Origin of the sequence: Acinetobacter sp. AOR12_HL (assembly GCF_027855275.1) — a bacterium.
Classification (GTDB): Bacteria; Pseudomonadota; Gammaproteobacteria; order Pseudomonadales; family Moraxellaceae; genus Acinetobacter; species Acinetobacter baumannii.
The window spans coordinates 115,343-229,475 of the sequence record NZ_JAKTIJ010000016.1; the positions used below are offsets into that span (position 1 = coordinate 115,343).

Sequence of the window (114,133 nt, forward strand, 5' to 3'; positions counted from 1 at the left end):
TGCTTTCATAGATGGAATAACCGCTTGCGACATAATCAGTGTTCCGCGTAGGCTGACATCTAAAATGCGGTCATAGTCATTGCGCTGAATATCGAGTGTTTTAACTGGCTGAGTAATGCCAGCATTGTTAATTAAAATATCAATCTTGCCGTAGTGCTGTAGTGCTTGTTCAACAGCTGCTTTGACCTGTTCTTCATTTGCAACGTTTGCAGCGAGACCTAAATGTCCTTCACCAAGTGCCTTTGCAGTGTTTTGGCTTTGAGCAAGATCTAAATCAACAATAATGACTTTGGCACCTTGTTGTACAAAGATTTCTGCGGTTGCTCGCCCAATTCCACGTTCTGATGCTGCACCCGTAATTAATGCCACTTTTCCTTGTAGTAACATGTTGAATCCTCTTTTACGCTTTATTTCCTGAGTTCTGACTTAGAATCCCTTTTTTCACAAAGCCCAGCAATCATGTCGAATTCAACAAGGCATGAAAAAAATTCATGCCTATGCTATTTTCAAATAAGTTTTAGGGATAAAAACGGATCATTTCATGGACAGTAGTGAAAACAATTTCAACCAGATGCCATCAATTAAAACATTACAGGCTTTTGAGCAAACTGCCCGTTTTGGCAATGTTGCTAAGGCAGCAGAGAATTTAAATCTCACCCCTTCGGCAGTGAGTCACCAAATTGCTAAGCTTGAAGAAATGATTGGGCAGAGTTTATTTATTCGTGGTGCCCGTGGTGTGACACTTACTCCTTCAGGTGAACGCTATTTTCAAGATGTCACCACCATTTTGCATAACCTAATGTTAGCCACAGAAAAAGCTGCCGATAAAAGCCCTAAAGACAGTTTATATATTCATTCATCCCCAAGTTTTGGTTTACTTTGGTTGCTCCCTCGCCTTGAATCATTTAAAGAAAAGTTCCCCATGATTCAGGTTAACCTATCGTGTTCATATGAAAATTTGCACTTTACCCGCGATAAGATCGATATTGATATTCGTCATGGTTTACCCAACTGGACAGGGGTAGAAATCAGAACCATTCGTAATGAAAAGCTTGAAGTGCTTGCGTCCCCTAAGCTACTGGAACGTAGTCCTGTGCATAAACCTCAAGATTTATTAAAGAAAGATCTGATTTTATCGCGCTCAACCTTAGTGACTTGGCCCCAATGGTTTGCCCATCAGGGTTTAAGCATTCCTGAATTTCCCTACACTTTGAGTTTTGACCGCTCTTATATGTCACTTGAGGCAGCCACACACGGGCTAGGTTTTGTTTTAGAAAGTAATTTACTCACTCAAAATTACTTAGAATCTGGAAAGTTGGTTAGAGTTTTTGCAGATGAGCTATCGATTCCAATCTCTGCTCATCACTTGGTATATCCACGAACCCACCAATTTATTCCTAAAATTGAGTTATTTTTAAACTGGATTCATGATGAATTGGCAGGCTGAGAAATCATTTCTTAAAGGATCTGAATTTGCTCAACTCGTAAGTGATGCATCATTTCTCGAATAAATACAAAGTAGGTAAAAATATAAAGCTGATCTGGGGCTACTTGATTCGTGTAGTAACTCAAACGCTCAATAAAATCATTAAATCCATGCTCAAGCTCGATACGGCTGATTTGCTTTTTAGCACTAAAAAATAACTTGCTCAGTTGTGCCATGGCGGTATCAGCCGTAACGGCTATACCATTTATATTGAGATTTCTGAGTGGCTGTGACTCGATGATTTCTTCAATAAAATAAATCATCTTTTCAATCGCAAGCTCATCAATAACACCATTGCTGATACTTTTTGAATTAATAAAACCTAAGCCCTGCTCAAGGTGAATGTGCTGGCTGTCGACATCAAACGAGAGACTACTTAGACCAAGTGAAAATTTTAAAATTGAATTAGGATGATTCATAAAAATAGCTTATTGTTGAAGTTTGCTAATAAAGTTAATTTGTTTATAACCCTAAATGGTATCGACTGTTCACTACTCAGCATTAACTGATCGATTATTATTAACACTATATATAATAAAAACCTCTTTAAAAAGATGAAAAATCAATCTTATATTCATCCAGTCTTACTATTACAAAATAGAGTATAAGCATGAAAAAATTAGCAATTTTAGGTGTTACGGTTTATAGCTTTGCACAACTTACCAATGCAGCAACGTTAAATGTAAAACCATATGGTACGACTCAAGGCGGTCAAAAAGTTGATTTATATACCATGAGCAATAACAAAGGAGTCTCGGTATCTTTTATTAGTTTTGGTGGTGTAATTACACAAATCTTGACTCCCGATGCGCAAGGCAAACAAAATAATATTGTTTTGGGCTTTGATGACTTAAAAGGCTATGAAGTCACTGATACCAAGGAAGGTATTCATTTTGGCGGATTAATTGGTCGTTATGCGAACCGGATTGGCAATGCTAAATTTAGCTTAGATGGGAAAACGTATAACCTCGAAAAAAATAATGGGCCAAACTCATTACATAGCGGCAACCCTGGTTTTGATAAACGTGTTTGGCAAGTTAGGCCCCTCGTTTCTAAAGGTGAAACTGTTAAAGCTTCTCTGAAGTTAACCAGTCCAAATGGAGATCAAGGTTTTCCTGGAAAATTAGATGTAGAAGTGATTTACAGTCTTTCAGATCAAAATGAATTTAAGATTGAATATAAAGCCAAAACTGATCAGCCTACAGTCGTCAACCTTACCAACCACAGTTATTTCAACTTATCAGGCGCTGGGAACAATCCTTATGGCGTGCTAGATCATGTGGTACAACTCAATGCAGACCGTATATTGGTAACCGATCAAAACTCTTTACCAACAGGTGAAATTGCTTCAGTTGCAGGTACACCTTTTGATTTTCGGACGCCTAAAGCAATCGTAAAAGATATTCGAGCAAATAATCAGCAATTGGCCTATGGATATGGCTATGACCAAACTTGGGTAATTAATCAAAAGTCTCAAGGGAAACTCAATCTTGCAGCTATTGTGGTTGACCCAAAATCTAAACGGACCATGCAAGTCTTAACCACTGAACCAAGTGTCCAAATGTATACAGCCAATCATTTATTAGGAAATATTGTTGGCGCAAATGGTGTGCTCTATCGACAAGCAGACGCACTAGCATTAGAAACACAGCATTTTCCAGACAGCCCGAATCAACCGGCTTTCCCGTCTACACGTTTAAACCCAAATCAAACTTATAACAGTGTTACCGTATTTAAGTTTGGTGTTCAAAAATAGTCTTTCTAATGAGGCTATGTTCATATTAAAAACACTCTCAGCTGAATATGGCTGAGAGTCTTTTCATTTATTTAACTTTTGTGTTTGGTAAAAGTGCCGTTGCAAAACCAAGTAATGGCAACAATGAACATAAACCAAATACCCATTCAATGCCGTTAATATCCGCTAAATGCCCTAGCCCCGCTGCGGCAATACCACTTACCCCAAACATAAGGCCAAACATTAAACCTGCAATCATGCCTACACGGCCCGGAACAGCTTCTTGTGCATAAACCACCATCGCTGCAAAAGCAGATGACAACACCAAACCTGCAATAATTGAGAAAACCGTTGTCCAAAATAAGTTTGCATACGGCATCATTAATGCAAACGGCGCCATGCCAACAAATGAAACCCAGATCACAGCTTTACGGCCGATCTTATCGCCAATTGGGCCACCCGCAAATGTACCTACAGCCACAGCTGCCAAAAAAGCAAATAAGTGTAATTGAGCTGTTTGAATACTAATATGGAACTTTTGAATTAAATAAAAAGTAAAATAGTTACTAATGCTGGCAATGTAAGTAAATTTAGCAAACATCAACACACTAATTGTGCCCAAGGCGATAATGAGCTTACGGCCATGCAATTTGGTATGTGCTTGCGTAGCACGTGTAACCACCTGACTTTTAGCATGGTTTACTGTCCAGCGGCTTACACCAAATAAAACCCAAATCGCTAAAAGTGCAAATATCACCAAGCCCGCAACTGCATGCTGCCCAAATGGAACAATTAATAATGCTGCTAATAATGGACCAATGGCAGTACCTGTATTTCCGCCCACTTGGAAAGTCGACTGAGCTGTACCGAAGCGCCCACCCGATGCCATACGCGCCACACGCGAAGCTTCTGGATGAAAGGTGGCAGACCCTACCCCAATCAGTGCAGATGCACATAACAACACGGCAAAACTTGGCGAAAAGGCTAACAAGATAATGCCGCAGAATGTGACGACCATTCCAAGTGGGAGAAGATACGGTTTTGGATTTTTATCGGTATAAAGTCCAATCCAAGGCTGTAGCAGCGAACCTGTAATTTGATATACAAACGAAATCAGGCCAACCTCCGCAAAACTCAGCGAAAAGTTTGCTTTTAGCATTGGATAGATGGCTGGTAGCACTGCCTGAATTAAATCGTTCAGTAAATGCGCAACCGCCACGGCGCCTACAATTTTAATAATCATTCCTTGAGGCTGATCATTTGCAACGGTATTGGCAATACCATCTTTCAATTGTATTGAAGACGTCATACCTGAAAAACTCCAATATTTTTAAATGAGATGCTTATTGTAAATTGTCGCTTATAAAGTTATCTTCCAATAATCATCGTATAAGTGACAATTTTTAGGATAGTTTATGTCCGATTCTCTTATTCAGTCCGATTTGTCTGAACTGGTAATTGGGCTATCTTCTGAGCATTCTTACCGAGAAATCACGCCTACCCACACGCATACACGTGCTCAGTTTTTATATGCGTCCACTGGCAACATTCAGGTGTTTACACCTAATCATGTGTGGATTGTGCCACCCATGTGTGCGTTATGGATTCCGGCAAATGTAGAGCACAGTGTGATTTCACTGAGTCACGTTAAGTTAAATACGGCATTGGTTGAAGTAAATGCAGCCGCACTCATGGGACAACATTGCTTTATTATTCGAGTCAGTAACCTGCTGCATGAACTCTTAATACGTTTAAATGAAATTGAACGAGAGGACACTTCAAATACAGCGACCTCTCAAGAGCTTTCCCGCTCTTTACAAATTTTGATTTTTGAAGAAATCCATCGGGCCAATTTGTTGCCTATTCAGATTCCGTGGCCGAAAGACAAACGATTATTAAAAATTTGCCAAGAGTTATTACATACGCCTGACAGTTCAAAAGATTTAACAGATTGGGCCGATGATATTGGTGCGAGTTCTAGAACTTTAATGCGCATGTTTCAAAAAGAAACGGGGCTGTCTTATCGGGCATGGGTACAGCAAATGCATATTGCACTTGCCTTGAGTAAAATCGCGAATGGCGAATCTATTGCCCAAATTTCAGAGTCACTGGGGTATACCAACCCCAGCGCGTTCAGTGCAATGTTTAAGCGACATCTAGGAAAAACACCTCAACAATTTAGAAGTGCCGCGATGTCGCTATAAGTCTTTTTTTTAGAGCGGATCTCATGCTTTTCTAATAAATCATCGAAATCATGATAAACATGAAGTTCTCGATCTTTAGCGGTTCTCGCATGATCTAGGCGCTGTTCAGGATCAACCAAAACAAGGGTATGACCATCATCAATCAGACGATCTACACCTTCTAAGAACATACGTTTACCCACATCGTGGATAAGTGAAATCTGGGTTAAATCAATCACGATTGTGCTTTGGTCAGTGGTCTCGTCTTGTAAAATACGCAACAACATTTCAGCTTCGGTAAACTTCAATACACCTCGAAGCACATACACACTCAATGATGCATCTTTCCCAGTACGATAATGGCTTTGTACAATCGTTTGTGCAGAAGGCGTACCTTCCATGAGATGTAATCCCATGTCACGAGATAATCGTTCTAAAATATCAATTCCTCGAACACTATGACCGTGCTCATCTAGTCGAGGTGAAAAAGCAGCAATACTAACTTGACCCGGCAGCACACCCAAAATACCGCCTGCTACACCACTTTTAGCAGGAATACCGACAGTTGAAAGCCAGTCACCCGCGGCATCATACATACCACAGCTCATCATGACACTGAGCACTTGTCTCACTACAGATCGGTTTAACAAACGCTTTCCAGTTTTAGGGTCGACCCCGCCGTTGGCAAGTACACTGCCCATACGTACCAAATCTTTAACTGTAACCATGATCGCACATTGACGAATGTAACCATTCACAATATCGACAGGGTCAGTTTCCAAAATCCCCACCGTGCGCAACATATAACCGATCGAAAGATTACGGTAGGCTGTTTTGACTTCCGAATCATAAACAGACTCATCAAAACTTAATTCACGACCAGCAAGCTCGCTCATAAAACGGCGTAGAATTTCTGCGCTATGTAAACCATGCTTGACCTGAATCAAGGAATGTACAGTAATTGCGCCAGAGTTAATCATCGGGTTTTTTGGACGACCATCTTTACCCAAGGAGATTTCATTGAAGGCTTCCCCCGAAGGCTCTACCCCTACTTTCGCAAGAACTGCATCAATGCCAAGTTGTTGTAAAACGTAAGCATACACAAAAGGTTTAGAAATCGATTGTATGGTGAATTCAACATCATCATCGCCGACCGAATAAATTTCACCATCTACCGTAGACATTGCTAAAGCTAATCGATTTGGGTTTGCATTTGCCAACTCAGGAATATAATCGGCGAGATGACCGCTGTTATCGATGTCACAGGCTTCTATAACATTTGCCAAATAATCTGGGAGAGGGGTTTTCATGGTCAGTAACCTTAAATGAGGAGATTTACAACATCGCGCAAAATTTCAGCACAACCTGCTGATAATATTAAAATTATATCTTTTGTAATGAGTTAAAAATCACGATATAAATATTTTAATTCTGTTCTCTTATTTATTTCAAGCTCATTATAGGTTTTTCAAAACTTTAAACTGAAGATTAGCTTATTCTTTCTACAAACAAGATTCCATTTAAATGATCGACCTCGTGTTGAACAATACGAGCAGGAAAACCGTGAAAAATTGTTTCAACTGCTTCACCCTGAAGTGTTAAGTATTTCACCTTAACCATTTCTGCACGTTCAACTTGTCCACGCTCATCCGGTACACTTAAGCAGCCTTCTTCGCCCAAACACGTTTCACTCGAAAATTCTAAAATTTCTGGATTTACCATGACCACAGCATTCATTTCAGGCGCATCCGGATAGCGTGGATTTGGTCGAGAAGCCACAATAATAATGCGTTTAGAGATATAAACTTGCGGTGCAGCAATCCCCACTCCATTGCGCTCAAGCATAGTTGCATGCATAGCATCAGCAAGCTGATAAAGCCAATTACTGTTTAACTCATTTGCCGAAACGGGAGCTACAATTAGTTTTAAAATATCTTCACCACGCTTCGCAACAGGTAAAACCACACTCATCCTTTGAATCTCTTATTAAACTGGCTATGACTAGTTTTATTGTGTCGCTGAACGGCCCAAAAGAAAAGTCATTCCTACATCTGTTTTTGTTTCATCTAAAGCATTTTTTGTTTTAAAGCTTTTTGATCTGCGTAAGTCCAATCGGCGTTGCCCTATAGAACAAATTTCCTCCATTTACTTTTACTTCACTTTTCCATTAATATCCAAACTTCAATTACAACAATTAAGTAAAAAATGGATCAGGAATTAACTTTGCAGGACGCGAACTATCTTAATAAAGAAGATAAACGAACCCTTGCCCTTTCTTCATTGGGTGGAGCTTTAGAGTTTTACGATTTTGTGATTTATGTGTTTTACGCCAAGATCATTTCCGACCTCTTTTTCCCAAGCACGCTTAGTCCGTTTTGGGCCATGCTCAATACTTACGGCATTTTTGCAGCAGGTTATTTTTTTAGGCCCTTAGGCGGGGTTGTCATGGCCCATTTTGGTGATTTGGTGGGGCGTAAAAAACTATTTTCGCTTTCTATTTTGCTGATGGCGCTGCCTACCCTGTTTATCGGGATTTTGCCCACTTTTGAAAATATCGGATATTTGGCACCGCTACTTTTGTTACTTATGCGTGTGGTACAAGGGATTGCGATTGGGGGTGAAATTCCAGCTGCATGGACTTTTGTATCTGAACACGTGCCTGAAAGAAAAATCGGACTGGCCAATGGTTTACTCACCGCTGGGCTGTCTTTAGGAATTTTACTAGGTGCACTGATGTCTTTATGGATTTCACTGAATTTTAGTGAAGGACAAATCCATGACTGGGCATGGCGTATTCCTTTCATTGTGGGTGGTATTTTTGGACTCGTTGCACTTTATTTAAGAACGTATTTGAAAGAAACCCCTGTGTTTAAAGCCATGCAGGCCCGTAAAGAAATTTCTAAAGAAATGCCAGTGAAGCAAGTCTTAAAAACGCATAAAACAGCCGTTGCAATTGGCATGTTATTTACATGGTTTTTAACGGGATGTGTGGTGGTGGTGATTTTAGCCATGCCAAATTTGTTGATTGGTTCATTTGGCTTTGAGCGCGCACAGACTTTTGAAATGCAAAGTGCAGCCATTGTCATGCAAATGGTCGGCTGTATTTTAGCAGGCTATTTTGCTGACCGTTTTGGCTGTGGCAAAGTCATGATGGTCGGTGCGCTTGCTGTGGCACTTACAGCGGCAGTTTTTTATAACAGTTTGGGGCACGCGGCACATTCAACCATTTTTGGTTTATATATGTTGTTGGGTCTATGCTCTGGTACTGTCGGCATGGTGTCGAGCAGTATGGTTAAAATGTTCCCCGCGCCTGTTCGCTTCTCGGGCATTTCATTTTCTTATAATTTATCGTATGCAATTGTTGGTGGTATGACACTGCCTTTAGTTCATTGGCTCAGCCAATATAGTGATATTGGTGCGATGTATTATATTTTCGCGCTAACCATTTTGGCCTTTGTAACTGCCTTTGTGTTTTGGAATAAGTTTGAAAAAAACAGGTATTAAAAATTTTCACTTATTAAATAAAAAACCACGCCGATTGCGTGGTTTTTTAATGCTGCTTATTTTAGAAAGTAAACCCGATATTAAAGTTAATACGGTATAGCCATTTATCACTATTTGGTGAAGTTGCAGAGGTATACCCTGTTGAGTTGGTTGCCCCACCAATAATGTTAGAGTTTTTACCCCAGGTATAATCTGCCCAAACCATAAATGGTGAAGCAATAAACATCATCCCTGTAGTGTTCATTTGCGAGTCTGACCAATCATCACGTTTTTTATCGAGATAACTATAGTCATTATAAAACTTAATGGCTTTTAGCTTGCCCATATTGGTCACAGGCAATGTATAAGCAAGGTTTAAACTGGCAATGGTTCCTTCCGAAGCAATGAAATAAGCAGGTGTAAAACCATTATTACCCATTAAGGTCATGTCACTATTTACACCATCCGGATTTTTAGCATCGTACTGATAGTGAATGACCGAACTTTGTAAGTTAAAGCGTTTGTAGTTGTTTTCGGTATGCAAACCGACTGCATAATATTTACCGTCTTTATCAGTCACTTTGTTATGTAGCTGAGCGATTGCACCCGAGACACCAAACTCTTGCTTACCGAAATCAGTTTCTAACTTGCGCACAATGCGGGTATTAAACTGATGACGTTTTTCATTCTGATAAGCTTTTTGAGATGGAAATGCATTTTCTTGCAAGTCATCATAAGTTGCACTTTCAGGTGAATAACGCAAGTTGGTTTCTAACATTTGCGGGTAATAACCGAGTTTTACATCCCAATCTTTGTCGTGATAATTCCAGTTAAGCCCCGGTGCAATGTTATTGCCATATCCTAAAAAGAATGGAATATGATAGGTCCAGCCATTTTGCGGATAGGGATAAATCGTAAATGGTTTATAAACCAGGCCCGCTTCAATGCTGTTATTGGCATCTAGGTTATAGCCCACATACGCTTTTTCAATGGACGTTTTCTGTTGGTCTTGAAATAGATAGCTGGCATTGATATAGGCATCATCAAACTTACCTTTGAGATCTACCCTGAAAATATCAAAATAGAGCTTACCGAAACCGCGGTTTGGCCCTTCCCAATCCTCATAACGTTGATTTAACCGAACCACCCCACCTAACTTTAATGAATCCGTGCCATCATCACTTTTCCATTCAAGCAATGAGTCTTTTGCAAATGCATTGACGCTTACCCCCAGCGTAAGCGGTGCAATGAATGCCATGATCAATGAAGTCTTTTTCATCTCTACATCCTTGATTGAGTTCCAGCGTCCTGCTGGAACTTTATTTGTTTTACCTGTAAAACTTCGTTTTTATTGTTTTTTAGACAAAAAAATTTATCTAAAAAAAGGATGGCTTAGCAGCTCCCATCGCATATGTACTAAACCATCCAAACTGGTTAATACAGTTTCTTTTGCGGTGGACCCGCGAAGTTTAATGGTCCAATCGAGTTCATATCGAGCTCGATCACGGTTGGCCCTTCAAAAGCGACAGCCTCTTGAATAACCGTTTTAAACTCTTCTGCACTACCGACTTTCCAGCTTTTCACACCCATTGATTCGCCAAGAAGTTTGTAGTCTGGCGTATGTAATTCATTAAAATACTGACGACCACCGAAGTAGTTATTTTGAATGCCACGCATTACACCATAACCACCATCATTCATAATCATTAAGACCATGTTGGTGTTTTCTTGCACCATGGTTGCAATCTCACCAATACCAAGCATTAAGCCGCCATCGCCAACTAAACCAATTACTTTTTTGTCAGGGTTAGCAATCGAAGCACCGATTGCTGTTGCAAGGCCTAAACCAATTGCACCCGCAAGTGAGTGGATGTTTTGGTTTGGCGCTTGTACCGGGAATAAACGACTGCCCCATGTACTACCCGACATGGTGATGTCACGTACAAAAATGCCATCTTGAGGTAGAGCTGCACGTAAGTGATCACAAATTAAAGCGTATTGGTCGATTTGTTTACGCAGTGCATCAATTGCAGCCTGTTTAGCAGCCACTACAGCAGCATCGTAATCGGCGTCAACTTTTGAAGTCCCTTGAAGTTGCTCTAACACACGTGTTAAGACATCTTTGGCATCGCCACAAATGAAGTTACGGATTTTGTAATTACGTTGCTGAGCAACTGGGTTTGCATCTACCTGAATAATATTTTCAGGGAATTCAACCGAATAGGTTTTGGTTTCATTACTACGTAAACGAGAACCCACTACCACCATCAGGTCGGCATCTTTTAATAACTGCTCAACACCTGCCGAGTTATGGAACGCACCTAAGCTACGTGGATGATCATCTGGCAACACCCCACGAGCATGAGTCGATGAAACAACTGGAATACCTAAATCTGCAATTGCTTTAACTTCGGCAACGCTATTTAAAGTTCCACCACCAATCCAGAAAATCGGGCGTTTTGCTTTTTTGATCTCGCTTACAAGAAGATCAATTTCAGCTTGCTCTGCCTGTGGCAATTCAAGTGCTTTCACTGGCCCAAGATTAAGTGGTAAATCAATTTCTGCTGCTTGTACATCAATGGGTAGCTCAACACTAACTGGTCCCATTGGAACTGTAGTTGCGACACGAATTGCCTCACGAATCACACCAACGGCATTGTCTGGACTGGTAATTCGGAACGCCGCTTTGCTTGATGCACGCAAGAATGTAAGTTGGTCTTTGGTTTCATGAATGAAGCTTGCATCACGGTCAAGGTACTCACGCTCAACTTGCCCCGTTAAATGCAATACAGGGCTACCCGCATTCATTGCTTCAATCAGTGAACCCACTGCATTACCAGCGCCAGCACCTGTACTGGTCAACGCTACACCTAAGCCTTTAAAGCGTGAGTGTGCATCTGCCATAGTAACCGCACCCGCTTCACCACGTGCTGCAACAAAGCGCATTTTTTCACGGCGCCCTACCGCATCGGCAATAGGTAAATTGTGGATGGAAATAACACCATAAATACTATCAACTTGGTGCGCTTCTAAAACTCTTGCGATTGCTTCGCCTACATTTACACGTTCAGTCATGTCTGTTCCTCAAAATTTGTTTTCAGTCCTTGAATTTATTAATCGCACCAAGGGTTAGGCTGTTCATTCAGCCCCATATAAATACTCTTTTGTTGCATGTACGATAAAATGCCCAAACGGCCTTTTTCGCGCCCAATCCCACTGTCTTTAAAGCCACCAAACGGCGCACTAATCGAGAATTTTTTGTAGGTATTAATCCATACCGTTCCCACTTCTAATGCACGTGCAATACGCCAAGCTTTGCGATAGCTTTCAGTCCAGATACCTGCGGCAAGACCAAAACAACTGTCATTGGCTTGGGCAATTAAATCTTGCTCATTGTCATATTTCATAACGACTAAAACAGGGCCAAAAATTTCTTCCTGACAGGTTTGAGCACTGTTATTTAAGCCCGTGATAATGGTAGGTAAGTAATAGCTTCCTTTGGCATAGTCACCAGTGGTAAGTGCCTCACCACCAATCAGAACCTGACCACCTTCGCTTTTGGCAAGTTGCACATAGCGATCAACTGACTGCAAATGTTTGTCATTGACCAGTGGTCCTAAATGCACGCCTGCCTGTTCCGGATGGCCCACACGTAAACCTTTGGTAATTTCAACCAAACGCGTTAAAAACTGATCGTAAAGACTGCTATGAATAAACAAGCGAGAACCTGCAATACACGCTTGGCCTGCCGAACTAAAAATACCGTAAGCCACACCTTTCGCAGCCAGTTCGACATCTGCATCAGGCAAAACGATGGTTGGTGACTTACCACCTAACTCAAGCGAAGTAGTAATCAGTTTATCTGCAGCAATGTGTGCCAAATGACGACCCGTGGTTGTGCCACCTGTAAAAGAAATTTTACGAACCAATGGGTGCTGAGCAATTGCATCACCAATGATAGAACCACGCCCCACTAACACACTGAGTAAACCTTTTGGTAAGCCAGCTTCTTCAAAAATTTTGGCAAGCTCTAAAGCAATCAGTGAAGTCGCTTCTGCTGGTTTTAACACCACGGCATTTCCTGCTGCCAAAGCAGGAGCAAGCTTTTGAACCTCACTCGCAATTGGAGAGTTCCAAGGGGTAATAGCTGCTACAACACCTACAGGTTCATGCACACTCATGGTCATAAAGTCTGGAGCACGTTGAGTAGTGAGCTCATCGTTCAGCGTTTCACATGCCGCAGCAACATAACGTGCGGTTGCCGCCGCGCTCATCACCAAACCACAAGTTTCGGTTAAAGGCTTACCATTATCGCGGGTTTGCAGTTTTGATAATTCATCTACACGCGCTTCAATAATGTCTGCAACTTTATAGAGAATACGTGCGCGCTCATGCGGCAAGCTGTTTCTCCAGCTCGGTTGACGCCAAGCCTGATCTGCTTTTTCAATTGCTTCATTTACATCTTCAAGCGTTGCTGTTGAAAGCTCAGCGTTTACCGACTGATCTGCCGGAAACAGGCTTTGAATGACTGCACCACGGCCTAATCGCCATTCACCCGCAATATAAATTTCCTTTGCCATGATCAAATCCTTCTTAAATCTGTATTGCTTCTACACTGTTGCGACAAGCACGAATCACGCTAAGCGCAGCCAAAGTTGATGTTTTCGGGTTACTTGGCAACGGCACACCCACCAGTTCAATGGTCATTTGTCCAAAGCCACCTTCTGCCACAATGGTGTGTTTGTTTTTGTTGATAGTTGGATCAACAGTTAACTCAACCATGGTTTCATCCATTCCAAGCCCTGCAAGTGCAATGGTTGCTGCAACGTTGGCATTGGCCGGAAATTTCATGGCAGCTTCACGGGCAGTTCCTGTAAAAAAGACCGTAGGTTCTGAAACATGGTCTAAATCAACCAATTGCTCTGCATAACTGCCCTTCCAGCTTTTTGGACTTTTACAGCCTTTATAAGTGACCTTTTGCAAGCCACCTTCTTTAGCAGCAGAAATACCATCAATGCCTGCGATAGCCCCTGCCAGTAAATGCAGATGGGCATCATTTTTTTCGGCAGTTTGTTTAAGCTGAATTAAAAACTCGTTATCAGCCAAAGTACCCACCGAAATCAGACCAATGGTCCAGCCTTTCGCTAAAACTTTTTGAGCATGCTCTTTTACTGCTGCTTGACCTGCCACCTCAATGACATAGTCTGGTGTACCATCACATTGCTCAATATCTGAAATCACTTGAATGTCAGAAGAGACTTGTGACTGCACTTTTTCAATGCTGCGAGAAGGCACTACAATCCACTTGAGTTGCAGATCTTGAGGCAAGTGGGCATACACTTCTGCTGCCATTGCGCCAAAACCAATCATCATCAACTTTTTCATGACAGCACCTGATATTTATAAATGTTTGTTAAAACCACCTGAGACATCTATTGCCGAACCTGTGGTGTAAGATGCCAATGGTGATGCCAAGAAAACTAAAGCACGTGCAGGCTCTTCTGGACGGCCTAAACGCTGCATAGGAATGCCACGATTTTTTGCAATATTGCCGGTCCACTCTTCCCATGACAGATTTAAATCTGAACGGGTTTCATAACGGCGTTTCCACTGCGCAGATTCGACCATTCCGAGTAAAATCGAGTTAACGCGGACCCCATATTGAGTAAACTCATGCGCCAATGAATGAGTTAAATTCAACAGTGCAGCGCGTGCAGATGAAGTCGCAATCATGTGTGGTTCCGGTTGCAATGCCAGTAACGAGTTCACATTGGTAATTGAGGCATTTGCCGACTGTTTTAAGTCGTCAAGAAAAGCCCGTACCGGATGTAAAACACTGAAATATTTCAGCTCAATCTCTTTCATCCAGTCTTCATCTTGCGTATTTTCAAAATTTGAAACACGGCCTTGTCCAGCATTGTTAATGAGCATGTCTACATTGCCCAAATTGAGTTTGACCTCTTTGGCAAATTGCTGAACTTCTTCTTTTTTCAAAACATTACATGCTTTAGTAAAAATATTGGCATGTGGAAATTTTTCTAAAATATAGTGCTTAGAAGCATTTAAACGTTCTTCATCGCGACCACACCAAGCAACTTTTGCACCCTCTGCAACTAGTATTTCAACAGCAGCCAGCCCAATCCCAGATGAGCCACCGGTAACAACTGCAACTTTTCCTTCAACTTGGAAGCTCATAATCCTTAATCTCTCTTACGATTGTTCCTGAATCGTCAACATAATTTGGTTAAATGCTTGCGGTTGGTCGACATAACTTAAATGTCCGGCATCTTCTATGACGAAGCGCTGTTCCAACTGCAATTCCTGAGCAAGCTCTTGTATACCTAACGCAGGAGTGATTTGATCTTGCTGCCCTGCAATCACTGTGCATGGGACTTTTAAATCGGTTAAATAATTACGTATTTCGTCATATGCCAGTAAGTACGATGCATGGGTGAAACCTTGTAGGGTCAATTGCTGCATCACCTCTGAAACTAAAGCTAAGGCTTGTGGCTCTTGTTTATAAATCAAATGAGGTCCACGGCTTTGGGCCATTCCTTTAGCGCCGAGTTCTTTCAACATTTTTGGTCTTTTTTCAAAAACCTGAATTTGTGTCTGTTCATCGTGGCGTTGATAGCCTTGCGCCAAGTTAGCGACCACCAAGTGTTTCACTCGCTCGGGGTAAAGTGCAGCAAATGCACTGCCCTGTAAGGCACCTAATGAGTGTCCCACCACTATTGCTTTTTCAATTTTTAAAGCATCGAACAACCCTGCCAAACGCTTTGCGTAGTCGGTTGCATTCGGTTGATCCGTTAAAAGTTCATCTGATTTGCCATAGCCCGGTGCGTCCCAGGCAATGACATGAAAATGATGAGACAGCACTTCAAGTTGGTTTACCCATGAAGCAGAACCGGAGCTAATGCCATGCAACAGCACAAGGTATTCACCCTGACCAGCTTCCCGATAGGCTTGTTGCTGGCCTTGAACATTGACCGTTTTCACCGGAAATTCTGCTAACTTTTCAATGAGTGTCATCATTTTTAATTCTTTCCTTTCATTCACTTCATCAAACAATTAACGTTTGATTTGAGACAATGGATGCTCTGGTGGATAGTTAGGAATGGTTGGTTTACCTGTTCCCAACATCACACACATCAAGGCATCTTCTTGACCTGGGTTAAATAAACCACGGTAGATCCCCGGTGGAATTGAAATCAGGTCACGCTCTTTTAAGCGGGTCTGGAATTTCTCGCCGTTGTGCTCGATAAACAAATCAATTTCGCCGCGGAGCATAAAGAAAACTTCTTCAACGTCGTGGTGAATGTGCAAAGGACCTTCACACTGTGGTGGTAGCACCATAGTCGAAAACGTAAAGTTCTCTGCAGGTACAGTATTGCTGTCATTTGCAACACCAGTTGCACCCGTACCCATATAGCGCATTTGAGCACGACGATATTTCGGGTCGTAATCGGCTTGGAACTTCAAAGCCTCAAAGTCATATTTACGAGTCTCAAAGCGAGCAATACGTGTGTTTAACCAATCTTCTAAAGAAGCGCCTTCCGGCTGTTTCCACGATTCGAATTGTTGTGTAGTCATTTTTTAAACTCCTATACAGTGAATTAATAACGTTTTAAAAGAGGAACCAAGAACAACGACCCAATGACAGCGACTGCAGCCAAGAAGGTAATTCCCAAATTAAAACTATGTGTTTGCATCACGATGTAACCGATCAGTACAGGTGCAATTGCACTTGCAAAATTGCCTAAACCGTTAAATATTCCACCCGCTGTCGCACCTACATTTGAGGTGGTTACTCGGGCAAGCAGAGCGAATACCGCAGCTACTCCAAAGCCCCACGCCATAGCACTTAAAGACATGGCAGCAATAATCAATAATGGCTCAGTCATAATGACCATCACATACATGAAGATGCCCGCGAGTAATAAACCGCTGAATACTTGAATTGCGCGGCGGCCTAATTTGTCAGATAAAAACGCACCAACCACTTCGCCAATTAACATGGCAATGAATGGAAAGCTTGAATACACCCCAAACTCCTTGAGGTTGAATCCTTTGTCTTGCATGAGATAAGAAGGAACCCAACTGTTTAGGCCCCACAAATAAGTCATTAAGGCAATATTGAATAAGCACACCAACCAGAACGCGCTATTGCTCACAAGTACTTTGGTGTTGGCGATATGGCCTTTGAAGTTAGTACGTTTACTTTCACCTTCAAGCTCAACAGTTTTCTTGAGTTGTAAGTTACGCAGACCACAAACAATGCTTAAAATTGCAATGAGTGTGAGCGCAGCCATCACAAAAAAAGTGGTATGCCAGTCGTGGTGTGCCAGAACGGCCGCCGTAATTGGGAACCCAAGGAATGCACCAATCGGTGTACCCAGTAAGAACATGGTTGAGGCACGTGCCTGCTGACGGTCTGTATAAGTCTGCTTAACAATGGTGTACGCCAAAGCAAATAGCGGACCTTCTGCCAAACCGAGTAGAACCCGTAAAATCAACATGCCTGAGTAGCTGGTGGTAAAGCCCATGCAAAGCATGAGTAAGCCCCAAGAGGTCACACTCCAGAACAGCATTTTCTTTGGGTTAAAAATGTCGCCTAAAAAGCTTAGGAAGACTGATGAAAAACCATAAGCAAGTAAAAAACTTGTCATGAGCCATCCGAGCTTGGCTTTATCTTCAGCAATTCCCATCGAGCTTTGAAAATGTGGGTCTGAAAATAAAACCGCAATACTGATCTTGTCGAAAAATGCCAGTACTACACACACCATAAGGACAAAAGCAGGTACCCAATGCTTTAATCCACTTTTTTCTTCATTACTCATGTGTCATTCCTTCGATTTGGTAATGAGAACCAGATTTAATGTTTACGGTTTTAACTTCATGACATTAAATTCAGCATCTGCTAATAATTTTGGATCTAAAACGGTATTGGCTTGCATCCAACGCTTTGCCAGTTTGATTAACTTCGAGTCATTAATGGCAATCATATTCAGCAAGCGATTTTCATGGTCCAGATATAAATAGCTCACCTGATCTTCACCACTTTGGCGAATCACCACTTCTTTGGTTTTTTCAGGTTGATACGTGCCTAAAATCTGGATATTAAAGTGATATTGATCAGACCAAAGCCAAGGAATATCGGTATATTCAGTTTCAATTCCGAGCATTGATTTCGCAGCTGCAATCGCCTGATTTTGTGCATTTGCCCAAGACTGAATGCAATAGCCCAAACCCGGATGAATCGCGACATCGCCTGCGGCATAAATGTCTTGATCCGAGGTTTGTCCAAAACAATTCACCACAATGCCATCTTTCACATCGAGCCCAGCATGCACGCCTAACTCTTTCGCAATTTCGGCACCTGCACCCACTACAACACAATCAAATAACTGGCTATGTTGAGGATGGTTCACCACTTCAACTTTTTGATCTGGTGCTTCCACTAAGTGAAGGCTCTTGCTGTCTAAATGAATTTTTGTGCCTTGAGCCTCATGCATATTTTTTAAAAATGCAGAAACTTCCGGACTCACACTTCTTGCACATAAGCGGTCGCCATATTCAAAAATATGAACATCTTTGCCTTGCTTACGTGCAGTTGCAGCGATTTCCAAACCAATCCAGCCACCACCAATCACAGCAACATTTTTTGCATTCTTTAAAATTTCAGCGAGACGTTCACAGTCACGCACATTTCGTAAAGTCACAACATTAGGAATGAACTGCCATGTATTGACGGGTACACGTGCACGACTTCCAGTTGCAATCAGCAATTTGTCATACGGCAAAATCTGACCACTTTCTAAATGAACCTGCTTTTGCTCGCGATCGACTTTTGTTGCAATTTCCGGTTTGTGCCATTGAATGTTGAACTCTTGAACCTGTTCTGGGGAGAACAGATTCAAACTTTCATAACTTGCTTCTTTTGAAAGTACTTGCTTAGACAGAGGCGGACGCTCATAAAACACCTGATCTTCATTTGAGACCACATGAATTTCACCCATATATCCATTTTGACGTAAGGTACTAACTGCCCAACCTGCAGCCTGCCCCGCCCCTACAATTACAATCTTTTCCATAGCCTTTCTTCCTTGTAAAGCAATGCCTGTTACACAGGCTTTACCTGACGGCGGGTTTTGTCATCAAGACCACCTTCAATCGCCCACTCGGTGAAAAGCTCTAGACGATGTTCTTCTACACGTGGCTGCCATTCTTCGGTCAAATAATCATCGTTGGTGTAATATTCAAATGCACCACCCAATGGTGAGTTGACGTACCAGAAATAAGCAGAAGAAATTGGATGACGTCCCGGTCCAATAAAGGTTGACCACTCTGAACGGTTCATATGTAAGCCGCCTCCAATCACCTCATGAATATCACGAACAACAAATGCAACGTGATTTAGGCCCGCAGGTTTATTTGGAACGCTAAGTAAGAATAAATCGTGGTGATAACCTTCACCGCGGCAACGTAAGAATGCACCGCGATTTTTGTAAGCATCAGATAAATGAAAGCCTACTTTTTCAATATAGAAGTTTTCAGTAGTTGCTAAATCCGGTGTGAAAAACACCACATGTCCAATCGCAACAGGTTGACCTTTTTCATAAACAGGACTTGCTGCATTAACACGCTGAATATTGCCGTATTGGTTAATGCCTTCCGTTTTAAGTTCAGGTACTTCCTTAACAAAACTTTGTTCAAAACGAATGGTCATGCCATTTGGGTCAAGACACTGAAGTGTATTTTCAGTACGTTTAAAACCGTCTACATCGGCCAAACGAGCTGCCAAGTCTTCAAGGTCTTGAAGACTATCAACACCCCAAGTGACTTCACGTAAAGTTGAACCTTGCTCAATAGCAGGCGGCAAACGGTTATCATCACAATTAAATAGATAAATCTTGCTGCCGTTTTGAGTCTGGTATAAATCTGCACCTTCAATATCCGAAGTACTTTGGCTTAAACCAAAATCTGCCAAAAACTTGTTTGAAGCGGCTCTATCTTCAACTCCAAACTTTAAAATCTCGATCCCTGTAATCATTTGACTACTCCTTAGTTAAAGACAAAACCGCCATTGACCGGAATATTTTGACCTGTCACAAAAGAGGACAAATCCGACAGTAGATACAATGCTGTTCCATTTAAATCTTGTGGAAGTTGCTGGCGTTGAATCGCTCTTCCGTTGACATATAAATCATGACGTTCCTGTGGCACATACTCGGTTGCTTCAACCAGAGTAAGACCCGGAGACAATGTGTTGACACAGATATTGAACTGCCCCAACTCTCTTGCCATTGAACGTGTCATGGCAACAATTGCACCTTTACTTGCCACATAAGCCATCAAGTTCGGTGCACCCCAAAGTGCTGTATCGGAAGCAACATTAATAATTTTGCCGGCAGCCGATTGCTTTAGATGTGGAATACAAGCTTTTGTAATTAACCATGTGCCTTTTACATTAATATTCATGACCCGATCCCAAAGTTCAGGATCGTAATCAATCATATTTTTTCCACCGACATTGGTTGCTAGTGCCGCACAGTTCACAAGTCCATCTAGTCCTTGTAATACTTCCACGCTTTTTGCAACCGCATTTTCAATAGAGTCTGCATTGGCAAGGTCAACAGTGACTGCATGGGCCTTGAGTCCTTGTTGCTGTAACGCTTGTGCTTCTTGTTGCACGAGGTCAGATAAAATATCTGCCATTACAACTTCAGCGCCTGCCTCGGCAATGGCTTGAGCGAAATCTCGACCTAAACCACGTGCGGCACCAGTCACTAAAACTTTTTTGCCTTGCAACAACGCTACATTAGCCATGAGCCTCTTCCTGCATCTCGATACGGTTTGATGCATTTAGTGCAGCAATTTTCTTTAATTGCTTCTCAGCTTCTTTTTTCATTAAACGGCGTAAACGTGCAAGCCCTACATCGTGTTGATATAAGAATTCTCGTGCACGCGCATTTGGCGCAAGGTTTTCTAAAATAATTCGGTCTTGTTCCAATACATCCCAATGCAACTGTTCTAAATGATTGCGATATAAGAAGCGCCATACATTACGTTGCCAACCACTCACCTTACGGCAGCGCCAGAAAAATACACGGGTATTGTTAGCATCAATTGGCGTTGCGTAACCCACAATCCAGAATTCACCACCCGGACCAAACTGTTTACGGTAAGGAATGGAAAGACGTAACCAACTTGCACCAGTCGAACCATATTCAACCCAGTCAAAGTTCACACCTGTTTGGCCTTCTTTTTCAAAAACAAAACCATTTTCAGTTGTGCGGTGTTTCATCTCTGCGGTACGTTCACCTTCTGCCATTGAATGTGAAGTACAGTGCAAATATGTACCGTGCATTGGGTCCATGACGTTATCAATGGCATATTGATGGTTTACTTTCCAGTCTGCTTGGCAAAGGAATGAACTCCACTCTTCGCTTGCCAGTTGTTCTGGGAACTCAAGCGGTGCAGGTTGTTCATTTGCATCGATACCAAACCAGATGAAGATTGCACCATGCTGTTCAATGACCGGATAGCTCTTTAAACACTTGGTTCCAGTCATTGGGCATTCATGAACGGCTGGCACATCAGCAACCACACCATCAGCACGAACTTCAACACCGTGATACCAGCAAGCAACTCGATCACCCAAGTTCCAGCCGAGTGAAAGACGAGCACCGCGGTGTGGACAGCGATCTTCAAGCGCATGTACCTGACCTTCGGCATCACGCCAAACCACAATGTTTTCACCTAAACGGGTAATCCCAACCGGATTAGCAGCGACTTCCCAACTTGCTAAAACCGGATGCCATTGGTCACGTAAACCAAGTTCTAAATATTCTTCAGCGCTTTGTGAAGTTGATACGATTGCGTTCATTTTATTCTTCCCTGAATCAATAACCTAAACGTTGCATTTCTTCTGTAAAGCTCTCAGAAGTCCATTCATCACCAGATTCAGAGCGGAAACCCTGTTGATTAAGTGCAGAAACAACCTCATCTAATTCTGTTGCGCCCGCAGAAAATGCCTGAATCAAGTTCTTTACAAAGTCTTGTTCGTAGAGAGTCGGTTCTTTATAACGTGTTTGCCAAACCAACAATTCAGATTGACCTGGAACTTGAATATTGTTGATACCTGCTTCGGTTGCCGGCGTTGCATGAATCCAGCTTGCCAACTTTTCATTAAATGTCTTCATTGTTCTGCTTCCTTGTACATGTGAGGACTAGAGTTGAATTTGAATATCCTGTCCTTCAACACGAACTGGGTACGTACATAGGTTTCTACACCCGGGTCCACTTTTTAGCTCACCTGTCTGAATGTCAAAAATTGCTTCGTGCAATGGACATTCCACAGTTTGATCTTCGATAAATCCTTCCGTTAATAAGGCATACGCATGAGGGCAAACATTTTCGATAGCGAAGTAATTTTCATCGACAAAAAAAACACCAATTTTTTTCCCTTCAACTTCGACGGCTTTCGGCTCATCTTCGCTAACGTCACCCTGCTGACAAACTGAGATCCAACTCATACCTTGCGTCCTCATTTTGTTTTATATACAAAACATAATTTGATTTTCAAAACACAAGCTAAGCATAATCCTCTTGTTTAATTTTTGTCAAAGTAAAAATAAATATTAAAATCAATTGATTAATAAATTTTAAATAATTTGTTACGTTTCAAGTTGAAAACAATGTTTTAAATATAAAAATTGTTTTATGTAATCTTTATAATTACAATAGTTCTAAAATAAAGCATAATGCCCCAATTCGAACCCTGTTTTATTTATAGGAAAACGACACGAATGAGCCTAGAGATTGAAGAAGATTCGCAAGAATCAGAAACAACAAAAAATGATGATCGGTATTTAGTACCAGGGCTTGTGCGTGGTTTAGCCATCTTGCAAGCATTTAATCAACAAGCACAAGAAATGACGATTACAGAAATTGCCGAAATTTTGGAAGTGAACCGTTCTAGTGCATTTCGGCTTATCTATACACTTGAAGCTTGCGGTTACTTAAGAAAGGCTTCACAAAAAACATATGCGCTTGATTCAAAAGTTATGGAGCTGGGTTTTAACAGTTTATCAAAGCTTTCATTACTTGATTTATCTACGCCTTTAATGAAAGAACTACGTGATCAGACCAAACTTGCAGTACACCTGACCGTTTTAGAAGGTACACACATTGTTTTTGTAAATAACGTTCAATCGATGGGTACGTTTACCAGCAATATTAGTTTAGGTACTCGCTGGCCTGCCCATGCTACAGTTATTGGTCAAATGTTATTATCAGATTTACCAGAGGCAGAAGTACGACAACGCTATCGCAATTTTAATGACTGGGATAGTTACTCAGAACTGACCCCAACCAGTTTAAAAGCGTTATTGCAAAAATTGAATTATGTAAAAACTCAAAAGTCGATGGTGAGCTGGGGGCATTACAACCATGACATGGCTGCTTGTGCTGCTCCTATTTTCAAACAATCAAATGGAAAAATGGTGGCTGTCCTTTCAGTCAGTTGTCCAATTACCACCTATGATGAGAAGACCTTTAAAGAAGATATCGCTGCTCTAGTCATCGCAACGGCAGATAAAATTTCAAAATTTATCTATTAAAAAAAGCGACGTTAAGTCGCTTTTTTTAATACTATTATTTCTTCAATTAAAAATTACACTTAAAAGTTTCACCATTCATATCCTGAAAACTCAGGGTTGAATGATTTTCTTTAATATCAAACTTTAAGTACTGCTGTTTAAACTGTACTACTGCATAAAACTCTTCAGCCCCATCATCTAAACCTGTCGCAGAGACTTGGGTCCCTTGTGGAAAGTCCTTGAGCCAAGCAGCGTTATAAAAATCCGATACTGAATTAAAATCTATATATTTTGCAGGCTCAGCTATAATTTTTGCAGCAATTTGATCAAACTGTTGTTGTTTATAAGCATCTAAACTCAACAACATGCTTATTCTCCCAATTAAAGCTGCCCAGCACCTAAGTTCTGCTTTCTTTTAACCTTTTCCCATTGATACCAACCATAAGCTGCCATTAATACAAAGGCTGCGTATAAGGCTGAAGTTAAAAACAGATCTTTATAGATAAACATGCCGACATAAACAATATCGACAAATACCCAAAGGATCCATGTCGCAATATGCTTTCGGCTGGTCCAGTAAGTTGCAAGCAAGCTAAATGCTGCAAGCTGTGAGTCAAGCATTGGCACCGCTGCATCGGTAAAGTTTTTAAGAACCAAACCAAAGACTAAGCCACCTACCGCGGCAATAATCATTTGAATGATAGCTGTTTGAACTGCAATAGGCTCAATTCGAATGTCATGATCTTGCTGCTTTCCTTTGAGCCAATAGTAAAAGCCATAAAAATTTACGACCATAAAAAAGAATTGCAAAATCGTTTCGCCATAAAGCTTAAATTCGTAAAACAAATAGGCATATAGGACAAAAGCAAAGAAATTAAACAGCCAGCACCACATATTACGGATTACCGTTAATCCAACTCCAATGAGGCTAATTAAGACCGCGAAAATTTCTAGAGGTGACATAAGAGAAGCTGCTTATTGAGATCAATTTGACAGCGTATTATGAGAAAAATATAAAGCGAAGCAAACTGCTAATTTAAATAAATCATGGAAAATGACCTTGTCTAAGGATTTATCCTATTCGCATGAAATTGATTTATTTCAATAGATAGACAAAAGAAATACTGATCGAGTCGCTAACAATTTCTATTTGCTAGTTTTTAAATGATTGTTTAAAACATGATTAAATACAAATAAAGAGCGTGACAATATGTCAAATCAAGAAGGAAAAGTCAGCCGTGAAACTCGCGGACATATTTTTTTAATTGGTCTAGATCGGGCAGCAAAACGTAATGCTTTTGATAGTCACATGATCAAAGACTTATCACTAGCGCTCACTGAATATGAAAATAATGATGCCATGCGCTGCGCGATTGTTTTTGCTCACGGTGACCATTTTACAGCTGGCTTAGATTTGGTTGAGTTACAACCTAAGCTTGCTACAGGTGTTTTTGACTTTAGTGAAAACGAAATTAACCCTTGGGGCACTGTAGGCCGAAAGCTTAGTAAACCGTTGATAGTAGCAGTACAAGGTTATTGTTATACCGCTGGTATAGAATTATTTCTCAACGCAGATATTGCGATTGCGAGTGAAAATACCCAATTTGCTCAAATGGAAGTTCAACGTGGCATCTTACCTTTTGGCGGAGCAACTGCACGCTTTACTCAAGCCGCAGGTTGGGCCAAAGCCATGCGCTATTTGCTCACTGGTGACTCTTTTGATGCCAAAGCAGCTTTTGACATGAACCTCATTACAGAAATATGTCCAGAAGGTACGGAGCTTAAACGTGCTATAGAACTTGCTGAACATATCGCGCAAGCTGCACCACTGGCTGTAAAAGCGACCCTCGCCTCTGCTCGTGAGGCAGTCAATGAAGGTTACGAAGTAGCATTTAATCAACTGCAAAACCATCTTCAGCCTTTACTCACAACAGAAGATGTTCAAGAAGGTGTTTTCGCCATGCTGCAAAAAAGACCTCCTGTTTTTAAAGGTAAATAAGTCCTACTCAAGCACTGCGCTCTACAGTTTAAAACTTATGGATATACCGAAATTAGCGAAAAAAAGCCCACATGATGTGGGCTTTCTTTTATAAATGTACTTTATTCAACTCTAATGATTTTACCAAATTCATTATGGTGAACGACCGTAATTTTTTGGCTACGGCCCTGCTCAATTTCTTGCACAGGCAAATCAAAATAGCGCGCATAGTCATCTGTCTGTTTCATGTTAAGTTCACTACCTTCTACACGGCGTTCAGGCAATACATGACTCCAGAGTAGCAACCCGACTGCACAAGCAATCAGCGCTGTAATACCATGTTCAATACCTACACCGAATGCACTGAACAGACGATGTACTAAATGAGTTTTTTGCAGCTCGGCCAATACCCAGATAAACACGAATGGACGCCACAACAACAACCAAGCCGCCCACATCATGGCTGTGCTTGTTGTAGAAGCATAGCGTTTATGCCATGGCAATTGACGGCGTAAATCAATAATCAACGAATTTGTCTTCATTTCTCTTTACCTAACGAAGTGCTGTGGTTTTCCCCAGACATCAATACAGCACGATCTTTAAAATCTCATGACTCTTGCATTTCATCCACGAATGCCCCGATCCGGGCTCACCCAACGCGCACGTTTCTCATCTCCACGTCGTAAGACTTTTGGAAATGCCACAATAGTTGCCGAGATGGTGATTAGCCAAAAGACCAATGGATACCAGATCATCCAGAAATAGTTTTTTCCTAGATGCGGTTCATAACGACTATCCATCCATTTGCTTAAAGCAAACTGAATGAGACAGGTTGCCCCCAATAAAATACCGCTACCATACGGTAAAAATGGAGAGCTCACAACGGCTAATGCAGGGACCGGTAAAATAAAATGTACTAACCACAACAAAGCCATCGCCAGCATTAAATATGACCAGACTAAAGTTAAGCAAAGCTCAAACATTAAAGGCCATAAAAAATTCAATTTTGGTTTGGTGAACACATCAATATTTTTAATTAATACCTGTGCTCCACCCATTGCCCAACGTAAACGTTGTTTCCACAATCCGTTTAAAGTTTCAGGCATTAAAATCCAGACCAAGGCATTCGGTTCAAAACGAATGTCCCAGCCGGCACGTTGCAATTTCCAAGTAATATCGATGTCTTCAGTCAACATATTAGGTGACCAATAGTCCACTTGGTGAACAGCGCTCTTACGAAAAGCCGTAATAACACCAGATACGGTAAATAAACGGCCAAAGGTACGCTGAGCACGTTTAATCATGCCGACAATCGAAGAAAACTCACCAACCTGAATACGACCTAATAAAGTTGAACGGGTACGGATACGTGGGTTACCCGTCACGGCTGCAACAGTCGGATTTTGAAGAAAATGACGAACCATCCACTTTGCTGCATGCGGGTCAAGTAAAGCATCACCATCAATACCAATTAAAAACTCGGCATCGGTCATTAAGCTTCCGGCTTGCAACCCCATGGCTTTACCTTGGTTTTGTGCAAGATGAACAACACGGAGTTTTTCATGTTGTTCAGCTAACCGATCCAGCACTTCACCTGTATTATCCGAACTGCCATCATTAATCGCAATCACTTCAAAATGAGGATAATCCAGTTTTAAAGCATGAGTAATCGTTTCCTCTGCATTATCCCCTTCATTAAAACAAGGAATTAACACAGCGACTTTTGGATAGCTTTCTAATGGAGCTGGCTGATCATAAGGCGGAGCTTTACGTTCCTTCCAATAGAAAATGATCGCGCCAATCATCCATAAATACGACATAAATAATGGATAATAGAAAACGAATTTTAAGGCATGCGACCATATAGCAGCAAAGATTGTCATGTTTCAGCCTCGCCTATGGCACAAGACGAGATGATTTTTCAGCAAATGCTTTATGCATCACGTTCACGTCCGGATGATCTTTGATTGGGTCATCTGGATAGTATGCAACGTGCATTGCACCTTGCTGATAGAGTGAGTGAATTGTTGCTGCCATTTCAGTTGACGGTACCTTTTCGTTGTTACGCCAGTTTGTTGCTTGTAGCTCAAAAACTGTTTTCTTAATGCCGTTTGGATATTTTTTCACGCGATCAATCATGTCTTTATAAAATTGATCGGCGTTATCGACCTGCTCCATATAAGGCATTGCCATAATAGCCGTAAAATCATAACGTCTTAATGACTCTTCAAGCGATTGTGAATACCAGTTTTCCGCATATGGTTTTAAGGCAACTTGCGCGTATAAGTTACGAGCTGTAAGCAAGAACGGTTCATATTGTCGCACGTCTTCAACAAGTTGCATTGCAAAATCATCTAGATATTTTGTCTTATATGCAGTCCATTTTTGCAAATCTTGATCGTTTTCACGGATTTTTGCCAAATCTGTTGGTAAGCCTTGTTTCGCATAAGCTTTTAATGCATCTGGGCTTGCATCTTCATAGTCAGATAATGTGACATCGTCATGGAATAAAATTCCATTGAAAGATGCTGACTTGGCCAAATCTTGATAAATCTCACGAATAGTTTGGCGTGCCTGAGGTGAGAACGGACTTAAACGGATATACCCCATATTTAAGTGTTCACCAGCTTTTGCCTGCTCTGTCACGACTAAATCTTTTGATACCGGATCAGTTTTTGGTAATTCCCAGGCCAATAGAGGCATCCAAGCATAAATACGACTTACAGGCGTACGGGTTTGAATTTGCCATGCTACGCGGTTAAACAAGTCCGCACGCATTGGGATATGACGGTTCGGGAAATATACCATATCGGCAGAGCCATTAGCATCCGGATCTGAAAATGCCTGCAAATAAACTGTATTTACACCCATCGCATTAATTCGATCTAACAAGTGACCTAAATTTCGTTCTTGTTGTTGCGGATCCGGATCATAAATATAGTCGAGATCAATATGCATGATTTTTTGCGGACGGTTGTTATCCGTTAAGTTTAATTCACGGTTCTTAATCTCTTGAGCCAAATCATTAGTACTCATTCCGCCCTCTACCAAAATACGGCTCATATTTTGTAGAGATTGTTTCGCATGATCTGCGCCATCATCAAGCGTGATGGTAATTGGCATACCAAGCTTTTTAGCAATTTGGACCGTTTGCATATTATAGCGACCATATGGCCACACCATAATACGTGGTGAACGTATACCATGCTCTTTAAGTAGCTGATTATTCTTTTTTAAATCATTATAAATACGAGCCTGATATTGGCTGTCATTTTCATAAGTTTTAGTTTTTACATCATAAAAACGTGTCGTTGCCGCCGGTTCAGAGTTCCCTTGCGGGTTGCCTGTAATACCGCGGTGTAAATGATAGCTATGGCTTGCGATTTCAACAAACCCGCTATCTTGCATTTCTTTGAGCTCACCCCAGCTTAAGATTTTATCACGTGGAATTTCTTCACCCGAAAAATCGACTTTCTGCCCTGCTTTTGGCTCTAACCATGAACCCACTACCGCAAGTACCACTGGGATTTTTTTAGCTTTAATAACAGGATATGCATTTTGGTAGAAAGACTGATAACCATCATCTACAGTTAATAAAACTGGCTTGGTTGGAAGTGCCGCCTTGCCCTGATGAGCACGGATCAACTGGTCTACGGTAATAAAATGGAAGCCATTTTTTTGCAACCAATCGACATGCTCAGTAAATTGTTGAGTGGTGACCGCATATTGAGGAATTAAGGCATTTTTAGTATCGGTAATTTCATGATACCCAATGACCGTAAGTGTTGAAGCATCTATTTTAGGTGGATTAGCTAATGCCATACCTGACAAGCCTGCTAGAGCCAAGCCAAGCGTGAGGTTCAACAAAGGAGATGCAAAGCGGGTAATCATGAAATAGCGTCTCAATAGCAATATAGATTATTTGTGTGAAATTTAAACTTAAGAACTAAAATTCACATTTATTTAGTCCTTAAGTTCAAACTGCCCTAACAGAACAGTTTTTCAGTTCACCTTTATAATTAAATAAACTGAAAATAATCTTAAATATTTAAAAAGCTAAAATATAAATATCGAATATATTTATATTTAAAGCTTATAGATAAAGTCGAGCTCTAAACGGTTTGATTTCAATCATCGCGAGTTTTTACATCAAATAATTCAATTTCAAAAATCAAATTTGAGTTTGCCGGAATAATTTTACCCATTTTGCGTTCGCCATAAGCCAAATGAGCAGGAACCATAAGTTTACGTTTTCCGCCAACTTTCATTCCCATAATGCCTTGGTCCCAACCTTTAATCACACGGCCTGTACCAATAACACACTCGAAATAATTTCCGCGGTCAAGGGAAGAGTCGAATTTAGTGCCGTCTTCTAACCAACCTGTATAGTGAGTCGTAATTAAGGCACCTTTAACCGCTTCTTTACCTTCGCCTACTTTTAAATCGATAATTTCTAATTCAGTGATCATAATATTCCCGTTCGTTTAATTTCACAGCTCAGACTTGATCTTTAGTCTAGCAAGTGAATTTGTAAAATTTGTTGCGCTTTTCAGTTTTACTGTAATTGGGTCCACACGACATTCGCTTGGCCCTTGTCACTTAACAAAGTCCATTCGTTGTCCATAACATTTAACTGAAGCTGCATGGTACGCTCACAAAGCTGCTCTAACTCTGCTGTACTTTCAGGTGCTAGCTGCCAAACTTGAACATTACTCAATGTTTTAATTTTACTGTTTCTCTTCCACCAATCTTCAACTTGTGAACCATAAGCGACAATTGCCACAGTTTTACAACGGGCACTGGCTTTTTTCACTTTATCTTCAGACGGTAAACCAACTTCAATCCAGGTTTCTAACTGTCCTGTTAAGTCTTTTTGCCAAAGTGCAGGCTCATCGGTTTCAAAAAGGTCTTTGGTAAACTCAAGGCTATCACTTGCGAAACGTGCAAAAGCCATGACACGAACCATTAATCGTTCTAAAGTTTCAGAAGGATGTAAGGCAAGCGTCAGTTGATAATCGCCATAAATATGGTCATCCATATTGGCAATATTCAGATCTGCTTTATAAATTGTTGCTTTAAGCGCCATAGTTAATATGTCCAAAAATTTGGCGCTAAGAATACTCGATTTTAATTAAAAAATTATAGAAAAAACTCAGTAATGTAAAACTTCTTATCCTCTCCATTTGCATCTTATTTCAAAACATCTAACCACTTTCAAAGTTGGCGGGCTTTTTGCTTGAAAGGGGTTGTATTCCTCTCTTGATTTGATGACTTATGTGGCAAAAACTTAAACGTAGTTTATTCCTACAAGTCCTCTGCGCTCTCTTCCTCGGTATTGCAGTAGGTCTTGCTTTTCATGATTTCTCCCTAGCTTTAAAACCTCTTGGTGATGGTTTTATTTCCCTCATTAAAATGTTGATTGCCCCGATTGTATTCTGTGTAGTGGTACTGGGAATCTATGGTGCAAACGATATTAAAAAAATGGGCAAAGTCGGTGCAAAAACGATTCTTTATTTTGAAGTGGTCACGAGTATTGCTTTAATTTTGGGAATTATTGTTGCTTATGTCTTTAAACCGGGCGTCGGTATGAATATCGATATTACTCATTTAGATGCTAAAGATTTAAGTACCTATACTGAACGTGCTCATGACATGCATACAGGTTCAGAGTTTTTACTTAATATTATTCCGAAAACATTTACTGCCGCTTTTGCTAACGGCGATATTTTACAAGTTTTACTCATCGCTATTTTATTTGGCGTTTCCCTACTGTTAATTCCTAAACATTTAGCAGAGTTGGTCCGTCAAGCGCTTGAAGCTTTTTCGGAAGTCTTCTTTAAAATTATGGGACTCATTATTCGCTTGGCACCGATTGGTGTATTTGGTTCAGTTGCTTATACCACTGCAAAATTTGGATTAGATTCACTCCTGCAACTCGGTTATTTAGTTTTACTCTTTTATGCGACTTGCATTTTATTTGTTGTCATTATTTTGGGTTCAATTTTAAAACTCACCGGACTGAATATCTTTAAATTTGTCGGCTATTTTAAAGATGAACTCGCTATTGTTTTAGGGACAGCCTCTTCTGATTCCGTTTTACCCCAAATCATGAAAAAGCTTAAAAACTTGGGAATTAAAGATTCAACAGTCGGTCTGGTTATTCCTACCGGTTATTCTTTTAATTTAGACGGCTTTTCAATTTATTTAACATTAGGCGTGATCTTTATTGCACAGGCCTGCAATATTAATCTCTCCATGCACGACTTACTGGCTATTTTATTAGTTTCGCTTATTACATCGAAAGGTGCACACGGCATTCCGGGGTCAGCCTTAGTGATTCTTGCTGCAACACTTTCTGTAATTCCAAGTTTACCTGCAATTGGTTTGGTACTTTTACTATCTGTAGACTGGTTTATCGGAATTATCCGTGCCTGCACCAACTTAATTGGTAACTGTGTAGCGACCGTAGTCATTGCCCATTGGGAAAAAGACATCGATCATGCACAAGCGAAACAAGTACTTAATATAAAAAATTAAATCTCTCATAGAGAATATTGAAGTACTTCAATGTTCTCTATTGTTCAATTCTGCAAGCTAATAGTTCAGTTTCAAATGCCAGCCAGTCATGTTCATGTTGGCTAATCATTTCAATGCGGTTATCAATGCCCTCTTCACCAGACTTATAGTTAAACTGCTCAGGATTAAAGTTAAAGGTTTTCCATCCCTGATCTGTATTAAAAATTCCCTTAATACGTAGCCAGTCTTGTTGAGCACACAACACATCGAGCAAAGCATAAAACTCAAATTTCCAACGCTTAGGAAATTTCCAACCCGCGACCATATAACCCTGCGCCGACTCGACATAATGATAAGGCAGTTGGTGAATTTCTTTTGCAACTTCGGCTTCAGTCATTTGCTTTTGCAGCTTGAGTAAAGGCTGTATAGAGCGTGCAGTTAAACGCGCAGGCACATCAATTTGCGCCAGTTCAAGTTGACCATGTTCAGTCTTTAGCCATTGTTGCTGATAAGGTTGGTATTCTTCTTTAAGCTCAACAAGTGCCTGTTCATCTTCAAAAGTCATGGTATCGGCATGAGAAACCACCACAATCTGTGCAGCTTTTAATTGGTCTTCATATAGGTTTTGCTTGACCCAATTGGTGTCATGCAAACAACTACCATCAACCACAGTCACTAGTGCACGCATAGCTAAGCTGTTTTGCCAATGTGGTTCCGTTAACTGATCAAATAATTGCGAAGGGTGTCCAAGCCCTGTAGGTTCAATAAAGAGTCGGTCTGGCTTTTGTTCACTTAACAAGCGAGCCAAAGCAATATGCATAGGAAGTTGGCTACTACAACATAAACAGCCGCCCAATAGTTCTTTGACTGCATAACCTTGATCTTGAGGTAGGAGTTGTTGATCGACTCCGATTTGCCCAAATTCATTCATTAAGACAGCCCACACTTCATCTTTCGGTTTCTGACTTAATAAATGTTGCAATAATGTCGTTTTCCCTGCCCCTAAAAACCCTGAAATAATATGGGTAGGAACAGTTTTTTGGGCAATCAGTTTCACAAGCGGCTCAAATCAACAAGGTTTAAAAACTAAGAAAGGTATATCACTGTTTAAGTAGCATGAAAATAATTTTTCACTTTGAAGATATACTTTTCAATTATCAGGCTAAACCACCAAATATGTGACGTGCATCTCATCAATTATCTAAATTAACTTTAGAAAAATAATAATTAAACGAAATATCCTATTTAAGGACATTCACAATTCATGCCAGAGTGTTTTGTTTACGTAACTAACTTGCTTTTTTTTTACTCAATACGAAATATTCTTTCACATTTTTAGCGCTCAAGTAGCGCTTTAATTTTACAGTAGACGCACATAAACGGACGTTATATTTCATATTGTTAAGATAGGCGTAATAGATTGTTAAGTTAATTGATGTAATCCCAAGCTCGGCTTAGCATGTGTCCTAGCTTAATCATTCAGCCCTATATGTTCTATGTAGGTCAGAACGATTAGGTTTGATTTATTTTTTAATGAATTTAAGGATGCCATAAAATGAAATTAGCTAAAACTTTACTCGCTACTACACTAGCTTTAACTGCTGCTTCAACTTTCGCTGCTTCTAAGCACGACCAAGCACATAACACTGCTGGTGAAGAAAAAGTTGTTGTTTCAACTCAAGAGCAAGCAAACACTGCAAATGCTGCTTCTGACGCTGTAGGTTCTGCTTCTGAAGCTGCTCCTGCAACTCGTTAATTATCTCTGCACTCTCCTCCAAGCTCAGAGATAATTTTACTGAAACGAAACAGGACGTTAAATTTCGGTGAAGAAAAAAGATCGAACCATGCTGCGGTTCGATCTTTTTTTTAAGAAGTTTTCTTATACATGCTGCAAGAAGGGTTATGATTCTCTTGTAGACGCAACACCTTACGATGTTCAGCCGCTTCAAATCGGCAACGTTTCCACTCGGTATCTAAATTTAATTTAGGCACTTCGCGTGGTTTACCATGCTCATCAACCGCAACCATAGTGAAATAACAGCTATTGGTATGACGAACGGTACGCTTTTGAATATTTTGAGCTTCCACACGGATACCCACTTCCATTGAAGTACGTCCCACATGGTTCACACTCGCTAAAAATGTAACGAGTTCACCTACATAAATAGGTTCTTTAAAATTTACTTTGTCTACAGACAACGTTACGACATAGCTGCCTGAATAACGACTTGCACAAGCATAGGCCACTTGGTCTAGCAACTTTAGAATTGTTCCACCATGAACATTACCTGAAAAATTTGCCATGTCCGGTGTCATTAAAACTGACATGGTTAATTCTGACTGATCGTCAGTTACGGTTGTCATTTCATCTAATGTAGGCATGACTCAACTCTGTCTCAAACAAGCTCAGAAAACATTATGGTTGATAATTCACAAAAAAAACATGCTTAAATCCACAACATAGCATCGTATTTTTTAATATTGTTAATTCTTTTTTTGAACGAATATTTTTTAAGCTATTATTTTTGATAATTTTTTAGTTTTTCTTAAATAAACAGTTATTGAGCGGTCAAAAATAATCAAAAGATGCTATGCCATTTTGTTCCATTTTAAATGACATAGCATCGTTTTATATGAGGTTCGCTATACTTTATGGATCAGTCCGGTAACGCCATTAATAATCATATCAACAGCAATCGTACCGATTAATAAAGCAGATAAACGCCCGACAATATCGAAATAGCGATCGATGTATTTTGCATGTTTGTAACGCAAATGATCATGTGAAAATTTCATCAGGATCAAAATACTGCATGTTAAAAACATGGTAAACCCGATCACAAGTGCCGCAGCACCAATCGACATTTCAATACCTGTCACCACAGCTGCACTAATGGTACCCGGCCCAATCATAAAAGGCATAGCGATGGTGCCAGCCAAATGTTCTGGTGCACCGCGCATTTCACCAATGGTATCTGCACCCTGAAACACATAGCGGTAACCAATCACCAAAAAGATAAGACCACCAAAAATCTGGAAAGCCTCAAAGCGTACATTCAGGTATTTACTAAAGATTGCTTCACCGCCCCATGCAAACAGCATAAAGACGATATAAGCAATCAAACTCCCCTGAATTAAAGCTTTGTTAAATACCTTGGTTTCTGAATGGCGGATGAGGCCAATCATATAAATGCTCATTAAAAAAGGATTGAGCAAAGAGAAAAATAAAGCAAAAGAATGCAGATATGGTGAAACCATGCATATTCCCCTTAAGCTTGTGGATCTGGGAATAATGGACGGTTCCCAGGGCTAATACGATTAATATGCAAGAACGTCATATGTCTTTCATATTTATCTAAAATGTCATTAATAACCTGTTCTTTACTGTAACCAACAAGGTCGTTGTCTTGAGAACCTTCATAAAGATAGGTTTCGAGACGGTAATAGAACTGTTTGCCTCGTTTTACACGCTGACTAAAGTTAGGCGCGCTATAACGGACAGGCCAAATCTGATAAACGAAGTTTTGCTCTTCTTCCAAATGAATAGTGATATCGAGGTGATATAGCGCCTCTTCATCTTCAAGTGGTGTTTGTTGCACATCTACGTTCATACCTTGCTTAATGAGTTCATCGGCAACAGCTTGAACGGCAGGTTTGCAAACGGTATCGAGCATTCGTCTGGTTTCAGTCGTTCCCGGATGATGCATAACCCGAGTCAAACGCTGTTTCCAATTGAGAATATCGACGTTACCCACCACAGGTGCCGCGTTCATACTTCGACTGGCATGCCTATAGTCTTCAAGCCTGAGCGACTTATAAAGCCCCGCCATGACAAGGAACATCACGAAACTAAACGGCAGTCCCATAATAATGGTTGCATTCTGCAAAGCGGTAATCCCGTTGGTCATCAGCATAGCGAGTGTTAATAACCCAATGGCAATTGCCCAGAACACGCTTAACCAACGCGGCGCATCATTATCAATATGGGTAAGCTTGGTCGTGAAGTTACCTAAAACCAATGCCCCCGAATCGGCAGAAGTCACATAGAATAAAAGGCCCGTCACTGTTGCGACTGAAGCAATAAAGGTAAAACCCGGGTACTGCGCTAACAGGTCATAAAAACCATGTGCCGGATTAGATAATACCGTTGCAGCTAAAGTCTGGTTGCCTTCAAAAATAACACTGTGCAATGCACTATTACCAAAAATGGATAACCACGTTAAGGTAAATAACAGAGGAATAATTAAAGTCCCGCACACAAACTCACGAATAGTACGGCCTCTAGAAATACGGGCCAAGAACAAACCTACAAATGGCGACCAAGCAATCCACCATGCCCAGAAGAACAAGGTCCAACTGCTCATCCAATCTTTAGGTTGCTCAAAAGCAAAACTTTGTAAGGCTAAGGTTGGGAAGCGAGTTAAATAATCACCAATATTTTGTACTAGCGCATTGAGTAAAAACTCGGTATTGCCCAAGAACAAAATAAACAGTAAAAGACCAATCGATACATAAATATTGATTTCAGACAAAATCCGAAGGCCTTTATTCACCCCAGATGTCACTGAAATAATACTAATACCGACTGCAATAGCAATGAGTGCAAACTGCATCCAGATATTCTCTGGCAGTCCTAATAAAACATGTAAACCATAGTTCAGCTGTACCACGCCAATTCCGCAGGTGGTCGCAATACCAAAAATTGTCCCGATGACGGCAGCAGTATCTACACTATGGCCGATGGCCCCATTAATTCTGTTCCCAAAAATTGGGTAAAGTGCAGAACGAATGGTAAGCGGCAAGTTATAGCGATAACTGAAATAACCAAGGGCCATGCCAATCAAGGCATACATACACCATCCGGTCAAACCATAGTGAAACAGCGTCCACACCATACTTTGGCGTGCCGCTTCATAGGTCTGACCTACGCCGATAGGCGGCTGCATATAATGAGATAATGGCTCGGCCACCGAGAAGAACATTAAATCGATACCAATACCTGCCGAAAACAGCATGGCAGACCAACTCAGTAAACTAAACTCAGGCTTTGAATGTTTAGGGCCAAGTTTAATCTCACCATAGCGTGAACAGGCAATGAAAATTACAAACACCATATACAGCGTTGCAGCCAGTAAATAGTACCAGCCAAAGGTTGAAGTTACCCACGCAAGGACGGTGTTAATGGTTCGATTTGCGAAATCGTTAAATAAAAAAGTAACGAGAGAAAAGATTAAAATGATTAGAGCTGAAATATAAAAAACCACACGGTTAAGCGGGTCTTTTTTAGATTTAGATAATGTTAAATCATCAACTGCTCTTGGATTATCTGTTGCCATACAATCCTCAAGGAATAGAAGAAAAATAAAATATTCAATTTAGTCTTTTCACTATTTAACAATAATGAAAAGACTGCTTTGAACGCAAAAAATATAAATAAATGTGATGAACCAAGGTTATAAAACCTCGGTCACTTTGTTCTGGTCACAATTCGATGGAATAGAAATGTCTTTTGAAATAGCTAACTGCTTTTTCGCAACATTCGGGTCAAAATCATCTTGCTTTAGGGCTTTGGCTAGACCAAACATATAAAGCAAAATAATCACAGAAAATGGTAAACCACATAACACCACTGCACTTTGCATGGAGTTAAAACTACCTGCTAATAATAAGCCGATACTTACAATGGTAATGACCACAGACCAAAAGATGCGTAACCAGATCGGTGAATCACTATCACTGGTGCCCCCTTTCGAGGACAAATTGGCGATCATTAGTGTACCAGACCCAACCGGTGTCAAAAATAAAACGAAACAAATTACAACAACAATCCCGGCAATATACGGATTAAACGGGAGATATTCGAGTAATTTGAATAATGACAACGCAGGGTCACTTAAAACCATATCACCTAAAACTTTCTGTTTTTGATTGAGAATTAAATGAATTGCAGTATTTCCAAAAATCGAGATCCAAGCCAAGGTAAAACCTAATGGAATGAGACATACACCCAAAACCACTTCTCGAATAGTTCGGCCTTTGGAAATGCGGGCAATAAACATTCCTACAAAAGGTGCCCAAGCAATCCACCATGCCCAATAAAACACAGTCCATGAACCCAACCAGCCACTGGCTTTTTGGTTGTATAAATACATATCAAAACTTTTACCCATAAAATTATTAAGGTAATCGCCCGTATTTTGCACAAGACCATTTAACAAATGGTTCGTCGGTCCTGTTAAAAATACAAATAAGAGTAAGGCATAGAGCAAACGTAAATTAATCCGTGATAACCATGCCAAGCCTTTTTCAATCCCGACCACTGTAGTGACTGTCGCCACAAACATCATGATTAAAACTGCAGTAATTAAAGTTGCAGAGTTATCAGGAATTTCAGGAATTAAATAACAAATGCCTGAAACCAATACCAAAGCACCAATACCTAAGTTGGTCACCAAAGAAATTACGGTTGCTAAAATACCAAAGCCATCGACAAAATCACCTACCAGACCATGAACTCGCTCTCCAAAAATTGGATAGAGTGCCGAGCGTAGTGCGAGTGGTAAATCTTGTCTAAAGGCAAAATAACCTAATGTCACACCCAGCAAGGCATAAAGCACCCAGCCATGAATACCCCAGTGCAAAAAGCTATAGGTCATGGCATTGCGGGCGGCCTGAATAGTACCTGCCTCACCTTCTGGCGGTCTTAGAAAATGGTCAACAGGTTCAGCAACACCATAATAAAGTAATGCGATACCAATACCTGCCGAAAACAGCATTGAGGTCCAAGCCAAATAACCAAACTCAGGTTTGTCGTGGTCTTTTCCTAAAGGAATCTGTCCTACTTTTGAGAAGGCAAGCCAAGCCACAAAGCCTAAACACAGCACAATCACCAACATGTAATACCACCCGAAAAAGTGGTTTACCTGCTCTTGCACATAGGTCAGCCAAAACTGACTTTTTTCTGGAAACAGCACAAATAATAGGCCAAAAATGCCGATACTGACTGCCGAACTCCAAAATACAAAACGATTTAACCGAATATGGTCTGAAGAATATCCATCACTTTTCAACACCATCTTATTGCTCCTTGCAATCGGTGTATTTTTTCCAAAATAACGTGATAAGTACCGGACTTATGCGCATCATCCTATCCGTAAGAACTTCTGATTCTATCTCTTCTACCCCGAAGTAAGATTCAAAAATTCATTGATTTTTACACATCATACTTGTTATTGATTGAACGTTCAATCAATAACAAGTATGATAAAAAAAGTGCTATGATGCTCTGCAAGTTAACATGCTGAATTTAAAGCACCCGTAAAAGTGCTGATGTGGACAATCATGACAAAACGCAGAGTAAAACCAGAGCATGTGCGCCGTGAAGAGATTATGAACGCTGCACTCGACGTAATTTATGAAGTGGGGTTATCCAATACCACCATTGCACAAATTGCAAAAAAAGCCGAGTTGTCGACCGGTATTGTCAGCCATTACTTTGGCGACAAACAGGGGTTAATAAATACCTGTATGCAAGAAATGCTCAATGTTTTACGTCGGAAAACCGAACAATACAGAGCAGAAGCAGATTCGCATCCGGAAAGCCAGATTAAGGCAATTATTGACTCTAACTTTGACATTAGTCAGGTAAATGAAAAAGCAATGCGGGTCTGGTTAGACTTTTGGTCTGCAAGCATGCATGTACCGGACCTGAGCCGTTTGCAAAAGATTAATGATCAACGCCTGTATTCCAACTTGAAGTTTTATTTTCTCAAGTTAATGGATGAACAACAGGCCAGTGTTGCCGCAAGAGGTCTGGCAGCATTGATTGATGGATTATGGCTACGTGGCAGTTTAAGCCGTCACAATGAATTTGACAGCGAACTGGCCCGTTCCATTGCTTACGATTATGTAAAAACGCAATTGCAATTTGCGAACAAGCCTTTGCAGGAGAGACAAAATGAGTGATGTACAAGTTCATCAATTGTATATCCATGGACGCTACGTTGAAGCAACCAGTGGTAAAACATTTAATAGTATTAACCCTGCCAACGGCGAAATTATCGCGACTCTTCAACAGGCATCTGAACAAGATATTGAAGCTGCTGTAAAAAGTGCCCAACAAGGACAAAAAATCTGGGCAGCCATGACCGCTATGGAGCGCTCACGTATTTTACGCCGTGCTGTCGATATTCTCCGTGAACGTAATGATGAGCTTGCCCGTCTTGAAACACTCGACACAGGTAAAGCTTACAGCGAAACATCTACCGTCGATATTGTGACTGGTGCAGATGTACTCGAATACTACGCAGGACTTGCAACAGCTATTCAGGGCGAACAAGTTCCGCTTCGCGAATCAAGTTTCTTTTATACACGCCGCGAACCTTTAGGCGTAGTTGCAGGTATTGGTGCCTGGAACTATCCAATTCAAATAGCTTTATGGAAATCTGCCCCTGCCCTTGCTGCCGGCAATGCCATGATTTTCAAGCCAAGCGAAACAACCCCACTTACTGCATTAAAACTTGCAGAAATCTATACAGAAGCTGGTTTACCAGACGGCGTATTTAACGTGGTACAAGGTGCCGGTCGTGAAATTGGTCAATGGCTCACAGAACATCCTGTGATTGAAAAAATCTCATTCACGGGTGGCGTAGAGACTGGCAAAAAAGTGATGGCAAGTGCTGCTGGCTCTACACTAAAAGAAGTGACTATGGAGCTTGGTGGGAAGTCGCCACTGATTATTTGTGAAGATGCTGACCTTAACCGTGCCGCAGACATTGCGGTTATGGCGAACTTCTTTAGTTCAGGTCAAGTATGTACCAACGGTACGCGCGTATTTGTTCCAAAATCACGTTTAGCTGACTTTGAAAAAGCGGTTGTAGAGCGTGTAAAACGTATTCGCATTGGTGACCCAATGGCTGAAGACACAAACTTCGGCCCGCTCACTAGCTTCCCTCATATGGAAAAAGTATTGTCTTTCATTGAGTCAGGCAAACAACAAGGCGCTAAAGTATTAATCGGTGGCGGTCGTGCGACCGAAGGCGAGCTTGCCAAAGGCGCTTATGTACTACCGACTGTATTTAGCGACTGCACTGACCAAATGGCGATTGTTCAAGAAGAAATTTTTGGACCTGTCATGAGCATCTTAAGCTATGAAACCGAAGAAGAAGTGATTCAACGTGCCAACGACACGACCTTTGGTTTAGCTGCCGGTGTGGTCACTCAAGATATTAGCCGCGCTCATCGCATTATTCACCAAATTGAAGCTGGTATTTGCTGGATTAACACTTGGGGTGAATCACCTGCCGAAATGCCAGTCGGTGGCTACAAGCAATCTGGTGTGGGCCGCGAAAATGGCTTAACCACGCTTGGGCACTATACCCGTATCAAATCTATTCAAGTTGAACTTGGCGATTATCAAAGCATTTTTTAATGCCTCAATCGCTCTAAAACCTTCAACCTAAATCACATATGCCGAGCAGTCTTTATAGATTGCTCAGGCAAACTGTTAGTAAAAAAAGGATAGTTATGAATATTAAAGAATATGATTACATTATTATTGGCGCAGGATCTGCCGGAAATGTACTCGCTGCGCGTCTTACTGAAGACAAAGATACCACCGTTTTACTGCTAGAAGCAGGTGGACCAGATTATCGCTTGGATTTCCGTACACAAATGCCGGCAGCTTTGGCCTACCCTCTTCAAGGTCGTCGCTATAACTGGGCTTATTTAACTGACCCAGAGCCACACATGAACAACCGTCGTATGGAATGTGGTCGTGGTAAAGGCTTAGGTGGCTCATCTTTAATTAATGGTATGTGCTATATCCGCGGTAACGCAATGGATTTAGAACAATGGGCGACCCATAAAGGCCTTGAAAACTGGACTTATGCCGACTGTTTGCCTTACTACAAAAAAGCCGAGACTCGTGACATTGGTGGCAACGACTACCATGGTGATAGCGGCCCTGTATCAGTGGCTACACCAAAAAATGGCAACAACGTGCTGTTCCATGCCATGGTTGAAGCAGGTGTACAAGCAGGTTACCCACGTACTGACGATTTAAACGGTTATCAGCAAGAAGGTTTTGGTCCAATGGACCGTACGGTTACGCCTAAAGGCCGCCGTTCAAGTACCGCACGTGGTTATTTGGATATGGCAAAAGGTCGTCCAAACCTCACTATTTTAACTCACGCGACGACCAACAAAATCTTGTTTAATCAAAAGCAAGCAATTGGTGTTGAATATATTATTGGTGCTGATCAAAACAACTTGCAACGTGCCTTGGTTAAACGTGAAGTATTACTTTGTGCAGGCGCAATTGCGTCACCGCAAATTTTACAGCGTTCAGGTGTAGGTCAAAGTACCTTCTTAAAATCAATGGACATTGATGTGGTTCATGATTTGCCAGGCGTGGGTGAAAACTTGCAAGATCACTTGGAAATGTACTTACAGTATAAATGTAAGCAACCCGTTTCTTTATACCCTGCTTTAAAATGGTATAACCAACCTGCCATTGGTGCCGAGTGGTTATTCAATGGTACAGGTATTGGCGCAAGTAACCAGTTTGAAGCGGGTGGATTTATCCGTAGTTCGGATGAGTTTAAGTGGCCAAACATTCAATACCACTTCTTGCCAGTAGCTATTAACTACAACGGTAGTAATGCAGTAAAAGAACATGGCTTCCAAGCACACGTGGGTTCAATGCGTTCGCCTTCACGCGGTCGTATCAAACTTAAATCGAAAGACCCGTTTGCGCATCCAAGTATCTTGTTTAACTACATGTCGACTGAACAAGACTGGCGTGAGTTCCGTGATGCAATCCGTATCACGCGTGAAATCATGCATCAACCTGCTCTTGACCCATATCGTGGTGATGAAATTAGCCCGGGCAAACATTTGCAGACAGATGCAGAGCTTGATGACTTTGTTCGTAACCATGCAGAAACAGCTTACCACCCGTCTTGTAGCTGTAAGATGGGCGAAGACGAAATGGCTGTTGTAGATGGTCAAGGCCGTGTACACGGTATGAATGGTTTGCGTGTAGTTGATGCCTCAATTATGCCGCTGATTATTACCGGCAACTTAAATGCAACCACCATTATGATTGCCGAGAAAATTGCAGACCAAATTCGTGGACGCGAAGCGTTACCACGTTCGACTGCACCATTCTATGTAGCATCATAAAATCTTAAAGGGCATATTTCTTATGCAGGAATATGCCCTTAATCTATTATTTATAGCACTCATATTAATAAGAAGTATGTATGACAGAAAAATAAGGTCATGCAAGGATATTAATTACATCAATAGGTCATAAATTAAAAATTCACCTATTTTTATCGAAGCATATCCTTCAAATGGCTTAAGTTTAACCAAATTTATTTTATTAATTTATTTTCAATTACTTACAATAAAATTAAAACTAAAAATAATCTTATAAAAGTTTAATTTGATCAAATATAAATCATATTTATGATTTTAATAGAACCCATTTATTATAAAAATTGTATTGTCAATGCAAAATTAGTCTAAAATATAGAGTGTTTGCGATAATCCCAAGTAATTTTTCTTTTTTCAAAGTTCTCTGTTTTGGAGAATTTTACTTTCGCATTTATATCCGTTTTGTCTGGATACGCTGTCTAGGTTTCCTCACACCTTAAGTGACTCAAATAACTTATTTTAAGGTCCCCCTTACATGAAAAAGTTTTTGAAATACCTTCTGGTATTAATCATTCTTATTTTAATTGCGGGTATTGTTTTCTTGTTTAGACCGATTGCGTCAAAACAAGTACAAACTGCAAAAGATGAGCCAGTTGTTGATGCTGTTCTTGTTGGCGGCGGTATCATGAGTGCCACTCTCGGTACTTATTTCACTGAGCTTGAACCGAATTGGCAAATTCGTATGTTTGAGCGTCTTGACCAAGTTGCTCAAGAAAGTTCAAACGGCTTTAACAATGCCGGAACAGGCCACTCTGGCTTTATGGAAATGAACTATACCGAAGAGAAAAACGGTAAGATGGAAATTGCCAAAGCTGAAAAAGTTGCTTCTCAGTTCGAAGTTGCTAAACAGTTCTGGTCATATCAGGTAAAACAAGGCGTTTTAGCTGAACCAAAAACATTCATTAACCCAGTTCCACACATTGCTTTCGTTTGGGGCGATAACGTTAAATTCTTAGAAAAACGTTATGCTGCCATGATTCAAAGCCCGCTTTTCAAAGGCATGAAATTTACTGAAGACCCAGCTGTAATTAAACAATGGGCGCCTTTAGTCATGACCGATCGTGATCCAACTCAAAAAGTTGCAGCGACTCGTATGGAAGTTGGTTCTGACGTGAACTATGGTTCAATCACTAAACAATTAGTGAATCACTTAAACCAAAACCCTAACTTCAAATTACAGACTTCAACTGAAGTGACTGGCATCAGCCAAAATGATGACAAAACTTGGACGGTGTCTTTCAAAAATTTGAAAACTGGTAAAATAGACCACGTTAAAACGCGTTTTGTATTTATCGGTGCAGGCGGTGCAGCGGTTAAATTATTGCAACTTACTGGTTTACCAGAAGCGAAACAATATGCTGGCTTCCCTGTAGGTGGTGAGTTCTTAATTACTGACAACCCAGCAATTACTGCTCAGCACACAGCGAAAGTATATGGTCGTGCGGAACTTGGTGCGCCTCCAATGTCTGTACCACATATTGATACACGTTATATCGACGGTAAAAAATATGTATTGTTTGGACCATTTGCAACGTATTCAAACAAGTTCCTGAAAAACGGTTCTCAACTTGACTTACTTGCTTCAACAAACAAAAGCAATGTTTTACCAATGACCACTGTTGGCTTGGAAAACCTTGATCTTGTTAAATATTTGGTGAGCCAAGTGATGATGTCAGATGAAGACCGTCTCAATGAACTTCGTAAATACTACCCAGATGCGAAAGCTGAAGACTGGCGTTTAAGCCAAGGTGGTCAACGTGTTCAGATCATCAAAAAAGAACCGGGTAAACCTGCAACGCTTCAATTCGGTACAGAAATCTTTGCGTCTAAAGATGGTGCTGTAACTGCATTGTTAGGTGCGTCTCCGGGTGCTTCGACTTCTCCATACATCATGCTTAACTTGCTTGAAAAAGCTTTCCCTCAGCAAACTGAAGGTAAGTGGAACCAGAAGCTTCATGAAATTGTGGTTTCTTATAAACAAGACTTAAGCAAAGACCCTGTGTTACTCGACAAAGTTCGTCAGTACACAAGCTCTACACTTGGCTTGAACTATACATCTCCGTTCAAAGCTGCAAACGATGAAACTGCTGCTGCCCCTGTTGCAAAAGCAAACTAAGTTTGACGATGTATAAGTAAAATATCAAAAGGATGAATTTCGATTCGTCCTTTTGTTTTTTAAGACTTCTGTTGAAATATTTAGACTTGCCATGACGCCTTTAAAATCATCACCTCGCCTCTTACCGTTTTGTTTTAAGCTCGTGCTTGTTTTGCTACTGGCTTATCTTTTGTTAAGCGGGTTTTATATGTGGATGATTGGTGGTACAGCCATTTATGTCAGCTCAGCCGTGTTATTTGTCATTACTGCCTATTCTTTTAAGCTCGGTAAATATCAAAAACTGTGTTCTGTTTTAAATGTGCTCATAAGCGCACTCGCGTTATATTTCAGCACGGCTCATCTATTTTTCTCCCCTATCCAGTTCTTTATATTTTTACCTGCGCTATTTTTTGTTGTGTTGGCTTTTACTCAAGTAAGTAAAGTTCGTAGTTTATCTAAAGTACTCATATTAATTAGTTTATTGATTTGGTCAGGCGTACATTTTACGCAGCTTGAACAACTTAAAGCGTATTATCAAACACAGCATACTGGTGAAAGCTGGCAGCAATACGGCGCGCTATAAGACTATTTTTAATTTTTATGCTTCATGAATATCTATTTTCTTTTTCACATGAAGTTCATCAGTAAAACTGAACAGCATTTACAGAATTCCTTTTAAGAAAAAATATTCATAACAATCTAATTTATTTAGAAATATATCGAGCATATTAGCGATTGAATAGCATTCATCTACACGCTAGATTAGCTGAATTATTTTTCTCCCTTTACGTTGTAATTTATGAAAATTTTAGATGGCGGTTTAGGCCGTGAATTGGCTCGCCGTGGCGCTCCGTTTCGTCAACCAGAGTGGTCTGCGCTTGCACTCATTGAAGCACCTGAAACAGTAAAAGAAGTCCATCTCGACTTTATCAACGCTGGTGCAGAAGTCATTACAACCAATAACTATGCGGTTGTGCCATTTCATATTGGTCAAGAACGTTTTGAAACTGATGGCGTGCGTTTAATTAAAGTTGCGATTGAACAAGCAAAAAATGCAGTTAAAGAAAGCGGCAAAAATGTCAAAATCGCAGGCTGTTTACCACCATTATTTGGTTCTTACCGCGCCGACTTGTTCCAACCGGAACAGGCTAAAAACCTTGCTGAGCCAATTATTAACACATTGGCACCAGAAGTAGATTTCTGGCTCGCTGAAACTCAATCATGCTTAAAAGAAGTTGAAACAATCCATGCGTTATTGCCACAAGATGGTAAAGACTATTGGGTGTCATTTACGCTGCAAGATGAAATTAAACAAGAACAAGCACTCCTTCGTTCAGGCGAAAATATGCAGCAAGTGGCTGATTTCATCAAACAATCAAATGCCAAAGCGGTGTTGTTTAACTGCTGCCAACCTGAAGTGATCTTGCAAGCAATTAATGAAATTAAAGGACTCATTCCTGAGTCTGTGCAAATTGGTGCTTATGCCAACGCTTTCCCACCGCAAGATGAAAGCGCTACTGCTAACGATGGCCTTGATGAAATTCGTAAAGACCTAGATGCTCCTGCTTATCTTGCTTTTGCCAAACAATGGCAGCAAGCAGGTGCAAGTTTAGTGGGCGGTTGCTGTGGTATTGGACCAGAACACATTGCTGAACTTTCTCAATTTTTTAAAGAATAAATACCATGTCTGCTGCCAAAATCGGATTATTGTCTCTTACAGCGCTGGTATTTAGTTCTATGGTGGGGTCAGGCGTATTTAGCCTCCCCCAAAATATGGCTCAAGTTGCCAACGGCTCTGCCCTTCTTGTTGCATGGCTCATTACCGGAGTCGGCATTATTTTCTTGGCTCTCTCATTGTTGCATTTAACCCGTCAACGACCAGATCTAGATGGCGGTATTTATAACTATGCACGCGAAGGCTTTGGAGACCTGATCGGGTTTTGCTCGGCGTGGGGTTACTGGTTGTGTACTACCATTGGTATTGTCGGTTATGTAGTGATTGCCTTTTCAGGTGTCGGCATGTTTACCGACAGCAAAGACCACGTTATTTTTGGTGAAGGTAATACGCTCTACTCACTGATTGGATCAAGCATTTTTGTATGGCTGGTGCACTGGTTAGTAAGCCGAGGTATTAAGGAAGCTGCGATTGTGAATTTACTGGCAACCATTGCCAAAATTATTCCAATGGTGGTCTTTATCTTCTTTACTTTTATTGCCTTTAAGTTTGATTTGTTCAAACTCAACTTAAATGACTTCTCTTTAAAAGTTCCCCTTTGGCAGCAAGTAAAAGACCTAATGCTCATTACCCTTTGGGTATTTACCGGTATTGAAGGTGCGGTAGTTTTATCATCACGTGCCAAAAACCGTCATGACATTGGTAAAGCGACTATTTTAGGTGTGTTGCTGGCATTAAGTTTTTACGTCATGGTCACAGTATTAGCTTATGGTGTGGTGAGCCGTGAAGCGCTTGCAGGCATGCACAACCCATCAATGGCGACTATTTTGCAGCAACTCATCGGTCTACCGGGTACCATCATTATTACTATCGGCTTGATTATTTCAGTTTCATCGTCTTATTTAAGCTGGACGTTATTTGCCACTGAAATTCCATATTTAGCTGCAAAAAATGGTGCTTTCCCGAAACTATTTTTAAAGAATAACCAAAATAATGTGCCGATTTCATCACTATGGCTAACTACTATTGTGGTGCAAGGTTCTTTGATTGCCGTGTATTTTTTTAATAAAAACTACACTCAGCTTTTATTGATTTCATCGGTAATGATTTTGCTACCTTATTTTCTGGTATCGGCTTTTTATCTTAAAGAATCTATTCGCCACAAACGCACGCCGCATATTGCCATTGCAAGTGTCGCTTCAATCTATGCACTTTGGTTGCTCTATGCAGCAGGTTTAGACTTACTGTTGTTGTCTGGTGTGTTGTATTTGGTGGGCTTGGTTATTTTTTCAATCAGCTACTTTGAGCATAAAAAATCGCTCAAAAAAAAACCAGCTTAATTAATCACTTCAACCACTGTTGAGCTATTTCAGCAGTGGTTTTCTAAAAACAAAAAATTCTATTTTGAAGGCTGTGACTGCTTTAAATGCAATCGTAAAATACGGCGTAATTCTAAAATTGCCTCAGGGCTAGTTTGAATCGAATGCCCACCTTTAATAATCAGCTCCGACTGCTCCCCACCCAAATGTGAACTTTGATACGGCACAATCCCATCGCTCATTTTTGACTTATCTGTCGTACCATTTATGTTGCCCATAATTGAGTGATAGACCACGTTGGACGATGGCTGAATGGCTTGGGTCAACTGCATAAAGTTAGAAGAGCGACTTAAATTACTCGCTCCATTTTCAATTAAGCCTTTTCTGAGTTTGGTATTTTTCTCATCTCTCATTTCAACGGCAATAAAAAAGTCGGCAGGTAAGCGAATAATACGGCGAGCAATTTGAGTAAACCATCGGTCAGCATAGTCAGTACCATGATGCGGCGCCGAAACAAAAACAACTCGATTAAAATAGGGCAAATCTTTGAACTGAAAACGCTCACGAATAACCGGATTTTCTTTTAAACGCTTTAACTGTGCTTCATTCATTTTTTGCATGGCTAAATCAGAAACATCTGCATCGCTTACTAGCAAGCGGCTAATCACTCCGCCCATACTATGTCCAACCAATACGGCATCATGTGCGGCATAACTGTCTTTAGCAACGTTTTGAAAAGCCTGATTCAGCAAAGAATAAATCTGAAAACGACTTTCAAAAATCGGCATATTGGTTGAATAAAACACCTGCCAAACTTGGTAGTTTTGTCTTAATTCGGCATCACCCATAATGTCATTGGTTAGGCTCACCCATGCCTCTGGGCTGCTTGCCAAACCATGAACAAACACAATAATTTTCTTATTCGGGTTAAAAGGTTCCAGCATATATAAATGCGGCATGATTAAATTGGCTTCTTTATTAATTAAAGACCAATAACCTGCCGCACCTAAATTATATTTCGATAGCCACAGCCCATAAGGAGCCGAATAGTTTGCAGTCAGTGGATAGTCTACACCTTCAATTTTTACACGGTCCTGTCGGTATGGGTCAAACATGGCAATTTCTAACTCTGCCCCATCAATGACCTGATCGGCTGTGGCCTTCTGTTTTGGGTAGGCAATGGCCGTGACTGGAAAGAAACGTGGTAAATGAATATTGGGATTACTCTGGTGAGCGTAAAAAGCGTCGGGGTCTAAAATAAAACCATGATTTACATCATGCTCCTTACGTCCCACAATAAATTCCGCACCTAAACCATCCTTACGGTTGACGGTATTAAACCCTGAAAAGTTCATGTTATAGCTAGAGCGAAAGGTATCGACCTCAATATGTTGTACATCTACCGCATGATCAAAGTTAACGTGGTACTCATGCCCATCTGCTTTCAGTAAAGGTGGGAAATGAAGCGTATTTAAATGATTAAAATACGTGGTCATGAGCTTCGACAAGGCGACGTTATAAAAAATACGTACCTGATTTTGTCGATGGTCAAATACCCGATCAAAAGGTGACTCTTCAGAATCAAACAAATAGACATAGCTATAGCGCAAGCTTTTATCAAACAACGCAAGCTCTTGCTCAACACAACTGTTACTTTTAAGAGTGGCATTGCACTGGCTACTACGCCCGACATCTAAAGCTTTTGCCAAATAAATTTCACTCAGCGCAGCATAGCGTTCTTCTCGACTGCTATTTTCAGACAACCCCTGAATTTTACTTAAACAGACATTAAAGTTTTGCAAACAAGACGTTTCACTTTCTTTGACCAAATACAGCAAGTTTTGGGTTTGATGACTTAGAGTATTGTCGGTCAAAATGCTTTCATTTTTACTTTTTAAAGCGCTGCTTAAGTTACTTTCTTTTAAATGAATGACCTGACAACCGCTCAGCAGTCCCATTATTGTAAGCACTAAATAAGGGCCGGATTTTGTCATTGTGCATTCCTTTATCGAATGTATTTCCCCACCTATCATTATGCCTGTAAAGCTGTGCCTGAACAATTTCGGCTCAGCTTCGATTGGACTTTATTTAGATAATAAAATTGACCGTCTATTTTATTAAGCTTGTTTAAACTTCTGCTGGGAAGCCAAATAAGAAAAATAAAGGATAGGTAAAATAAAGGGCGCTACGCTCCAAAAGTCAAAATAGACATAGAGTACCGCCCCCATCAAAGCACCTATAACAAAGCCAATTACAATACTGGCACTTTTAAGCAAACTTGCCCGATTGGCAGCATTATTATTTTTAAGCAAGTTAGCAATATCAATCCCAAGCTGGGTAGTGTTACCTGTCATCATGGTACTTGGGCTAATATTTTTAATGAGGGTTTTGCTTGATGTATTACGAATCGCCAAAGCAATTAAACCGAGGCCACCAGTGATTGCAACCGTAATCGAATCGGCATTTTTAAATGGCTCAAAGTAAAGCCCAGCAGCCATAAAAGCAAAGAGAAAAATAGCTTCAAATAAAAATAAATAAGACAGCGTTTTGTGTTTGGTCTGACTACGGTCAATTAAAAGTTTGGTAATAACTACCGTCACAATAAACAATGGAATAGCCGCAAGTTTAATCCATAAACCTGCACCACCCTTCACCAACGCAGCCCCGGCCAATACCAAGTTACCCGTTACATGCGCAGTAAAAAAACCAAATAACGCGATAAAGCCAATGGTATCAATTGCCCCGCCCACCATAGTCAATAAAACAGGATCTCGACATATTGCCCACGTACTTTGTGTTTCTTGTTGAATTGAAGTCTCTGGCATTACCTTTCCTATCAAATATTGGTTTTTAATTAGAAAATTTTTGTCAGAAATTTAATATAAATTCCATTCATTAATAACAACAGATCTTAATGTAAAAACCTAGCTGTTCATTTTAAGACAGAGTGTATTTATACAAGATACAATGCAATTGGACTTTTTATTTTTAAAGATAAGGGATTTTAAATGCATCACTAAGATGCATTTAAAAAGTTCTCTGTTAGTTGAGCTTTTTCATAAGCATTAATAAACTGCTTTTGCGGTATTTCTTGTTTAGGGACACTACAAGTTACTTTCTGTTCAGCAGCTTTTTTATCCCACCCTTCACCACTGGCGCTACGACGTGACTCATAAACTTTTCTCTGACGGAAATAACTAAATGGTTCTACATTACTTAAAAAGCCATATTTAGAGTCATGAACATAATTTAAATAGAATTTTTTAATATCATCACTGACATTTGTATTCCAACTCTCAAATTGCCAATCTTCTACACCAATCATATATTCATAGGCAGTTGAAACCGGTGAAAAAACTCTAAAAATATTAAAACCATCTTTTTTCGAAGCGGTTGCTTCTTTTAGTTTCATCAATCTTTGCATTTCAGTTGCCATATCGGATGGACCAACTGGTATAAGTTCACGATATTTATTTTCCTGACGTACACGCTGACTAACAGAAAGTTCATTTCCAGCACGTGCAATCGTACCGTAGGCACCGTAGTAAAGTTTCATACAACCTTTAATCTGATTTTGAATACTTCCTTGGCTTGGTATAGCGGCTTTTACTGCATCATAATATTTTTGAGAATCTGGTTGAATTTCAAACTGCTCAAAAATTTCGGAATGTTTTAATTTCAACTCATCATAGCTATACATTTTGACACCTGCTTGTAAGGCATCCTCTAGCATATGTTTTAACGGAATTCGGGCAAAATTGTCATTTACTCCTTGGCTACCTGGTTCATAACCACCACCCACGTCAGAATGTACTCCGGGATATACCACTTCTTTCCAATTACTGTTAGCTAACTTATTGTCTTTATGAATAACATCAACAGGGAAAGCAAAGCGCAGTTCATTACCAGCGATATAATGTGAACAGTTTTGAACCCGCTCATCTACAACCAAATCACGTTCTAAAAAAGGTAAGCTATTACTTAAATTTGTGGCAGGCAAGCCAAATGAAGCAACCGTATCAAAAATTCCTAAAAACTTAAATTCAATCGGATACTTACCTTGACCATACGTCAGCCCATCACAGTCTGATTGACATTGCCACATAAACTGATTTGTAAATGCACGGGCAAGTGCAGCGCCCCGTGAAAAACGAGCTCTTTGTACTTATTACTTTCTATAAATTTTAGAAAATTAATTAATGCTAATTTATCTTTAAAGTTAACTCCTATCCCATACCGTGTAGGATTCTTGGCGCACTCAGACTCACTAGACTGTGGAAAACGAGCAAATGCTGTATTCATATTTCCTTTTTCTTCAAAACTAAACTCAACTTTCTCTAGCTTTATTAAATCTTCTTTAAATTTCCGAAAAGATGGATGGATCATAAACCTCGATGGTTGTTTTTTTCTTTTTTGATTATCTTTCAATTGCTTAACATAAACATATTGACCATTTTTTAATTTAAATTCATGAGCATATATACGAGTATTAGTTTGTGTATACCCTAGCTCTGTCATGAGCTCATCAATTTCTTTACAAGATAAAAAAGTCATTTCACTTAACCTACATATCATTTTGAGGTATTTCTAACGAATCAAGAAACAAAATTCTAAGGAAGAAACAGCGATACTATAAAAAATAAAATTAGCTGCGATGGAAGGCTACTCTAAGTCGATATAAAAATTAAGCTTCTGTTGCGTACGAGAACCTTATTTTTAGTAATCTATTTTTGCATCACGCCAAAGCCATAATCATAAGACCAAGTAGGCACTTCATCTCTATTGTAAGGTGTTAAAGATATACGGCAGCCTTGCTCATTGGCAATTTGGTACTCATAACAGTAATCTTTCATTTGTTGTGGATCGAGAGCTAACCATGCTTGTGGCTTAGCAGGAATTTCTTCGAACTTCACTAGATCCCATACCAAACCATATTTTGGATATTTTAAAGTTTTAGTCGCTTTTTCATCAAAACCATAAACTTGTTTTTTAACAATCAAGCTATTAGTCCACTCAAACATATAGGTTTCTTGATAGTTACGTTCTCGTAAAGGCGTTAAATTATAAATATTCTCTGTCATGATACTTGCATCTACATCCGACCGAGAAAATAACTGCTCCCCTTGATCATTAAAATAATTTTGGCAAAAATTTCCTATTTGTTGATCATCATGTTTTGCAAATAAACAATTTACTTGATCAAAACGCAAACGGGCATTAATGACTAATTGAGATTGATGATCCCATGGTAAAAGCTCTTTTAAATCTTGAGATGAATAAGTTGATGTTACAGATGAACCATACCCTTCATAGCCAGGATATACAAATACAGGTCGACGCTGCTTACTTTGCTGCTTAAGTTTTTCAATATCGCGTCGCTCACAATAACGATAATTCCACTGGGGAATCATAATATTGGGTTGTTGTACTTTTTCTAACCGATGACGATTAACTCGGCCTGCTGTTTGTACAATTGATTGTACACTTGATGCATCAATAATAGCCCAATCAAAATCATGATCTCGCCCAACTTCTTCCACTGGTGTTGCAATCACAATAAATGGAATATTTAGAGAATTAGATTTTTGAATGAGGTCAATGATTTCATCATCTTGCTCAATCTGCTCATTACCAGTTTTTCTTTTTTTACCGTCTTTATGACGTGTTAAAAGCTGATCTAAACGTTGCTCTTTATAAAATCTTGAAATAAGCCAGTCATTCGCATGATAACAAGCTATTTTTGCCTCAGGTAAATGATCTGATAAAAATTGGGCAAGTCGAATTGCATGTTTAATATTGGCAACCCGTATAAGCCCCAAAGAAATTTTCTTTTCGGTCTTTTTAAAATTCCATGCATGCTCTTGATGAAGTTGCTTTACTCCTTCCAATACCGACTGTTTCCACGATAAAACTGTAGTTTCAGGTAACGAAAGTAACTGAGCCAGTCGATGGGTAGGCTTAGAGAGCAAGTGAACTTGTAAATTATCTAAATGCTTTTGGTAGTTTGTATTAAATTCTGATTTTTGATTTGATCTTTCTAACCAGACCTGTGGTTTAAGCTCATTATCAATAATCGCAATGATTGATTTTTTCTCGGTACCATAAAGGGCTGCCCGCATTTGCATACCCGACTCAAAAGCCCGATGAATTGTTTTGGCAACTGTAAGTGATAAGGTTGCCGACGAACAAATAACATTTCGACCATACATTGCAGCTAACTGAACTAAACGTAAAACAGCGATCAATGCTTTAGGTTCATAGCCATCAACTTCATCTAAAATCAAGTCGCTACTCATCACTCTAAGTAATGCTTTAACGTGATGTCCTTGTCTATGTGGCTCACCTGCTGCAATCAGATAATCAATGGTTGAAACTAATAATGGCGAAGCAAGGATTGTAGTTTCCTTTTGATCTAAAACTTTATGTCCATTTTTTTCAACCGTAAATAATGGATGTAACCACTCAGGTAAATCACAGTCCTCACCCCAAGCATCAAAAATAGGTTCTGGATGATTTTCATCTTCATCAACAAACTCAATTTTCTCTTTACTTTGATCGAATAAAGTCTGAGTAACAGTATCTCCAATAATTACGGCGATTTCATCTTCCGATAGATTCATCGACGTTTTAAGTGCATGCCCTGTCTGCAAAGTTAAAGAACGCAAATTAAGCGCAATCGCTATTCTTGGGTCATCTGGTCGTAAAGTACAAGCGGCACGCAAATTCATGCGGGTTTTACCACTTCCAGTCCCTGCAATATTGAATACCAACGCTGGTGTTTCAGGATGCTTCTGTATATTTTTTTGCAATGCATTTGCTGCGATATTTTGCCATTGGAAACGTGGGTGAGTTGTTGGCTGACAAATATATTCAACTGTTTGTTCAGATAGGCCAGATAAACTCAAATCAGTCATCATTTGAACTGCAATGCGTGAAGCCCGATCTCCGACTTGGTGTAAATGCCATTCTAGTGGTTGATCTTGTAATTTGGCTTTTTTGTCTTGGTCTATAGTTTTAAGCTTTGTATTTGCAAATAACGATACATTTTCAGGCTTTTGCAAAGAATATTGCTGGGCCGAGATAATATGATCGGCATGAATGAGTGCTGCTCGTGAATGTAGTGCTAAAGCCTTCCAATATAAAAGCTGGTCTGTTTTTTGTTGTGGTATTAATGCAGTTAAACGCTGCATACGTTTTTGATGGCTTTTAAAAATAGAGTCTGGCAATTCACCAGCACAGCTCATTTGTTCACGGCTTGGAACTAATGTACGGACATGATTTTCATAGTGAGGTAAGGCTAATGGATCATTTTTTAAAGTTTCTTCAACTCCTAATAAACCATGATGTGTAACAACTAAATAATCGACTGCTTCTAATTCATTTTGAATTCCCTGTTCAATTTCTGGTCGATCACCTAAAGTAAATTTATCTAAACCTTTATCTAAATTTTTCCAAGCAAGCTGCCAGTCCCATCCATTTTTTCGGAGTTGTTGTAATAGTTTTAGAGACAGCCACTCATGTCGAATGTCATCTCTAATTTTTTGCCCTGCCATTTCTGGACTTAATTTGTTCTGAAAATGTTGTGAGGCCTTACCGATATCATGCATGTCCCCTGCTGCACCTGCCAACAAGCTACTTACTTTGACCCATTCATCTAGCATTAGTAGTTTTTGTTGTTTTTTGGTCGATGCAACTGGATATGCACCATCGTTTGCAAATTTATGCTTTGCCCCTACAACCCATGCAAGCTTCATTCTGCGTACACCAAAATTAATGTAAGCGGCCACCGCAGTTTGTCTGGTGGCTACTTTTTTTAATGCGCTACGAATTTCTTTTAAACCTTCCATTGTCATTGGTGCTTGCCAAGATGAATGTCCTGTACGAATAGCATAGCTATCCAAAATCGCTCGAGTTTTCTTTAAAGCTCTTTTTTCACAAGCAGAGATGAGAATGACATGCATAGTTTATTGTTAAAGTTCGAATGTAATAAAAATATAATATTTTGTTTTAAAAAGAGAAAGTTTTTATCAGCTTAATACGGCCTTTTAACGACAAAACATGTCGTTTTAAATTTTGAAAGAGAAATTTTGAATCATCTGAGCGATGATAAAATTCGATTGGATTCGATGAGCCTCTTTGAATGTTTTCTAAATCATCTATGCGATGAACAACAGTACCAATCATTTCATAGGTCGTATTATCAATTTCTAAATCATCTATGCGATGAACAACGTTATCGCCGGTAATGAGCCGCTTAGTTTCGTTTTCTAAATCATCTATGCGATGAACAACAGAAAGCGAATCCTTTTTGCAACAATCCCACTTTTCTAAATCATCTATGCGATGAACAACTCATGCCCGTCCACTTGCCAGCCGTCCTGTATTTTCTAAATCATCTATGCGATGAACAACTTCCACAACGACGCCGCCGTGTGTTCGTTATCTTTCTAAATCATCTATGCGATGAACAACCAGCGCCTCAAGAACATGCAGCTTAGCCGGTTGTTTCTAAATCATCTATGCGATGAATAACTCTCCACCCCGAATTCGCGAATAAACTGTTCTTTTCTAAATCATCTATGCGATGAATAACCTTCATTACTGGGCAAAGACTTCACAATTGAATTTCTAAATCATCTATGCGATGAACAACTAGTGCACCATGCTCTTCACCAAGCTTTTGATTTTCTAAATCATCTATGCGATGAACAACCAGTAAATTTAGGTACGGCACCGACTGGCGCATTTCTAAATCATCTATGCGATGAATAACCAATGAAACCAGAACAGTTTATTCGTGAGTTTTTTCTAAATCATCTGGGCGATGAATAACTTCACTTTCTTTTTAGAATCAAATACACGATATTTCTAAACCATCTATGCGATGAATAACAAAGACTCAATAATCATCAAGCCGAAGGGCTATTTCTAAATCATCTGTATGATGAGCAACAAACCTAATGGCCGTGACACCTATAAGATTATTTTCTAAATCATCTAAGCGATGATAGATACATAAAAATTAATAATAACTATTAATTTCTCAACCATCTCAGTTGATGGATTAAGCATTTAGTATAACTCTTAATTGAAATCAGTAAAGTATATCCCTTAATAGTTATATATATATTTTATTTGACTTACATATTAAAACTATATATTTTGAATACTAAATGAACATAAAAAAGCAGATACTTAGCCGTCGAAAACTTCATATCTGCTTTTGTCCGTTTCCAAAGCTCTATAACTTAAAGAAGGACTATCCAAATGATAGCACAACATTTTAAACTTTTGTCTCATACTGCTATACAGCAAAGCGTAGGTCTACTTTCAATCATTATGATTTGTGAGGAATAAAATCTATGTCTAAATTCATTATCAATCAAAATGTTCAAGCAAATGGCGATTATGAAGTTCACAACCTAACAACAGGTTGCTCATTCATGCCATATCCTCAAAACAGAGTAGATTTAGGTGAGCATTTGAATTGCTTTAGCGCAGTTTTAGCAGCAAGAAGAAGATGGCCTAATGCTCGAATCAACGGATGTTATTACTGCTGTAATGCATGTCATACCAGCTAGAACTCTATTTAAAGCCGATATTTATGAATAAGGTCAGCTTTATTTAAATTAATTACTAGTCACTTTAATGTTCAAAACACTTGGCGACAATTTATGACGCCAAGTGTTTCTTCAATACTTTCATTTTTCAAATAATGTGTTAAAAATTGGCTAGATAACAAAAACGGGGAAGATAATGCCTGAACCACAAACTGATATTTTTATAAACGCTTTAGAAGAATCGGTACACTTTAGTTTAAAGACGATTAATTCCAATATTGAAAAAGGTGGAATTCGTTTAAGTAATCAACAAGCACTTGATTTACCCTATCTCAGTGCTCGAACTTTATTAAATGAAGACTTCCTTATTCCAACCGATTATCAGGCAAATGCAGGTAAAACGGCTTCTATTTTTAAAGTCGTAAAAGCAGCCATGACTGATAATGATATCAGTTCAGAAGAAGCTGAGTTTCAACAACAAGTGGAACAACTCAGACCATCCATTTCATCTATTTTTAATGAGCCGTATCAAGCAGGTACAGAAAACATTGATATTCGTATGCGCCAGCTTTTAATTCCCAAAAATGGTGAATACGTTTCAGTAAGCCCACTTACTGCTGCTGGTGTAAATTATCTGGTGAACCAAGAAGTTGATACTGTAAATGAATTACGCAAAGAAAAAGACAGTGAGTTTAACCGCATTCAAACTGCTGTTTTTGGCATAGGCGGAGCCAATCCACAGAATGTGGGAAGCCTCGTTCGTTCAATGCAACGCCCTATTACAGTTGATGCTCCTCAAGCAAGTGAAAAATTACGCCAAGCCTTAGCGATTTTCTATAACGGATTTACGATACGACTATCCCGCAAAATAAAACTTCTTAATGGAACTAAACGAGCAAAAGAAGCAATTAAAGAGTGGTCAGAAATTTTAAATCGCCAACTTGTTATTACCGCAACGAATACTATTCAAAATTGGCATGACCTCGAGATTTTCGCTCCTTCTACTAATCGGGATGTACGAGATCAGGAAGTGGTTTTCCTGAATATTCTTGCTAAAGATGTATTAAGACAAGCGACTTTCCAAAAATATATTTTAGAAGAAGCTGAAGCAATTCTACCAAGTATGGAAGAGATTGAGCGTCCTTCATTTTGGGTTCATCCGAGCCTTTCGTTTGTTTTACAAGGTTTGATTGATCCAGAACTAAGAGATGATAACTGGAGAATAAAGTTCTCTGATTATCTTGCTAGAAAAATTACCAATGAAACGTTTGATATAGAAATAAATAATGAAACTGTAACGATTAGCCTAGATAGCAATTCAGAAGGTTATATCGCCCGCCGCTTACGGGAGATTGTTCGATGAGTCGTTATGTCGTTATTCCCCGTATGCGAGTACAAAATGCAAATATGCAAACCAATGGCGTTTTATTAGGTGGCGTACCTTTGTTTGCAGCCAATATGTTTGCACATCATTTGGCAAGACAATTAGGCACTCAAGATGAAGGCATTATTTATATTCATCATGACCAACAACGTTTAGGTGGGCAAGCCTATGGCCGCTTTACGCCTGCTCAACGTCGTGGTGCCGTGTTTATTGGTAAAAAGGACTATTCTTCTAAAAATAAATATGCGTTGTCTTTACAACCAACTGCATCTTGTCATTTAGAGTTTAGCCTTGTTATCAAATTTTCTAGCTCTCGTATTAGTCCAGAAAAACTAACAAACATACTTAAACGTAGCCGTTTTGCTGGTGGACAAATTATCGAGTTTTTAGAAATTACGACACATGCTGAAAATGAATTAGAAACAGCTTTAAAGAAAATCAAAACTGGGTTTGCCATTTTAGATCGACAAGATTTGCTTATTGAATATCAGCAACGTAAACAAATTAATCGAGTTCAGGCATTTACCCAACTGTTGGCATTAAAAGTAGATGCGCTTAGAACTTTCTTTAATGACCAAAATTTAAGTTGGATATCGGCAACTAATTTGGGTTACGCCCTACTTGAGCCACTCACAGACCAACGAGCTGGTATTCGCCAAGCACAAGATCAGGAAACGACAGCCCATGCCTATGCAGAACCACTTACAGGCATTGTTCAGTATTTTTCTTTAGGCGAGATTCTAAGGAAAAATACCGAGACTGAGGATGACACTTGGCATAACTTGCAAAAATTATTGTGGACCTACCACTGGCCGCAAGACGACATTTTTCTTTTAAAACAAAATTGCATCAATGCATAACTCACTTTTAAACATAAGGATTTTTTCACATGACAATTTTTAAGAAATTACCGGGTAGCCTTTCTTTACAACGCGGTACAGTGGTGAGTGATGGGGCTTTTTTTAATTTATTTGAAGATGGTAAACACGAACCTCTACATGTGATGTATCACGGTATTCGAGGGACTCAAAACGTAGCAGGTAATAAAGAAAAAGGTGCTGCAACAGGCAACTCTCTTGCTCGTGAAGTCACCAATATTCAGCTTACCGAATCTGCAAAATTACAACCTAAAGCTAAACTTTTGGTGAAATGGGACTTTCGTTTTATTGACTTGAGCTATGTACTGTTTGCAAGTGCGTCTAAAGCTGGTGCTGACAAAACCGAAGAATATAATTTCCGCCAAGCTTTCTTAAATTTTGTAAATCGTGCCAAAGAAAGCGATGGACTTAAAGAAGTTGTGCGTCGTTATGTACGTAATATCGTGAATGGCCGCTGGTTATGGCGTAACCGTATTGTCTCTGAAAGCATTACCATTCAGGTGACTGCTCAAGACTACCCTGAAATATTTAGCTTTGATGCTCTTTCTTATAACCTTAAAAGTTTTGATCAACCGTCTGAACAAGAACAAAAACTAGCAGACATTTTATTAAAAGGGATTACGGGCGAATCAACCAATGCTGCCTTACATATTGAAGCGATTGTTGACTTCGGAATGGGTGGTGTAGAAGTTTTCCCTTCTCAAAATTACTTAGAAGATAAACCAAAAGGTTTCTCTCGATCTCTGTATCAATTAACACCGAAAAAACCAGACCACCAAGCAAATGACAACCAATATCTGGGGCAAGCTGCTTTACGTGACCAAAAAATTGGAAATGCTCTAAGAACAATTGATACTTGGTATCCATTGTTTAAAGAAAACGATGAGAAACCAATTGCGGTAGAGCCTAACGGTGCAAACCTAGAAGGTCAGATTTTCTATCGCGTAGGTAAAGACAAAGTTTCTGCATTCGATATTTTAAAAGAAATTGATGAGCTTGATCCAAACAGCGAAAAAGGTATGTTCCTAATTGCTTGTTTAATTCGTGGTGGCGTGTACTCCGAGGGTGAATAATCATGGATGCCAATTACTATCTGGATATCCGTGTTCTTGAGTCATCAGACGATACGGATTTAAAACTTGGTCATATTCGTAATCAAATTTACACCGTCATTCATGGTGCTTTTCGGAAACTGCCTGCGCATTACGCTCTTGCACTAGAGATATCTGATAAATTGAAAGCGAAGCAGGAACAATTTGAAAAAAAACATGGTCGTTCGGCTAAACCAAACTTTGATATTTTGCGAATTTTTGCAGAAAAACAGGATGAGTTAGATGAGTTAATCGAGGCAATTAAAGGACACTGGAAAATTCGCGACTATACCGTTTTAGGTGCCGCAATTCCTGTTCCTACTGCCAAAATTTCTGGTTGGAAAAGTTATCGAAAGTTTCGTATTCCAACTCTGAAATCTGAACGTACTAAGCTTTCCCACCAAAATGAACCTTTAAGAGATAGACGCTTAAAAACAGCCAAAGGAATGCCCTTCTTTCAGGTGGTCAGTAGTACAGGTCATGGTTTTACAGTCATTATTGATGTTCAGGAGAGTGAAAACGCGGGATACGGGCTGCCAGATAGCTATGGGCTTGCCCGTAAGGAAAGTCCTTTTGCTCTACCCGTCTTTTAAGGAAATATAATATGAGTCAACTCCGTCAAGAACGCAGCCGCCCACTTATGCTTTCAAAGCGTGCCTGCGTATTTTACCTAGAAAAAGTTCGTGTCGTTTTAAAAGATGATCGAATTGTTTACTTGACGGAGAACTCACAACCTGTGGAATATTTTTATAATATTCCAGAGAAAAACACCGCCTTTTTACTACTTGGCAAAGGCAGCTCATTAACAGATGCGGCTGCCAGACGTTTAGCGGAATCTAATGTCATGGTTGGGTTTTGCGGTTCCGGCGGTTCCCCTTTATTTTCATCATTAGACTTAACATTTTTAGCGCCCAAAGTGAATATCGCCCCACTGAATATATGCAAATTTGGATGAGAGCATGGTTAGAAGATGACGCACGCTTACTCATGGCAAAAATATTATTACTTGAACGTATTGCCCTCGTATCACAATCATGGAAAAAGAATTTTGATTTGATTCAATCTGGTATTTATATTGATGAAAATGCTTTAAACACGTTCAAACAAGATATTGATCGCTCCGAAAATCAACAGGAATTACTTGCAGCCGAAGGACGTTGGGCTAAAACGTTATACAAACAACTTGCTAAAGGCTTTGGAGTTGAATTTATTCGTGATGAAGGAAAAAACTCTCACGATACTATTGCGGATATAGCCAACAGCTACCTCGATCATGGAAATTATATTGCCTATGGCTATGCGGCAGTTGCTTTAAATGGGATGGGAATTAGCTTTGCTTTACCTATTTTACACGGTAAAACACGTCGTGGAGGTCTAGTCTTTGACCTAGCGGACCTAGTTAAAGATGCTTTTGTAATGCCAATCGCTTTTACATGTGCAGCAAAAGGATTAAATCAAAAAGAATTTCGAATGCAGCTTATTGAAACATGCCAAGACCAAGATATTTTAGATTACATGTTTAGCTTCATTACTGACATATGTAGTAAAATCAAATAAAATCATATATTTAATCTAAGTACCTCATAACGAAGTATTTTCACTCATTAAAAACTTATATAATTGATTTTAAGAGTTTTGTTTTAACTTAACTCTAGTTCTTCATCGCATAGATGATTTAGAAACTAAACGTTTACCACTTGCAGTTGTTGTTACTGTTCTTCATCGCATAGATGATTTAGAAATACAAGGCCAATTGGCGTGATTAAATCGCTTAGTTCTTCATCGCATAGATGATTTAGAAACAAAACACCCAACAAAGCGGTGCCGAGAACATGTTCTTCATCGCATAGATGATTTAGAAAAAGCAGAACAGGCCGCTAAAGCACTTGCGGATGTTCTTCATCGCATAGATGATTTAGAAATCTTTACCATCAGCCGTTTTGCCTGACTTACCGTTCTTCATCGCATAGATGATTTAGAAATCGCTCGGAAATGGCAGACGCTTATACAATATGTTCTTCATCGCATAGATGATTTAGAAAGTGATTTTTGTGTTTGCTCTGATCGGTAAAGTGTTCTTCATCGCATAGATGATTTAGAAAAGATGGCACTACCAGAGCTACTGATTTAGATCGTTCTTCATCGCATAGATGATTTAGAAATGAACGTCAGATCTTTGCTGACATCGAGGGGCGTTCTTCATCGCATAGATGATTTAGAAATTCAATTATTTATTCAAAAGATAACTGGTTCTGTTCTTCATCGCATAGATGATTTAGAAAAATAACGAAACCGATAGAAAGCTTTAATTTGAGTTCTTCATCGCATAGATGATTTAGAAAAGCACGCCCATAATAAGAAAGGTAACCATTTCGTTCTTCATCGCATAGATGATTTAGAAATTACTTTCCGCTTTAGTGAACTTCACCTCTACGTTCTTCATCGCATAGATGATTTAGAAAAAGGGGGAAATTTAAGAGCGAGAAAAACAGAAGTTCTTCATCGCATAGATGATTTAGAAATAGTCGCCATGTTCAAGAATATCCAACTATTCGTTCTTCATCGCATAGATGATTTAGAAAAATCGATTTTGAGGGTTTGAAAATCCCAGTTCGTTCTTCATCGCATAGATGATTTAGAAATCTAAATACTTAGATGGATTGTTTAAATTACTGTTCTTCATCGCATAGATGATTTAGAAATTCATCCATTAAGATTAGCAAGCGTTTAGCTTGTTCTTCATCGCATAGATGATTTAGAAATGCAAGAAGTTTTACGAATGCACTGGCTTGTGGTTCTTCATCGCATAGATGATTTAGAAATTCGATACGAGCAGATTGCTCTGACCATACGCGTTCTTCATCGCATAGATGATTTAGAAAATAAGCCTGAAGATGAAAAGAGATCTATCATCGTTCTTCATCGCATAGATGATTTAGAAAAGAACGGCGAAAAGATTTATTCACGTGTACGCGTTCTTCATCGCATAGATGATTTAGAAAAAGTTGATGCTGGTTCAGATGCATTTAATGAAGTTCTTCATCGCATAGATGATTTAGAAACTTCCTGTTTATCTATGAAGTTAAAAATCCAAGTTCTTCATCGCATAGATGATTTAGAAAATTACGAATTGCCGGATACATAGAATCGCCTGGTTCTTCATCGCATAGATGATTTAGAAAAATATATAGATAGTAGTAGTAATGCGCGTGAAGTTCTTCATCGCATAGATGATTTAGAAATTAAGCAATTGCTCTTCAGTCATATTGAACTGGTTCTTCATCGCATAGATGATTTAGAAATAAAGAGCTGAATATCTTCAACTATGACGAGTGTTCTTCATCGCATAGATGATTTAGAAAAATAAGCCCGCCCGAAGGGAACGCCCAAAAAAGTTCTTCATCGCATAGATGATTTAGAAACAAAACAACTCAACAAGGCCCTAAAAATGCTTGTTCTTCATCGCATAGATGATTTAGAAATCCAGTAGATAATTACAAATCACCTGAACCTCGTTCTTCATCGCATAGATGATTTAGAAAAGTACCTATTCTCTATGGACGTCGTGAAGTTGGTTCTTCATCGCATAGATGATTTAGAAAACCCGTTGGGATGGCTCTGTAACTTTCGGGAAGTTCTTCATCGCATAGATGATTTAGAAAGAAGATACAAGGAATACCAGCGACTTTGAATTGTTCTTCATCGCATAGATGATTTAGAAAATTCGCGTAAGTAAAACAGATGTATTTTGGTAGTTCTTCATCGCATAGATGATTTAGAAACATATCGTTGTCAATGCGGTGGCCTGCTGCTTGTTCTTCATCGCATAGATGATTTAGAAAATAACACGCTCTTGCATGTCTAGCATCTTTTCGTTCTTCATCGCATAGATGATTTAGAAAAAACTAATCTTACTGATAAGCGCACAGTAGATGTTCTTCATCGCATAGATGATTTAGAAATAAAAAAGATTATATTAAGTTTTATTTCAAACGTTCTTCATCGCATAGATGATTTAGAAATAATTCTTGGGTGGTTCTGGTAGTGGCATCCAGTTCTTCATCGCATAGATGATTTAGAAAAATGTAAATTCCGTCACCTGTCATGTCTTCTAGTTCTTCATCGCATAGATGATTTAGAAAAGTAACCAAAATTATCATTTTATAAACTCCAAGTTCTTCATCGCATAGATGATTTAGAAATCTCGAGAGCTAGCAGAGAACGAGTTTTTATTGTTCTTCATCGCATAGATGATTTAGAAAAGTCTGGCAACTGCTGTGAAAAGTCGATTTCTGTTCTTCATCGCATAGATGATTTAGAAAAATCTGTTATCAAGCCTGGTAGCCAAGTTGCTGTTCTTCATCGCATAGATGATTTAGAAACTTGTAACATAAGCAAGAAGGCGAAACTAGATGTTCTTCATCGCATAGATGATTTAGAAATAGACAAATTGATAGATCAAAGCATTGCGCGAGTTCTTCATCGCATAGATGATTTAGAAAAATGCAGCTTTTCGAAAAGTTCATTGTGTTCAGTTCTTCATCGCATAGATGATTTAGAAACGCAGATTTACGGATGCCTGTAACTGTCATAAGTTCTTCATCGCATAGATGATTTAGAAACTTAGTTGTGGCGGCGCGTCAATTGGCTCGTAGTTCTTCATCGCATAGATGATTTAGAAAATTTTCGGTAAACGGCGCTGCTAACGCCGTTCGTTCTTCATCGCATAGATGATTTAGAAAGCTTTGGTACGGTTATTTGTGCAAAGGATGAAGTTCTTCATCGCATAGATGATTTAGAAAAGTTGCATGGGGTATAAAAGTTACATCTAGGCGTTCTTCATCGCATAGATGATTTAGAAAAATTAGGCACAAGACAGGAATCGGAAGCCCTAGTTCTTCATCGCATAGATGATTTAGAAAAAACAGCTCGACGCGCAATATGAGTTACATGCGTTCTTCATCGCATAGATGATTTAGAAAAAATTGGTATGAAGAGCCAGTTTCGCAGTTCAGTTCTTCATCGCATAGATGATTTAGAAATAAGCCTAAATTTCCGTTTGCTCCGGCAGACAGTTCTTCATCGCATAGATGATTTAGAAATTTGATGCGGCACCTGAGTCAGAATTACTGGTGTTCTTCATCGCATAGATGATTTAGAAAACAACTGGCTCGACATGTTGATCAATCATATCGTTCTTCATCGCATAGATGATTTAGAAATAGCACATTAAATATAGTTTTTGATAATCAATGTTCTTCATCGCATAGATGATTTAGAAATTCAGGGATTTCAAAAGCTAAGCCGGTTCCAAGTTCTTCATCGCATAGATGATTTAGAAAAGATGTCGTAGAAATTCTTTTGAATCCTGATCGTTCTTCATCGCATAGATGATTTAGAAAAGCATAGTGAGCTATTGCAGCCGCTTTAGAGTGTTCTTCATCGCATAGATGATTTAGAAATGCAAATAATCGCGTAAAATATTATCCGGACCGTTCTTCATCGCATAGATGATTTAGAAAAATTGGAGTAATTAAATCGCCTAGATCAGAAGGTTCTTCATCGCATAGATGATTTAGAAAACAGTATCACTGGCACGATTTATGTAATTAAAGTTCTTCATCGCATAGATGATTTAGAAAATCTGCTGTAGTCGTACTAACCACGCTACCGTGTTCTTCATCGCATAGATGATTTAGAAAAATATTGTTATTCAATCACCGTAATAAGAAGGGTTCTTCATCGCATAGATGATTTAGAAATATCAATTAGGCACAAGAGAAGAATCGGAAGTGTTCTTCATCGCATAGATGATTTAGAAATTATCCTGGTAAAACAAGCCCATATCTTGAACGTTCTTCATCGCATAGATGATTTAGAAAAATTGGAGTAATTAAATCGCCTAGATCAGAAGGTTCTTCATCGCATAGATGATTTAGAAATGAATTCTCTCATCTGGCAAAGACATTAAACTGTTCTTCATCGCATAGATGATTTAGAAACTGATTTATACCACGTTTACGCACTTTAGCTTGTTCTTCATCGCATAGATGATTTAGAAATTGAATCGTGGAAATTAATAACACCATGTAAAGTTCTTCATCGCATAGATGATTTAGAAATCAACCTGAACACAGACATACATGTTCTGTTGGTTGCTCATCGCATAGATGATTTAATAATTTGAATCTTAAAAATAAAAAACCCCGAAACTTACGTTTCAGGGCTTTTCACGAATCTTGGTGGAGATGGCGGGAGTTGAACCCGCGTCCGCCAGCACTACGCTCGAGAATACTACATGCTTAGATATCGTCTATTGTTTTAACACCAAGTGACCCGACGAACAGGGTACAAGGTGCGATCCTCTAAGTTTGGTATAAAGCCCCGAGGCTTGACTCTATACGGACTTGTGTGCGTGCGCTTCAGTCGGGTTCCCAGACCACAAGTATTCTAGGAAGCGGACAAGCGGCCCTTAGGCAGCTAGAGCGTAAGTTTCGTCGTTTGCGACTATTTAAATGCAAATTTTATTTACGAGAGAAAATGCGCTCTCGGCATGCATCTATGAGTTTCATCACCGGCGTCGAAGCCAATAACATCCCCATGAATGTCTGAACATCATAGCATAACTAAAATAAAATGCTGTGCATTTTATCAACAGTCTGCCACTGATGAACATACTTACATAATTGAGTGTCTTTTGTCTTTTTCAAGGCCCTTATAAAAAAAGCTGCCAAAAATGACAGCTTTTTTAAGTTTGGCCTATAAAGCACCATTGCCTAACACAATCCCTTCACGGCGTGGGTCTACCCCACCTGCGTATTTACTTTGATTATTTATATTTACTTTCATAATCGTTGAAATACCACTGGTTTGCGCAGTGTTAGAGATGCCATGCCCTTTTGCTTTTAAGCCTTCAATCAGGTCAACTAAAGAAAGCTGTACATTCGAGCTATCAATATTGGTGTTTTTGCTATTGGTTGCGCCAAAGTTTACAAGCGAAGTGGCCTGCTGTGCATTTAAGTTCCAGTCCAATGCACCTACCAAAGTTTTAACCACATATTGAATGATGGTACCGCCACCTGGTGAACCTGTTGCCATATAAAATTCATCTGGCGTGGTGCCCTTAAACACTAAGGTTGGCGCCATAGTACTACGTGGACGTTTGCCCCCTTCTACACGGTTGGCAACTGGTGCCCCAGTGCTGTCATAAGGGTTCGCACTAAAGTCAGTTAACTGGTTTGACAGCAAGAAACCATCCACCATGTGGAATGAACCCATGCTCGATTCAACAGTCGATGTCATTGAAACCACATTGCCATAGGCATCTACTATCGTGAACTGAGTTGTGCCATGTTCAACAGTGGTATCCAATCCTGCCGCTGTATTGAAATTACCTGCTGGTGCTACACCCATACTTTGGTTCGGGTTAATCAGTGCTGCACGCTGCTTCAAGTAGTTTTTATCAATAAAACTTGGAATACCCTGTGCCGGCAAACGAACAAAGTCGGTATCTGCCACATATTTATCACGGTCGGCGTAGGCCAAACGCTCTGCTTCAGACACTAAATGCACGCCCATGACATCGGGCACACCACCTTCATTTTCAGGGTTTTTAGGTGGGTAAAGCGACATATCAAAGTTTTCTAAAATACCCAGCGTCTGTGCAACCGCAATCCCTCCCGAAGATGGAGGTGGCATGGTACATACATAGTAACGGTCACGGTACGTCGTACAAATCGGGTCGCGTTTTTTCACCTGATAGTTCGATAAATCCTGCAAGGTCATCAAACTTGGAGTAATTGGAGTCCGTGCTGGGTCATCACCCACGGTTTGCCCTGCTTTTGCCACAATGGCTTGCGCAATTGGACCATTGTGCAGTGCGTTTGCCCCTTGTGAAGCGAGTGCTTCAAGTGTTCTGGCATAGGCTTTATTGGTCATGGTCTCGCCGACTTTACGTGGTGATCCATCTGGGTAGAAATAAGTCGCCATTGCATTTGCATCAAGTGCTAAATTGCTTGCATTACTTGCAATGGCATCTGCCAAACGCCCCGGAATGCGAAAACCGTTATCAGCCAAACCAATCGCTTCACCAAAAAGTTGGTTCCACTTAAGTTTGCCATGCTCTTTTTGTGCTTGTTCCAATAAACGCATCACACCCGGCACACCAATCGAACGACCGCTACGGCGGGCACTTGGTACAGGCGGAGGTGAATTTGGGTCATATATATTTTGGCGAATTAAATAATATTCGTTGGCTGCCGCTGGTGCGGTTTCACGGCCATCATAAGCCGTGACTTGTTTGGTTTTGGCATCGTAATACATCATAAAACCACTACCGGCAATGGTACTCGACTGTGGCTCCACTAAGCCAAGCACGGCTTGTACTGCTACGGCTGCATCGACTGCACTACCGCCTGCTTTTAACACATCGCAACCTGCTTTTACCGCAAGTGGCGTGTTTGCCACCACCATATATTTATCTGCGTATTTAACCGTGTTACCGAGTCTATAACCCGAAGCACCCTCTGGCGCGGCAGGGTCACCATTTTGGTTTGAACCGACCACCACGCTTGAACCGTCTTGTGCCAGTTTGCTACAACTGGTCGGGTCATTATCTACAATTAAATTGGGCGGGGTTGTATTTGAATCATCCTTGGGCTGATCTGACGAGGAGTCATCTCCACATCCTTGTAATAAACCGACTGCTAATAAACTACTGAACAAAAATGAATATCTTTTATTCACGTGATAACTCCAATATATACGCCTGCCTATCCATGCAATTGCCATGCAAGCTTCTTTGTTTTCAGGTCTTCAGTTTTTTAATCTTTGATAAAAATAAAGTTTTAATAATATTAAATGATTAAGGGTGTTTATTTTGTGCTCTGTGTGATGTCTCCTTGTTTGTTATCACACTCTTTTATAACTGATTTGCCCAATTCTGGCATGCTTTATTTCTTTAAATACAGGCAAAATTTCCTATTTATTAACTCACTCATTTTGTAGTAGGCCTAAAAAAAGCACCTCCGAAGAGATGCTTTTTGATGTTTAGTGAGAAGGCATACCGCTGACCTGTTTTGGTTTTGGACACAGCCAAATCACCAGCCCTGCAAAGACAAACACAATCGCAAATAGCAAAAACACATGGTTTGCCGACATGGTAATGGCTTCTTTATCAACTAGATTTGAAATAATTCCAAGCGTCGAGTCAGCCGTAAAGCCATTTTGCAAAAGTGTGTTTTGTACTTCGGTGGTATGAAGGTTTGACACCATTTCACTACGGGCAACTTTGGCGTGGTCGTCCCACACGGTCACCGCAATTGAAGCGCCAATCGCCCCTGCCATGGTTCTTAAAAAGTTCATGAGGCCCGCAGCAGATGCAATTTCTTGCTGCAACACCGAACCAAGTGCAATGTTAGACAGTGGAATAAAGAAGAACGGTACTGCAAAACCTTGCAGGATTTGTGGCCAAGCCAGTGCCATAAAGTCGGCATCTGTGGTCCAGAATGCCCGCATTAAGGTCACAATACCCAGCAAAATTAAACCAAAGCTCGCCAGCGCACGCGGGTCATGTTTGGTCGAAAGTTTTGCCACAATCGGTGACATGGTCAAACTACCAAAGCCCATGGTTGCAGTTAAATACCCGGCCCACGTCGCGGTATAGGAAAGGTTCATTTGCAGCCACTGTGGAATTAGTACAATACTGCCAAAGAATGCGCCAAAGCCAAGCGACAAGGCCAGTACCGAAATGGCAAAGCCCCTATGCCTAAAGACTTTGACATCTACCACGGGGTGTTTGTCGGTCAGCTCCCATATCAGGAACACCACAAAACCAATGGCGGCAGTTAAAGCTAAAACCACAATGCTGGTGCTGTTAAACCAGTCACGTTCATGCCCCAAGTCAAGCATAAGCTGTAACGCACCAATCCACAGAATTAACAGACCTAAACCAACAGTGTCGATTCTTAAAGAAATGGTTTCTGTTTCAGCTACTCTTAACAAGCGCATTGCTGCTAATACACAGACAATACCAACCGGTAAGTTAATAAAGAAAATCCAGTGCCAAGACAGATTATCACTAATCAGACCACCCAAAATTGGCCCTAAAATTGGCCCGACGACTGTGGTCATTGCCCATAGACCCATTGCCTGCGCATGCTTTTCTTGAGGGAAAATACGCATAAGCAAGGTTTGGCTGAGTGGCATAAGTGGACCACCACAAAGGCCCTGCCCAATACGGAAAAACACCAACATTTCTAACGATGTTGCCAAACCGCATAGGAAAGAAAAGACGGTAAAGCCAATTAAACCAAAAATAAAGACCCGCACCGTTCCAAAGCGGCCTGCCAGCCAACCCGTTAAAGGTACACAAATCGCTTCTGCAACTGCATATGAAGTAACGACCCATGTGCCTTGTGTGCTTGAAACAGCAAGGTTACCGGTAATATGCGGTACAGAGACGTTGGCAATGGTCGTATCAAGTACGACCATAAAGTTCGACAAGGCAATAACAAACGCTGCCAGTAGTAAACGGCCACCGCTTAACTCGGCAAAAGGTGTTTGCGTTTTCATAAGCGTTTACTTCGCAGATAAGTCGACTTTTGCTTCCATCGACAAGCCAACACGTAATGGGTGTTCAGCAAGTTCTTTCGGGTCAAGTGCAATACGAACCGGTAAGCGTTGAACCACTTTAATCCAGTTACCTGTTGCGTTTTGAGCCGGAATTAAGGCAAAGGCAGAGCCTGTACCACCAGAGAAGCCCACCACTTTGCCGTGGTATTCAACATCATCACCATATAAATCTGATGTTAATGTGACTGGCTGACCTGGGCGGACTTTTTTCAACTGACTTTCTTTGAAGTTAGCATCTACATATAAATCGTTAAGCGGCACAATCATCATCATGCTTGTACCCGGTGCAACGCGTTGACCAACTTGAATATTACGACGGGTAATCACACCATCAACTGGTGCACGAATCACGGTACGTTCCAAGTCAAGCTGAGCTTGTTCTACATGCGCTTGTGCAACTTGTACATCCGGAGTCGAGGTTTCGCTTACACCCTGAATTAACGCTTCGTTTGCAGCTAAGGTGCTTTCGGCTGCCTTACGACTAGAAGTCGCTTGTGCAAGGCCGGCTTTAGCAAGCTCTAGCCCTGCTTTAGCAGTTTCAACCGCACTTTGTGCTTTGGTGAGTTCTTCTTTAGACACAGCGCCAGATGCCGCAAGCTGTGCACGGCGGTTCAGTTCTAAAGCAGCTTTGTCATAGTCGGCTTGTGCTTGAGCAACCTGTGCTTTAGCACTGTTAATTTCGTCAGCACGAACCACCACTTGAGAGTTTAAAGAACTACTGTTTGCCGCAGTTTGTTTATATTGGCGTTTTGCTTTGGCAAGTTCTGCCTCGGCTTGTGCCAACGCGATTTTGGCATCACGGTCATCAATACGAACCAGCACATCACCGCGGTGTACTGTTTGAGTATCTTTTACCAAAACCTGAGCGACCTGTCCGCTAACCATTGAGGTAATTTGCGCGGTTTCTGCACCGACATAAGCATTATCCGTACTCACCGAGTGATTTAAAAATAATGCCCAGATTGCATATAAAATAGCGGCGATCAATAAAATCAGCGCAAAGAAACCAAGAAATTTTTTGCGCTTGTTTTGCATGTTGTCATCCGAGGCAGATGTTGTTGGCACTGTTTCTTGTACATTGCTTTGTGCATCAGTCATGGTATGTTCCTAAAGATGAGTTGGCTTTGCCATCAATCTCGCACTACACCTTGTTATAGAGTTTTTATTTTTCTATAAACAAGACATACCGCATTGTCAAAGGAGACAATTTTAACGCTAAAACCTCATGATATGAGAATAAAAAAATATAACTAATGCGTTCGTTCTAATTAAATTAATGTTTATCTCAAAGTTTTTGTGAAATTTTTATCTTTTTTAATATGAAAAAAAGCGCCCTGAGCGCTTTTTAAATGCTTAAAATGCCTAGATTAATAGGCATATGAGGCAATGCCGGCAGCAATCTGTTTATCTTCATCATTGACCATGGTCATGCGCATGGTACAGCCCTTGCGGCCTAAACGTAGGACTTCGGCACGTGCAATAAAATATTTACCACGCCCCGGTGCCAAATAATCTACACGCATATCGACAGTTGCCAAGCGTGTAACCTGTTTAATGGTTTCAGGCAGGGTTTCGGGGGTTGAACGGCGATAGAGATGTTCCATTGCCACAATTCCACCAATGCTATCGAGCAAAGTTGCAGCCACACCACCATGCAAAACCTGAAAAGCCAAATTGCCAATGAGGTCAGGTTGCATTTCAACATAGCCTTCAATTTGTCCATCTACCACACGCATAATCATTCCACTATGCTTAAAAAATGGACAGCTATTAAACGCCTTACACAATTGGTTGAGAACCACATTTAGGTCAGTTTTGGCGCCTAATTGTATGTTCCCCGTCCAATTTTTCTTTTCATCACTCATACGTTGCCTAAATTTAAAAGCATGATAAACACCCATAATTTTGTACAAATCCAGCATTATGGGGCTACAATACAGCAGTCGGTTGACAGTAATGGAATATCCGCCAACCTATCCTAGTGTAATACCGAACATCGAGATTGTTATGACTTATACGTTCAATCGTCCTGCATTTCCAGCTACTCGCATGCGCCGTATCCGTAAAAATGACCAGTTGCGTGCGATGGTCAGCGAAACACAGCTCACTACCAATCACTTGATTTATCCAGTATTTGTATTACCGGGACAAAATCAAACCCAAGATATTCCAAGTATGCCAAACATTCAGCGTTTGTCGGCAGATTTATTACTGAAAAAAGCTGAAAGACTTCTGGAATTAGGTGTATCCAAACTGGCTCTTTTCCCTGTAACACCTCAAGAAGATAAAAGCCTTACCGCAGAAGCTGCATGGCGTGAAGATGGTTTAGTACAAACCACATGTCGTCTGCTTAAAAAAGAATTACCAGAAATGGTGCTAATCACCGATGGTGCACTCGACCCATACACGACTCATGGTCAAGACGGCATTATTGATGAAACTGGCTATGTGCTCAATGACGAGACTGTAGAATGCTTGATTAAACAAGCATTGAGTCACGCTGAAGCAGGTGCCGAAGTAATTGCACCAAGTGACATGATGGATGGCCGTATTGGCGCAATTCGTCAAGCTTTAGAAGCCAATGGTCACATCTATACCAACATCATGGCCTACTCTGCGAAATATGCGTCTAGCTTCTATGGTCCGTTCCGTGATGCTGTTGGCTCTGCATCCAACCTAAAAGGTGGTAATAAATATAACTACCAGATGGACTTTGCCAACCGTGCCGAAGCATTACATGAAATCGCGCTTGATATTCAAGAAGGCGCTGACATGGTGATTGTAAAACCGGGCATGCCATATCTGGATGTGGTACGTGAGGTGAAAGATACCTTTGGTATTCCGACATTCATTTACCAAGTGAGTGGCGAATACGCAATGTTAGCTGGCGCAATTCAAAATGGCTGGTTATCAGACTCAGTCATTTTAGAATCACTCATGTGCTGCCGCCGCGCTGGTGCAGACGGAATCTGGACTTACTTTGCAGAAACCGCTGCTGAAAAACTCAAGGAAATGAACTAAGTTCGCAGAGAAAGGATAACACTGCATGCATATTGCAATCATTGGCGCGGGCATAAGTGGATTAATGTCTGCGCTGGAGTTGGTTGAACAAGGCTGTACCATCAGCATTTTTGATCAACAACAAGCGGGACAAGCAGCCTCTTGGGCTGGCGGAGGCATTCTTTCTCCGATGTACCCGTGGCGCTATGTGCATGCAGTGAACCAACTCGCTCAATTTGGTAAAGCCTCTTATCAAGCATGGAACCAAAAGCTCTACCCTATTACAGGGATTGATTTTGAAATTCATGACACAGGCATGCTGATTTTTGATGAAGAAGATTTTGACATCGGGCTTTCCTACGCCGAGCAGCATCAAGAGCCGATGCAGCGCTGTGAATATTTACAGCGAGATGAGTTAGAGCAAGTCAACCCGCATATTTCCGAACAGTTCCAAGAAGCAATTTATTTCCCTGAACTGTCTAATATTCGCAATCCGCGTGTATTACAGTCCCTGATTAGCTATTTAAAACAACATCCAAATGTTGAGTTTTTCGAACACGCTGCTGTTAAAAAGCTGATTCAACAAGGTGATGCCATACAAGCTCTTCAAACCGAAGATGGTCGCAAACATACAGCAGACCATTTTGTAATAACTTCGGGCGCTTGGAGCCATTACTGGAACTCACAATTACAACTCGACATTCCAGTCGAACCCGTTCAAGGTCAAATGCTGTTATTTAAAACTCCAGCTCACTGGCTACCGACCATGTGTATGAATCGAGTCATGTACCTGATTCCACGTATGGACGGTCATATTGTGTGTGGTTCTAGCATGGCACATCGTGGTTTTGACACCTCTACCGATGAAACTACGCAGCACAATATTTTAGAAGCGTGTTTAGAAATGGTGCCTGAACTGGCCGATTTCCCGATTGTACATCGTTGGGCAGGACTCAGACCAAGTTCACCAAATGGCGTTCCGTACATTGGCAAAATGCCTGAAATGGATAACCTATGGGCAAACTTTGGTCACTTTAGAAATGGTTTGTGTATGGGCGCAGGTTCTGCGCAATTGCTCCGTCAGCTTATGCTCGGTCAACCGACCTTAGTTGATGCCAAAGCATATTCACCAGAGCGTTTGCAAAATAAAATCTTAGCCTGAGGCGAGTATATTTTCTAAAGCCATTTTTAATTGAGGATAAGCAAACTCAAATCCTTCTGCTTGTAAGGCTGTGGGTTTGACGTATTGCCCATTTAAGATCAATTGCGACTGCTCTCCTAACAAACAGCGAAAAACTGTACTAGGCGCCGACAACATTGGTTTCTTATTCAAAACTTTGGCAGCTTGTTCAACAAATACCTTTTGGGTCACATTTTCTGGCGCCACCACATTATGAATTTGAGCTGATTGAGGATGCTTAAATATAAACTCAATTGCGTTTAATACGTCTTCAATATGTACCCAAACCACAGGTTGACGGCCATGACCAATTTGACCGACTAAATTGAGTCGAATAGGAAGCAACATTTTAGGCAAGATACCACCGCCCTGCCCAAACACAATGCCTAAACGAATAATTTTAGTATTTTGCTGAGGATCTGCTAACGCTGCGCGTTCCCACTCTTGGCAAAGCTGAGACATGAAAATAGGCTGTGGTGAACTTTGTTCTGTGCACACCTCTGTCCACTTTTCTTGAGCATCTATACCGTAATAACCAATTGCGGAGCCAGAGACAATCACTTCAGGAAAAATTTGAGATTGATTAAGCCATGCATACAGTTTTTGGGTCGTATTTACACGGCTTTCAATGAGTTGTTTTTTACGTGACTCGGTCCAGCGTTTCTCACCAATATTTGCACCGGCCAAATTCACCACATAATCAATTTGACGGGTCGAAATATCTTCGAACTTTTGTACCCACTGCAAGGCAGGATGGTCAGATTTCTTTCCAGCCTGCCGTGTCACCGCAATCACGTTATAATTTTTTTGTAGCAGGAACCTAATTAAATGCGTTCCAATAAAGCCACTGGCACCTGTGATTAATACATTCTTATTCATATTTCCTCCAAAACCGAGGACAGCAGTTTTTTAATTAATATAGTTATAAAATTTAATAACGATCTAATCGTATCAGTTTTTGTGGTGAGTTATGACACATTAAACATTTTGTTTGCCATGCGCTGGGCTTGTTTGCCATAAAACCAATAGGTAATTAAATAAAGCGGAATAGCTAACATTAAAAGCATAATCACCATAATGCTTAAGAACTGAGGCTGTTTGAGGTAAAGCATAAAGTTTTGCAAAATCTCAGGGTCTTTTCTTGAAAATAAAAACAGACCAAATAAAACACCACACAAGTTATAGCCCCAAAATATGAGAGTAAAACCTAACGTAAATTTCTTTTTTTCTGATACAGTCGGTGCACGGCGTTCTTTCTTTAAAAATCTAAATAAGACAAAAATCATTGCGCCTAAATATGGAACGGCTGTTAAAATACCGCCTACACTCGCTGGTAATAGTGCTGCAATTACACCGACAATTAAGGTTAGCACGATGCATAAAGCAAAAAACCAGAGAAAGTAAGAACGTAATTTGGTCATATTTTTGCCTAATTTATGGGTTCAAAAAATAATTATAAATTTTTTTCGATTTTTTTTCATTTTTCTGTCAACCAATCCTGATCTCTTGACGTTATATAGGGTAACAAGGTCGCAGCAACCGAATACTTCCTTTGCACGGCATCCGCAAAATTGTTTCGGTGACCTTTCATTACGACTCTTTCTTCCTTCGGATTAGGTTTTGTTAGCAGCCGAAACCCTTGATGAAGTTTTTGACCGACGATTCTCTCATCACTCGAATCGTCGGTTTTTATTTTCTAGTACTTTCATTTATTTTACGCTCACCATACACAATAGTGCTTTCGTGGCTATAAAGGCTATGCGTATACTTTTTACACCATAAAAATATGATTTAAATAATATGAACAATATTGCCTATTTTGAAATCCAGTCTTCAAACCCTGCCCGCGATGCGCAGTTTTATCAAGCTGTGTTTGGTTGGCAATTTAAACTCGATGAAAGCTTACCGATTGAATATTACCGCATAGAAACACCTTCGATTATGGGTGGACTATTAAAACGCCCTGCTCAAACACCGCCAATGGAATATGGCACCAATGCATTTACTTGTTCGGTTCAGGTGGAAAACTTCGATGAGGTGGCTGCAAAAATTTTAGCGCAAGGTGGCATTGTGGCAATGGATAAATTCGCTATTCCGGGCCGCGCTTGGCATGGTTACTTTGTCGATTTAGACCACAACGTTTTTGGTATTTTTCAAGTCGATGAAGATGCAGCTTAAAGATTTTATTTAACGACTTTAATTATTTTTAATTTATAGCCACCGCCTTTTTATCGGTGGCTATTTCATATGAATTATTCAGCAAAGCTGAAGCTGGCTTCACATGTAATTGGAAAATTCACCGAATTGGCAATCATACATTCGTGATGTGCTTCTTCATGCAGTTTTGCTGCAAGCTCTTGGTCAGCACCTTTTTCTAAAACAACCTCGGGCCTTAAAATAATTTGGGTAAAATGACCACGTTTGACCGGATCTGTATCCTCCATAAATCCCAGTGCATGATCGACATAACTCACAACGTGAATATGATTGACTGCACATAGGTGTAAATACCAAAGCTTATGACAAGCAGAAGCTGACGCGACCAATAAATCTTCTGGGTTCCATCTGGTCACATCGCCTAAATAGGTAGGGTCTGATGAACCTTGAATAGTGGTCTTTTGAGGATGCTGAATACTAAAGTCTCGTTTATATGAACGATAAGATGAAGTACCTGTACCCGTATTGCCTTCCCACTGTATTTTTACTTCGTATTTATGAATAGTCATTTTATTCTCAAAGTTCATGGTTTGACCTGATAGTAACAAAGCAGCGTTTAAAGTGAACAATTTAATTCAGGTTTCATTGCGAGCTTAAATAACGAGCACTTTAAAATGTCTTGATAAAATCTCCTGCCAATTTATGCTAACGTATCTGTGTTTATTTTGGCTTGATGTCTGTTTCTATGTCCGTACATTTTCTACATACTTCTGACTGGCATTTGGGGCAGTTTTTTTATAATCACTCACGACACTACGAACACCAACAATTTTTAAGTTGGTTGCTCACTCAAATTCAAGAAAAACAACCACATGCCCTGCTTATTGCTGGCGATATTTTTGATGTCATTAACCCGGGTTCACAAGCACAAAAACAACTCTACCAATTTTTAGCAGATGCCCATCGTATTGCACCGCACATGCAAACACTCATGATTGCGGGTAACCATGACTCAGGCTACCGTATTGAACAGGTCGAACCGCTTTTAGAAAAATACAATGCAAAAACCGTAGGTGTGGTTCGCTGGAATGAAGATAAAACTCTAGATCTCGATCGACTACTTTTACCTATTTATAATCAAAATCAAGATATTGTGGCGTGGTGCCTTGCCCTGCCTTTTTTACGCTCAGCCGAAATTACGGGCTTTAACGAACATACCACCAATAGCAAAAATGCGATTGCCTATTTGCACCAGCAGCTTATTGCCGAAGCCAAACGTCGTAAGGCACCAGACCAAGCGCTTATCTTGATGTCGCATGCCCATATGCAAGGTGGGGAAACATCCGACTCTGAACGCCCTATTATTATTGGTAATGAAGAGGCGCTTTCAACGACATTGTTTGAAGATGCTGTCGACTATGTCGCTTTAGGGCACTTACATAAACCACAAAAAGTAGGCCAGCCGCACATTCGTTATAGCGGCTCACCCATTCCACTTTCTTTTAGTGAAATTAACTATAAACACCAAGTGGTTGAGGTCAAAATTGACCCTTCTCAAGATACGGACAACCGTTTGCAATTTGAAGCTGTGGAAATTCCGCGCTGCATACAATTGCACCGCATTCGTGGTGAGCTAAACGAGGTACTGCAACAACTCAAAGCCTTGCCTCACGGCGTGATTGAAAATATTGACCACCGTGAATATGTCGATATTGAATATTATAGTTTAACGCCGCCACAGCCTAATTTACGTCAGCAGTTTGAAGCAGCTCTACCACCTGACCGCTATCGTTTAGTGCGTATTTCACGTCAATATGTAAATAAAGACACGACTAATTCAAATACTACCCAGCACATTGCACTTGAACCGCCAACACCAGAAAAGCTCTTTCAAAATATCTGGGAAAAACAAGGTTACAACGCCGATGATGCGGTCTTAAAAGATTTTCTGAGTCTGGTACAAGAAGCACAAAAACATCTTGAAAATGATGCAAGCCATTAAGGATATGTCATGAAAATTTTATCCATTCGAATAAAAAATCTGGCATCGCTTGCTGATGAGCATTTTATTGATTTTGAAAGCGCACCTCTGGCCCATGCAGGTCTCATTGCAATTGTGGGGAAAACTGGCGCAGGTAAGTCGACTATTCTAGATGCGATGTGTCTGGCCTTGTTTAATCGAGTCCCTCGCCTTAAAGACAGCGATGGTAAATTAAAAGATGTTGATGGCTCTGAGTTACTAACCAACTCTCCTTTAACTGTTTTACGCCGTGGTACAGGCCATGGTTTTGCTGAGCTTTGCTTTATTGCGCAAGATCAAAAGCGCTATTTGGCTCGTTGGGAAATTAAACGTGCACGTGAAAACCCAAATGGTAAATTGCAAAGTGTGCAGCGCCACTTAAAATGCTTGACCGATGGTGTCGTGCTTGCCGACAAAGCCAAAGCAGTTGATGAAAAAGTTAAACAAATTACCCAGCTTTCATTTGAGCAGTTTACTCGTGCTGTATTACTTGCGCAGTCAGAAGTCACTGCATTTTTAAAAGCTCGAGACAGTGAACGTGGTGAATTACTTGAGTACCTGACCAACTCCAGCATTTTCGCCAAAATCGGTGAACTGGCTTTTCGTAAAACAGCTGATATTGCAAAGCAGCGTAAACAGCTGGAAGAGTTTTTAGGCCATATTGAAATTTTGTCTGATGAAGAGATTGCTGCATTTACCGAGCAATACCAGCAAGCCGAACAAAACTATCAACAGTTAGAACAGCAAAAACATGTCTTAGACAAACAGCAACAATGGTTTGAACGTAAAGCAAAACTTGAGCAAGAAGTTCAAACGAAACAGCAACAGTTTCAAACCCAGCAAAATCACCATCAACAACTGGCCAGTGAACGTGAACAATTAAAACGTCTTGAAGTTTTCTCTGAAATACGCCCACAAGTTTTTCAGCAAGCTCAAAATTTACAAACACTGCAACAACTTGAGCCGCAAATTCAGCAAGCTCAAACCAAATTTAATGAGTTGGTGCAAATTTTTGAAACGGGACAAAAACAATATCAACTTGCAGAACAACAACTCAAACAAACTCTCGATTTTGAGCAACAGCATCAACATGCTTTAAATCAAGTTCGACAGTCCATTCAAGAACGCGCTTTTATTGCCGATGAATATAAAAAGTGCAAAGAAAAAAGACAGGTAATTGAGCAAAACCTAAGCCCACTACAACAGCAGCAAAACGCTGTACAACAGCAGGTTGCACAGCTTGAGCAAAACAAAATTCATTTACAACAGCAGCTGCTCCAGACTCAGCAATATGCTGTATTAGATAAGGGTCTTTCAGCGCATCTTCATCAACTTGGGCAATTTATTCAAAATTACCAAGCAATTGAAGAACAGCTCGGTAACCCTACCCTTGCTCACCAAAAGCTATCGGAAGCTAAAAGTGAACTCGAACAACTCACAGCTTCACTAGGCACCGTTGAACAGATTGAGTTAAAGCTTGAACAGCAACGTAAAGACAAAGAACAAAAGCTTGCTCAAGTCACGCAGTTAGATCTGATTCAGCAAAAAATAAAAATTTATCATGAGCTATATGCTGAACTTCAGCAATTCTCTGAAAAATATACTCAAGCCTCCACGCAAGAAGAGCAACTTAAAACCGTTTGCCAGTTAGCTGAACAAGACTACCAAACAGCAAAAAATGAACGTGAAAATTTACAGCACATCCTGCAACAGCAACGTTTACTACACACCGAAAATATTGAACAGTTACGTGCCAATCTTAAAGAAGGTGAAGCATGTTTGGTCTGTGGAAGCATCCATCACCCCTACCGTGTTGACAATAGTGCAGTCTCTAAAGCGTTGTTCGATTTGCAGCAACAGCAAGAGCAACAAGCTATTGCACTCGAGCAAACTAAGTTTAATGCATGGCAAACCCAGCAACATGCGCTTACCCAGTGTCATGCTGAGCTTGAGCAAGTTCAGAAATATCTAGCTCAACTTCAAACAAAACAATCAAGCTTGCAGCAAGAGCTTAAGCAAGCGTTTAACCTCAATCAATTACACATTGAGCTTAATCAAGCTCCTGAACAAATCTTACAAACACTTAATGAGCTGAGACAAACGACGCAAACTGCCATAAGTTTATTTGACTCAGAAAATGTGCGTTTAACCCAAGCCATTAAACAACACAATCAGCTTGTTCAAACTATTCAGCGTAATGAAAGTTTGCTTAATACAGCACAGCAATGGCAACAACAAGTTCAACATATTGTCGAGTGTTTATCGGAAACCGAACAGCACGCATGGCAGCAAGCAAGTAGCCAAACAGCTAAGCAGACTTGGGCTATTCTTGATGCACGTGCTAAGCAACTTGAACAACAAGAACAGCTTTCACAGCGTTTTGAACAACAGCAGCAAGAACTTAAAATGCTGACTGCTAGCCTTGAGCAAATGACCAAGCAAATTGATGAGATCGATCAAAATCTCCAAGAGATTACGCTTAAAGGCCAACAAAATAATGAAAAAGCGGTATCGCTCATTCAGCAAATGACAGGCCGTTCGGATATTAAGCCGCATGAATGGTTAATTGAGCATGACGCTAAACGTCAGCACCAACAAACGGCGTATCATGAGGCTAAACAGCGTTTCGAACAAACCAGACAACACTTTGAACAACAAAAACAGGCGCTCGATCAACTTAAACATCAGCATCAACACACAGAACAACATCAACAGCAGCTTGATGGGCAAATTCAAAACTGGTTAAAAGCCCATACTGATTTTCAGGCATCTGATCTTACGGCACTTATACAGATTAATTCAGCTCAAGAGCAAGATATTCGTAACCGTCTTAATCATGCCGAGCGTTTATTAAGTGAAGCCTCTTCTGCCCTTAAAACGATGCAAGAGCAATTAAGCGAGCACTTACAAACTCAGCCAGATATTGAATACAAAAAGCTCGTTACCCTCATTCATGACAATATTGCAAAGCTCAAAGCACAGCTTGAAGTGCGTGACGGGCTAAAGCTGAAGCTTGAATTACATCAGCAAAACCTTGCCAAACAGCAAAAATACGCTGAACAAATTCAAAATATTCAACAAGAAGAACATCGCTGGAGCAAAATTTCAGGCTTGATTGGTGATGCCAAAGGTAAAGAGTTCCGTGACTACGCTCAGCAATATCACCTAGATATTTTAGTTGAACATGCCAACCAACAATTGGCGATGCTTTCTCAGCGTTATACGCTAAAACGTCTAGATCAGTCTTTAAGCCTTGCGATTATTGACCACGACATGGATGGAGAAACCCGCTCTGTTGCTTCTTTATCTGGGGGTGAGTCATTCTTAACTGCCCTTGCCTTATCTTTAGCGATTGCCAATATGGCATCGGGTTCAATGAAAATTGAATCACTGTTTATTGATGAAGGTTTTGGTACTTTAGATGCCTCATCTTTACACATGGTCATGAATGCTTTAGACCAACTGCAAAATCAGGGACGTCAGGTCATTCTCATCTCACACATTCAAGAAATGCATGAACGCATTCCTGTACAAATTCAAGTGAAACCACTTGGCGCTGGTGCAAGTACCATTGAAATAGTGGGTTAAAAACTAAAAAGCCCCGACGTCCTGTCGGGGCTTTTTTAGATTCTGCGTTGGTATGACTCCTGTCGTACCTGTCTGCATCCATTCATGACTTTTTATTGTTATTCTTAGAAACATCCTGTTTCCTGATGAGTTCATAGTATAAAAAAAGCATGGTCTGCCATAGCCGCAAAAGGCCGCAATTTCTGTAAGAAATCGCTTACATCAGCCTTTTTGTGAATAGTCTCTAGCCCCAAATAAAGCTGTGCCTACACGTACCATGGTTGAACCAGCGGCAATTGCGGCTTCTAAATCACTCGACATTCCCATACTCAATGTATCCCAGTCTTCTGGATGAGCATGTTGGTCTTTTACCGCATCAAATAATTTTTTGGCATCTGCAAAAGCAGCTGTATTGTCAGGAGCCGGAATCACCATTAAACCACGTAACCTGATTTTCGGTAGTTGACTCATTTGAGCAACCAACTCGGCAACATCTTCTGGTGCACAACCATCCTTACTCTCTTGCCCATCAATATTGACTTGCAAACAAATATTAAGCGCAGCTTGGTCATCACCACGTTGGTTAGACAAGCGTTCTGCAATAATTAAACGATCTACCCCATGAACCCAATCAAACTTCTCGGCCAAATGCTTAGTTTTATTCCGCTGAACATGACCAATGAAATGCCATTCAATATCCAAATCCTGTAAAGCATCAATTTTATCTAAAGCTTCTTGCAAATAATTTTCGCCGAATGCCCTTTGCCCTGCTGCATACATTTCGCGCAATCTTTCACTTGGATGAGTTTTCGATACGGCTAAAAGTTGCACAGTTTCAGGCGCACGCTGAGCAAGTTCACAAGCTGTTCTGATTTGCTGTAATACGTGCTGTCGCGCATCTTGCAGGTAATTCATTGACAAGGTTCTCATTTTCAAAAAACTTTTTTGCTTTTCACCTAAAGCGAGGTGTTGGTAAGCCTCGGTGAAAGCCGTATATTATTCTACAAAATAATGACATATTTTGATTTACTTGGGGAAATTATGGATATTACAGAGCTACTCGCCTTCTCTGTGAAAAATGGCGCGTCCGATTTACATCTTTCCGCTGGCATGCCACCAATGATTCGTGTTGACGGTGAAGTTCGTCGTATTAACTTACCAGCTCTAGAACATAAAGATGTCCACCGTCTTGTTTACGACATCATGAATGATAAACAGCGCCGTGACTATGAAGAAAAACTCGAAACTGACTTTTCTTTTGAAGTACCTAATGTTGCGCGTTTCCGTGTTAACGCATTTAACCAAAACCGTGGTGCTGGTGCAGTATTTCGTACTATTCCATCTAAAGTCCTCACCATGGAAGATCTAGGTCTAGGACAAATCTTTAAAGATATTTGCGACTATCCTCGTGGCATTGTACTGGTGACAGGGCCAACAGGTTCGGGTAAATCAACTACGCTTGCAGCGATGCTCGATTATATTAACGAAAACCGCTATGACCATATTTTAACGGTGGAAGATCCAATCGAATTTGTACACCAGTCTAAGAAATGTCTCATTAATCAGCGTGAAGTGCATCGTGACACACACGGCTTTAATGAAGCACTTCGCTCAGCACTGCGTGAAGACCCAGATATTATTTTGGTCGGTGAGATGCGTGACCTTGAAACCATTCGTTTAGCATTAACTGCTGCCGAAACAGGTCACTTGGTGTTTGGTACGCTCCACACCACGTCGGCAGCAAAAACCATTGACCGTGTGATTGACGTATTCCCTGCCGAAGAAAAAGACATGGTTCGTGCCATGCTGTCTGAATCTTTACAAGCGGTTATTTCACAAACCCTGCTTAAAAAGAATGGCGGTGGCCGTGTCGCAGCCCATGAAATCATGATTGGTATTCCGGCTATTCGTAACTTAATTCGTGAAAACAAAGTCGCGCAAATGTACTCAGCCATTCAAACTGGTGCCAATCATGGCATGACCACACTCGACCAAAGCTTAAAAGGCTTAGTCGCTCGCGGTGTAATTAGCCCGCAAACCGCACGTACTGCGGCAAAACAGCCTGAATCATTCTTATAAAAACAACAAAATAGCGAGAATACAATTATGGATTTTAATGACTTGCTCAACCTGATGGTTGAAAAAAAATCTTCCGATCTCTTTATTACAGATGGCGTTGCGCCCTCTATGAAGATTAACGGGCAAATTGTTCCAATTTCAAAAAACAGTCTTTCTGGGGAAGTGATTGGTCAACTGTTACATTCCATTATGAGCGAAAAACAACGCAAAGAATTTGCAGAAACTCGTGAATGTAACTTTGCCATTATGAACCGTGAAAAAACGGCGCGTTTTCGTGTCAGTGCTTTTCAGCAGCGCGACATGCCAGGCATGGTACTACGTCGTATTGAAACCAAGATTCCTTCAATTGATGACTTGCAGTTACCGCCTGTACTTAAAGATTTATCGATGACCAAACGCGGCATTATTATTTTCGTAGGCGCGACAGGCACAGGTAAATCTACTTCATTGGCTTCAATGATCAGCCATCGTAACCATAATTCTAAGGGCCATATCATTACCATTGAAGACCCGATTGAGTTTATTCACGAACATGCAGGTTGCATCATTACTCAGCGTGAAGTCGGGATCGATACCGACTCATTTGAAATTGCCTTGAAAAATACACTACGACAAGCGCCGGATGTGATCTTAATTGGTGAGATCCGTTCTCGTGAAGTCATGGACTATGCGATTGGCTTTGCTGAAACAGGTCACCTTGTATTAGCTACCATGCACGCTAACAACGCCAACCAAGCGCTCGACCGTATTATTCACTTTTTTGAAAGTGATCGTCATAGTCAGCTTTACATGGACTTGTCACTTAACTTAAAGGCTATGATTGCGCAGCAGCTCATTCCAACACCAGATGGTAATTCACGCCGTGCAGCAATTGAGATTTTAATTAACTCACCATTAATTTCAGACTACATCCGTAAAGGTGAAATTCATGAAATTAAAGATTTGATGAAACGCTCACGTGAACTTGGTATGCAGACCTTTGACCAAGCTTTATTTGATTTATATAAAGCTGGTCAAATTACCTACAAAGATGCACTTAAACATGCTGACTCACCGAACGATTTACGTTTAACCATTAAACTTGCTGATGAAGGTCCCGATCAATTATCAGACGGGAAACAGCATTTAACTTTTGACCGCCAGTAATTTCTTCATAAAAAAAGGAAGGTTAAACGTAACCTTCCTTTTTTATTTGTTTTCTTTATGTGAAAACGATTATTTCTTGCGCAATGCTTCCTGACATTCAGGTTCATTACAGTAACCATAGAGATTTAATGAGTGACCCGTTAAGGTAAACCCATGTTGTTCTGCTACAGAATGCTGTTCTTTCTCGATAACATCATTAGTAAATTCAATGACTTTGTTACAGTTTTGGCATACTAAGTGATCGTGATGATCTTCTTGCATGATTTCGAAAACAGAATGGTTATTTTCAAAATGATGACGTTGAATAATACCCGCAGCTTCAAATTGTGTTAACACACGGTAAACTGTCGCAAGTCCGACATCTTCCCCTTGCTCTAACAAAGTCTTGTAAATATCTTCGGCGCTAAGATGATGTTGTTTTGAATTTTCTAATAATTCCAAAATCTTAATTCGTGGAAGGGTAACTTTAAGTCCAGCTTTGCGCAAATCTTGATTGGAAATAGGCATGAAAAAAGGTCTCTCAACAAATCTCAAGTTGGAATAGGCAATAGAATTTAGATGAAGTATGATCTATCCTTTGATCAAATGCATCATAATTTATTGGGATAGTGTAGCAAAATGCAAAAACTCGTGCTGACGTTATTCGTCACTTCACTCCTAGCTGGTTGTTCAATCTTTGGTGTATATAAGGTTGATATTCCTCAAGGGACTCCATTGACTAAAGCTCAAGCCTCTCAAGTACAGGTCGGCATGAATTTCCAGCAAGTGCGCTTTTTGCTTGGTAGCCCAACAGTGACTGATCCCCTCAATCCACAACGTTGGGACTATATCTACAACTATATCCCGGGAACATATGCTAAAAAAGCGAAAATCCCCGCAGCACATGGTCAGCATTTAAAAATTTACTTTGATGGAACTGGAACCGTAACTAAAATTGAAGGTTTAGAGACTATTCCAGAATCGCAACCAGGTTTACCTGCTTCCAAAGAAGCAATTTTAACTGCCCCACCACTATAATCGTTTTTTCTAATAAAAAGAAACCCCTCTAGTGAAATACTTGAGGGGTTTTGCTTATTGAGCTGATTGCTTAAAGCGATTGCCTTTAATGTATCTGCCTACAGGGTTTTTCGCAGCACGTTTCCGGCGAATATCTTTTGGATTAATCGTTAATGGTCGATAAACCTCAACTCGATCACCCGCGTGTAATACCGCATCAGTTTCTACTTTTACTCCAAAAATGCCGAGCTGAAGTGGTTCAGGCAAATCAACTTGATTTGATAAACCACTTGCTTGAACTGCCTGTGCAGCAGTCATTCCCTCTTCAAATGGAACAGAAATTAAAAACTGTTGTTCCGGTACCGCAAAAGCGACCCAAACTTGTTGTGTACGTTCCATTAGATACTTTGTCCAATTACAGCAATCATTGCCACAATAATTGAAAGCGGCAATACGATACGTACAGCAATACGCCACAAGTTATAAAAAAGCTCATTGCTAAAATTCATCGATTTACGTAAGTGGCTAATTTTCATAATCCAACCTGCAAAAACTGCATAGATTAAGCAAATAAGTAAGCCCCACAGCATAAGAATGAGCGTGAATAAATTATGAACTTCCGGCACAGCCCAAACTGCAATTGCTACAACAATAATCACCCATTGTAAAACAGGCATAAGCTGACGCTGAGCAAGTTGTTCTCTAGCCAACTGCACAAATAACGCGGATGTCATTACTCCGGTAAATATCCACGTTAAAACGGGTAATTGAGCCTGAAGCGAGAAAAAGCCAAAAGCAACCACAGCAATGAGCTGAGCTAACCAAATTGGAAGAACAGTTTTCGTTGCGCCTTCTTGCGCCTGAACAGCACCTACACTATTTTGCCAGTAAAGCCCTAAACCTAACCCGCTCGCGACAAGTGCAAGTACAGTTGCATTACCCCACTCCTTAAACTCAACACTGGTCCAATGCCAAGGTTGTAAAGTCGAGCCCATCATATTTGCCAACACAATAGAAGCGATTACTCCTAAGGTCATTAATAGAATAAGTATTTGGCGTGGAATAAAAGATAATACCAAGGCAGCAACTGCAAGGCCTGCAAAAATAATTTGACCGGAAATGCTTGGGGCAAACTGTGCAACTAATATATTGCTCGCAGTACTTAGAACGTTACCCGCTAAGAAAGGAATAAAAACAACAGCAAGCCAGCCAACCACACGCCATTTAGGGGAACTATCAGCTTCACGAGTTAAACTCGATAACGCATTTAAAGCGGTTGTTTTTGATCGTTTTGCTAAAGCAATTTCCAAATAACAAACTGGTAATGCCAATAACAACATAGTGCCAAACCACAATAACCAGAAATCGATTTGACGATCAATCTGGATTCCCATGGTGGGTGCCAAAGTGGCCATGATGACAAAAGATAAGCAAAACGCCATAAGAGGCGATAACCATCGTGACATAGGTATGTCCTGCATTATGCATTCCTTGAAAAAGTCTATAGATATTTTGCCCGTCTCATGCATGAAAATCAAAGTTTGCACAATAAAAAAAGCAAACCACCGAAACGATAGTTTGCCGCGCTAACTGTATATTAGAGTTTTTTTAGTTAAGGTTATGAGAAAAAACGGGCGAACCAGTTCTTTCCTTTCTTCTTTTCTTTTTCTCTAATAATCCCCATCATATTTTCTTTTACTGCCCCCACATAATCGGCATCATCATGTTGAATATGGTTAATTAACCATTTAGCCAAGATCTCTTGTAATTCTGCTTCAATTGTATGGCCCATTTCAAAACGTTCACGATATAACTCTATTTTTTTAATAAATAAGTCATGTACACGTTTATGAGGCACTCTATATTTATAATCCGCTTCCTCTTGTAAACTTTCTTCAAAGGTAAAATGTGATTGTGTATAATCAATAATATTATCTAAAACATCTTTAATACGACGTCTATCCTCATCATCTTTTACATCATCAATCTCATTAATATAATCCAGTATTCGTTTATGTTGCTCATCAATAACGTCAATACCAGTATTATATTCTGAAGCCCATTTCATTTTCATACATCACCCCCAATGATGTTCAATGACTGTTGCATAAACCGCATCTTATCTTTAAAGGGTATAAATAAAAACAAAGCTATTTTGTCGGCTTTAAATAAATAAAAATGAATAAATAGTTAAGATTTTGATTTTTAAAAAATTAATTAATATTAACCAACTAAAAAGATAAAGTATTTTTTAAACAAAATACTTTATTATTAAATAAACAAAAATATATATTTCTTAAGAAATTACATTTCATTCAATAAAAAATTAATATTGGTCAGCACGAGTAATACGCTTAAGTTCAGGATTTTTCTCTTCACGTATTAATCTTTCAACTTGAGTAATCGCTTTTTTTATAGGTTTACCATGTTGAAATAAAATCATTTCACCAGGTTGATAAGCAATCCATGTTTCATTATGAGTTAAAGGCTCAGTGGTAATTACTGCAACTCGATCTTCAGGAGTTGTCACCTGACTAAAATCAACCTCAACATCTAAATCAATTAAATGTGCATTATTGAATGGATATTCTCGAACTAACCAATGTAATTTAGTAATCGCATAACTAAATAAAGCTTGCCCATTCGATAAACAGAAATTAAATGTCCCATATTCTGCAATTTGAGGGGAAATCTTTTCTAATACTTCAAATATCTGCTCAAGCGTTGGTTCTTCATAACCAAATACTTCTACCAGTTGATCTAATAAATAACAAAATGCTCTTTCGCTATCGGTATTCCCTACCGGCGTAAAACGTCCGCTCAAGGGTGGATTAAAATCATGTAAATCGCCATTATGGGCAAAAATCCAGTGACGTCCCCATAACTCCCGAATAAAAGGATGTGAGTTCTCAAGCGTAATTTTGCCTTGAGTCGCCTTACGAATATGTGCGATTACATTACGTGATTTAATGGGATAATTACGAATAAGATCAGCAATTGGTGATTCAACTGCAGACTGGTTATCTACAAATAAACGGCATGCCTTATCTTCAAAAAAGGCAATACCAAAACCATCACTATGGTCAGAGGTAATTCCTGCGCGTTGTGAAAAACCACGGAAAGAAAAAGTGATATCCGTTGGTGTTGCACAATTCATTCCTAATAGCTGGCACATATTGTTTTTAAACTTTCACTTCATTACCCCATGCGTACTATTGTGCATGAGAGTAAATTGGCTTGTAAATCCCAATATGCGCTCGCTATTACAAAATATAAGATAACTTTATCGCTGAGCCATTTTGTTCATTACAAACGAAGTGGCAATTTTATTCACTTCTAAAAATACAAAGTAATCGAGACAGTTAAATTCAGCATCAAAGAAGGCATCTTTGGATAATTTAGACTGCATACTCAAATACATTTGGAATAGTTTCGGCATCCGCTCGTCTTGAGGGAAACTAAACTCCGGATATTCAGGTTCATAGATTTTCTTAGAACGAATATCGATGGTTTTAGTGTCCGGTAACTGCTGAATTTGACGGTGCGTATAGTACGCTCTAGCCAAATTATCTTGCAGATGAATACTGACACATCCCATCAAATATTTAGCGCGCATTGACCACAATACTTTAGGTGCAAGATTCAGCCATAATGTTGAAAGTGCCTTACCATTACGAAAACGTGGATGCACACAAGTACGCCCTATCTCTAATACATTTGGCAAATGTGACAAGTGTGGGACAATGTCAAACTCATTAGCACTGTAACTTTGCCCTATTTCATGGCCTTGGAAGAGCTTAAGTCGTGTATAAGCAACAATCTCTCCTGTCCATTTTTCTCTTAATACAGCATGCTCACAGCCAAAATCGTAAATATCTTGATCTAAATTATCTTCAAATTGAATGCCGAATTGTTTACTAAATTGTTGTGCACGAAACCGTTGTACATCTTGTAATTCTTTTAAATTATCAACCCATTCAAAGCGGAATTGTGTTTGATTGTTAGCCTTATGGCGATTTAAAGGTAAAGTCCAGGTTTGGCGATATTGATTAAATTTTTCCAGCATAATGAACGCTCCTAGTGACACCCACTACACTAGTCAAAGCTCATGACAAAAAAATGACCAAAATTAAATGGCATAAAAAAAGACCACTTAGCGTGATCTTTTAATAAAAAATAATGAGGTTTAGTGAGTTGTTTGTGTACGGTTAGAAATAAGCGTACCAACTCCGTGATCTGTAAAGATTTCAAGTAATGTTGCGTGCGGTACACGACCGTCAACAATATGTGCGCTCACAACACCACCTTTTACAGCGTCAAGTGCACAGCCTACTTTAGGAATCATTCCACCGTAAATTACGCCTGTTTCGATTAAACGGTCAACTTCTTGTGTCGTTAAACCGGTTAAAAGGTTTTTGTTTTCATCTAATACGCCACTAATATTAGTCAGCAGAATTAATTTTTCTGCGCCTAATGCTTCTGCGACCTTCCCAGCCACCAAGTCAGCATTAATATTGTAAGTATTACCTTTTTCATCAACACCTAATGGAGCAATAACAGGAATAAAGTCGCTTTGAGTAAACATCTCTAATACGTCAGTTTTAACCCCGGTCACCTCACCAACCATACCTAAATCGATATGTTTGATAGAACCGTCCTCTTCTTGTTTTTCCATTAATAATTTACGGGCACGTAATAGGTTGCCATCTTGACCAGTCAAGCCAATTGCACGGCCGCCATGTTTATTAATCAAATTAACAATAGATTTGTTTACGCTACCGCCTAGGACCATTTCAACCACTTCCATCGTAGCTTCATCGGTCACACGCATACCATCAATACGGTCAGACTCACGTCCTAATTGCTTTAAGAAAGAGTCAACTTGTGGGCCACCGCCATGCACAACAATCGGGTTTAAACCCACAGTTTTAAGTAAAACGATATCGCGGGCAAATGAACTTTCCAATTCAGGATCAGTCATCGCATTACCACCGTATTTCACCACCAGCGTCTTACCAGAAAAACGTTGAATATATGGCAAAGCTTCAATCAAGATTTTTGCTTTGTCGACGCCGAGATGCTGATCTTGTGGCATTGCGCCTCTCCTTATTAGGCCTCAGAAAGTTCTTGTGCAATTTGCGGATAACGCTCTTGCAACATATCAATAAATTTTTGCTGGATTTCCTTTAAACGTAAAGGATTATCAGCGTCAAATCTTACGGTAAAATACTCACCTGTATTTGATGCTCGAATAATGCCAAAACCATCATCAAAATCAAGACGTACGCCATCAATTTTACTAATTCGAGCACCTAAACGATGGCTTAAAATTTCAATATCTTGTAGTACATGTTTAGGGTCGGACTGATGGGTACCAATATAAGTATCTTCGGTACAGCATCTTTCAGGATAATTAGAAAATAAATCAGAAATTGTTGTCGCACTCGACTCGGTGAAATATTCCATTACACGTAATGCAGCGTACAAACCATCGTCATACCCAAAACCACGCCCATCATTAAATACATAATGACCCGCGTATTCGCCCCCAAAAATAGCGTTACCATTTGATTGAGATAAATACGCGCGGAGGAAGCTACTTCCCGTGCGAATCATTTTGGGTTTACCACCAAGTCGTTCTACAGTTCTTTGAACCATGAGTGAGCATTTCACATCAAATACAATTTCTTTGTCTGGTTGCTGCTCCAGACACATTTGTGCAAATAGTGACAATAAACGGTCAGCGGTAAGTATATTGGCTTTTTCATCAAGCAATACGACACGGTCGCCATCGCCATCAAGGGCAATACCAATATCTGCCCCCTGTTCAATAATCGTTTTACGTAGTTCTTTTAAATGCGCAGCATGTGAAGGGTCTGGTGCGTGATCAGGGAACTCACCATTTGGAGTCGTACGTAAAGCAATGACTTCACAACCCATTTTTTCAAGTACGAGTTTTGAGCAATGCCCTGCCGATCCATGCAGGCCATCTAATACAACTTTTAAAGGACGCTTGAGTTGAATATCGTTAAAGATTGCTTGTTGGTATTTTTTACAAAATTCTGAATTAAATTGAGGAGTTGATAATTCTAATAATGAAATTGTATGAGTAGGTACATAAGTTTGCGCAAATTCACCTACTTGCTGGATCATTTCAGGAGATGGAGGTTCACCTCTTAAAATCCATTTAATACCATTATCTGATTTAGGGTTATGGCTAGCTGTTACCATTATGCCATTACCACCAAACTCCCGTGCAATGTAGTACATCATCGGGGTTGAGCAACAACCAATATTTGTAACATTTAAACCCTGCTCTACTAATATCTCTTCGATTAAATGCGCATAAGCCGGACTCGTTAAGCGCGCATCATAACCAATGATCAGTTGAGTTTGTTCTGCTTGTGTATATTGTTGTGCCAATCCATAGGCAATTGAACGGACGACGTCCGTAGTTAAATAAGAAAGTTTGCCTCTAATATCGTAAGCACGGAAAATATTTTTTGGAAATGAGTGTCTTACATTCATAGCGTATCTTCTATTTAAAGATCAATTTGATCTATCGCAAAAACATAGAGTATTCAAAATCTGAAAAATGGGTATTTGCTAAAAAAAGTTAAAAGAATATGAGTAAAGCGTTTTGTAATATAATTCATTGTAACATTCAAGGTGTAAAAAGAAACACTTGTAAAACAAGCGTTTCTTTTCATTATTTTTTATAAATTAATTATTGTTTACCAGTGTGACCAAAGCCGCCTGCGCCACGTAAAGTTTCTTCAAATTCCTCTACTTGCTCAAATTCAGCCTGAACTACTGGAACTAAAACATACTGTGCTAAACGCTCACCCGGTTCTAAACGGAATGTGGTTTGACCACGGTTCCACACTGAAACCATCAACTCACCTTGATAATCCGAATCAATCAAACCAACTAAGTTGCCAAGCACGATACCGTGTTTATGGCCTAAACCTGAACGCGGTAGAATTAAACCAGCAAAATTCACATCATGAATATAAATTGCCATACCTGTTTTAACCAAAACAGTTTGACCTGGTTCAATCTCAATTGCTTCATCTAAACAGGCACGTAAATCTAAACCTGCTGACCCTGTTGTTGCATATGAAGGTAAAGGCCACTCTTTACCTAAACGCGGATCGAGCAATTTAACTTGAACTTTCATGGGATTTCCTAAAAATTAAAAAATTAACGCTTTAATAAAGCTTTTAAATTTGCCAAATATTGTTGAGCCTGTTCTTTAGGATCAACATTTGCTGCAATTTTCTTTTTACGCCCTAACCATTCGAGCTCATCTTGCGGAAGCTCATCGAGGAAACGGCTTGGAGTCATCTGTTTCATTTGACCACCATTTTTACGCTGCTCTGCCAAAGTCAAAGTTAAGCCTTGACGTGCACGGGTAATTCCCACGTACATAAGACGGCGTTCTTCTTCAATAGTTTCAGCAGCAATCGAGTTCTTATGCGGCAACAGCTCTTCTTCAAGACCCATAATATAGACATATGGGAATTCCAAACCTTTAGCGGCATGTAGAGTAAGTAAGTTCACTTTATCAGTGTCTTCTTCCTCTTGCTGTTGCTCTAACATATCAAGCAAGACTAGTTTTCGAATCACACTTTCAATGTTCTTTTCATCAACATCTTCAGCACGATTAATTAAGTTTTGAATACTGCTAAACAAGTTCTCGATATTATCGAGCTTACTTTTCTCTTGAGCAGGCGTTGCGGACTGCTCACGAATATAGTCGATATAACCCGCTTCATTCATCATTTGACGAACTTTAGGCACAGGCTCATCATCTTCCAACAACTCACGTGTAAACGTCGAGATAAAGTCAGCAAACTCATGCAATTGAGTTTCTGCCTTTTTAGGAAGCACCATACTTAAGCGCTGGTCAGAAGAAGCACCAAGTAAAGACAAATTGTTTTCTTGTGCAAATAAACCTAGTTTTTCAAGAGTAACTGGGCCAATCGCACGTTTAGGCGTATTAATAATACGTAAGAAAGCACTGTCATCTTCTGGGTTAATAATAAGACGTAAATAACTCATTACATCTTTAATTTCTGCACGAGCGAAGAACGATGTACCGCCAGAGAGTTTGTACGGAATCTGCATTTGGCGAAGTTGTGTTTCCAATACACGCGCCTGGAAGTTACCACGGTACAATACAGCGTAATCTTTCCAGTTCTTACCATTCATAAGTTTGTGAGTCAGTAAGTCTTTGACTACACGTTCTGCTTCATCATCATCATTACGACAGGTAATAATTCTGATGACTTCACCATGGCCTTTATCACTCCATAATTTTTTATCAAAAATATGCGGGTTATTTTGAATCACACAATTCGCAGCTTTCAAAATACGGCTGGTCGAGCGGTAATTTTGTTCAAGCTTAATAATATGAAGATTTGGGAAATCCTGTTTAAGCAAAGCCATGTTTTCAGGCTTAGCCCCACGCCATGCATAAATCGACTGGTCATCATCACCTACGGCTGTAAACTGCCCCATTACGCCAACTAGTAATTTCACCAAAATATATTGCGCGGTGTTGGTATCTTGATACTCATCCACTAGCAAGTAACGAACACGGTTTTGCCACTTGTCACGCACTTCTGCATTTTCTTGCAATAAGCGGGTAGGCATAACAATGAGGTCATCAAAATCAACTGCATTGTAGGCACGTAAATTACGTTCATAAAGTTGATAAAGATGGGCAAACTGGACATCTTCAGGAGTTTCGCACGTCGAATGTGCTTGTTCAGGCAAAATCAGATCGTTTTTCCAATCTGAAATTTTCTTCATTGCCTTGGCAATTAGCTCTTTACTCTCTGCACCCGATAAATTATCGCGATGCATCAAATCCATCAAAATACGTTTACAGTCATCTGCATCCAAAATCGAAAAATTAGCTTTTAAAGGTAAATTTTTAAGTTCTAAACGTAAAAGATTTAAACCAAAAGTATGGAAGGTCGAAACGGACAAACCTTTTGCTTCTTCACGTGATAAAAGCTTAGTGACACGCTCTTTCATTTCGCGTGCAGCTTTATTGGTAAAGGTCATCGCTGTAATACGATGCGCAGGAATACGGCAATGTTGCACCAAATAAGCAATTTTACGCGTAATTACCGATGTTTTACCTGAACCAGCGCCAGCAAGCACCAATAAAGGGCCTTGAGTATATTTCATGGCTTCTTCTTGCTTGTTGTTCAGTTGACTGGCAGATGACATCGTGTATTACCTCTTAATTTTTCGAGCATGATTATAGTCATCTCTTTTTTAGAATCCCAATAGTAAATCTACGGATATGTATAAATGATGTCTAATAATGCAATTTATGCGCCGCAGAATGTCGTGATTATTTTTTATACTTCACCCATAAAAAAACCACCCGAAGGTGGTTTTTGAAACAATAAACTAGATCTTATTGTTTAGCGTAAATGCTGATTTCTACACGGCGGTTTTGTTCACGACCAGAAGCAGTTGAGTTGTCTGCGATTGGGTTAGAAGAACCATAACCTTGTGCATCGATACGGCTAGATGGAACACCTTTACCAGCTAAATAGTTTTTAACTGATTGAGCACGCGCTTGAGATAATGGGATGTTAATAGAGTCATTACCAGTGTTATCTGTATAACCAGTAACTAAAATCGCGCTCTTGTTATCTTCAGCCAATGTTTGAGCTACTTTGTCCAAAGTTGCATAGAAGTTTGGCTTGATGTTTGATTTGTTAGTATCAAAAGTAATGCTACCAGGCATGATCAATTGAACAGAACCATCTGGGTTACGGCCTACTTCTACACCAGTACCAGCCATTTGTTCGCGTAATTTTTTCTCTTTTTGGTCAAGATATAAACCGCCAGCTGCACCAAGAACTGCACCAATTGCCGCAGCACGGTTGTTTTGACGGCTAGAGTTTGCATTTGATTTAGAAATACCGTAGCCAGCTGCTGCGCCGATCAAAGTACCTAATGCGGCTTTATCGTATTCAACGCCACCAAGGTTATTACCTGTTGTTTGACAACCAGAAAGTACTACTGCTGCCCCTACCACTGTTGAAATAACTAATGCACGCATTGCATGCCTCCTCACTTTGAGTGTTTTGTTGTTGAATGAATAATGAAACAAAAAGGAAGTATAAAACATTGATATTTTGTTAATAATAAACAGTTTAGTTATTTTTTTGTAATATTTTGATGCACTTTAAGGTGTGCACTCATCACAATTTCTTCATTGTTGTCTAAGATACCGTTGTATTTCATTTCACGATAGTTATAGTTGAACAACTTTCTATGGATTTTGGATATTCGGGGCCATTTATATGTCAACTGCACCCAATAAGCAATCTGCGCTAAAAAAAATTACACGTGGACTCACTGTAGGTACAGTCATCACAGGTAGCACTTTTTTTCATGGACCACCTGTCTTAGCTTTAGGTTTAACAAAGCTATTTAAAAAGTCTTCAAAAATTGATGAAACCAATATTCAAATTACTAATAGCTGGCTTGGTGTCAATAATTGGCTCATTGATCATGTTTTACCTAATTTAAAATGGGACATTAGCATTGACGAAGACCTTGATCTGAATATGCAAGGTCGTTATTTAATGACTTGTAACCATCAAAGTTGGGTTGATACCACGGTAAACCAGTATTTCGGGTTAACCCGTATGCCACTTACCCGCTTTTTTACCAAGTGGGAGCTCATCTTTATTCCTTTCGTGGGTCAAGCTTTTAAAATCTTAGGCTTCCCAATGATGAAGCGTCATACAAAAGAGCAAATCGCGAAAAATCCTGAACTCAAAGACCGCGATATGATGGAAGCACGTAAAGCGTGTGAACAGCTCTTAAGTCAACCTTTTACATTATTAAATTATTTGGAAGGGACTCGTTTTACTCAGGAAAAACACGATAAACAAAAATCACCATATAAACATTTATTAAAACCTAAAGCAGGTGGTTTAGCTCTGGCGTTAAATATTTTGGGCGACAAAATTGATGCTTTAGTTGATATGACCATTGTCTACCCTGATGGCGTACCAGGTTATGGCGATTTCTGGCTAGGTGACGTTTCAAAAATTGCGGTCAATCTTCGTAAAATTGAAATACCAGACTGGGTTCTCGGGGGTAATTATGAAGATGACCAAGTTTACCGTGAACGTTTTCAACAATGGGTACATGAACTCTGGACTGAAAAAGATCAGCTCATCGAGAAAATGAAAGCTCAATACGCGACTACGAATCTTTAAAAAGAATCCACTTTTATGCAAAACAGTTCCGGAAAGCAAACGAAATATCACCGTGTAGATTCAAGCAGCCTTTCATTTAAGCTGTTTTTAGTCTACGACATCTTTATGGTGTTTATTATCATTTTCAATCTGTTCTGTCTTGCAGCCAATTTCTTTTTAATGAGCAGTATTGGGGCATGGTTCTTTGAACATATCCATTTGCCCCAAGTATTGTCTTTCTACCGTACCCATTTACACCCGTGGGTTATTACCTCTGAAGCCTGGTTTATTGGTTTTCTAATTATTGAACTACTGGTCCGTTGGGGAATTGCTATCGTTTATAAACATCATAAGCGTTGGTTCTTCTTCCCTTTCATTCACTGGTATGAAATTTTAGCTATTATTCCTCAGCTACGTTTTCTACGTTTATTCCGTGCCGGGATTATTGCATACCGTTTACACGAACTTGGTTATCCGGTTATTCCTGAAAGCTGGAGAAAGACAGGTCTCTTTTATTACCGTGTGGTTATGGAAGAGTTGTCGGATCGCGTAGTGATTACCGTAATTGACGGTATTCGATATGAGCTTGAAACGAGTTCTAGCCATAAACAAATTATTCATGATTTGGTTAATCATCATCGTGAACAATTTACCGTAACCCTAACTGCCCTATTACAAGAATCTTTAGCAACTGCTTTAAAAGAACAAAAGCCTGCAATCACCCGAGCTGTCGGACAAATTGTAGATCAGGCAATAGAAGATACGCCTGAATTAACACAATTATTAAGGCTTATTCCACTTGTAGGGGGACGTATTGAGCAACAAATTCAAAGTATTGGTCAACGTCTTGGTGAAAATATCAGTGCTGGTTTAATAGAACCGTTAATTGAAGGTTCAGCCGCACATCCTAATTCAACTTACCAATTAATTTCTCAAAAAATTAGCCATATAAATATTGATAACCATGAACTTGAGCAGCTGGTTGAGTCTGTCGTTTTTGAAACGCTAGAAGCTGTCCGTAAACAAGTTAAAGTTAAACAGTGGCAACAAACACTCGCGGAGTATGATCGAATCAAAGAATAAGCATTTATTTATTTTTTTATAAATCACGCTAGAGAATTGGTACGATTTGTTCTAGCATTTGCTCTATTTACAATAAACTTAACGATATTACAGCTCGTTTTAACGCCTTGAAGGAAGACTTATGGCTGATATCCGGATTACCGGCAGAATGGTTAACTTTAGCAGGATAACCTTCGATACGAATGATCATGATGTGATCCGCCAGCAATTATCAAATATATTAAATGAGGGTTCCTATCAGGGAACTGTCGTTATTATAGATAGTACTGTTGAACAAGAGCTTATTGCTTTAATTCAGCTGTTAGTCAGCATGGGCTTACAGCCTATGGCTGTCATTGACGGTATTTTAGGCGACGAAGCACGCGCCATTCAGTTCCCTGTATTACCTGCAGATCAGCCATTACAACGTATTAAACCAACTGCAGAGCAAGTTGCAATTGTAGAGAAGCCTACCTCTGCACAAGCTTCAGTAGAAACAAAAAAACCACTAAATAATAATGCAGTTGCCCATATTACCTCTTATCATGATGAAATTTTGCGTACAGGCCAATCTCTTGTACAAGACCAAGGCGATATTATTTTAAAAGCTGGCATGAATAGTGGTTCCGAAGTGATTGCTTCAGGAAATATACATATTTATGGCACGGTTCGTGGTAGAGTCATTGCTGGTGCGGGTGGGCACGCTGCTGCACGCATTTTTTGCCAATCTTTAGAGGCTGAACTCGTTTCCATTGCCGGAACATATTGTGTCGCAGATGATATCCCTAAACATGTGGTAAAAAAGCCAGTACATATTTATTTAAATGAAAAGCAAGAGCTTGAATTTGAAGCTCTAGAACTTTAGTTTATTAAGCAAATCACCAAAAAACAGCCCTTTTAAGGGTGTATGTATGACCATAATAGGAGTGGATTCGGTGGCCAAAATTGTTGTCGTAACATCAGGCAAAGGTGGTGTAGGTAAAACTACAACGAGTGCATCTTTTGCAACAGGTTTAGCCCTTCGTGGTCATAAAACTGTTGTGATTGACTTTGATGTAGGCTTACGTAACCTTGATTTAATTATGGGTTGTGAGCGTCGTGTTGTTTATGATTTCGTCAATGTAATTAATAATGAAGCACGTCTGCAACAAGCCCTTATTCGCGATAAAGATATCGAAAACCTTTACATTTTGCCGGCTTCCCAAACCCGTGATAAAGATGCTTTGAGCGACGAAGGTGTTGCTCGTGTAATTGATGAGCTTTCTCAAGAATTTGATTACATTATTTGTGACTCACCTGCGGGGATCGAGCGTGGTGCAATTTTAGCAATGTACCATGCAGATGAAGCAATCATTGTGACAAACCCTGAAATTTCTTCAGTACGTGACTCTGACCGCATCATCGGAATGTTAGATAGCAAAACTAAAAAGGTTGAACACAACGAAGGACGTATACGTAAACATTTATGTATTACACGTTTTAACCCTGAACGTGCTGACCGTCAGGAAATGCTGACGATTGATGATATTTCTAAAGATATTTTACGCGTACCGACATTAGGTGTTATTCCTGAATGTCCAAGTGTATTACAAGCATCAAACGAAGGTAAGCCAGTTATTCTGTATTCAGAAACTAAAGCTGGACAAGCGTATGATGACTTGGTTGCTCGCTTTCTTGGCGAAGACCGCCCTTATCGACACATCACAGCTCAACCTAAAGGCTGGTTAGCACGACTATTTGGAGCGTAGATATGGCAGGATTCTGGAGTAAATTATTTAGCAGTGAAGAAAAACCATCAAGTGCTCAAACTGCCAAAGATCGTTTAAAAGTCATTGTTGCATCAGAACAAGGTTTAGGCCGTCGTTTAAGCCAAGACAAGATTGACCAAATGAAGAAAGAAATTATGCAGGTGGTCAGTCGTTATGTTAGCGGTGTAGGCGAACAGCATATCCAAATGCAAGTTCGTTCTGAAGCAAACATCGAAATGTTAGAAATGAATATCAATTTACCTGAAGAACGATAATTCTATTTCTGACTATTCAATAAAACAGAATCAAGGCAAAATAACGCAAGTTATTTTGCCTTTTTTAAAATGAGGAGATTGTCATGGCATTATCACAGCCAGCAACTTTCAATGAAGAATGGTCCGATGAGCGTGTTTTTGCCTACCTCAACCAACTTCCTCCAAATGGTGTGAACGCAGACTTCCATGTGCTCTACCATGCTTTCAAACATATGCGTCCAAATGATTATGAACGTCTTTTAACTAAATTTGTTGCAGATGGACGAGATATTAATGCGACTAATCCGGAAGGCGAACGCATCCATGACGTGATTGCTAAATTCCCACGTCAATCAGCGCCGTTTTTAGAAGTTTTAGCAAAGTTTGCTTAAGCTTTTTTTATTTGAATAAGACTGCATAATCTATCTTAGTAAAATTTAGTAGATAGATTATGTGGTTCATTCAAATATCTAAATTATTTACTTTTATAAAAAATAATCTTAAAGTCATCAGCACTATTTCATTCCAAATATAAATTCATGAATCCAGAACCTACTAATTTAAATCAAACACAATCCATCCAATCAAATCATATAGAAAATTTAAAAGTTATTAGTGTTAATAAGTTTATCTTTCTATCCTTAATTTCCTTTGGCTTATACCCAATTTGGTGGATGTTTAAAGCATGGCGATTTTTTCTAATCAAAGATAAGTTAAATATTATGCCCGCTGCTCGTGCAATTTTTTCTATATTCTTTTTATATTCACTATTTAATCGGATAAAAACTTATGCAAAAGAACAAGGGTATATTAATGATTTCTCTTCAGGTTGGATGTATTTAGGATATCTCATTACATCTTTACTGGTTCGCCTACCTGATCCTTACTGGCTTATCTCTCTCTGCAGCATTATATTTTTAATACCAGCCTTTAAAGCGTTGAATTATGCACAAAAACAAATAGAAACAACAATTGAGCAAGAAAAATTCAATACACCTCAAATCATTTTAATTATTATAGGTTCTATCATGTGGCTGCTGATTCTTTTCAGTTTTGTTATATTATTCCTATATAAGTGATCTAAAAGTTAGTAATTAAAAAAGCCTCTTAAAGAGGCTTTTTTATTGTCTGGATTTATCGGTTTCCAATCAGGAAAATACCGAAAACGGTAAAAATACCACCTGAAATACCATCAATCCATTTTGAAAAATTACGGTAAGCGGCTCTAAAACTCGGTAATGAAAAAATAAAAGTCACAAAGCAGAACCATAAAATTGTTTCAACCGACACAATAATAAAAAGCAGCCAATGGACTTGATCAAGCTGAGGGTTTGCTAAAAATAAAGAGAATACACTACCAAAATAGATCACAGCTTTAGGGTTCGATAAATTGGTGAGTAATCCCTTCATAAAAAATAAATACGGCGCTTTCGGTAATTCAACAGTTGTCACCTCTTCCTGCTGATTTTTTGAAAATGCCGAACGCAACATTTGGTATCCTAACCAGCATAGGTATAAACCGCCGGCAATAAGTAAACCTTGCTTTAACCAAGCCATTTTCTCAAAAATAATATTTAAGCCCATCAATGCTAAAGAAGCCCAAAACATAACACCCGCTGTTATTCCTGCCACAACCAGCATTGCTTCTTTACGAGATCGGCTCACTGCGATCTGTGATACCAGAAAAAAATCAGGCCCTGGAGTAATAAGCGCACAAAAATGAATAAAAGCTAACGTAATTAACGCGACTAACATGTTGTCCTCCTGATTTGTTTCATTGTTATTTATTGAGAAGCACACATTAGCATTTTTTACTATTTGATAAAATCTCAAACTACCCGTAGTAATTATTATTTTTAACCATAAAAAAAGCCTCCGAAGAGGCTTAATTTTAACTATAGATATTAAACTAAAATATCGCGCTTACCGTTGGCCCCCATAGCACTCACAATACCATTCTCTTCCATTTGATCAATGATACGAGCGGCACGGTTATAACCAAGGCTAAACTTACGCTGTAATGAAGATGTAGAAGCTTTTCGAGTTTCTAAAACAAACGATACACATTGATCATAAAGTGCATCACGGTCTGAACCACCATCACCTTCTTCAAAGCCACGCGAAGCAGGCTCCTCATCAAATGGAGTTAAGATCTCATCTACGTAGTCTGGTTCGCCACGTTCACGCCATGCATCACAAATACGGTTAACTTCATCATCACTAATAAATGCACCATGCACACGTTCTGGCTCAATCTTACCTGGCCCTAAGAACAGCATATCACCGTGGCCTAACAAGTCTTCTGCACCACCTGCATCCAAAATAGTACGTGAGTCAATTTTACTGTTTACACGTAAAGCTACACGCGTTGGAATATTGGCTTTAATAAGGCCTGTAATGACATCTACCGATGGACGTTGAGTTGCAAGCAATAAGTGAATACCAGCAGCACGAGATTTTTGCGCCAAACGCGTAATCATTTCTTCTGCTTTCTTGCCTACCTGCATAATCATGTCGGCAAACTCATCTGCCACAATCACAATTGATGGTAATGGCGTCAAACGAGGTGCACGCTCTTGTGTCGCTGAATCACTTGGTTTCCATGTTGGATCAATCAAGTCTTCTCCATTTGCAAGCGCTTCTTCAACTTTTCGGTTGTAGTCACTTAACTTACGAATTTTTAAGAACGACATAAGTTTATAACGACGTTCCATTTCATTTACACACCAGTTTAATGCACTCACTGCATCTTTCATGTCAGTGACTACAGGCGTTAATAAATGCGGAATATCATTGTAGTTGGCTAATTCAAGCTGTTTCGGGTCAATTAAAATCAGACGCAATTGGTCAGGCGTATATTTGAGTAACATCGATAAAATCATCGAGTTAACAGCAACAGATTTACCCGAACCTGTAGTACCCGCAACCAACATATGCGGTGCTTTTGCCAAGTCTGTTAGTACCGGATTACCTGAAATATCTTTACCCATTGCCATACTAATGAGAGCACTTGGGTCACGATATGCGGGTGTTTCCAATAGTTCAATCAAACGTACCATTTCACGAGCACTATTTGGAACTTCAATACCAATATATGGTTTACCCGGAATAACCTCTACCACACGTACAGAAGCCATAGACATTGAACGTGCCAAGTCACGGGAAATATTAGTCACTTTAGATGCTTTCACACCCGGTGCTAAATCTAATTCAAAACGTGTAACCACTGGACCTGGCTGAGCTTCAACCACCTGAGCCTTCACATTAAACTCTTGTAACTTGATCTCAAGTAACTCAGACAAACGAGAAAGCTGTTCCTCGGTAAAGTTAACTTTCTTATTTGGGTCAACCTTATCAAGCAATTCAAAGCCCGGTAATGTTGGTAAATCTAAACGCTTTTTGGCCACTTGCATGGCACGAGACATTGGTCGACCTGATGCATCTGTTAGAGGCGCATCAAAATCAAACTCATCCTCAAGGTCATCCTGAGGCTTTCCAGCAGTTTCCTGCCAAGCTTCAATAAATTCTTCTTTTGACAGCTTCTCTGCACCAATCGTAGTTTGAATAGGCGCTTTTACAAAAGCCGAAGATTGCGCATAGCTACTTGCCTTGATCGGTTGAGTTGCTGGCGGGATATCCTCATCAATCAATAAGTCGTCAAAATCATCAAAGACTTCTTCATTCGATAAATTTTTAGGTGACTGATTTAAATTCGATACAGGTACAGATGATTCAACTAATGTTTGAGGAGCTTGCGGTGTAACTTCTGGTTCAACATGATGATCTTGAACAAATGGCGTATGCACATCAGTTGCTGTTTTACTATTTGGAACTGCAGCAAGTAGTTCATCAAAAATCTCATCATCATTCCAATCTAAACCTTGATGAGTATTCAATGGTTGATTTTGTTTAGCCTGATAAACTGTTTGCTGAAATTGCTCATGAGTCGAAGGCTGTTCACTTGAATCATCAGCAGCTCGTAACAGCGCATCAATTTCTTGTTTATGGCTTACATCATCACGCTGTAAAGCACGCCAAACCTCTCCCGTAGCCACTAAACGCTCACTGTCTTTTTTAAGCTGTTGGGCTTGCTCAAGTGTACGCTCAAAGTTTTCTGGCTGAGGAGTTGGTTTTTCTTCAATTGTTTCAGGTTGACTTTGTTCTTTAGCTAAAACATCGGCAAATAAACGCTCTGCTATTTCATCATGTCGTGTAGAGCTCGCTTTGCTTTGAGCTTTTTCTGGTTGGGCATTTAGCTCTACTTCATCCGTAACTTCTTCTGCTTTAGGCATCTCTGCAACTTTTACCGTTGCTGCTTTATTCGCAGGCTGTGTGGTTAAGTCATAAGCAGATTCGTTAGGAGATACATTTTTATAGAATAAATCTTGTAAATAACCAGGCATTGCTTTGAGCGTAACCCATGTTTTGCTCCACTGCACCCCAAATGCCAAAGTGAACAATACTACTCCAAAAACAAGTAGAAATAATGTCGCACCATAAATTGTTAACAGTTGAGATAAGCTTTGCCCCAACTCATAACCAATAATCCCGCCTGCCGCATTATCTAAAGTATCTGCGGGTACATTCCAGTGAAGGTAAAGCAAACTCGACACAACAAGAATTAAGAAGAACTGCGCAGCATAACGGAATGGGCGGTTTAGAAAACTATGTGGCCACCAGACTTGAATCGCTTCAACAAATAGGAAGATTGGAATAAGTAAACTTGCCCAACCTAAAAAGCCAAACAGCAAATCTGCAATCCATGCACCGGCAATACCACTTGCATTGGATACTTGCTGAGTATCACTTGAAATATGCATCCAGCCCGGATCAAATGGTGTATATGTTACTGTCGCCAGAAACATATAAATCCCAAAAGAGACCAAGAATAATGTCATCAATAAGCGCTGTGCATAAACACTTGACACCGCAGTCATATACTGTCCTGTAACCCATTTAATTATTGGTTTAGAGATGTGAAGACCTACATTTCAGATCTTCAACGATTGAACTTTATATTATGCACCTGTTCTTACAAAAAAGGTGCATGATTCTTTACAGTTGTTGTTAACATAAGGCTCTTCTATATTGTTATATAACTTAATTCGATTGACCTGATCAATATTATCCACATTGATTTAACGCTATTGGTCGGCAATTTCACGTATAATTTTCAAAATTCTCGAAATAAATAAGGATACCCTCAATGAGTGCTCGTCATTCTCGGTTAATTATTCTCGGTTCTGGCCCTGCGGGTTATAGTGCAGCTGTTTATGCAGCACGTGCAAATCTTAAACCAACACTTATTGCAGGTTTACAGCTTGGCGGCCAACTTACAACAACAACCGAAGTTGACAACTGGCCGGGCGATCCTGAAGGTTTGACTGGTCCTGTCCTAATGGACCGTATGCAAGCACATGCTGAACGCTTTGGTACTGAACTTGTCTATGATCATATTAATGAAGTGGACTTAAATGTACGTCCTTTTGTTCTTAAAGGTGATATGGATGAGTACACTTGTGATGCTTTAATTATTGCAACTGGTGCGACAGCTCAATATCTTGGCTTAGAGTCTGAACAAAAATTTATGGGTCAAGGCGTGAGCGCATGTGCAACATGTGATGGCTTCTTCTACAAGAACCAAAATGTGATGGTTGTTGGTGGTGGTAATACTGCTGTTGAAGAAGCACTTTATTTATCAAATATTGCTGAACATGTGACACTTGTACACCGCCGCGATTCTTTACGCTCTGAGAAGATTTTACAAGATCACTTATTTGCTAAAGAAAAAGAAGGCAAAATCAGTATCGTTTGGAACCATGAGGTTGAAGAAGTTCTTGGTGACAATACTGGCGTAACAGGTGTTCGCTTAAAATCTACGAAAGATGACAGCAAACAAGAAGTACAAGTTCAAGGCTTATTCATTGCAATTGGCCATAAACCAAATACCTCTATGTTTGAAGGTCAGCTAAACTTACGTGATGGCTATATCCAAATACAAAGTGGTACTTCAGGTAACGCAACAGCGACTTCTGTAGCAGGCGTTTTTGCTGCTGGTGATGTTGCTGATAGTATTTATCGTCAAGCGATTACTTCGGCGGGTTCAGGCTGTATGGCTGCACTAGATGCCGAAAAATATCTAGATAACCTTTAAGTTTAGATATTTCAAACAGCCGTTTTATAACGGCTGTTTTTTGGAATTTATAATAATTACTGGCTGCCCTGTATTAATTTTTATAGCATAGCCCTAAAGCACATATTATTTTGGTTTTATGAAAACACTGCCTCTATCTCAATATATTTTCCCAGATCCGGAGGAATCAGATCCAGATGGTCATGGTTTAATTTGTATAGGCGCTGACCTCTCCCCTTCCACACTCTATGAAGCGTATACACATGGGCTTTTCCCATGGTTTAATGAAGATGAACCTATTTGTTGGTGGAGCCCTGAACCACGCTGTATCATTTATCCTCAAAACTATAAACCGAGTAAATCGCTTATTCGGAACATGAAAAAATATGATTACACCATTACGGTAAATCGTGCTTTTGAGCAAGTCATTCGCTCATGTTCACTACCTCGAAGCTATGCTAATGAAACATGGATTAGTGAAGATATTATTGAAGGCTATTGTGGAATGTTTGATGCCGGTTATGGCTATAGCGTAGAAGTCTGGCAAGAAGAGCAGCTGGTAGGTGGTTTATATGGGGTAACGATAGGTAAAGGTTGTTTTGGCGAGTCTATGTTTAGTACCCAAACTGATGTTTCTAAAATGGCTTTTTATACTTTAATGTTAATCGGTCAAGAAAACCAGCTTCCTTGGGTTGACTGTCAACTTGTAAATAGTCACTTAATTAGTCTTGGGGCTTGTACACTTTCTCGGCAAGAATATCTTAAATCGTTACAAGATGTAATTATTCACCCCTCTATCAATTGGAAAAAGTATCAAGAACGTGTATTTTCAAGTAAAACAATAGCATTAAATGCAAAATTAATGGAATGATAACAGGAGGGACCAATCATGAAATCATATCACCCGAAGTCCCTTTTAAATGATCTGCAATATTATATTACCCCACCTCATGATTGCAGCTATTTAGAAAATAAATCAGCACGCATGGTCTTTTTAGATCCGATTCATCGGATTGATGTAGTGACGCTTTCTGAATTATCGCGATTAGGTTTTCGTCGTAGTGGCGACTTTGTATACCGTCCTGAATGTCATTTATGCAGGCAGTGTTTATCTTGTCGTGTACCTGTTGCCGATTTCCAAATGAACAGCATGCAAAAAAAAGCATGGAAGCGAAATCAAGATCTCACCATGACTGTTCTACCAACACGGCAAGCCTCACAAATTCATTATGATCTATATGAACGTTACATTAACGAGCGCCATGCCGATGGTGATATGTTTCCGCCAAGTTTAGATCAATTTGAAAAATTCTTGGTCCATAGCTGTACAGATAGTTTCTTCTTAGAACTATGGAAAGACAATCGTCTTATTAGCGTTTCGACTTGTGATTTAATGGATGATGGGTTATCTGCCGTCTATACTTTCTTTGACCCAGATGAACACCGTAGATCTTTAGGCGTTTATTCAATTCTGAATCAAATCGAATATGTAAAAACACTCGGTTTAGAATATGTCTACTTAGGTTATTGGGTTCCCCACTCAGCTAAAATGAATTATAAATCTCAATATACGCCGCTAGAACTTTTACTAGATGGGCAATGGCGCCGCTTAAATAGATCATTATCACCAGAAGAGATCAATCAATTGGGTAATTCCCTCATGACCACATTACCTTCTGAATGGAATAATTTAATTATTAAATAATCTGCTTCTGTCTTGTTGTTCAAACAGCAACAAGACAGGCATTCTTAGAATAAAGAAGCAAAATCATCAGTACAGCTTTTTACCATAATAACGGCATTTTCACGTCCACCCTCTTGGGTTGGATAATAGTTACGACGCACATCAATTTGGTGAAACCCTGTTTTTTCATATAAACCAATAGCGGCCTTATTACTTTCACGTACCTCTAGAAAAATTTGTACAGGGTGATTTTCTAAACGCTCAATCGACGCATCTAACAATTGATATCCTAATCCTTTACCTTGCATTTGAGGATCAATTGCCATGAGCAGTAAATTCGCTTCATCTAATACAGGTTGTAAAATACAAAAACCAACCACCTTATTATTTAATTCTATTACCGTACATTGGTAAGAATTTAAAGATTCTACAAATTGCTGTCTAGACCATGGGTGTGTTTGAACAAGCTTCTCAATTTGAGCAACACTATCAATATCTGAGGCTTGCATAGTACGAATCATGAGTTTCAACACATTTTTAGATTTCAAAGTAAACGTATTATAGAAACTTAAATAGAAAAAACGAGTAAAAAAAAGAGCAATTAAATTGCTCTTTTCCAGTCAGTTTTTTAAAGACCTAATTTTTCACGCCAAGTGGCCAATAAAGCTGTCGTATCCGAATCATTTGGATGGAATTTTGGTCTTAAGAAATCTAATAATTCTGGAATTTGACGGGTCATAAAACCTTTACGGCCATACATGAACTTAAGCATGTATTTGGTATCTTTCCATGTTAATTTATCATCAGTCTTAAGTAACTTAGCAGTAAAATAAGACTGAGTAGCAAAGATTAAGGCCATTGCAATGATTAAAGCAGTTGAACGCATAAAATAAGCTTTTGGCCCCTGCCCATACATATTAGTATAGACATCAAACGCTACAGCTTTGTGTTCATTTTCTTCTACCGCATGCCACATCCATAAGTGATACATAGTGTCATCTTGGAACATGGCTTGAATTTCAGGGTTTTGTAAAAGCTCAGCCGCAATAGTTGAGGTAAAATGTTCTAAAGCACAGGTACCTGTTAAATCAATCATTTCTTTTGTATAACCAAAAGGTTTCATTAGCTTGGTTACAACCGCAGTACCTACTTTAATAACTTTACCTGTTTGTTTTTCCATTTTACGAACATCATATCCATACGCCTGCGCAGAAGCATTAAATGCAAGATGCTCTTTAGAATGCATAGCTTCTTGGCCAATAAAAGCACTTATTTCTTTTTGAAGTGCTGGATCAGCCAGTTTAGGATCATTTCGCACAGCACGAGTACTGTTTACAAAGAACTGCTCTCCTTCCGGAAAAAGAGCTGATAATGCTGTCATAAAATGAGTTAATCCTGCATCGTAATTTGCCCAATAGCGTGGAACTTGAGCAAACTCAAAGTCCATACGACGCACAGGGAAACTTGCTCCGGCACGATTAGAAATATTTACTTTAGCATTCATGTCAGACTCCTTTAAGCGAATCGAAAATTCACTTATATCCTTATTTATTTTCTTAATATTTATAATAATACGCCTTTAAAGGCGCTATTTAAGTGCAGATGAGGCCAGCAAATTATCAGATGAGGTCATCAATAGCTCATACTAGGGCAAAATTAACAAGCATCTTTTAAAAGTGGATCATAATTTATAGACAATAAAAAAAAGGGCTGCTAACAGCCCTTTTCACTTACTTTCAGCTTACAGTCCAAGTTTAGATTTCCAAGTTTTTAACAAGCTAACCGTATCTAAATCATTCGGGTGGAAGCCTGGTTTAAAATAAGCCAACATCTCTTTAGCCATACCCGTAATAATGCCTTTCGACGGGCTATAACCATATTTATAAATTACTAATAACTCATCTAAGTTTAATTTATGGTCTTGCTTTAAAAGACGAACCACAAACGAAGATTGAATTGCGAAAATAAGAGCCATTGCAAAAACAAGTGAACTTGTGCGTAAAGCATAAGCTTTTACACCTTTACCAAAGACACCTTCATACACATCAAATGCAACTGCTTTATGTTCATTTTCTTCTATTGCATGCCAATACCACATGGTTGACATCGTTTTATCTGTCATCAACTCTTGAATGTGGGTATTAACTAAAAGCTGAGATGCAATGGTTGCAGTAAAATGTTCAAGGGCTGTAGTAGCAGTCAGGTCCACCATTTCTTGCGTCATACCAAATGGTTTTACGAGCTTTGCAAAAGTTTTACGGGCAGTTTGAATAGCCGTATCGGTGAACTTTTCTAAAGTTTCAACATCATGACCAAATTTTTGGGCAGAAGCATTAAAGTTTACATGCTCTTGAGTATGCATCGCCTCTTGACCAATGAAAGCACTGATTTCTTTTTGTAGCTCTTCATTGTCTTTAATTGCTGGGTGATAACGCACAGCACGCACACTATCAATAAAGAACTTTTCACCAGCTGGAAATAGCGCTGATAACGCTGTCATAAAATGCGTAAGTCCAGCGGAACCATTCATCCAGTATTCTGGCACATCATTAAAATCAAAGTTCATACGACGTACAGGAAAGCTTGCCCCTGCACGATTTGTGATATTCACTTTAGCATTCATATTGAAAGCTCCTTACCAGTAACCTAAGTTACTTAAACTTTATTGTTCGTTTTCTTGATTCTTATCATACAAACTTAATAAAAAGGCTTAAGTGCAAATAGGGACATTGAAGTATCAGTTAAGGCCAGCTTTCAACTGAATTGTCTAACAATTCGATATAAAAAAAGCGCCCCAAAAGGAGCGCTTTTTTCACTGAAAAGTGATTATGCAGTTACTTTAGCAACAACACCAGCACCTACAGTACGACCACCTTCACGGATCGCAAAACGTAGACCTGGGTCCATTGCGATTGGGTGGATTAATTCTACTGACATTTCAACGTTGTCACCTGGCATTACCATTTCAACGCCTTCTTTCAACTGGATCGCACCAGTTACGTCAGTTGTACGGAAGTAGAACTGTGGACGGTAACCATTTAAGAATGGAGTGTGACGACCACCTTCTTCTTTAGAAAGTACGTATACTTCTGCGTCGAATTTAGTGTGCGGCTTGATTGTACCTGGTTTAGCAAGTACTTGACCACGTTGTACTTCTTCACGCTTAGTACCACGAAGTAAGATACCACAGTTCTCACCTGCACGGCCTTCGTCAAGAAGTTTACGGAACATTTCTACGCCAGTTACAGTTGTTTTAACCGTATCTTTAATACCAACGATCTCTACTTCTTCACCAACTTTGATGATACCAGCTTCAACACGGCCTGTTACTACTGTACCACGACCAGAAATTGAGAATACGTCTTCGATTGGCATCAAGAATGCTTTGTCGATTGCACGCTCTGGCTCTGGGATGTAAGAGTCAAGTGCTGCTACAAGAGCAAGAACTGATTCTTCACCGTAAGGACCAGCTTCACCGTTAAGCGCTGCAAGAGCTGAACCACGGATTACTGGAGTATCATCACCTGGGAAGTCATAAGTAGAAAGAAGTTCACGTACTTCCATTTCTACTAATTCAAGTAATTCTTCGTCATCAACAAGGTCGCATTTGTTTAAGAATACGATGATGTAAGGTACACCTACCTGACGAGAAAGAAGGATGTGCTCACGAGTTTGTGGCATTGGACCGTCAGTTGCAGCACATACAAGGATCGCGCCGTCCATCTGAGCAGCACCAGTGATCATGTTTTTAACGTAGTCGGCGTGGCCTGGGCAGTCAACGTGTGCGTAGTGACGAGTTGGAGAATCGTATTCTACGTGTGATGTATTAATTGTAATACCACGTGCTTTTTCTTCAGGTGCTGAGTCGATTTGTGAGTAATCTTTCGCTTCACCGCCGTAAGTTTTTGCACAAATTGTTGCAATCGCAGCAGTTAAAGTTGTTTTACCATGGTCAACGTGACCGATTGTACCCACGTTTACGTGTGGTTTATTACGTTCAAACTTGGCTTTAGCCATGATGATCTTCCT

Annotated in this window: 98 protein-coding genes, 1 other RNA gene, 3 pseudogenes and 1 CRISPR repeat array (1 of these 103 only partly in view); of the genes and pseudogenes, 40 read left to right on the forward strand and 62 right to left on the reverse strand. The window is 39.8% G+C overall.

What is annotated here, in order from left to right; all coding sequences use genetic code 11:
* Window positions 1-387, reverse strand: the 5' portion of a protein-coding gene (locus MKL36_RS07005; RefSeq protein WP_021511430.1) for an SDR family NAD(P)-dependent oxidoreductase. The gene continues 363 nt to the left of window position 1, outside the view; the window shows 387 of its 750 coding nt (coding positions 1-387); it begins with the start codon at window positions 385-387; the stop codon falls past the left edge of the window.
* Between the two features lie 184 nt (window positions 388-571).
* Here MKL36_RS07005 and MKL36_RS07010 point away from each other — a divergent pair, with 184 nt between their 5' ends.
* Window positions 572-1,447: a LysR substrate-binding domain-containing protein gene (locus MKL36_RS07010; RefSeq protein WP_086372225.1), complete on the forward strand. Its 876-nt coding sequence runs from the start codon at window positions 572-574 to the stop codon at window positions 1,445-1,447.
* 11 nt (window positions 1,448-1,458) lie between these two features.
* Here the strand turns inward: MKL36_RS07010 and MKL36_RS07015 are convergent, their stop codons facing one another.
* Complete coding sequence (locus MKL36_RS07015) at window positions 1,459-1,905, reverse strand: hypothetical protein (protein WP_021511428.1); 447 nt, start codon at window positions 1,903-1,905, stop codon at window positions 1,459-1,461.
* A 191-nt stretch (window positions 1,906-2,096) separates the two neighbouring features.
* Here MKL36_RS07015 and MKL36_RS07020 point away from each other — a divergent pair, with 191 nt between their 5' ends.
* Window positions 2,097-3,242 carry an aldose epimerase family protein gene (locus MKL36_RS07020; RefSeq protein ID WP_021511427.1) on the forward strand — a complete coding sequence of 382 codons (1,146 nt, stop codon included), beginning with the start codon at window positions 2,097-2,099 and terminating at the stop codon, window positions 3,240-3,242.
* A 67-nt stretch (window positions 3,243-3,309) separates the two neighbouring features.
* Here MKL36_RS07020 and MKL36_RS07025 read toward each other — a convergent pair whose 3' ends face one another.
* The gene (locus MKL36_RS07025; protein WP_021511426.1) at window positions 3,310-4,530 is read right to left on the reverse strand and encodes an MFS transporter; all 1,221 of its coding nucleotides are present in this window, start codon (window positions 4,528-4,530) and stop codon (window positions 3,310-3,312) included.
* Window positions 4,531-4,636: 106 nt separating this feature from the next.
* On the opposite strand from MKL36_RS07025, the gene MKL36_RS07030 reads away from it, so the two are divergent.
* A complete protein-coding gene (locus MKL36_RS07030; RefSeq protein WP_021511425.1) occupies window positions 4,637-5,425 on the forward strand; it encodes an AraC family transcriptional regulator in 789 nt (262 codons plus the stop codon).
* Here the strand turns inward: MKL36_RS07030 and MKL36_RS07035 are convergent.
* Together MKL36_RS07035 and def are read right to left on the reverse strand one after the other, a co-directional pair.
* Window positions 5,392-6,714: a glutaminase gene (locus MKL36_RS07035; RefSeq protein WP_000856715.1), complete on the reverse strand. Its 1,323-nt coding sequence runs from the start codon at window positions 6,712-6,714 to the stop codon at window positions 5,392-5,394. The two genes, MKL36_RS07030 and MKL36_RS07035, sit on opposite strands and share 34 nt — an antisense overlap.
* A 178-nt stretch (window positions 6,715-6,892) precedes the next feature.
* Window positions 6,893-7,375, reverse strand: a complete 483-nt coding sequence (gene def / locus MKL36_RS07040) for a peptide deformylase (RefSeq protein ID WP_021511424.1) — start codon at window positions 7,373-7,375, stop codon at window positions 6,893-6,895.
* A gap of 234 nt (window positions 7,376-7,609) precedes the next feature.
* Between def and MKL36_RS07045 the strand changes: the two genes are divergently transcribed.
* Window positions 7,610-8,908 (forward strand): MFS transporter, encoded by a 1,299-nt coding sequence (locus tag MKL36_RS07045; RefSeq protein WP_000371873.1) that lies wholly within the window; start codon window positions 7,610-7,612, stop codon window positions 8,906-8,908.
* Window positions 8,909-8,969: 61 nt separating this feature from the next.
* On the opposite strand, the gene MKL36_RS07050 is transcribed toward MKL36_RS07045, so the two are convergent.
* The 14 genes from MKL36_RS07050 to MKL36_RS07115 all read right to left on the reverse strand — a co-directional run bounded on the left by MKL36_RS07050 (window position 8,970) and on the right by MKL36_RS07115 (window position 22,425).
* Complete coding sequence (locus MKL36_RS07050) at window positions 8,970-10,166, reverse strand: hypothetical protein (protein WP_000753775.1); 1,197 nt, start codon at window positions 10,164-10,166, stop codon at window positions 8,970-8,972.
* 155 nt (window positions 10,167-10,321) lie between these two features.
* Window positions 10,322-11,962 (reverse strand): thiamine pyrophosphate-binding protein, encoded by a 1,641-nt coding sequence (locus tag MKL36_RS07055; RefSeq protein ID WP_000140233.1) that lies wholly within the window; start codon window positions 11,960-11,962, stop codon window positions 10,322-10,324.
* Between the two features lie 38 nt (window positions 11,963-12,000).
* On the reverse strand, window positions 12,001-13,467 hold the full coding sequence (locus MKL36_RS07060) for an aldehyde dehydrogenase (RefSeq protein ID WP_021511422.1): 1,467 nt from the start codon (window positions 13,465-13,467) through the stop codon (window positions 12,001-12,003).
* Between the two features lie 13 nt (window positions 13,468-13,480).
* Window positions 13,481-14,272: an aspartate dehydrogenase gene (locus MKL36_RS07065; protein ID WP_000735774.1), complete on the reverse strand. Its 792-nt coding sequence runs from the start codon at window positions 14,270-14,272 to the stop codon at window positions 13,481-13,483.
* Between the two features lie 15 nt (window positions 14,273-14,287).
* On the reverse strand, window positions 14,288-15,082 hold the full coding sequence (locus MKL36_RS07070; RefSeq protein WP_000009973.1) for an SDR family oxidoreductase: 795 nt from the start codon (window positions 15,080-15,082) through the stop codon (window positions 14,288-14,290).
* Window positions 15,083-15,097: 15 nt separating this feature from the next.
* The gene (locus MKL36_RS07075; protein WP_000988617.1) at window positions 15,098-15,922 is read right to left on the reverse strand and encodes an alpha/beta fold hydrolase; all 825 of its coding nucleotides are present in this window, start codon (window positions 15,920-15,922) and stop codon (window positions 15,098-15,100) included.
* A gap of 36 nt (window positions 15,923-15,958) precedes the next feature.
* Entirely contained in the window at window positions 15,959-16,480 is a 522-nt protein-coding gene (locus MKL36_RS07080; protein ID WP_000211626.1) for a cupin domain-containing protein, read from the reverse strand.
* A 23-nt stretch (window positions 16,481-16,503) separates the two neighbouring features.
* Window positions 16,504-17,727: an MFS transporter gene (locus tag MKL36_RS07085; protein WP_000064044.1), complete on the reverse strand. Its 1,224-nt coding sequence runs from the start codon at window positions 17,725-17,727 to the stop codon at window positions 16,504-16,506.
* A gap of 42 nt (window positions 17,728-17,769) precedes the next feature.
* On the reverse strand, window positions 17,770-18,981 hold the full coding sequence (locus tag MKL36_RS07090; RefSeq protein ID WP_021511421.1) for an NAD(P)/FAD-dependent oxidoreductase: 1,212 nt from the start codon (window positions 18,979-18,981) through the stop codon (window positions 17,770-17,772).
* Between the two features lie 29 nt (window positions 18,982-19,010).
* The gene (locus tag MKL36_RS07095; protein ID WP_021511420.1) at window positions 19,011-19,940 is read right to left on the reverse strand and encodes a VOC family protein; all 930 of its coding nucleotides are present in this window, start codon (window positions 19,938-19,940) and stop codon (window positions 19,011-19,013) included.
* Between the two features lie 11 nt (window positions 19,941-19,951).
* The gene (locus MKL36_RS07100) at window positions 19,952-20,716 is read right to left on the reverse strand and encodes an SDR family oxidoreductase (protein WP_000024366.1); all 765 of its coding nucleotides are present in this window, start codon (window positions 20,714-20,716) and stop codon (window positions 19,952-19,954) included.
* Window positions 20,709-21,776 carry an aromatic ring-hydroxylating oxygenase subunit alpha gene (locus tag MKL36_RS07105; RefSeq protein ID WP_000991783.1) on the reverse strand — a complete coding sequence of 356 codons (1,068 nt, stop codon included), beginning with the start codon at window positions 21,774-21,776 and terminating at the stop codon, window positions 20,709-20,711. Before MKL36_RS07105 ends, MKL36_RS07100 begins: the two co-directional genes overlap by 8 nt.
* A 16-nt stretch (window positions 21,777-21,792) precedes the next feature.
* Window positions 21,793-22,092 carry a recombinase-like helix-turn-helix domain-containing protein gene (locus tag MKL36_RS07110; protein ID WP_000847097.1) on the reverse strand — a complete coding sequence of 100 codons (300 nt, stop codon included), beginning with the start codon at window positions 22,090-22,092 and terminating at the stop codon, window positions 21,793-21,795.
* 27 nt (window positions 22,093-22,119) lie between these two features.
* Window positions 22,120-22,425: a non-heme iron oxygenase ferredoxin subunit gene (locus MKL36_RS07115; protein ID WP_000118514.1), complete on the reverse strand. Its 306-nt coding sequence runs from the start codon at window positions 22,423-22,425 to the stop codon at window positions 22,120-22,122.
* Between the two features lie 273 nt (window positions 22,426-22,698).
* Here MKL36_RS07115 and MKL36_RS07120 point away from each other — a divergent pair, with 273 nt between their 5' ends.
* A complete protein-coding gene (locus tag MKL36_RS07120) occupies window positions 22,699-23,511 on the forward strand; it encodes an IclR family transcriptional regulator (RefSeq protein WP_000051057.1) in 813 nt (270 codons plus the stop codon).
* A 46-nt stretch (window positions 23,512-23,557) separates the two neighbouring features.
* Here MKL36_RS07120 and MKL36_RS07125 read toward each other — a convergent pair whose 3' ends face one another.
* Window positions 23,558-23,857 carry a hypothetical protein gene (locus MKL36_RS07125; protein ID WP_021511419.1) on the reverse strand — a complete coding sequence of 100 codons (300 nt, stop codon included), beginning with the start codon at window positions 23,855-23,857 and terminating at the stop codon, window positions 23,558-23,560.
* A 14-nt stretch (window positions 23,858-23,871) separates the two neighbouring features.
* The gene (pnuC, locus tag MKL36_RS07130) at window positions 23,872-24,453 is read right to left on the reverse strand and encodes a nicotinamide riboside transporter PnuC (protein ID WP_000074694.1); all 582 of its coding nucleotides are present in this window, start codon (window positions 24,451-24,453) and stop codon (window positions 23,872-23,874) included.
* 247 nt (window positions 24,454-24,700) lie between these two features.
* Between pnuC and MKL36_RS07135 the strand changes: the two genes are divergently transcribed.
* Window positions 24,701-25,489, forward strand: coding sequence for a crotonase/enoyl-CoA hydratase family protein (locus MKL36_RS07135; RefSeq protein ID WP_021511418.1), 789 nt, complete (start codon window positions 24,701-24,703; stop codon window positions 25,487-25,489).
* A gap of 101 nt (window positions 25,490-25,590) precedes the next feature.
* Here MKL36_RS07135 and pgaD read toward each other — a convergent pair whose 3' ends face one another.
* The 5 genes from pgaD to MKL36_RS07160 all read right to left on the reverse strand — a co-directional run bounded on the left by pgaD (window position 25,591) and on the right by MKL36_RS07160 (window position 30,554).
* Window positions 25,591-26,010, reverse strand: a complete 420-nt coding sequence (pgaD, locus tag MKL36_RS07140) for a poly-beta-1,6-N-acetyl-D-glucosamine biosynthesis protein PgaD (protein ID WP_000856365.1) — start codon at window positions 26,008-26,010, stop codon at window positions 25,591-25,593.
* 81 nt (window positions 26,011-26,091) lie between these two features.
* Complete coding sequence (pgaC, locus tag MKL36_RS07145) at window positions 26,092-27,351, reverse strand: poly-beta-1,6-N-acetyl-D-glucosamine synthase (RefSeq protein ID WP_000151613.1); 1,260 nt, start codon at window positions 27,349-27,351, stop codon at window positions 26,092-26,094.
* A gap of 13 nt (window positions 27,352-27,364) precedes the next feature.
* Complete coding sequence (gene pgaB, locus MKL36_RS07150) at window positions 27,365-29,359, reverse strand: poly-beta-1,6-N-acetyl-D-glucosamine N-deacetylase PgaB (protein WP_000632825.1); 1,995 nt, start codon at window positions 29,357-29,359, stop codon at window positions 27,365-27,367.
* 236 nt (window positions 29,360-29,595) lie between these two features.
* Entirely contained in the window at window positions 29,596-29,937 is a 342-nt protein-coding gene (locus MKL36_RS07155; protein ID WP_000627259.1) for an FKBP-type peptidyl-prolyl cis-trans isomerase, read from the reverse strand.
* An 86-nt stretch (window positions 29,938-30,023) separates the two neighbouring features.
* Window positions 30,024-30,554 carry a YaeQ family protein gene (locus tag MKL36_RS07160; RefSeq protein ID WP_001185269.1) on the reverse strand — a complete coding sequence of 177 codons (531 nt, stop codon included), beginning with the start codon at window positions 30,552-30,554 and terminating at the stop codon, window positions 30,024-30,026.
* 188 nt (window positions 30,555-30,742) lie between these two features.
* On the opposite strand from MKL36_RS07160, the gene dctA reads away from it, so the two are divergent.
* Window positions 30,743-32,005 carry a C4-dicarboxylate transporter DctA gene (gene dctA / locus MKL36_RS07165; RefSeq protein ID WP_000267735.1) on the forward strand — a complete coding sequence of 421 codons (1,263 nt, stop codon included), beginning with the start codon at window positions 30,743-30,745 and terminating at the stop codon, window positions 32,003-32,005.
* A 37-nt stretch (window positions 32,006-32,042) separates the two neighbouring features.
* Here dctA and MKL36_RS07170 read toward each other — a convergent pair whose 3' ends face one another.
* Entirely contained in the window at window positions 32,043-33,041 is a 999-nt protein-coding gene (locus MKL36_RS07170) for a CobW family GTP-binding protein (protein ID WP_021511417.1), read from the reverse strand.
* 498 nt (window positions 33,042-33,539) lie between these two features.
* On the opposite strand from MKL36_RS07170, the gene MKL36_RS07175 reads away from it, so the two are divergent.
* Entirely contained in the window at window positions 33,540-33,740 is a 201-nt protein-coding gene (locus MKL36_RS07175; protein ID WP_000761577.1) for a hypothetical protein, read from the forward strand.
* Between the two features lie 110 nt (window positions 33,741-33,850).
* Here the strand turns inward: MKL36_RS07175 and MKL36_RS07180 are convergent, their stop codons facing one another.
* The 4 genes from MKL36_RS07180 to MKL36_RS07195 form a co-directional block, all read right to left on the reverse strand.
* A complete protein-coding gene (locus tag MKL36_RS07180; protein WP_001142469.1) occupies window positions 33,851-34,366 on the reverse strand; it encodes an acyl-CoA thioesterase in 516 nt (171 codons plus the stop codon).
* A gap of 261 nt (window positions 34,367-34,627) precedes the next feature.
* Entirely contained in the window at window positions 34,628-35,242 is a 615-nt protein-coding gene (locus tag MKL36_RS07185; protein WP_000254582.1) for a MarC family protein, read from the reverse strand.
* Window positions 35,243-35,253: 11 nt separating this feature from the next.
* Window positions 35,254-37,320: a choline transporter gene (locus MKL36_RS07190; protein WP_000179780.1), complete on the reverse strand. Its 2,067-nt coding sequence runs from the start codon at window positions 37,318-37,320 to the stop codon at window positions 35,254-35,256.
* Between the two features lie 117 nt (window positions 37,321-37,437).
* Window positions 37,438-39,060, reverse strand: a complete 1,623-nt coding sequence (locus MKL36_RS07195) for a BCCT family transporter (protein WP_000243373.1) — start codon at window positions 39,058-39,060, stop codon at window positions 37,438-37,440.
* A 265-nt stretch (window positions 39,061-39,325) separates the two neighbouring features.
* On the opposite strand from MKL36_RS07195, the gene betI reads away from it, so the two are divergent.
* From betI to MKL36_RS07230, 7 genes and pseudogenes are all read left to right on the forward strand, one after another.
* Window positions 39,326-39,949 carry a transcriptional regulator BetI gene (betI, locus tag MKL36_RS07200; RefSeq protein WP_000166965.1) on the forward strand — a complete coding sequence of 208 codons (624 nt, stop codon included), beginning with the start codon at window positions 39,326-39,328 and terminating at the stop codon, window positions 39,947-39,949.
* Window positions 39,942-41,414, forward strand: a complete 1,473-nt coding sequence (betB, locus tag MKL36_RS07205) for a betaine-aldehyde dehydrogenase (RefSeq protein ID WP_001286303.1) — start codon at window positions 39,942-39,944, stop codon at window positions 41,412-41,414. Before betI ends, betB begins: the two co-directional genes overlap by 8 nt.
* A gap of 95 nt (window positions 41,415-41,509) precedes the next feature.
* Complete coding sequence (gene betA, locus MKL36_RS07210; protein ID WP_001021934.1) at window positions 41,510-43,168, forward strand: choline dehydrogenase; 1,659 nt, start codon at window positions 41,510-41,512, stop codon at window positions 43,166-43,168.
* Between the two features lie 511 nt (window positions 43,169-43,679).
* Entirely contained in the window at window positions 43,680-45,320 is a 1,641-nt protein-coding gene (gene mqo, locus MKL36_RS07215; RefSeq protein ID WP_021511416.1) for a malate dehydrogenase (quinone), read from the forward strand.
* Window positions 45,321-45,411: 91 nt separating this feature from the next.
* On the forward strand, window positions 45,412-45,882 hold the full coding sequence (locus tag MKL36_RS07220) for a hypothetical protein (RefSeq protein ID WP_021511415.1): 471 nt from the start codon (window positions 45,412-45,414) through the stop codon (window positions 45,880-45,882).
* 216 nt (window positions 45,883-46,098) lie between these two features.
* The gene (locus MKL36_RS07225; RefSeq protein WP_021511414.1) at window positions 46,099-46,977 is read left to right on the forward strand and encodes a homocysteine S-methyltransferase family protein; all 879 of its coding nucleotides are present in this window, start codon (window positions 46,099-46,101) and stop codon (window positions 46,975-46,977) included.
* A 5-nt stretch (window positions 46,978-46,982) separates the two neighbouring features.
* Window positions 46,983-48,318, forward strand: a pseudogene (locus tag MKL36_RS07230) (basic amino acid/polyamine antiporter).
* 55 nt (window positions 48,319-48,373) lie between these two features.
* Here the strand turns inward: MKL36_RS07230 and MKL36_RS07235 are convergent.
* The 5 genes and pseudogenes from MKL36_RS07235 to cas3f form a co-directional block, all read right to left on the reverse strand.
* Window positions 48,374-50,287 (reverse strand): lipase family alpha/beta hydrolase, encoded by a 1,914-nt coding sequence (locus MKL36_RS07235; RefSeq protein WP_021511412.1) that lies wholly within the window; start codon window positions 50,285-50,287, stop codon window positions 48,374-48,376.
* Between the two features lie 123 nt (window positions 50,288-50,410).
* Window positions 50,411-51,118 (reverse strand): YoaK family protein, encoded by a 708-nt coding sequence (locus MKL36_RS07240; RefSeq protein ID WP_001115353.1) that lies wholly within the window; start codon window positions 51,116-51,118, stop codon window positions 50,411-50,413.
* A gap of 191 nt (window positions 51,119-51,309) precedes the next feature.
* Window positions 51,310-52,443: pseudogene (locus tag MKL36_RS07245) on the reverse strand (T6SS phospholipase effector Tle1-like catalytic domain-containing protein); the annotation flags it as partial.
* Window positions 52,365-52,847 carry a hypothetical protein gene (locus MKL36_RS07250; protein WP_021511410.1) on the reverse strand — a complete coding sequence of 161 codons (483 nt, stop codon included), beginning with the start codon at window positions 52,845-52,847 and terminating at the stop codon, window positions 52,365-52,367. The gene MKL36_RS07250 and the pseudogene MKL36_RS07245, both read right to left, overlap by 79 nt.
* 170 nt (window positions 52,848-53,017) lie before the next feature.
* The gene (cas3f, locus tag MKL36_RS07255) at window positions 53,018-56,254 is read right to left on the reverse strand and encodes a type I-F CRISPR-associated helicase Cas3f (protein WP_021511409.1); all 3,237 of its coding nucleotides are present in this window, start codon (window positions 56,252-56,254) and stop codon (window positions 53,018-53,020) included.
* Between the two features lie 393 nt (window positions 56,255-56,647).
* On the opposite strand from cas3f, the gene MKL36_RS19090 reads away from it, so the two are divergent.
* From MKL36_RS19090 to cas1f, 7 genes and pseudogenes are all read left to right on the forward strand, one after another.
* Window positions 56,648-56,791, forward strand: coding sequence for a hypothetical protein (locus tag MKL36_RS19090; RefSeq protein WP_408068960.1), 144 nt, complete (start codon window positions 56,648-56,650; stop codon window positions 56,789-56,791).
* 864 nt (window positions 56,792-57,655) lie between these two features.
* Window positions 57,656-57,874 (forward strand): hypothetical protein, encoded by a 219-nt coding sequence (locus MKL36_RS07260; protein ID WP_079745742.1) that lies wholly within the window; start codon window positions 57,656-57,658, stop codon window positions 57,872-57,874.
* Between the two features lie 175 nt (window positions 57,875-58,049).
* Window positions 58,050-59,216, forward strand: a complete 1,167-nt coding sequence (locus MKL36_RS07265) for a hypothetical protein (protein WP_021511408.1) — start codon at window positions 58,050-58,052, stop codon at window positions 59,214-59,216.
* Window positions 59,213-60,097 (forward strand): type I-F CRISPR-associated protein Csy2, encoded by an 885-nt coding sequence (csy2, locus tag MKL36_RS07270; RefSeq protein ID WP_021511407.1) that lies wholly within the window; start codon window positions 59,213-59,215, stop codon window positions 60,095-60,097. Before MKL36_RS07265 ends, csy2 begins: the two co-directional genes overlap by 4 nt.
* A gap of 29 nt (window positions 60,098-60,126) precedes the next feature.
* Complete coding sequence (gene csy3, locus MKL36_RS07275) at window positions 60,127-61,188, forward strand: type I-F CRISPR-associated protein Csy3 (protein ID WP_021511406.1); 1,062 nt, start codon at window positions 60,127-60,129, stop codon at window positions 61,186-61,188.
* A gap of 2 nt (window positions 61,189-61,190) precedes the next feature.
* Window positions 61,191-61,799 carry a type I-F CRISPR-associated endoribonuclease Cas6/Csy4 gene (locus MKL36_RS07280; RefSeq protein ID WP_000339854.1) on the forward strand — a complete coding sequence of 203 codons (609 nt, stop codon included), beginning with the start codon at window positions 61,191-61,193 and terminating at the stop codon, window positions 61,797-61,799.
* An 11-nt stretch (window positions 61,800-61,810) separates the two neighbouring features.
* Window positions 61,811-62,763, forward strand: a pseudogene (gene cas1f, locus MKL36_RS07285) (type I-F CRISPR-associated endonuclease Cas1f).
* A 97-nt stretch (window positions 62,764-62,860) separates the two neighbouring features.
* A CRISPR array of direct repeats spans window positions 62,861-67,388; the repeat unit is 28 nt; unit sequence GTTCTTCATCGCATAGATGATTTAGAAA.
* A 58-nt stretch (window positions 67,389-67,446) separates the two neighbouring features.
* Here the strand turns inward: cas1f and ssrA are convergent.
* The 5 genes from ssrA to MKL36_RS07310 all read right to left on the reverse strand — a co-directional run bounded on the left by ssrA (window position 67,447) and on the right by MKL36_RS07310 (window position 73,703).
* Window positions 67,447-67,806: a transfer-messenger RNA gene (gene ssrA / locus MKL36_RS07290) on the reverse strand.
* Between the two features lie 159 nt (window positions 67,807-67,965).
* Window positions 67,966-69,951: a gamma-glutamyltransferase gene (ggt, locus tag MKL36_RS07295; protein ID WP_021510932.1), complete on the reverse strand. Its 1,986-nt coding sequence runs from the start codon at window positions 69,949-69,951 to the stop codon at window positions 67,966-67,968.
* A 303-nt stretch (window positions 69,952-70,254) separates the two neighbouring features.
* On the reverse strand, window positions 70,255-71,778 hold the full coding sequence (locus MKL36_RS07300) for a DHA2 family efflux MFS transporter permease subunit (protein ID WP_000857095.1): 1,524 nt from the start codon (window positions 71,776-71,778) through the stop codon (window positions 70,255-70,257).
* 6 nt (window positions 71,779-71,784) lie between these two features.
* Window positions 71,785-72,936 carry an EmrA/EmrK family multidrug efflux transporter periplasmic adaptor subunit gene (locus MKL36_RS07305; RefSeq protein ID WP_000128703.1) on the reverse strand — a complete coding sequence of 384 codons (1,152 nt, stop codon included), beginning with the start codon at window positions 72,934-72,936 and terminating at the stop codon, window positions 71,785-71,787.
* Between the two features lie 269 nt (window positions 72,937-73,205).
* Window positions 73,206-73,703, reverse strand: coding sequence for a thioesterase family protein (locus MKL36_RS07310; RefSeq protein WP_010590410.1), 498 nt, complete (start codon window positions 73,701-73,703; stop codon window positions 73,206-73,208).
* A gap of 142 nt (window positions 73,704-73,845) precedes the next feature.
* On the opposite strand from MKL36_RS07310, the gene hemB reads away from it, so the two are divergent.
* Both hemB and MKL36_RS07320 read left to right on the forward strand, forming a co-directional pair.
* Window positions 73,846-74,859 carry a porphobilinogen synthase gene (hemB, locus tag MKL36_RS07315; RefSeq protein ID WP_000222569.1) on the forward strand — a complete coding sequence of 338 codons (1,014 nt, stop codon included), beginning with the start codon at window positions 73,846-73,848 and terminating at the stop codon, window positions 74,857-74,859.
* Window positions 74,860-74,884: 25 nt separating this feature from the next.
* Entirely contained in the window at window positions 74,885-76,000 is a 1,116-nt protein-coding gene (locus MKL36_RS07320; protein ID WP_021510934.1) for an NAD(P)/FAD-dependent oxidoreductase, read from the forward strand.
* Here the strand turns inward: MKL36_RS07320 and MKL36_RS07325 are convergent.
* Entirely contained in the window at window positions 75,992-76,897 is a 906-nt protein-coding gene (locus tag MKL36_RS07325) for a TIGR01777 family oxidoreductase (RefSeq protein ID WP_001039362.1), read from the reverse strand. The genes MKL36_RS07320 and MKL36_RS07325 overlap by 9 nt on opposite strands.
* A gap of 89 nt (window positions 76,898-76,986) precedes the next feature.
* Window positions 76,987-77,439, reverse strand: coding sequence for an ABZJ_00895 family protein (locus tag MKL36_RS07330; RefSeq protein WP_000164156.1), 453 nt, complete (start codon window positions 77,437-77,439; stop codon window positions 76,987-76,989).
* Window positions 77,440-77,818: 379 nt separating this feature from the next.
* On the opposite strand from MKL36_RS07330, the gene MKL36_RS07335 reads away from it, so the two are divergent.
* Window positions 77,819-78,196 (forward strand): VOC family protein, encoded by a 378-nt coding sequence (locus MKL36_RS07335; protein ID WP_001059436.1) that lies wholly within the window; start codon window positions 77,819-77,821, stop codon window positions 78,194-78,196.
* A gap of 74 nt (window positions 78,197-78,270) precedes the next feature.
* Here the strand turns inward: MKL36_RS07335 and MKL36_RS07340 are convergent, their stop codons facing one another.
* Window positions 78,271-78,744 (reverse strand): OsmC family protein, encoded by a 474-nt coding sequence (locus MKL36_RS07340; RefSeq protein ID WP_000152334.1) that lies wholly within the window; start codon window positions 78,742-78,744, stop codon window positions 78,271-78,273.
* A gap of 164 nt (window positions 78,745-78,908) precedes the next feature.
* Between MKL36_RS07340 and MKL36_RS07345 the strand changes: the two genes are divergently transcribed.
* Window positions 78,909-80,177 (forward strand): exonuclease SbcCD subunit D, encoded by a 1,269-nt coding sequence (locus tag MKL36_RS07345; protein WP_021510935.1) that lies wholly within the window; start codon window positions 78,909-78,911, stop codon window positions 80,175-80,177.
* A 9-nt stretch (window positions 80,178-80,186) separates the two neighbouring features.
* Window positions 80,187-83,783, forward strand: a complete 3,597-nt coding sequence (locus MKL36_RS07350; protein ID WP_086374178.1) for an SbcC/MukB-like Walker B domain-containing protein — start codon at window positions 80,187-80,189, stop codon at window positions 83,781-83,783.
* Between the two features lie 201 nt (window positions 83,784-83,984).
* On the opposite strand, the gene MKL36_RS07355 is transcribed toward MKL36_RS07350, so the two are convergent.
* Complete coding sequence (locus MKL36_RS07355) at window positions 83,985-84,677, reverse strand: YggS family pyridoxal phosphate-dependent enzyme (RefSeq protein WP_021510937.1); 693 nt, start codon at window positions 84,675-84,677, stop codon at window positions 83,985-83,987.
* Window positions 84,678-84,803: 126 nt separating this feature from the next.
* Between MKL36_RS07355 and MKL36_RS07360 the strand changes: the two genes are divergently transcribed.
* Both MKL36_RS07360 and MKL36_RS07365 read left to right on the forward strand, forming a co-directional pair.
* Window positions 84,804-85,841, forward strand: a complete 1,038-nt coding sequence (locus MKL36_RS07360) for a type IV pilus twitching motility protein PilT (protein ID WP_000355489.1) — start codon at window positions 84,804-84,806, stop codon at window positions 85,839-85,841.
* Window positions 85,842-85,868: 27 nt separating this feature from the next.
* Window positions 85,869-86,987, forward strand: coding sequence for a PilT/PilU family type 4a pilus ATPase (locus tag MKL36_RS07365; protein ID WP_000347036.1), 1,119 nt, complete (start codon window positions 85,869-85,871; stop codon window positions 86,985-86,987).
* Window positions 86,988-87,056: 69 nt separating this feature from the next.
* Here the strand turns inward: MKL36_RS07365 and fur are convergent, their stop codons facing one another.
* Window positions 87,057-87,494 carry a ferric iron uptake transcriptional regulator gene (fur, locus tag MKL36_RS07370; RefSeq protein ID WP_001122847.1) on the reverse strand — a complete coding sequence of 146 codons (438 nt, stop codon included), beginning with the start codon at window positions 87,492-87,494 and terminating at the stop codon, window positions 87,057-87,059.
* Window positions 87,495-87,605: 111 nt separating this feature from the next.
* On the opposite strand from fur, the gene MKL36_RS07375 reads away from it, so the two are divergent.
* Window positions 87,606-88,004, forward strand: a complete 399-nt coding sequence (locus MKL36_RS07375; RefSeq protein WP_001170994.1) for an outer membrane protein assembly factor BamE — start codon at window positions 87,606-87,608, stop codon at window positions 88,002-88,004.
* A gap of 54 nt (window positions 88,005-88,058) precedes the next feature.
* Here MKL36_RS07375 and MKL36_RS07380 read toward each other — a convergent pair whose 3' ends face one another.
* The 10 genes from MKL36_RS07380 to MKL36_RS07425 all read right to left on the reverse strand — a co-directional run bounded on the left by MKL36_RS07380 (window position 88,059) and on the right by MKL36_RS07425 (window position 98,073).
* On the reverse strand, window positions 88,059-88,382 hold the full coding sequence (locus tag MKL36_RS07380) for an RnfH family protein (protein WP_000442585.1): 324 nt from the start codon (window positions 88,380-88,382) through the stop codon (window positions 88,059-88,061).
* Window positions 88,382-89,449, reverse strand: a complete 1,068-nt coding sequence (locus MKL36_RS07385) for a hypothetical protein (RefSeq protein ID WP_000092403.1) — start codon at window positions 89,447-89,449, stop codon at window positions 88,382-88,384. Before MKL36_RS07385 ends, MKL36_RS07380 begins: the two co-directional genes overlap by 1 nt.
* A 152-nt stretch (window positions 89,450-89,601) precedes the next feature.
* Window positions 89,602-90,057 (reverse strand): bacteriohemerythrin, encoded by a 456-nt coding sequence (locus tag MKL36_RS07390; RefSeq protein WP_000782976.1) that lies wholly within the window; start codon window positions 90,055-90,057, stop codon window positions 89,602-89,604.
* Between the two features lie 252 nt (window positions 90,058-90,309).
* The gene (locus tag MKL36_RS07395) at window positions 90,310-91,158 is read right to left on the reverse strand and encodes a class II glutamine amidotransferase (protein WP_000336554.1); all 849 of its coding nucleotides are present in this window, start codon (window positions 91,156-91,158) and stop codon (window positions 90,310-90,312) included.
* Between the two features lie 108 nt (window positions 91,159-91,266).
* Window positions 91,267-92,049: a GNAT family N-acetyltransferase gene (locus MKL36_RS07400; protein ID WP_000890283.1), complete on the reverse strand. Its 783-nt coding sequence runs from the start codon at window positions 92,047-92,049 to the stop codon at window positions 91,267-91,269.
* A 120-nt stretch (window positions 92,050-92,169) separates the two neighbouring features.
* Entirely contained in the window at window positions 92,170-93,078 is a 909-nt protein-coding gene (argB, locus tag MKL36_RS07405) for an acetylglutamate kinase (RefSeq protein ID WP_001135419.1), read from the reverse strand.
* A gap of 14 nt (window positions 93,079-93,092) precedes the next feature.
* Window positions 93,093-94,511 carry a phosphomannomutase/phosphoglucomutase gene (locus MKL36_RS07410; protein WP_021510939.1) on the reverse strand — a complete coding sequence of 473 codons (1,419 nt, stop codon included), beginning with the start codon at window positions 94,509-94,511 and terminating at the stop codon, window positions 93,093-93,095.
* Between the two features lie 199 nt (window positions 94,512-94,710).
* Entirely contained in the window at window positions 94,711-95,163 is a 453-nt protein-coding gene (dut, locus tag MKL36_RS07415; protein ID WP_000868158.1) for a dUTP diphosphatase, read from the reverse strand.
* Window positions 95,164-95,186: 23 nt separating this feature from the next.
* Window positions 95,187-97,226 (reverse strand): DNA helicase Rep, encoded by a 2,040-nt coding sequence (gene rep, locus MKL36_RS07420; protein ID WP_000093035.1) that lies wholly within the window; start codon window positions 97,224-97,226, stop codon window positions 95,187-95,189.
* 193 nt (window positions 97,227-97,419) lie between these two features.
* Window positions 97,420-98,073 (reverse strand): OmpA family protein, encoded by a 654-nt coding sequence (locus MKL36_RS07425; protein WP_001202415.1) that lies wholly within the window; start codon window positions 98,071-98,073, stop codon window positions 97,420-97,422.
* 244 nt (window positions 98,074-98,317) lie between these two features.
* Here MKL36_RS07425 and MKL36_RS07430 point away from each other — a divergent pair, with 244 nt between their 5' ends.
* The 7 genes from MKL36_RS07430 to MKL36_RS07460 all read left to right on the forward strand — a co-directional run bounded on the left by MKL36_RS07430 (window position 98,318) and on the right by MKL36_RS07460 (window position 103,366).
* Window positions 98,318-99,244 (forward strand): acyltransferase, encoded by a 927-nt coding sequence (locus MKL36_RS07430; protein ID WP_021510940.1) that lies wholly within the window; start codon window positions 98,318-98,320, stop codon window positions 99,242-99,244.
* Between the two features lie 15 nt (window positions 99,245-99,259).
* Complete coding sequence (locus tag MKL36_RS07435) at window positions 99,260-100,306, forward strand: hypothetical protein (protein WP_001181637.1); 1,047 nt, start codon at window positions 99,260-99,262, stop codon at window positions 100,304-100,306.
* Window positions 100,307-100,427: 121 nt separating this feature from the next.
* Window positions 100,428-101,150 (forward strand): septum site-determining protein MinC, encoded by a 723-nt coding sequence (gene minC / locus MKL36_RS07440; RefSeq protein ID WP_000763678.1) that lies wholly within the window; start codon window positions 100,428-100,430, stop codon window positions 101,148-101,150.
* 70 nt (window positions 101,151-101,220) lie between these two features.
* Window positions 101,221-102,033, forward strand: a complete 813-nt coding sequence (gene minD / locus MKL36_RS07445; RefSeq protein WP_001074362.1) for a septum site-determining protein MinD — start codon at window positions 101,221-101,223, stop codon at window positions 102,031-102,033.
* Window positions 102,034-102,035: 2 nt separating this feature from the next.
* Window positions 102,036-102,308 (forward strand): cell division topological specificity factor MinE, encoded by a 273-nt coding sequence (gene minE / locus MKL36_RS07450; protein WP_000896934.1) that lies wholly within the window; start codon window positions 102,036-102,038, stop codon window positions 102,306-102,308.
* A gap of 83 nt (window positions 102,309-102,391) precedes the next feature.
* Window positions 102,392-102,679 carry a PA4642 family protein gene (locus MKL36_RS07455; protein WP_001218560.1) on the forward strand — a complete coding sequence of 96 codons (288 nt, stop codon included), beginning with the start codon at window positions 102,392-102,394 and terminating at the stop codon, window positions 102,677-102,679.
* A gap of 147 nt (window positions 102,680-102,826) precedes the next feature.
* A complete protein-coding gene (locus MKL36_RS07460; protein ID WP_001067701.1) occupies window positions 102,827-103,366 on the forward strand; it encodes a hypothetical protein in 540 nt (179 codons plus the stop codon).
* A gap of 55 nt (window positions 103,367-103,421) precedes the next feature.
* On the opposite strand, the gene rhtC is transcribed toward MKL36_RS07460, so the two are convergent.
* Both rhtC and MKL36_RS07470 read right to left on the reverse strand, forming a co-directional pair.
* Window positions 103,422-104,042, reverse strand: a complete 621-nt coding sequence (gene rhtC / locus MKL36_RS07465; protein WP_004748101.1) for a threonine export protein RhtC — start codon at window positions 104,040-104,042, stop codon at window positions 103,422-103,424.
* Window positions 104,043-104,191: 149 nt separating this feature from the next.
* Window positions 104,192-107,224, reverse strand: a complete 3,033-nt coding sequence (locus MKL36_RS07470; protein WP_004748102.1) for a DNA translocase FtsK — start codon at window positions 107,222-107,224, stop codon at window positions 104,192-104,194.
* A gap of 269 nt (window positions 107,225-107,493) precedes the next feature.
* On the opposite strand from MKL36_RS07470, the gene trxB reads away from it, so the two are divergent.
* From trxB to MKL36_RS07485, 3 genes are all read left to right on the forward strand, one after another.
* The gene (trxB, locus tag MKL36_RS07475) at window positions 107,494-108,441 is read left to right on the forward strand and encodes a thioredoxin-disulfide reductase (RefSeq protein WP_005139969.1); all 948 of its coding nucleotides are present in this window, start codon (window positions 107,494-107,496) and stop codon (window positions 108,439-108,441) included.
* A gap of 118 nt (window positions 108,442-108,559) precedes the next feature.
* A complete protein-coding gene (gene aat, locus MKL36_RS07480; protein WP_000854785.1) occupies window positions 108,560-109,291 on the forward strand; it encodes a leucyl/phenylalanyl-tRNA--protein transferase in 732 nt (243 codons plus the stop codon).
* 18 nt (window positions 109,292-109,309) lie between these two features.
* Window positions 109,310-110,125 carry an arginyltransferase gene (locus MKL36_RS07485; protein ID WP_000844343.1) on the forward strand — a complete coding sequence of 272 codons (816 nt, stop codon included), beginning with the start codon at window positions 109,310-109,312 and terminating at the stop codon, window positions 110,123-110,125.
* A gap of 44 nt (window positions 110,126-110,169) precedes the next feature.
* Here MKL36_RS07485 and rimI read toward each other — a convergent pair whose 3' ends face one another.
* The 4 genes from rimI to tuf all read right to left on the reverse strand — a co-directional run bounded on the left by rimI (window position 110,170) and on the right by tuf (window position 114,121).
* Window positions 110,170-110,625, reverse strand: coding sequence for a ribosomal protein S18-alanine N-acetyltransferase (gene rimI / locus MKL36_RS07490; RefSeq protein ID WP_000621543.1), 456 nt, complete (start codon window positions 110,623-110,625; stop codon window positions 110,170-110,172).
* 107 nt (window positions 110,626-110,732) lie between these two features.
* Window positions 110,733-111,608 carry a metal-dependent hydrolase gene (locus tag MKL36_RS07495; protein ID WP_000992291.1) on the reverse strand — a complete coding sequence of 292 codons (876 nt, stop codon included), beginning with the start codon at window positions 111,606-111,608 and terminating at the stop codon, window positions 110,733-110,735.
* Window positions 111,609-111,845: 237 nt separating this feature from the next.
* Window positions 111,846-112,727: a metal-dependent hydrolase gene (locus MKL36_RS07500; protein ID WP_000992302.1), complete on the reverse strand. Its 882-nt coding sequence runs from the start codon at window positions 112,725-112,727 to the stop codon at window positions 111,846-111,848.
* A 203-nt stretch (window positions 112,728-112,930) separates the two neighbouring features.
* On the reverse strand, window positions 112,931-114,121 hold the full coding sequence (gene tuf, locus MKL36_RS07505; RefSeq protein ID WP_001029610.1) for an elongation factor Tu: 1,191 nt from the start codon (window positions 114,119-114,121) through the stop codon (window positions 112,931-112,933).
* Between the last annotated feature and the right edge of the window lie 12 nt (window positions 114,122-114,133).

Bases quoted from the DNA above. Each gene is read 5' to 3' on its own strand.
- MKL36_RS07010 (WP_086372225.1), top strand. From the start codon at position 572: ATGCCATCAATTAAAACATTACAGGCTTTTGAGCAAACTGCCCGTTTT.
- MKL36_RS07015 (WP_021511428.1), bottom strand. From the start codon at position 1,905: ATGAATCATCCTAATTCAATTTTAAAATTTTCACTTGGTCTAAGTAGT.
- MKL36_RS07020 (WP_021511427.1), top strand. From the start codon at position 2,097: ATGAAAAAATTAGCAATTTTAGGTGTTACGGTTTATAGCTTTGCACAA.
- MKL36_RS07025 (WP_021511426.1), bottom strand. From the start codon at position 4,530: ATGACGTCTTCAATACAATTGAAAGATGGTATTGCCAATACCGTTGCA.
- MKL36_RS07030 (WP_021511425.1), top strand. From the start codon at position 4,637: ATGTCCGATTCTCTTATTCAGTCCGATTTGTCTGAACTGGTAATTGGG.
- MKL36_RS07035 (WP_000856715.1), bottom strand. From the start codon at position 6,714: ATGAAAACCCCTCTCCCAGATTATTTGGCAAATGTTATAGAAGCCTGT.
- def (WP_021511424.1), bottom strand. From the start codon at position 7,375: ATGAGTGTGGTTTTACCTGTTGCGAAGCGTGGTGAAGATATTTTAAAA.
- MKL36_RS07045 (WP_000371873.1), top strand. From the start codon at position 7,610: ATGGATCAGGAATTAACTTTGCAGGACGCGAACTATCTTAATAAAGAA.
- MKL36_RS07050 (WP_000753775.1), bottom strand. From the start codon at position 10,166: ATGAAAAAGACTTCATTGATCATGGCATTCATTGCACCGCTTACGCTG.
- MKL36_RS07055 (WP_000140233.1), bottom strand. From the start codon at position 11,962: ATGACTGAACGTGTAAATGTAGGCGAAGCAATCGCAAGAGTTTTAGAA.
- MKL36_RS07060 (WP_021511422.1), bottom strand. From the start codon at position 13,467: ATGGCAAAGGAAATTTATATTGCGGGTGAATGGCGATTAGGCCGTGGT.
- MKL36_RS07065 (WP_000735774.1), bottom strand. From the start codon at position 14,272: ATGAAAAAGTTGATGATGATTGGTTTTGGCGCAATGGCAGCAGAAGTG.
- MKL36_RS07070 (WP_000009973.1), bottom strand. From the start codon at position 15,082: ATGAGCTTCCAAGTTGAAGGAAAAGTTGCAGTTGTTACCGGTGGCTCA.
- MKL36_RS07075 (WP_000988617.1), bottom strand. From the start codon at position 15,922: ATGATGACACTCATTGAAAAGTTAGCAGAATTTCCGGTGAAAACGGTC.
- MKL36_RS07080 (WP_000211626.1), bottom strand. From the start codon at position 16,480: ATGACTACACAACAATTCGAATCGTGGAAACAGCCGGAAGGCGCTTCT.
- MKL36_RS07085 (WP_000064044.1), bottom strand. From the start codon at position 17,727: ATGAGTAATGAAGAAAAAAGTGGATTAAAGCATTGGGTACCTGCTTTT.
- MKL36_RS07090 (WP_021511421.1), bottom strand. From the start codon at position 18,981: ATGGAAAAGATTGTAATTGTAGGGGCGGGGCAGGCTGCAGGTTGGGCA.
- MKL36_RS07095 (WP_021511420.1), bottom strand. From the start codon at position 19,940: ATGATTACAGGGATCGAGATTTTAAAGTTTGGAGTTGAAGATAGAGCC.
- MKL36_RS07100 (WP_000024366.1), bottom strand. From the start codon at position 20,716: ATGGCTAATGTAGCGTTGTTGCAAGGCAAAAAAGTTTTAGTGACTGGT.
- MKL36_RS07105 (WP_000991783.1), bottom strand. From the start codon at position 21,776: ATGAACGCAATCGTATCAACTTCACAAAGCGCTGAAGAATATTTAGAA.
- MKL36_RS07110 (WP_000847097.1), bottom strand. From the start codon at position 22,092: ATGAAGACATTTAATGAAAAGTTGGCAAGCTGGATTCATGCAACGCCG.
- MKL36_RS07115 (WP_000118514.1), bottom strand. From the start codon at position 22,425: ATGAGTTGGATCTCAGTTTGTCAGCAGGGTGACGTTAGCGAAGATGAG.
- MKL36_RS07120 (WP_000051057.1), top strand. From the start codon at position 22,699: ATGAGCCTAGAGATTGAAGAAGATTCGCAAGAATCAGAAACAACAAAA.
- MKL36_RS07125 (WP_021511419.1), bottom strand. From the start codon at position 23,857: ATGTTGTTGAGTTTAGATGCTTATAAACAACAACAGTTTGATCAAATT.
- pnuC (WP_000074694.1), bottom strand. From the start codon at position 24,453: ATGTCACCTCTAGAAATTTTCGCGGTCTTAATTAGCCTCATTGGAGTT.
- MKL36_RS07135 (WP_021511418.1), top strand. From the start codon at position 24,701: ATGTCAAATCAAGAAGGAAAAGTCAGCCGTGAAACTCGCGGACATATT.
- pgaD (WP_000856365.1), bottom strand. From the start codon at position 26,010: ATGAAGACAAATTCGTTGATTATTGATTTACGCCGTCAATTGCCATGG.
- pgaC (WP_000151613.1), bottom strand. From the start codon at position 27,351: ATGACAATCTTTGCTGCTATATGGTCGCATGCCTTAAAATTCGTTTTC.
- pgaB (WP_000632825.1), bottom strand. From the start codon at position 29,359: ATGATTACCCGCTTTGCATCTCCTTTGTTGAACCTCACGCTTGGCTTG.
- MKL36_RS07155 (WP_000627259.1), bottom strand. From the start codon at position 29,937: ATGATCACTGAATTAGAAATTATCGATTTAAAAGTAGGCGAAGGTAAA.
- MKL36_RS07160 (WP_001185269.1), bottom strand. From the start codon at position 30,554: ATGGCGCTTAAAGCAACAATTTATAAAGCAGATCTGAATATTGCCAAT.
- dctA (WP_000267735.1), top strand. From the start codon at position 30,743: ATGTGGCAAAAACTTAAACGTAGTTTATTCCTACAAGTCCTCTGCGCT.
- MKL36_RS07175 (WP_000761577.1), top strand. From the start codon at position 33,540: ATGAAATTAGCTAAAACTTTACTCGCTACTACACTAGCTTTAACTGCT.
- MKL36_RS07180 (WP_001142469.1), bottom strand. From the start codon at position 34,366: ATGCCTACATTAGATGAAATGACAACCGTAACTGACGATCAGTCAGAA.
- MKL36_RS07185 (WP_000254582.1), bottom strand. From the start codon at position 35,242: ATGGTTTCACCATATCTGCATTCTTTTGCTTTATTTTTCTCTTTGCTC.
- MKL36_RS07190 (WP_000179780.1), bottom strand. From the start codon at position 37,320: ATGGCAACAGATAATCCAAGAGCAGTTGATGATTTAACATTATCTAAA.
- MKL36_RS07195 (WP_000243373.1), bottom strand. From the start codon at position 39,060: ATGGTGTTGAAAAGTGATGGATATTCTTCAGACCATATTCGGTTAAAT.
- betI (WP_000166965.1), top strand. From the start codon at position 39,326: ATGACAAAACGCAGAGTAAAACCAGAGCATGTGCGCCGTGAAGAGATT.
- betB (WP_001286303.1), top strand. From the start codon at position 39,942: ATGAGTGATGTACAAGTTCATCAATTGTATATCCATGGACGCTACGTT.
- betA (WP_001021934.1), top strand. From the start codon at position 41,510: ATGAATATTAAAGAATATGATTACATTATTATTGGCGCAGGATCTGCC.
- mqo (WP_021511416.1), top strand. From the start codon at position 43,680: ATGAAAAAGTTTTTGAAATACCTTCTGGTATTAATCATTCTTATTTTA.
- MKL36_RS07220 (WP_021511415.1), top strand. From the start codon at position 45,412: ATGACGCCTTTAAAATCATCACCTCGCCTCTTACCGTTTTGTTTTAAG.
- MKL36_RS07225 (WP_021511414.1), top strand. From the start codon at position 46,099: ATGAAAATTTTAGATGGCGGTTTAGGCCGTGAATTGGCTCGCCGTGGC.
- MKL36_RS07235 (WP_021511412.1), bottom strand. From the start codon at position 50,287: ATGACAAAATCCGGCCCTTATTTAGTGCTTACAATAATGGGACTGCTG.
- MKL36_RS07240 (WP_001115353.1), bottom strand. From the start codon at position 51,118: ATGCCAGAGACTTCAATTCAACAAGAAACACAAAGTACGTGGGCAATA.
- MKL36_RS07250 (WP_021511410.1), bottom strand. From the start codon at position 52,847: ATGACTTTTTTATCTTGTAAAGAAATTGATGAGCTCATGACAGAGCTA.
- cas3f (WP_021511409.1), bottom strand. From the start codon at position 56,254: ATGCATGTCATTCTCATCTCTGCTTGTGAAAAAAGAGCTTTAAAGAAA.
- MKL36_RS19090 (WP_408068960.1), top strand. From the start codon at position 56,648: ATGCCCGTCCACTTGCCAGCCGTCCTGTATTTTCTAAATCATCTATGC.
- MKL36_RS07260 (WP_079745742.1), top strand. From the start codon at position 57,656: ATGTCTAAATTCATTATCAATCAAAATGTTCAAGCAAATGGCGATTAT.
- MKL36_RS07265 (WP_021511408.1), top strand. From the start codon at position 58,050: ATGCCTGAACCACAAACTGATATTTTTATAAACGCTTTAGAAGAATCG.
- csy2 (WP_021511407.1), top strand. From the start codon at position 59,213: ATGAGTCGTTATGTCGTTATTCCCCGTATGCGAGTACAAAATGCAAAT.
- csy3 (WP_021511406.1), top strand. From the start codon at position 60,127: ATGACAATTTTTAAGAAATTACCGGGTAGCCTTTCTTTACAACGCGGT.
- MKL36_RS07280 (WP_000339854.1), top strand. From the start codon at position 61,191: ATGGATGCCAATTACTATCTGGATATCCGTGTTCTTGAGTCATCAGAC.
- MKL36_RS07300 (WP_000857095.1), bottom strand. From the start codon at position 71,778: ATGAAAACGCAAACACCTTTTGCCGAGTTAAGCGGTGGCCGTTTACTA.
- MKL36_RS07305 (WP_000128703.1), bottom strand. From the start codon at position 72,936: ATGACTGATGCACAAAGCAATGTACAAGAAACAGTGCCAACAACATCT.
- MKL36_RS07310 (WP_010590410.1), bottom strand. From the start codon at position 73,703: ATGAGTGATGAAAAGAAAAATTGGACGGGGAACATACAATTAGGCGCC.
- hemB (WP_000222569.1), top strand. From the start codon at position 73,846: ATGACTTATACGTTCAATCGTCCTGCATTTCCAGCTACTCGCATGCGC.
- MKL36_RS07320 (WP_021510934.1), top strand. From the start codon at position 74,885: ATGCATATTGCAATCATTGGCGCGGGCATAAGTGGATTAATGTCTGCG.
- MKL36_RS07325 (WP_001039362.1), bottom strand. From the start codon at position 76,897: ATGAATAAGAATGTATTAATCACAGGTGCCAGTGGCTTTATTGGAACG.
- MKL36_RS07330 (WP_000164156.1), bottom strand. From the start codon at position 77,439: ATGACCAAATTACGTTCTTACTTTCTCTGGTTTTTTGCTTTATGCATC.
- MKL36_RS07335 (WP_001059436.1), top strand. From the start codon at position 77,819: ATGAACAATATTGCCTATTTTGAAATCCAGTCTTCAAACCCTGCCCGC.
- MKL36_RS07340 (WP_000152334.1), bottom strand. From the start codon at position 78,744: ATGACTATTCATAAATACGAAGTAAAAATACAGTGGGAAGGCAATACG.
- MKL36_RS07345 (WP_021510935.1), top strand. From the start codon at position 78,909: ATGTCTGTTTCTATGTCCGTACATTTTCTACATACTTCTGACTGGCAT.
- MKL36_RS07350 (WP_086374178.1), top strand. From the start codon at position 80,187: ATGAAAATTTTATCCATTCGAATAAAAAATCTGGCATCGCTTGCTGAT.
- MKL36_RS07355 (WP_021510937.1), bottom strand. From the start codon at position 84,677: ATGAATTACCTGCAAGATGCGCGACAGCACGTATTACAGCAAATCAGA.
- MKL36_RS07360 (WP_000355489.1), top strand. From the start codon at position 84,804: ATGGATATTACAGAGCTACTCGCCTTCTCTGTGAAAAATGGCGCGTCC.
- MKL36_RS07365 (WP_000347036.1), top strand. From the start codon at position 85,869: ATGGATTTTAATGACTTGCTCAACCTGATGGTTGAAAAAAAATCTTCC.
- fur (WP_001122847.1), bottom strand. From the start codon at position 87,494: ATGCCTATTTCCAATCAAGATTTGCGCAAAGCTGGACTTAAAGTTACC.
- MKL36_RS07375 (WP_001170994.1), top strand. From the start codon at position 87,606: ATGCAAAAACTCGTGCTGACGTTATTCGTCACTTCACTCCTAGCTGGT.
- MKL36_RS07380 (WP_000442585.1), bottom strand. From the start codon at position 88,382: ATGGAACGTACACAACAAGTTTGGGTCGCTTTTGCGGTACCGGAACAA.
- MKL36_RS07385 (WP_000092403.1), bottom strand. From the start codon at position 89,449: ATGTCACGATGGTTATCGCCTCTTATGGCGTTTTGCTTATCTTTTGTC.
- MKL36_RS07390 (WP_000782976.1), bottom strand. From the start codon at position 90,057: ATGAAAATGAAATGGGCTTCAGAATATAATACTGGTATTGACGTTATT.
- MKL36_RS07395 (WP_000336554.1), bottom strand. From the start codon at position 91,158: ATGTGCCAGCTATTAGGAATGAATTGTGCAACACCAACGGATATCACT.
- MKL36_RS07400 (WP_000890283.1), bottom strand. From the start codon at position 92,049: ATGCTGGAAAAATTTAATCAATATCGCCAAACCTGGACTTTACCTTTA.
- argB (WP_001135419.1), bottom strand. From the start codon at position 93,078: ATGCCACAAGATCAGCATCTCGGCGTCGACAAAGCAAAAATCTTGATT.
- MKL36_RS07410 (WP_021510939.1), bottom strand. From the start codon at position 94,511: ATGAATGTAAGACACTCATTTCCAAAAAATATTTTCCGTGCTTACGAT.
- dut (WP_000868158.1), bottom strand. From the start codon at position 95,163: ATGAAAGTTCAAGTTAAATTGCTCGATCCGCGTTTAGGTAAAGAGTGG.
- rep (WP_000093035.1), bottom strand. From the start codon at position 97,226: ATGTCATCTGCCAGTCAACTGAACAACAAGCAAGAAGAAGCCATGAAA.
- MKL36_RS07425 (WP_001202415.1), bottom strand. From the start codon at position 98,073: ATGCGTGCATTAGTTATTTCAACAGTGGTAGGGGCAGCAGTAGTACTT.
- MKL36_RS07430 (WP_021510940.1), top strand. From the start codon at position 98,318: ATGTCAACTGCACCCAATAAGCAATCTGCGCTAAAAAAAATTACACGT.
- MKL36_RS07435 (WP_001181637.1), top strand. From the start codon at position 99,260: ATGCAAAACAGTTCCGGAAAGCAAACGAAATATCACCGTGTAGATTCA.
- minC (WP_000763678.1), top strand. From the start codon at position 100,428: ATGGCTGATATCCGGATTACCGGCAGAATGGTTAACTTTAGCAGGATA.
- minE (WP_000896934.1), top strand. From the start codon at position 102,036: ATGGCAGGATTCTGGAGTAAATTATTTAGCAGTGAAGAAAAACCATCA.
- MKL36_RS07455 (WP_001218560.1), top strand. From the start codon at position 102,392: ATGGCATTATCACAGCCAGCAACTTTCAATGAAGAATGGTCCGATGAG.
- MKL36_RS07460 (WP_001067701.1), top strand. From the start codon at position 102,827: ATGAATCCAGAACCTACTAATTTAAATCAAACACAATCCATCCAATCA.
- rhtC (WP_004748101.1), bottom strand. From the start codon at position 104,042: ATGTTAGTCGCGTTAATTACGTTAGCTTTTATTCATTTTTGTGCGCTT.
- MKL36_RS07470 (WP_004748102.1), bottom strand. From the start codon at position 107,224: ATGACTGCGGTGTCAAGTGTTTATGCACAGCGCTTATTGATGACATTA.
- trxB (WP_005139969.1), top strand. From the start codon at position 107,494: ATGAGTGCTCGTCATTCTCGGTTAATTATTCTCGGTTCTGGCCCTGCG.
- aat (WP_000854785.1), top strand. From the start codon at position 108,560: ATGAAAACACTGCCTCTATCTCAATATATTTTCCCAGATCCGGAGGAA.
- MKL36_RS07485 (WP_000844343.1), top strand. From the start codon at position 109,310: ATGAAATCATATCACCCGAAGTCCCTTTTAAATGATCTGCAATATTAT.
- rimI (WP_000621543.1), bottom strand. From the start codon at position 110,625: ATGATTCGTACTATGCAAGCCTCAGATATTGATAGTGTTGCTCAAATT.
- MKL36_RS07495 (WP_000992291.1), bottom strand. From the start codon at position 111,608: ATGAATGCTAAAGTAAATATTTCTAATCGTGCCGGAGCAAGTTTCCCT.
- MKL36_RS07500 (WP_000992302.1), bottom strand. From the start codon at position 112,727: ATGAATGCTAAAGTGAATATCACAAATCGTGCAGGGGCAAGCTTTCCT.
- tuf (WP_001029610.1), bottom strand. From the start codon at position 114,121: ATGGCTAAAGCCAAGTTTGAACGTAATAAACCACACGTAAACGTGGGT.